Below are 113,422 nucleotides of genomic sequence, written 5' to 3'. Positions count from 1 at the left end.
TCCCGCAGGTCCGCGACCCGCTGGATCTTGCCGACCGAACGCTCCAGCGTCTCCGGGTCGACCACGGTGACCTCGACCGTCACCCCCACGCCGTCCTTCACCCCGCGGGCGATCGACGCGGCGGCCGCCGCCCGCTGCTCGGGCCCCGCGCCCGCCCGCGCCTCGACCTTCACCGCCATGTGGTCCATCCGGCCGGGCCGGGTCAGCTCGATCCGGAAGTGCGGCGCGACCGCGGGGGTGCGCAGCACGATCTCCTCGATCTGGCTGGGGAAGACGTTCACCCCGCGCAGGATGATCATGTCGTCGCAGCGGCCGGTGACCTTCTCCATCCGGCGCATCGCCGGGCGCGAGGTGCCCGGCAGCAGCCGGGTGAGGTCCCGGGTGCGGTAGCGGATCACCGGCAGCGCCTGCTTGGTGAGCGAGGTCAGCACCAGTTCGCCGCCCTCGCCCGGTGCCATCACCGCGTCGGTGATCGGGTCCACCACCTCCGGCAGGAAGTGGTCCTCCCAGATGTGCAGGCCGTCCTTGCCCTCGGCGAACTCCTGCGCCACCCCGGGCCCCATCACCTCCGACAGGCCGTAGATGTCCACCGCGTCGATCGCGAACCGCTCCTCGATCTCGGCCCGCATCCCCTCCGTCCACGGCTCCGCGCCGAAGATCCCCACCCGCAGCGAGGTGCTGCGCGGATCGATGCCCTGCCGCTCGAACTCCTCCAGCAGCGTCAGCATGTACGACGGGGTGATCATGATGATCTCCGGCTCGAAGTCCCGGATGATCTGCACCTGCCGCGCCGTCATCCCGCCGGACGCCGGGATCACCGTGCAGCCGGCCCGCTCGGCGCCGTAGTGCGCGCCCAGGCCGCCGGTGAACAGCCCGTAGCCGTACGCCACATGGACCTTGTGGCCGGGGCGGCCGCCCGCCGCCCTGATCGAGCGGGCCACCACCTCCGCCCACGCCGCGAGGTCGTGCTCGGTGTAGCCGACCACCGTCGGCAGCCCGGTGGTCCCGCTCGACGCGTGCAGCCGGCGCACCTCGGCCATCGGCACCGCGAACATCCCGAACGGGTACGCCGCGCGCAGGTCCGCCTTCGTGGTGAACGGGAAGTGTGCCAGGTCCGCCAGGCTCCGGCAGTCCTCCGGCCGCACCCCGGCCGCGTCGAACTTCCGCCGGTACGGCTCCACGTGGTCGTACGCGTGCCGCAGCGTCGCCCGCAACCGCTCCAGCTGGAGGGCGCCCAGTTCGTCCGGCCCCATCCGCTCCGCCGGGTCCAGCAGTTCGTCCGGGACGCTCCCGCTCATGCCGCTCTCCCTCGCACTTCCGGTCACTCCGCGCCGACCGGCATGCCGATCGCCGCGCCGACCGACCCCCTGCCGACCGATCGTTCGGTTTGGTCTCAGTGTCAACGAACCAGCAACCGCTCCCGCTGTCAAGGACTCGGCCGATCATCGTCGCCCAGGGTGCCCGGGACGCCCGGGCCGCGGCGGTTGATCAGTGCCGCTCCCGCCACGGCCGCCGGGCGGCCCACCGCTCCCATCGGCACCAGCGCCGCCGTGGGCGCCCGGCGGGGCCACCATCGCGCGCCCGGCGAGCGCGACCGCGCGATGAGCGGCGGGACCCGCACCCGCGGCCGCCCTGATCGCCGACGTGCGCCGGCGCCCACGGCGCGACGGCGCACGTCGGCGCGAGGACAACACGGGGGACCGCACGCGGTTCGGCACGCCGTCCAGGCCGGGGCAGCGCCGAGGCAAGCCCCAAAGCCGCCGGCGCGGTGCCCGCTTGGTGGCGTGGCTTCAGCGGCGCAGACGCTGGCGACGCCTTTCCCTGCCCAGGATCGGGGCGTCCTCGCATCCTTCGGGAGTGAGCAGCTGTGTCGGGACCGGTGATCTGTGAAGTTCCGTCGCGGACGGAGGGGCGGGCGGCCGGTTCAGCCTGCGAGGTGCTGCAGCCATTCGCGCAGCAGAGCCGTCTCCGTGTCTCGCAGAGGTACCCCGGCGCCCGCGGCTGAGGGCCCGGTGGTGAGCGCCGTCTGAAGTGCGGCATCGAGGGCGAGTGCGCGTGAGGCCAGGTCCGAGCCGGGTGAGGCGGGCGGGTCCGTGGTGACCGAGGCGATGACGGTGTCCCGCAGCCGTGCCGAAGTGGTCAGGTCCCGCTCCGCGGACTCTTCGCCGATCAGCGCCAGCGTCGCACCCGTTGTCGCCGCGTGGATGACGCGGGTCGCCTGCTCCACCGGAACCCGAAGGCGCCCGGCGTCGGCCGCCCGGCCCAGCAGCCTCACGAGCAGGGCGTGCGCCTCGTCCGCGGCCGGGGGCCGCCGCCCGGGCTGCACGGTGCCGTACATGAGCATGTAGAACGCGGGGTGCCGCAGTCCGAAGTCGACGTGCAGGTCCCAGCCGCGGTAGAGGTCGGCGACCGGGTCGTCGGGGGTCAGCGCCAGCGCCTCCCGTTTCTCGGCCAGGTACATCTCGAACCCGTAGGCGGCAAGCTCGGCCAGGAGTCCGTCCTTGTCGTCGAACATCCGGTAGAGCGCGGGGGCCGTGATGCCCGCGGCTGCGGCGACGGCGCGTGTGGAGACCGCTTCGCTGCCGCCCTCCTCCAAAAGCTTGGCGGCCACCTGCAGTACCTGGCGCCGCGCGGCGCGTCGTCCCTCGTTCATGGAACAACGATATCCCATTTTTCGTATCGCCGCCTTATCGGTGCTACTGTTTCAAGCGGAACGACGATCCACGCTGATGCCGCTCGGCACCGGCCCGTGGGACCCGGGCATGCGCCGCGCCCCGACCGGGGCTGTCGGTCCCCCGCCCGTGGAGCAGTGCGGCCGACCGCCGCAGCGGGCAGCTCGTCGTCCGCCGGCACCACCACCGAACACGCCGCCGTCGCGGCAGGAGAGGAACACCCATGTCCGATATCTCGATCGTCATCGCGTCGCATTCCGGCTACGGCCACACCGCGCAGATCGCCACGGCCGTCGCGGACGGCGCACGCTCCGTCGCCGGGACCCACGTCCACCGCGTGGACGTCGCCTCCCTCGGCGACGCCGACTGGGAACTGATGGACGCTGCGGACGCCATCATCTTCGGCACCCCCACCTACATGGGCAGCGCGTCGGGGGCGTTCCACGCCTTCGCCGAGGCCAGCAGCAAGCGGTGGATGACCCGCGCCTGGAGCGACAAGCTCGCGGCGGGATTCACCAACTCCGGCTCCATGAGCGGCGACAAACTGCACACCCTGCAGTACCTCTCGCTCCTGGCGGCCCAGCACGGAATGCTGTGGGTGAGCCTGAACCTCCTGCCGGGCTGGAACACCACCACATCCAGCCCTCAGGACGACAACCGCCTCGGCTTCTACCTCGGGGCCGGCGCACAGAGTTTCAACGACACCCCCGCGGTCCACGACGCGGACCTGAACACCGCTCGCCACCTCGGCCGACGCGTCGCCGAGCACACCCGCATCCACCGCGCCGGACTGACCGCCGCGGCGCACTGACGCGACGGTCCGTGCACCGCCCGGCGGCTTCACCCTGCGCCGGTGAAAGAACCACCTTTCAGTTCTCTTCGAAGGAGTCCGTCATGCAGCACCGGCCACTGGGCAGCCAGGGCCTTGAGGTCTCGGCGATCGGCTACGGCTCGATGGGCCTGACGATGGCCTACGGACCCACCGACGAGGCGGCCGGCGTCGCCGCCCTCCGCCGCGCCTACGACCTGGGCATCACCTTCTTCGACACCGCCGAGATGTACGGCTGGGGCACCGGATCGAACGAGATCCTGGTCGGCGAGGCGGTCAGGGACTTTCGCGACGACGTGGTCCTGGCCACCAAGTTCGGCGTCGACATGTCCGTGCCTCCCGAGCGGATCGGCGGCGCCCTCAACAGCCGGCCCGACAACATCCGCAAGGTCGCCGACAACAGCCTGCGCTACCTCGGCGTGGATCACATCGACGTCTTCTACCAGCACCGCGTCGACCCCGAGGTGCCCGTCGAGGAGGTCGCGGGCACCGTCAAGGAGCTGATCGACGCGGGCAAGGTGAGGTACTTCGGCCTCAGCGAGGCGGGCCCGGAGACGATCCGCAAGGCGCACGCCGTGCAGCCGGTTTCCGTCCTGCAGACCGAGTACTCCCTGTTCGAACGGGACGTCGAGCAGCTCTTCCCCACCCTGGACGAACTCGGTATCGGCTTCGTCGCCTATTCTCCCCTGGGCCGTGGGTTCATCACCGGCACCGCCAAACCCGCCGGCCAGTACGAAGCCACCGACATACGCAACGTCGACCCTCGCTGGCAGCCGGGCAACTTCGAGAAGAACGTCGAAGCCGTCGACCGGCTCGCCGAGCTCGCGGCGGCAAAGGGTGCCACCGTCTCCCAACTGGCCCTGGCCTGGCTCCTGACCCGGGGCGAGCACATCGTGCCGATCCCCGGCTCCCGCAGCCCGTCGCGCATCGAGGAGAACGCCGCCGCCGCCGACCTCACCCTCGCCGACGCGGACCTCACGGCCATCGACGAGATCCTGCCTCTGGGCGGCTTCGGCGCCCGCTACACCGAGGGGCACGTGCCCACCTGGATCTGATGATCCACCCCGGGACGGACGCCATTCGGGTCGGCTCCGGTGGGATCGGCGCAGGGCGGCGGGGGCGAGGCGGACCGTGTCGTGCGAGCGCGTTCGGGTGCGTACGGGCTGAGACGCGCACGGAAGGCCGGGCGGGCACGACGAACGCGCCGTCGCGGCCTTGGCGACGTAGAAGGTCAGCGCAGCGGAGCGGTCAAGCCATCAACATGTGGGCGGCTTCGGGGCACACCCGGCGCCACCCCCGGGCCGGCCCGATCCCGTCCGGAGGGGCCGGCGGACGGTCCTTCGTCACCTCGCAAGGTCCGCTTCCGGTCCGGCGTCGCCCGCCGGCGCCGCCGCGTCCTTGCGGCGGGCCCGGGCCCGGTAGCCGGCGACCTTCGCGAGGTTGCCGCAGCGGTCCATCGAGCACCAGCGGCGCCGCCGCGCCTGCGAGTCGTCCACGAACAGCAGCGAGCACGCCGGGTTGCCGCACTCCTTGACCCGGGCCGCCTCCGGGCCGCCCAGCAGGAGGACGCCGTCCCGCGCCACCGTGGCCAGTGCCGCCCCCGCCACCGGTCCGCGGTGCTGCCAGCGCACCTCCGGGCCGCCGGCGCCGGTCCGGTCGCCGTCCGCGAGCTGCGGGGCCAGGTCCGGCAGCACGGCCACCCGGTTGACGACCGCGATGTCCGTACGGCCGTACGGCCGGCCGTCCATCGCCGCGCGCACCAGACGGTTCAGCGCCTCCCGCAGCACCCTCGCCTGGGTGAGCCCCGCCGCTCCGACCTGCGGTACCGCCGCGCCGGGCGGCAGCAGCCCGGCCTCGCCGAACCACCGTGCCAGCGCCGCCGGTTCGGGCAGCCGCTCCACCGGGTCCGTGTGACGCTTGCCGAGGGTGGCCACGAAGTCCAGGCAGACCCGGCCGCCCACGAAGCGGAAGCCCGGTCCGCTCTCACCGCTCGCCGCGCCGGCTGAGCCGGCCGCACCCGCCGGGCCCGCCGTCGTACCCGCCGTACCTGCTTCCGCATCCGTCGCCGCCATGACACGACGGTAGCAGTTGACACTCGTTGAAGCGGTGTCGCACAGTGGGACCACTTCACCGGCGCCGCCCCGGCCCGGCAGACCTGACCGGCGCCGAGCCGACGCCGGGAGGGACCGACACGAGACAGGTGGCCCATGCGCGCGGTACGGATCGACACCTTCGGCGGCCCGGACGTCCTCACCCCGGTGGAGATGCCCGACCCGGTGCCGGGCCCCGGCGAGGTGCTGGTCCGGGTCGAGGCCGCCGGCGTCAACCGCGCCGACGCCCTCGCCCGGGCCGGCACCTACCACCGCGCCCGCCCGCTCCCGCTGGTCCTCGGCCTGGAGGCGGCGGGCACCGTCGCCGCCGTGGGGGAGGGCGTCGAGGACCTCGCGCCCGGCCGGCGCGTGATGGCCATGGGCGCGTCCACCCCCGGGTTCTACGCCGAACTCGCGGTCGTGCCCGCCGCCCGCGTGGTCCCGCTGCCCGACGGCGTCGACGTCCAGGCCGCCGCCGGGCTCCCGATCGCCTGGGTCACCGCCTGGTACTGCCTGCACCGGCTGGCGCGGCTCCGGAAGGGCGAGACCGTCGTCGTCCAGGCCGCCGGCAGTGGTGTGGGCAGCGCGGCGGTGCAGATCGCCGCGCACGCCGGCGCCCGCGTCATCGCCGCCGCCCGAAGCGCCGAGAAGGTCGGCTGGGCGGCCGGATTCGGCGCTCACGACACCGTCGACACCTCGGCCTTCCCGGGTGACGCCGCGGTCGAGGAGGTGCTGCGCCTGACCGAAGGACGCGGCGCCGACGTGGTCCTCGACGCCGTCGGCGGGGACGTCTTCGCGCAGAGCCTGCGCCAGATCGGCTTCGCCGGACGCGTCGTCGCCCTGGCGAACGTGGCGCTGCGGCCCAGCACCGTCGACACCCGCGACTTCTACCCGAAGAACGGCTCCGTCCACGGCTTCCAGCTCACCGGCCTGATCGAGCACGGCTACGACCCTCGCCCCGACCTGCGGGAGATCGCCGCCGGTGTGGCGGCCGGCACCTACCGGGTGCCCGTGGAGGCCACCTTCCCCCTCGACCAGGCCGCGCGCGCCCATGAACGCCTCGAAGAGCGCGCCAGCCGCGGCAAGATCGTGCTCACCGCCCAGCCGTGAACCGGGGGCGATGAAAGCCCCGCTCACGGGAGTCGCCGGCTGCCGCCGGCTCCGGGACCACCTGTCGGTGGGGGCTTGTCGCAGAGGGGTTCCGGAAACCAGAAGGGCGTCCTCCCCTCCCCGGGTGGGCCGTTGCCCCGGAAGGCGTTCACCGCTCGGGGCGCGGGGAACCGCGCGAGCAATCGGCAATCGGCAACCGGCAACCGGCGGTGGTCCGGACGCGACAAAGCGGCAGCCCCTACGGGTCGGTGGCCACGCGCGCCACCGTCGCGGGTGGTAACCCAAGGGCGCAACCTCAGGGGCTCAGGAGTACAGGGGTCGGCGGTCCTGATCGGGCTTGAGCCGCAGGACCCGGACCCGGGGGTGCGCCTCTGCCGCCAACTCCCGCGCCGACCGGCCCCGTACGTGGTGGTGGGCCGGCGGGGCGGCGTCAGGGGGCGGTGGGAGCGGCCGGAGGCTCGGTCAGATCGTCGAGTGGCCGGCCAGGACCGCGCTGGTGAGCAGGGAGAGCTGCGTGCGCTGCGTGTCGGTGAGGTGCGCGGTCAGGGCGTGGATGCGGCGGCTCGCGTCGGCGGCGCCCGTGCGGGCCAGCTCGTGGCCCTCCGCGGTGAGCGAGACCAGGACGGCGCGCCCGTCGTGGGGCGAGGTGGTGCGGCGGACGAGGCCGCGCCGCTCGGCCCGGTCGACCAGGCCGGTCATGCTCGACTTGTCCAGGCCCAGGTGCCGGGCGAGCGCCTGCATGCCGGGTTCCCGGTCGCGCAGCACGCCGAGCAGGCGGAGCTGGATCACCGACAGCCCGTACTCGGCCGCGACCTTCCCCAGCACGCCCTGGACCAGGAAGGAGAGCTGCGCCAGGCCGTCCGCGATCCCCACATCGGCCACATCGGCCATATCGGTCGCATCGGGCCCGGAGGGGGAGGCGGATGCGGGTGCGGACTCGGTGGTCGGCGCGGCGTCGTCGGACATGCGGTCATCGTAGCTTGACGTAGTACGTGGCACCAACTAATTTTGTTGGTGCCACGTACTAATGCCGTGGGCGGACCTCTGATCCGCCCCGTTCGAAGGAGCCGCCATGCGCGCCGCCGTCGTCCGCTCGTTCGACCACCCGCCCCGCTACGAGGAGTTCGCGACCCCTGACCCGGCCGGAGATCAGGTGCTGGTGGACGTGCTCGCCGCCGGGCTGCACCCCCGGGTCCGCTCCGGCGCGAACGGCACCCACTACACCAGCGACGGCCGCCTGCCGATGGTCCCCGGCGTGGACGCGGTGGGGCGGCTGCCCGACGGCCGGCGGGTGTACTTCGTGGCCGACGACGACGCGCCCGGCACCATGGCCGAGCAGGCCGTCCTCGATCCGCGCCGCGCCGTCCCGCTGCCCGAGGACGCCGACCCGGTGGTGATCGCGGCCGCGATGAACCCGGCCATGTCCTCGTGGGTGGCGCTGCGCCGCCGGGTCGCCTTCAAACCCGGGCAGAGCGTGCTGGTGCTCGGCGCGACCGGCAACGCCGGGCAGATGGCCGTACAGATCGCCCGCCACCTCGGCGCGGCGCACGTCGTCGCCGCCGGGCGGGACCCCGAGCGGCTGGCGATGCTCACCGGCCTCGGCGCGACCACGGTGGTCCCGCTGACCGGAGATCCGGAGGAGGCCGCCGGCCGACTGGGCGAGGCCGCCGCCGATGTCGACGTCGTCATCGACTACACCTGGGGCGCCCCCACCCAACTGGCCATCCCCGCCCTGCTCACCCGCCGGACCGAGCGCAGCGCGGCGCTCGACTGGATTCAGATCGGGTCCATGGCCGGGCCGGACATCACCCTGCCGTCGTTCGTGCTCCGCGCGGCGAACCTGCGGATCATGGGCAGCGGCCAGGGGTCCCTCACCGCGGCCGGCATCGTCGCCGAACTTCCGTCCCTGATGGAGCAACTCGCCGCGGGCACGCTCACGGCCGCGGCGCAGCCGGTGCCGCTCGCCGAGGTCGAGCGCGCCTGGACCGCCCCCACCGAGCCGGGCCGCCGCGTGGTGCTGACCGCCTCCGCGTAGCGCGCGTCCCGCCCGGCTCCGCCGTTCCGCTGGCGGCCCACCCGCCGGCGGGGTAGGACAGAAGTGCGAGGCCGCGATCCGCGGGCAGGCGCAGGGCGAAGGACAGCAGCCGGGCCGCAGAAGGGAAGGGCAATCGTGGCACGACCGAAGATCCTCGTGGTGGGCGCGGGTTTCGCCGGAGTGGGGTGCGTACGGCGGCTGGAGCGCAGACTGGGCGCGGACGAGGCGGATGTCGCCCTCGTGACGCCGTTCTCGTACCAGCTCTACCTGCCGCTGCTGCCGCAGGTCGCCTCCGGCATGCTCACCCCGCAGTCCATCGCGGTGTCGCTGCGCCGCAGCCAGAAGTACCGGACCCGGATCATCCCCGGCGGCGCCATCGGCGTGGACACCAAGGCCAAGGTCTGCGTGGTCCGGAAGATCACCGGCGAGACCGTCAACGAGCCGTACGACTACATCGTGCTGGCGCCCGGCAGCGTCACCCGCACCTTCGACATCCCCGGGCTGGTGGACAACGCGCGGGGCATGAAGACGCTCGCCGAGGCCGCGTTCGTCCGCGACCACGTCATCTCGCAACTGGACCTCGCCGACGCCAGCCACGACGAGGCCGAGCGCACCTCGCGGCTGCAGTTCGTCGTGGTCGGCGGCGGATACGCGGGCACCGAGACCGCCGCGTGCCTGCAGCGCCTCACCAGTAACGCGGCGACCCGCTACCCGCGGCTGGACCCGCGCCAGATCAAGTGGCACCTGATCGACATCGCGCCGAAGCTGATGCCCGAACTCGGCGACAAGCTCGGCCTCAGCGCGCAGAAGATCCTCCGGGACCGCGGCATCGACATCTCGCTCGGCGTGTCCATCGCCAAGGCCGGGCCGGAGGAGGTCACCTTCACCGACGGCCGGGTGCTGCCCTGCCGCACCCTGATCTGGACCGCGGGCGTCGTCGCGAGCCCGCTGGTCGCCACGCTCGACGCGGAGACGGTACGCGGCCGCCTCGCGGTGAGCGCGCAGCTGTCGGTGCCCGATCGCTCCGGGGTCTTCGCCCTCGGCGACGCCGCCGCCGTGCCCGACCTCACGAAGGACGACGAGGCCGCGGTCTGCCCGCCCACCGCGCAGCATGCCATGCGCCAGGGCCGCAAGGTGGCGGACAACGTCATCGCGTCCCTGCGCGGCCAGCCGCTCCAGCCGTACCTGCACAAGGACCTCGGCCTCGTCGTGGACCTCGGCGGCCGCGACGCGGTGTCCAAGCCGCTCGGCGTCGAGCTGCGCGGACTGCCCGCCCAGGCCGTCGCCCGCGGCTACCACTGGACGGCGCTGCGCACCAATGTGGCGAAGACCCGCGTGATGACGAACTGGCTGCTCAACGCGGTCGCCGGGGACGACTTCGTGCGGACCGGCTTCCTCGCCCGCACTCCGGCCTCGCTGCGCGACTTCGAGTACACCGACGCGTACCTGACGCCGGAGCAGGTCCGCGAGCACACCGAGGCGGCGCACCTCCAGCAGAAGTGACCGGCGCCAGGGCGGCGTGACGGCGCCGGGACCGGCCGGGGTCCGCGCCACCCTCGCCAGGTGGCATGATCGGAGCGTGGCAGACCGCATCACCGCCGCCTGTGACGGCGCGTCCAAAGGAAATCCGGGTCCGGCCGGCTGGGCCTGGGTCATGGCAGACGGCTCCGGCGAGCCCGAGAGGTGGGAGGCGGGGCCGCTGGGCACCGCCACCAACAACGTCGCCGAACTCACCGCCCTGGAACGGCTGTTGACCGTCGCCGACCCCGCGGTACCGCTGGAGATCCGGATGGACTCCCAGTACGCGATGAAGGCCGTCACCACCTGGTTGCCGGGCTGGAAGCGCAACGGCTGGAAGAACTCGGCGGGCAAGCCGGTGGCCAACCAGGAGCTGGTGGTCCGGATCGACGCCCTGCTCACCGGCCGCACCGTGGACTTCCGCTACGTGCCCGCGCACCAGGTCGACGGCGACCGGCTCAACGACTTCGCCGACCGCGCCGCCAGCCAGGCGGCCGTCACCCAGCAGCCCGCCGGCAGCGCCGAGGGTTCCCCGGCGCCGCCGCCCGCGCCCGCGAGCAGCCGCAAGCCCGCCAAGGGCGCCGCGCGGTCCGGCCCGCGCGCCACGAAGGGCGCCGCCGAGCCGGCCGGCGGCGGGCCGGTGCGCACCTTGAAGGCGAAGTACCCCGGCCGGTGCCGCTGCGGCCGCCCCTACGCGGCCGGCGAGCCGATCACGAAGAACCAGGACGGCTGGGGCCACCCGGACTGCCGCTGACCCCGTCGGGGCCGGAAACGGGGCCTGCGGCAGAACCGGGGCCTGCGGCAGAACCGGGCTCCGAGCCGGAACCCGAATCCGCCGCGGAACCGGAAGCGGCGTCCGTTCCGGCGCTCGCGGCGTCCGGCGTCGCCGCGGGCACCGGACGCGCCCTCGGGTCCCGGTAGCGCAGCAGCAGCATCGCCGCGTCGTCGTGCAGCGGCCCCTCGGCGTGGGCGATCAGGTCCGCCCGCAGTGTCTCCAGGGCCTGCTGCGGGTCGTCGTCGGCGAGCAGGTGCGCCCGCTCGCCGAGCGGGTAGAACGCCCCGGACGCGTCACGTGCCTCGGTGACGCCGTCGGTGTACAGCAGCAACTGGTCGCCGGGGCGGAAGTCCACCTCGAACGGCACCGGCGGCTCGTCCTGGCGCATCCTCAGCCCCAGCGGCAGCGAGTACGCCGGCGGCTCGGGGAAGTCGACCCGCCCGTCGGGGCGGACCACCATCGGCGGCGGGTGGCCGAAGTTCAGCAGCGTGGTGCCGCCCCGCGGGTCGATCTCCGCCATGACCGCGGTGACGAACTTCTCCCCGCGCAGCGTGCGGTCTGCGGCGCGCTGCACCCGCTCGCCGACGCCCTCCAGGGTCTTCTCGTCGTGTGCCGCCTCCCGGAACGCGCCCACCACCACCGCGGCCGTCTCCACCGCTTCCAGCCCCTTGCCCTGCACGTCGCCGATGATCACCCGCACCCCCGCGGGCGTGGGCACCACCTCGTACAGGTCCCCGCCGATCCGCGCCTCGGTCACCGCGGAGGTGTACGACACGGCGGCCCGCAGATGGCCGGCGCTGCGCGGCACCGGGCGCAGCAGCACGCGCTGCGCGACCTCGGCGATCGACCGGACGTTCGCCAGTTCCGCCTCGCGCCGCTGCCGGGTGACCGCGGCGATCACCGCGGCGACCGTCACCCCGACGACGGCGCCGATCGCGGCGAACCCGCGCCGCTCGGCGAACAGGCCGTCGACCGCGCCCAGCGCGCAGACCACGGCCACCGCCAGCACGCCGATCACCGCCGTACGCACCCAGGAGCCGACCAGCCCGGCGAAGGCCGGGCCGAGCGCCACCAGCGGCAGCAGGCCCACGCTCTGCCCGCCGATCCCGTCGACCAGCGCGACCAGCGCCATCACGGCGTACGGCAGCACCGTCAGGGGCAAGGGGGCGGAGGGGCGGTCCAGGCCGACCGGGAGGCGGCTGCTGCCCGAGTCATCGAGGTCGTCCGCCTCATCGCCGAAGCGGTCCGGGTCGTCCTCGCCGACCGCGTGGTCCGTGGCGAGGACGTCCGTCGCGGCCACCTGGTCCGTACGGCGGGCGCGGTCCGTCGCGCGGTCCGCCGCGTCGAGGTCGTCCGCCCGGTCGGTCTCGCCGACGGCGGCGCGGCCGTCGTCGTACAGGCGTCCGGCCGGGTGGCGGGCGCCCCGCACGGTCTGCGGGCGCTCGCGGGCAGGGCGGCGGTCGGCCCGGAATCGTCGCAGCTCGCTCACCTCACTTCCCCGACCGTCAGGTTAGGCCCCGGGCGGCCGGCGGGCCTGTCGGTCCTCACGTGCCGTTACCGCATTGAGCCCTGTTTCAAAGCTTCGCGCACCGGGCGCGTGGACGCGAAGCCGCCGGGTCCGCCACATGACGCCGCGGGCCTCCCGCGTGCCGCTGCGGCGCGCCCCTTCGCGGGAGCGCGCCGCAGCAGGGACACCGCGGGGGGCTCAGGAGGGCGGGTTGCCGGTCTTGCCCGCGGTGAAGGGGGTGATCTCGAACATGTCGTCGCAGTCGGTGATCTGCCCGGTGAACTTCAGCGACGCCTTGCTGCCCGGCGGGTACATCTTGAGCTGGGCCGACGTGGCCAGGCAGGTGCCCTGCTGGTTGATCGTGTGGATGGTGTCGCTGGCGCTGCCGCCGGGCTTGAGGACGACGGGGGAGTAGCTCACCTTCCGGCGGGTGGCGGGTTGGCCGATCTGCTTGCCGCTCGCGTCGAGCATCGACAGGCCCGGGTAGCCCGCGACGCGGCAGGTCGTCCCGCTGGTGTTGGTGATCACCAGGTAGCGGTAGAGGTTGCCCGCGCCCGCGTCGCCGCCGCCCAGGGTCGCGGTGAGCTGCGCGGCGGTGCACAGCGGGCTGGTGTCCGGCGTCGTCGGGGCCGTGGTGGGCACCGTGCCGGGCGCGCCGGCGGTGTCGCCGGCGGACGGCGTGGGCGAGGTGGGCGCCGCGGGCGTGTGCGTGCCGCTCCCGCCGCTGGCCCGCTGCTCGGAGGGCGTGGCGGTCGGCCGCCCGGAGGGCGCGGGGCCGCTGCTGGCCAGGGAGTGGTCGGCCGGCGGGCCGATCGTCCTGTCGCCGTCGGGGGTGACCACTCCGGTGACGAACAGCGCGCCCGCGATGACCGCGGCGACCGCGGTGCCGCCGGCCAGCGCCCGTACCCTGCGGCGCCGTGCGGCCCGGCGCCTGATCCGCTCGAAGGTGCCGGGCGGGGCGGACAGATAGCCGCCCGCGGGCCGCAGCAGCCGCGCCAGGGGGTCCGTGCCGTCGTCGCGGCCGGGGCCCGGGCCGTCGTCGAGGTCGCGGTCGACGTCGCGGCCACCGGCGATGTCGCGGCCGGCCCGCTCGTCCGAGGGATCGTCGAGGCCGCCGAGGCGGTCGAAGCCGTTCGCCCGCTCCACGCGCCCGCCAGGGCCGTCGGAAGCGCCGGAGCCGCCCGAGCCGCCAGAGCCACGCGACGTGCCGGGCGGGCCGGACTCCTCGGGGGGCCCGGACCCGTCCGGAACCGCGGGGCCGTCAGGAAATCCGGTCATGGTGCTCCCCGAGCTTGGCGCGCAGCAGTTCGCGGGCGGCGTGCAGGTCGGCCTTGACGGTGCCCTCCCTGCGGCCCAGCAGGGCCGCCACCTCCCGGACCGGCAGGTCCGCGAAGTAGTAGAGCAGGGCCGGGTCGCGCAGCCGCTCCGGCAGCGACTGCACCAGCATCCGCACCGTGGGGTCGGTCGCCTCCGGCTGCTGCTTCACCGCTTCCTCCGTCTTCACCCGGCGCAGCGCGCGCCGCTCGCGCTCCAGTTTGCGCCAGTGGTCGCGCACCAGGTTCGCCGCGGTCACGTAGAGGAAGCCGCTGGGCTCCTCCACCTTCGTCCAGCGCGCCCAGAGCCTGGTGAACGCCTCGGAGGCGATCTCGTGCGCGGTCCCGTCGTCGTCCACCAGCTTGCGCACCCAGCCCGCCAACCGCGGGTACAGGGCCGCGAACAGCTCGGAGGCCGCGCGCTCTTGAGACCGGATGGTCGCTCCCCTCGCTTGTCGTCGTGACGGCCCGGCGGGCCCAGCCGACCGTACCGGCCCGGTGAGGCCGGCCGGACCGGCGGGCGCCATCGGGTTCACGACCCGGACACCAGCGAGGCGTACACGATCACGTTGTCCGGGTAGCCGCCGCCCCCGCTGATCCGGGTCCCGCCGCACGTGATGAGACGCAGTTCGGGGCGGTCCACGTTCCCGTAGACGGAGGATGTCGGGAAATGCGACTTGGCGACGGTCTGCACCCGGTCGACGGCGAAGGTCGCCACCGAGCCGTCCGCCCGGACCACCGACACGGTCTCGCCCTTGCGGATCTTGTCCAGGCGCAGGAACACCCCGTCGCCGTACGACCCGACGGTGACGTGGCCGAGGATCACCGAGGGGCCGAGCTGGCCCGGGGTCGGCGAGCCGTCGAACCACCCCGCGGGCGCGTCCTTCTCGATCGGCGGCACCTTCACCTCGCCGTCGGCGGCCAGGCCCAGCGCCATGACGGTCGTGTCGACGCCGATCGAGGGGATGCGCAGCCGCGACGGCACCGAGCGCGCCATCGGGCGCGCGGACGCGGCGGGCGCGGTGGCGGACGGGCCGGAGCCGTCGTCCGCCGACACGGAAGTGGTCGGGGCCACCGACCCGCCGCCGGACGGCGTCTGCGCGGGCGAGGTCGACGCACACCCGCACAGCAGGGCCAGACCCGCCGCGAGCGCGCACACAGCGCTCCCGCGGCGGGTCCGGCGGCCGGCGGCCCCCTCACGTACGGCGGTCACGCCGGCCGCGGGGCTCAACGGCTGTCCCGCACCTTGCGGCGCAGCGCCACCGTGACGCCGGCGCCGCCCAGCGCGAGCACGCCCGCGCCGGTCGCGGCGAGCGCCGTGGTGTTCCCGCCGTGCGAACCGGTCTCGGCCAGGCCGGTGTCGGGGGCGCCGGAGGGCACCGTCGGCACCTGCGCGCCGCCACTGGTGCCCGCCGACGGCGCGGCGGTCGGGGCGGCGGTCGGGGTGCCGCCGTCGTTGCCGCCCTTGCCCGCGGCGAGGGGGGTGATCGCGAAGGTGTTGTAGCAGTCGGTGATCGCCCCCGGGATCGTCAGCGAGGCGGTGTTCCCCGGCGGGTAGACCTTCAGCTTCGTGGACGCCGGCAGGCACGTGCCCTGGTGGTTGACGGTGTGGATGGTGTCGCTCGCCGACGCGCCGGGCTTCAGCACGACCGCGGCGTACGTCCGCGCGTCCCGGGTGGCGGGTTGGCCGATCTGCTTGCCGCTCGCGTCGAGCATCGACAGGCCCGGGTAGCCCGTCAGGTGACAGGTGGTCCCGCTGGTGTTGGTGATCACCAGGTAGCGGTAGAGGTTCCCCGCGCCCGCGTCGCCGCCGCCGAGGGCGGCGCTGAGCTGCGAGGTGGCGCACATCGGGGTGCCGGAGGCGTCCGCGACGGGCGAGGACGCCATCGCCGGTACGCTTCCCAGCGCGGCCACCGCGAACACCGCGGCACCCGCGGCGAGTGAACTGCTGCGCATGTCCTGCTCCTTGTCTCCCCGGATGTCTTCCCAGGCCCCTCCCGGGGCTTCCCCGGGCGACTCGCGGAACCCGTCGTCCGGAATCGCGAGCAGAGACGACCCGGCCGCCGCCCGGGTTGTAAAGAAACGTCAAAGTCCGTCCGATTGCGTCCAACGCCCTTGCTGACCAGCCGACTTCGGGAATCGGCCCACCCTTCACTACGATCCACCGATGATCATCCGAAAGCTACTGGCCGCCGGTTCGGCCTGCGGGCTGATGGCCGCACTGGCCTGCGGCCTCCTGCCGGCCACCGCCCAAGCCGGGGAGCCCGTGCCGGGGGCCACCCCCAAGGTCGAACTCGTCCTCGACGTCAGCGGTTCGATGAGCGCCAAGGACATCGACGGGCAGTCGCGGATGTCCGCTGCGAAGCAGGCGTTCGACGACGTGCTGGACTCCACGCCCCAGGGCGTCGAGCTCGGCATACGCACCCTGGGCGCGAACTACCCCGGCGACGACCGCAAGACCGGGTGCAAGGACACCCGGCAGCTCTACCCCGTCGGCGCCCTCAACCGCGACCAGGCCAAGAGCGCCGTCGCCACCCTCCAGCCCACCGGCTGGACCCCGATCGGCCCGGCCCTGCTCGCGGCCGCCGACGACATCAAGGGCGGCGACGGCACCCACCGCCTGGTCCTCATCACCGACGGTGAGGACACCTGCGCGGCCAACCCCTGCGACGTCGCCCGGCAGATCGCCGCCCAGGGCGTGGACCTCACCATCGACACCCTCGGGCTCGTGCCCGACACCCACACCCGCAGCCAGCTCAGCTGCATCGCCGAGGCCACCGGCGGCACCTACACCACCGTGCAGCACCGCCAGCAGCTCACCACCAAGGTCAAGCAGCTCGTCAACCGCAGCACCGACACCGCCGTGACCCCCAGCGCCGTGCAGGGCGCCGACACCTGCGCGGCCGCCCCCGTACTCAAGCGCGGCCTGTACACCGACCGCGAGACGTTCTCCCAGAACCGCTGGTACCGCGTCGAGGTCAGCCCCGGCCAGGAACTGCGCGCCGCCGCCACCGTCTCCGACGACCGCTCGGTGAACGCCGACTACGGCGTGCTGCTGCGCGGCGTCACCCTGCACGGGCGGGAGATCGTCCGCGACGACGAGGGCGGCACCGGACGCACCGACGCCGTCTCGGCCGGCATCCGCTATCCGAAGCCGAAGGCCGACGACGACACTCCGGCCGAGACCGTGTGCCTCCAGGTCGGCAACTCCTTCTCCGCGCCGGCCTCCGTCAAGACCACCCCGGGCCTGCCGGTCGAGCTGTCCATCGACCTCGTGCACAGCCCGGACCAGCCCTCCGACGTGGCCTTCTACGGACTCGGCCGCGGCTGGTGGCTGCTCGGCCTGCTCGCCGCCGTCGGCGCCGTCGCCGGACTGCTCACCGGCTGGGCCGCCCGCTGGCGCACGAACACCGGGAGGACCCGCTGATGCGCACCGTACGACTGCTGGGCGCCGCCACCCTGCTGGCGGCGGCCGCCCTCACCGCGCTGACCGGACCGGCCGCCGCCGACGACGACTCCGGCACCCCGGACCCCACCCCCAGCGCGACCGGGTCCGACGCGCCGCCCACCCAGGCCGGCACCGACTTCCGCACCGCCACCGTCATCGACCAGGGCGTGCACGCCACCGCCGAGGCGTCCACCGGCGACTACCTGTACTGGCAGTTCCCCGCCGACACCGGGCAGCACGTCACCGTGCACGCCACCGTCACCTTCCCCACCACCTCCACCCGGCACGGCGCGTCCACCTGGCAGGTCGACGTCTACGACGGCCTGCGCCGCCACCAGTCCTGCCGCTACGGCACCCAGACCGTCACCGCGGCCGCCGACGCGGCCTCCGTCGACCTGGTCTGCCACCTGCGGACGATCCGCTCGTGGTCCGAGCCGTGGGCCAACGACCCGCTGCGTGGCGCGTACTACGTCCGGGTGACCGTCCTCGACCTGCCCTCGACCGATCTCGGTCAGCCGGTGCAGGCCCAGGTCGAGGCCACCTCGGACGGCACCGCGGGCAGCCAGGCGGTCGACGGCTCCGTGGCGCCGGTGGTGACCGCCAACGGCCCGAGCGTCGCCCCCTCGGGCGGCTGGGCCGGCACCTGGTGGTCGCCGCGCTGGCTGTGGACCGGGGGCGGCGGGCTGCTGGCGGTGCTGCTGGCGTTCGGCGCGCACCGGTTGGCGCGCGGCCCGCTGCGCCCGCCCGCGCCCGCCCGCCCGCCCGCCTACGACCGCCCGGACCGGCCGCGGGAGCCCGCCGGCTACGGCGACTGAGGGCCCGGGGCGGGCCCGGTCGATCGCGCCCGGCCAGCCCCGTGCCGCCCACCCGAACCACCACGAGGGCCCGCCGTGTCCCGGCGGGCCCTCACCCGTGTCCGGACCCGGGTGAGCGCGTGCCCGGTCCGGACCGCCGGCCGCCGAGCCGACCCCGATCGGTCACGCACCGCCCGGAGCCGGTAACGTCCTGCACACGGCCGCACTCCGGCCGAGCCCCGGTCACGCGCCGGTCCGGTGCCGGCTGTCCCACGGCCCGCCCGGAACCAGCGGATCGGGGCGAACCGCGAGGCATGATCACGCCATACCGGGGAAGGCGACGCGAGGCACCCGGCCGACCCCCGGCAGTTCCCTGTCCCCGAAACGGAACGGCACCACAGTGACGAGCGAGCACCCATCAGCGCCCACCGCCATCGCGCCCGCCGCGGACGCGCCCCGCGGAGCCCCCTGCTGGGCCAACCTCACCGCGCGTGACCTCCAGGCGGCCGAGAAGTTCTACGGCAGCGTGCTGGGCTGGGAGTTCCGCAACACCACGCTCGGCGACCACTTCGCGGTCGCCCTCAGCGACGGCCGCCCGGTCGCGGGCATCGGGGCCGTCGCCACCGACCTGCAGATCGCGGTCGGCTGGACCCCGTACTTCTTCGTCCCCCAGGTGGACGAAGCCGCCGGCCGCATCCGCGAGCGCAGCGCGACCGTCGCGCTCGGCCCGGTCGCGTTCGCCTCCGGCCGCGCCCTGGTCGCCGCCGACCGCGACGGCGCCGTCTTCGGGGTGTGGGACGGGCGGCTGCCCAGGGGCTGGGAGACCTGGCACGACCAGGGGCCGGTGGTGCTCCGGCTGCGCACCCGCGACGCCTTCGAGGCCGCGATCTTCTACGGCGGCGTCCTGCAGTGGGCCGACGGCAGCCCGGACGGCTGCACCGTCGACTACGAACACGAGGAGGTCGTCGTGCGCAGCGGCGGCGCCGTGGTCGCCCGGCTCAGCTCGGGGGCGGTCGAGGCCGACCCGGACCCGACGGTGCGGCCGCACTGGGACGTGCAGTTCACCGTCCCGGACACCGGCGCCTGCGTGGCCGCCGCCCGCGGCCTCGGCGGCACCCTGATCCGCCAGGGCAGCACGCACTCCGGGGCCTACGCGGAACTGCGCGACCCCGACGGCGGCCTGTTCACCGTCACCACCACCCGGCCGCCGGCCTGACCCGCGCGGGCTCGCGCGGGCCCGCGTGCCGGACGTCCGGCGCCGGTCAGGGGATGAGCACGATCTTGCCGAGCGGGTGGCCGTGTTCGAGCTGCTCGAACGCCTGCCGCACCTCCGCCAGCGGGTGGACCGCGCTGATCGGGACCTCCAGGGCCCCGGTGGCCGCCAGCCCGGCGAGTTCGGCGAGGACCTCGGGCTTGGTGCCCTCGGCGCTCGCGTCCGACCGGGTCCCGTACGTGGCGGCCGCCGCGTAGTCGATGGTGTTGATCCGGTCCGGGGGGACGCCGAGGTCGACGGCGAGGCGGACGTAGTCGCCGCCGTAGAAGTCGAGGAACCCGTCCGGCGCCTTCCCGGCCGCCTGCCGCACCCGCTCCGCGACGCCCTCGCCGTACGGGACGACGGTGGCGTCGTGGGCCTCCAGCCAGTCCTGGTGGCGGGCGGAGGCGACGGCGACCACGTGCGCGCCGGCCCGGCGCACCAGTTGGACGGCGATGCTCCCCACGCCCCCGGAGGCCGCGCTGACGACGACGGTCTCGCCCGGTCGAGGGGCGACGGCGGCGACGGCCGCGTGGGCGGTGCAGCCGGCCACGTACAGGGCGCCCGCGACCTCCCAGGCCAGGCCCTCGGGCTTGGCGACGAGCTGGTCCTCGGGGACGGCGACGTACTCGGCCTGGCTGGAACGCTCCCAGGACCAGCCGAGGACGTCGTCGCCGACCTGCCACCGGGTGACGTCGGGGCCGATTCCCACCACGGTGCCGGCCAGGTCGCTGCCCTGTCCGGACGGGAAGGTCGCCGGGAGGCGCTCGCGCAGCTCGCCGCTGCGGATCTTCGCCTCGCCCGGGTTGATGCCCGCGGCGCGCATCCGGACCAGCACGTCGTGCGGCTGGAGGGCTCGCGGTTCGACGTCCTCGACGTCGAGCACCTCGGGGCCTCCGTAACGGTGGAATCGTACGGCTCGCATGGTTCGCTCCTCGATGTGTCTGCTTCCGTGCCGGGGGCGGGAACGCCACCGGCGCTGGGACCAGGCGGCCGTCCCAGTGTGCGGGCCGGTGCGTCAGACGGCCTGCCGGCCGAGGCGGGCGCGGACGAAGGCGCCGACGTCGTCCAGGGCCCGGGCGCCTTCGGGGAGGACGGCGGCGAAGCCCTGGAAGACGTGGGGCGCGCCCGGGAACGTCCGCAGGGTGACCGCCACGTCGTCGTCGGCGGCCTTCGCGGCCAGCCGGACGGCGTCGTCGAGCAGGACCTCGTGGCTGCCGGCCTGGATCAGCAGCGGGGGCAGCCCGCGCAGGTCGGCGAAGAGGGGGCTGGCGAGGGGGCTGCGCGGGTCGGTGCCGGCGAGGTAGTCGGCGGCGCGGGTGGCGAGCCCCTCCCGGGTGAGGGCCGGGTCGAGGGCGGCCTTGGTCACGTGGCTGCGGCCGGACAGGGTGAGGTCCGCCCACGGGGAGAGGACGGCGGCGACCGCGGGCCGGGGGAGACCGGCTTCCTTGATCGCGACCAGGAGGGCCACGGCGAGCCCTCCACCGGCGGATTCGCCGCTGACGGCGATCTCCTCGGCCGGTATGCCGCGGTCGAGCAGCCCGCGGTAGGCCGCGAGCGCGTCGTCGACGGCGGCCGGGAACGGGTTCTCCGGCGCGAGGCGGTAGTCCACGGAACGGACGGTGGTACCGGTGCGGCGGGCGATGTCGGCCGCCAGGTTGACGCTTGCCGCGGCGGACCCGAGGGCGTAGCCGCCGCCGTGGAAGTACAGCGTCACTCCCGACGGCGCGCCGCCGGTGGTGACGTCGACGGTCGGGATGCCGCGGAGTTCGCCGGGGACGGCGCGGACGTCCTCTGGGACGGGGTGGGAGCCGATCATCTCGTCGAAGACGAGGCGCATGGTGCGCGGGTCGCCGCCCATGTCGAGCGGGGAGGTGCGCAGCAGGTCGGTGATCGCGGCGAGGGGGGACTCGGCCATGGGGGTCTCGCTCTCTTGTGCAGTTCGCAGGGGCCGGGGCGGTCAGGCCCGGCGCAGTTCCAGGACCTCGCCGAAGCCCATGCGGCGGACGAAGTCGGTACGGGCCTCGGTGACGGCGGCGTTGGCCTGTTCCACCTTCGAGTGGGTGAGGTCGACGACGCTGCGCAAGGGCCGCTCGCCGTACGGGAGGGCGAGGATGCGGACGATCTCCTCGGCCACGACGACGGGGTCGGCCGTGCCGCCCGGGGTGAACAGGCTCGCGGTGGCCTCCTCGTTGCGGGCGACCAGCGGGTCCAGGACCCGGTACGCCTCGGCGACGGCGGTGTCGGCGGCGCGGCCGGCCTTGGGGAAGTGGTCGGTGCCTTCGGTGAAGGCGCCGGGCATGACGATCACGGTCTCGATGCCGAACTGGGAGACCTCGTAGGAGGTGACCAGGGCCAGCGCGTCCATCGCGGCCTTGGAGACGACATAGGGGCCGAGGAAGGGCGGGGTGGTGACGGGGATGGTGCTGCCGACGTAGAGCAGGGTGCCGTGGCCGCGCTCGCGCAGGTGGGGGAGCGCGGCGCGGTTGAGCCGCTGCACGCCCAGGGTGTTCACGTCGACGAGGTGGGCGATCTCCTCGGCGGTGAACGCCTCCACGTAACCGACCAGCAGGTGGCCGGCGTTGTGGACGACCACGTCGAGCCCACCGCCGTCGGCGAGCACGGTGCGCACGGCGGCGTCGGCGGACTCCTGCGAGCTGACGTCGAGTTCGATGACGCGCAGGTCGACGCCTTCCGCGGCGGCGGCGTCGCGCAGCTCGCCGGCCCTGGGGGCGTTGCGGCCCTCGGGGTCGCGCATCGTCGCGTAGACGCGGTGCCCGGCGCGGGCGGCCGCGCGGGCGGTGAGGTTGCCGATGCCGGTGGCGGCGCCAGTGATGAGGACAGTGGACATGGGAACTCTCCGGTCGTGGTGGTGTGCGGTGCGTGGTGGGTGGTGCGTGGCCGTGTGGGTCGCGGGCGGACGGCGCCCGTGGGTCAGGCGACGCCGCCGTTGGCGAACAGGACCTGCCCGTTGATCCACCGGCCGCCGGGACCGGCCAGGAAGGCCACGGCGCGGGCGACGTCCTCGGGCGTGCCGAGCCGCTCCAGGGGCGAGGCGGCGGCGAGCCGGTCGACCGCCTGCGCGCTCTTGCCTTCGAGGAAGAGCGGGGTCGCGGTGGGCCCGGGAGCCACGGCGTTGACGGTGACGTCCCGGCCCCGCAGCTCGCGGGCGAGGATCAGGGTCATCGCCTCGACCGCGCCCTTGCTCGCCGCGTAGGCGCCGTAGCTCGGTGGCTGGAGCCGGGTGACGGAGGTGGAGAAGTTGACGAGCGCGCCCCCGGGGCGCAGCCGGCGGGCGGCCAGCTGGGAGACGACGAACGTGCCGCGCACGTTGACCCGGTGCATCCGGTCGAAGGCGTCGAGCTCCATCTCCGCCAGCGGGGCGAGCAGCATGATCCCGGCGGTGTTGACCACGACGTCCACCCCGCCGAAGTGCTCCTGGGCGGCGTCGAACAGGGCGGTCATCGCGGTCTCGTCCGCGACGTCGCCGGGTACGGCGAGCGCCGCACCGCCGGCCTCCTGGATCGCGGCGACGACCTTCTCGGCGCGCTCGGCACTGCCGGAGTAGTGCACGACGACGGACATGCCGTCGGCGGCCAGCGCGAGCGCGACCTCGCTGCCGATCCCGCCCGAACCCCCGGTCACGAGCGCCACACGGGTGGTGGTCTGCGCGGATGTGGTCATGGCGACCTCTCTCTCGGATCTCTCGTCTTTGTGGACGATGAGTACATTAACAGTATGTGGACGTCGAGTCCATATACATGTGGCCGGAGAGTCCATATAGTTGGTGCCGAGGCCGCGTCGACCAGGCCGGCCATGCCGGACGAGGAGCAGTCGTGATGGAGCGAACAGACGCCGAGGAGCCCGGGGCCGAGGGGCCCGGCCCGCTCAAGCCGGGGCGCGGACGGCGCCGGGCGGAGGACGTCCGCCACGCGACGCTCACCGCGGCGGCCGAGCTCCTGCTCGCCGACGGGGTGCAGGCCCTGACCTTCTCCAAGGTCGCCGCGCGGGCCGGGGTCAGCAAGATGACCCTCTACAAGTGGTGGCCGTCGCCCGGGGCGCTGGCCTTCGACGCCTACTTCAACGCGTTCCAGGCGACCCTCGCCTTCCCCGACACGGGCGACATCAAGGCCGACCTGACCGCGCAACTGCGGGTGTTCGTCGACCTGCTGAACCGCAACGGTGCCGTCGTCGCCGGGATCATCGGAGCCGCCCAGGGCGACCCCGACCTGGCGCAGGCGCTTTCCACGCACTACGTCGCGCACCGCCGCGCGCTCGCCGTCGCACGCCTCACGCGCGCGCGGGAGGCCGGCCAGATCCGCGCGGGGGTCGACCTCGAGGCGATCGTCGACCAGCTCTGGGGCGCCGTCTACCACCGGCTGCTGCTGCCTGCGCAGCCGCTGACCGCGGAGTTCGTCGACCGGTTGATCGCCAACCTCTTCCAGGGCATAGCCCCGGATTCCGCGGACCCGGATTCCGCCGACTCAGGTTCCCCGGGCTCGGATTCCCCGGACCCGGACTCCGCCGACCCGGACTCCCCGGACCCGGCCGCGTAAGGCGGCACGGACCCTGCCCACCGCACAGTGCCGCCGTCCCTCTCCCCACGTGGGGGAGGGGAACGGCGGCGGGGGCCGGGAGATTTCAGCCGGTGACGGTGAAGGTGGTCGGTGAGTCGTTCTGGGTCGCGACCTGGCCCGGGAGGAGGTTCTTCACCGTGTTGCCGGAGAAGACGCCGGTGCCGGTGACTCCGGCGGCGATCCAGATGCCCTGCTTCGCCGGGTGGTCGATCGTGTTGTTCGTGAGCGTCACGTGGTCGCGGGACGTGTCGATGGACAGGCCCGCGTTCAGGGAGCCGCGCAGGACGTTGTCGCTCAAAGTGACGGTCGTGTAGGCGGTCGGGAAGAGCGAGGTGTCGGCCGGGGAGCCGATGTGCACGCCGTGCCGGACGCCGTTCCAGCCGCCACCGCCGATCAGGACGTTTCCGCTGACCGTGGCGGACAGCAGGGGGTTGCCGGTGTCGCCGAACACCCCGATGTCCATGGCGTTGTTCGAGGACACGCTGTTGACCAGGTTGTTCTTCACCTGGATGTGGGAGCCGCCCGCGATCCGGATGCCGTTGGCCCACCAGGGCGCGATCGCGGTGTTGTTGAGGATCTTCGTGCCGTCCACCTGCGGGTCGGTCCCGCCGGTGCCGGCGTCGGAGTACGTCGCGAAGGAGTCGTCGCCGGTGTTGCGGGCGAAGTTGTTCCGCACGGTGATGTTCTTGCCGAGCTTGTCCGGGCTGGCGGTGTTGCTGTTGTTGACGTTGAAGCCGTCGCCGTAGGAGTCCGCGGTCCGGCTGTTCTCGATGACGCCGTTGGTGCCCGACAGCCAGTTGGCGTCGGTGTGCCGGGTCCAGATCCGGTCCACCAGCCAGCCGCCGGCGCCGCTGGCGTTGATGCCGTAGTCCGAACCACCGTTACCGCGTACCTGGCGCCAGACCGCGTTGGCGTCGATCTGCACGTCGGTCAGCGTGGTGCCCGAACCCACCAGGATCTCCGAGCGCCAACCGTCGGGGGTGGGGAGCGGGACCTTGCGGTAGAGGGTGGTGTACCACATGCCGGCGCCCTGGACCTTGACGCCGGTGAAGTCCAGCGGCGTGCCGGCCAGGCTGTTCGTCAGGTACTTGCCCGGCGGAATCCACACCGACTTGCCCTGTGTCCTGGCGGCGTTCACCGTGTTCTGGATGGCGATGGTGGAGTCGGTCCCGAACTTGGGGTCCGCGCCGTAGTCCAGCACGGAAAGGGAGCCGGCCGGCTGCTTCAGCGCGGCTGCCACGTTCTCGAAGTCGACGGAGTCGACGTCGTAGACGGCGGCGGTGTTGGCGGCGTCCTTCTTGAGCGTGATGGTGCTGCCCGCCGGGATGGGCGCGCCCGTGACCCACAGCGGGAACTCGTTGTAGAAGCGGTAGGGCATCCCGCCGGCGTTCGGGTCGTCCGGGTTGGTGGTCGCGCCACGGTAGTTCCATGCCTGCTTGGAGCTGAGCGGGATCGCCTGGCGCTGCACGCCGTTCACGTACAGGTCCAGCGACGCGTCGATGCCGCCGCCCTTCGGCGCGTCGGGGATCGAGGCCCGGACCACCAGCGTGTTGGCGCTCTTGCCGCTGGTGTTCGTGATCGTCACCGAGTCACCGGTGGCCTTCAGTTCGACCAGCGCGTAGCCCGACGCCTCGGTTTCGAGGGAGGCCGCGGTCGGCTCCGGCACACCGGGGCTGATGGAGCGGACGCGGGCGCCGCCGCCCAGCTTCCCGGACTCGGCCTCCACGGTCGTGAACGGTGTGGTCGCGCCGGCCGTCGGGGTGTGCGGCCGGGTATGCGTCGTGACGGTGCCGGCGTGGGCCTCGTCGTGGGGGAGGAAGAACAGGGCGCAGGCGGCGAGCAGCAGGGCGCCGCAGGGGGCGGATATCGCTCTTCGATACATGGGTCACGCACCTTGGGGGAGTCGGTGACGGTCGGGGGGACCGGTGGGCCGCGAGCGGGCGCGGTCCCGGGTCGCCTGGGGCCGGCGGCACACCGGTGGTCTGGGGGCGGGCTCGGTCCGGGGGTGGCTACGGCAGCCGGTCCGCGGCCGGCGCCCGCCGGAAACGGTCATCGGCGGGGGAGCGGGTCACGCGTGGGAGTCCTCCCACGCCTTCTCGTACTCGGCGCGGATCTGGTCGCCGGCGTTCTTGCGCCAGTCCTTCATCACGCCGTCCCACTCGCTGAGCGGGACGCGGCCTTGCATGATGCCCTTGCGGGTGTCGTCGATGGAGGTCTGTAGCAGCCCGGACTTCCTGGAGCTGGTCTCCGAGTACAGCGGCTCGGCCGGGTTGGGCATCAGGATCGGGACGGCCGCCTTCTGGAAGGCGTACTGGGAGGCCACGATCTCCGGCTTGGCCGGGTAGTAGAGGACCTGCGGGGCGTCCGTGGCGAAGATCGTGGGCAGCGTGACCTCGTTCTGGCCCTGCGGGGTGAGGATCGGGTCGGAGCCCTGCATGGTGTGGTCGGGGCCCTGCACGCCGTACTTGCGCAGCAGGTAGCCGTCGGTCCCGAACGGGGCCGCGAGCGCGTTCATGGCGCGCAGGATCTGCTTGATGCGCGGCTTGGGGGCCTTCTTGACGACGAGCACGGCGTAGTTCGCCGAGCCCTGCCACTGGGCACGGGCGCCGCCGTCCCAGCCCGGCGCGATCATGGCGCCGAGTTCGAAGCCCTTGGTGGCCGAGGCGTACGTCGTGTAGTAGTCGTTCCACGAGCTGGGCGCGTCGGGGTTCATGGCGATCTGCCCGCCGCCGAACCAGTCCTTGACCTTGCCCGTGACGCTGTAGGCGTCGGGATGCAGGGCGCCCGCCTTGGTGAGCTGCCGGACGGCGTCCAGGGACTGCTTGGCCTCTTCGGTCTCCAGGTACCAGGTGAACTTGCCGTTCTCCTCCCCCCACTGGTTGGCGCCGTGCAGGCTCTGCATCGCGAAGTTGAACGCCGTGATGGGGTCGCCGAGCGCGTACTGGTTCGCCTTGGGGTCGGTGATGTCCTTGCAGAGCTGGGCGAACTCCTTCCAGCTGGTGGGGTTCGGATCGATGCCCTTCTTCCTGAACAGGTCCAGGCGGGTGTAGGTGGGGCCGCCGGAGAGCATGCGGGGCATCGGCAGGGCGTAGATGCCGCCGTTCATCGCACACGGCGCCCAGGACGCGGTGGGGATGTTCGCCAGGTAGGGGTAGTCCCGGATGTTGTCCCCGGACAGGTGCTCGGAGAGGTCCTGGAAGAGGACGGACAGCATCTGCGGCGAGCGGTTGGCGCTCTGAAGGAGCATCAGCATCGCGTCCGGCAGGTCCCCGCCCGCGATGACCACGGCGAACTTGTCCGGATAGTCGCCGACCGGGGTGATCTGGAAGTTGAGGTCGCAGCCGACGGACTTGTCGAGGGCCTTCCACATGGTGTTGCGCCCCACCGGCGGCGGCACCGGGTTGAAGATCAGGGTCATGATGTCGATGCCCGGGCCCGTGGCGGGCGGCCCCTCCGGGAACGCCTTGACGGGCTCGGCCGGATAGTGCAGGTACCCGGGGGTGATGCCCTGCGGGCTGCTGGGCATCGTGGTCGGCACCCCCCGGTAGGGGATGTACGACGGAAGCTGCGCCTTGGCGTTGGCCGCGGCCTGGGAGATGTCGGGCCCGCCGTCGCCGCAGCCGGACAGCGCCATTCCGGCGGTGATGCCGGCGGCTCCGAGCAGGAAACCCCGACGGCTGAGTGCCGATGTCACGGCAGTCTCCTCTCGGTACGCGACGTGTGGGGTGTGGGGCGGGCCGGGACGCGGCCCGCGCGCAGGCGAACGCTCATCCCTTCACCGCCCCGACCATCACGCCCTTGTTCATGTGCCGTTGCAGGAACGGGTAGACGATCACGATGGGCACGATCGACAGCACCAGGATCGCCGCTTGCAGAGTCTGGGCCGGCGGCAGCGGCGCCCCGGCCGCGGTGTTGACCTGCCCGCCGCTGATCGCCGCGTTGTTGACGACGTACGTGCGCAGCACCAGCTGGAGCGGCCACTTGGAGGCGTCGTTGATGTACAACATGGCGTTGAAGAAGGCGTTCCAGTAGGTCACCGCGTAGAACAGGCCCACGACGGCCACGGACGCCTTCGACAGGGGCAGCACGATCCGGCGCAGGATGGACAGCTCGGACGCGCCGTCGATCCGGGCGGCGTCGATGAGTTCGCGCGGCAGGCCCATGAAGAAGGACCGCAGCACGATCACGTTGAACGCGTTGATCAGGGACGGCAGGATCAGCGACCAGTAGCTGTTGATCAGGTGCAGTTCCTTGATCATCAGATAGCTGGGGATGACACCGGGCGCGAAGAGCATGGTCATCAGCAGCATCATGAGCACGGGCTTGTGCCCGAAGGAGCCCGGCCGGCTGAGGCCGTAGGCGAGCATGATGGAGCAGATCAGGCTCAGCGCGGTGCCCACCACGGTCACGCCGACGCTGACCAGCATCGCCTTGGAGACCATGCCGCCGGACAGCAGCGCGTGGTACGCGGTGAAGGTGATGTGGTGGGGCCACATCACGTAGCCCCCGGCCTTGTTCACCTGGTCGGCGCCCGCGAGGGAGGTGGAGATGATCGCCAGGAACGGCAGCAGGACCAGGATCGTGCAGACCAGCAGGATCAGCGACTTGGCCACGCGCCAGGGCGGGGACCCCGGTGACTCCCCGGGGATGGCGCTGTAGGAGCGCCGCGGCCTGCTGCGCACCGGGTGGCTGGGATTGAGCGTGGTCATGACTGGTAGACACCTTCTTCGCCGAAGAGGTGGGCGATCTTGTTGGCGCCCAGGACGAGCACGACTCCGACGATGCCCTTGACCAGGCCGACCGCGGCGCTGACGCCCCACTGCCCGCCGATGAGGCCGTTGTTGTAGACGTAGGTGTCCAGTACCTCGCTCTGGTCCAGCCCCACACCGCCTTGTTGCAGCAGGATCTGCTCGAAGCCCACGCTCAGCGCGTCGCCGAGGCGGAGGATGAGCAGCAGGATCACCAGGCCACGCAGGGCGGGCAGGGTGACGTGCCAGGTCTGGCGCAGCCGGCTGGCGCCGTCCATCGCGGCGGCCTCGTAGAGGTCGTTGTCGACGCGGGAGAGCGCGGCCAGGAAGAGGATGGTGCCCCAGCCGGTGTCCTTCCAGATGACCTGGGAGGTGAGCAGCCCCTTGAACAGGTCGGGGTTGCCGATGATGTTCCAGCTGCCCATCTCGTGGGCGCGCAGGAACAGGTTGAGCATGCCGTCGTTGCCGAGCATCTGCTGGAAGAGCGCGACGACGACCACCCAGGACAGGAAGTGCGGCAGGTACAGGACGTTCTGCACCCACTTCTTGACCCGGTCGCTGACCAGGCTGTTCAGCGCCAGCGCCAGCAGGACCGGGGCGGGGAAGACGAAGATGACCTGGATCAGGGTCAGTTCGAGCGTGTTGACCAGCGCGTGGAGGAACCCCTGGTCACCGTTGAAGATGACGTCGAAGTTCTGCAGGCCGCTCCACCGGCTGTGCATGATGCCGATGTAGGGCTGGTAGTCCTGGAAGGCGATGACGTTGCCGAGCAGCGGGATGTACTGGAAGAGCAGCAGTACGACGATGCCCGGTATCAGGAACCAGAGCAGGCCCATGTCGCGGCGGCGGCGTGGACGGGACGCCCGCTGCGGGCTGTCGCCCGGCGGTGCGTCTGCCGAGGGCGGCCGAGCGGCCGGTTGGTCAAGGGTCGTCATGACATGAAAGCCCTTTCCTAGAGAGACGGGTGTCTCCGGCCACCACCAGGGCCAGGGGGGCTATATAAATTCAATGGATTACCTTACGTCAATGCTTCCAACAGGTAAATTGCGTCGGCAACCGCTCGTTCGGCGGCCAGGGAGCTGTGTCTACACTCGTAGAAAGCGCGTTCTTGCTGGTGGCGGCCGGAGTGCCCTGATCGGCGAAGTGAAAGACTCTCCCTGGCCAGCCGGGCATGCTGTCGGCCAATAAGTACTTTTACAAAAGGAGGTAAGCGCATCGTGCAACGGCCCGCGGACATCGCTCTGACCGACCATCAGCTCGCTGAACTCGCCGTTTGGGTGGAGGGGGGAGCGGAGCGTGCCGTCCGGGTCGGCATCGTGCGCGACGCGGCCGCGGGTGTCTCCGTGACGGAGAGCGCGCGCCGGCTGGGGGTGTCGCGCCCGACCGTGATGGCCTGGCGGCAGCGCTACGCGCAGAGCGGGCTGGCGGGCCTGGAACACCAGCCCCGCAGCGGCCGGCCGCACCGTATCGACGAGGCCGACGCGGTGGCCGCCACCCTCGCGGGGCCGCCCGCTCCGCTGCGGGAGTGGTCGGCACGGGCCCTGGCCGAACTCCTCGGCGTCTCGCACACCTCGCTCGGGAAGGTGTGGCAGCGCTGGGGCGCGCACCCGGGCACCCCCGAGGGGCCGTTGCACCTGCCCGCGCGGGGCCCGCTCAGCTGCCACCGGCCGGAGCTGCTGGGGGTGTGGGCGGCCGGGCAGGGCGCGGCGGGTCTGGCCGTCGCGGAGACGGACCGGCCCGAGCAACTCGACACGGTGCAGGCGGGCGGCGAGGAGCGGCGCCGGCGTTACGCGGCCATGACCGTGAGCCTGCGCCGGGCCCAGATGCGCGCCGAGGACGGCGCGGTGCGGCCCGGCACGCCTGCGCAACTCGCCGAGCTGGTAAGGATGTTCCCCGGCCGTACCGTCCACGTGCTGCTCTGGGGCGACACCGCGGACGTGCAGCCGCTGCCGCCGGGCGTCGTGCGCCACACCGCCTCGGCGTCGATGGGATGGGCCGCCACGGTGAGCGTGGTGGCCCAACTCGAGCTGCGCTACCAGCCGCACCGGGCCCGTGCGGCGCTCGACTCGCTCGCGGAGGCGACCCGCGTGCACGCGGGCGCGCCGGCCACCGAGCCGTTCCGGTGGTTCCGTTCGGGGAGCGCGGCCGAGGCGCCGCCGGCCAGGGCCACGCACCGCGCGTTCGACCAGTTCACGCTGGGCTCGTTCAACGAGAAGCTGGTGATCGAGGCGATCCGCGTGTCCGGGGCGCTGAGCCGGGTGGAGATCGCCGAACGCACCGGGCTCACCCCCCAGGCGGTGTCCCGGATCACCCGCAACCTGCTGACCACGGGCCTGCTCGCCGAGGACGAGCGGCGGATGGCGAGCAGGGGCAAGCCGCGGGTCCCGCTGCGGCTGCGCCCCGACGCGGCGTGCGCGATCGGCCTGCACGTGGACCCGGAGGTGATCACCCTGGTCCTGGTGGACCTGTGCGGGAACGTCCGCGACCGCCGCCAGTTGGCGCTGCCCCGGCCGAGCGCACCGGAGTGGTGCGTGGCCCGGATCGGGGACATGGCCCGCGCGGCCGTCGAGACGGTCGGCGCGCTCGCGGAGAACCTGCTCGGCGTGGGTGTGGCGGCGCCCGGCCCGCTCGACGTCAACGCCGGGATGCTGCTCGACCCGCCGCTGTTCGAGGGGTGGGACGAGGTGCCGCTGCGCGCGTGGCTCAGCCGTGAACTCGAACTGCCGGTCCTGCTGGAGAAGGACGCGACGGCGGCCACGGTGGGCGAGCGGTGGCTGGGCGCGGCCGAGAGTTCGGGTGACTTCGCCTACCTGTACCTGGGCGCCGGTGCGGGCAGCGGCGCGTTCCTCAACGGGGACGTCTTCCGCGGGGCCTCGGGCAACGCCGGCGAGTTCGGTGTGATGACGGCCTACGCGGCGGACCGGCTCACCCCGGACGGCGATCCCCGGATGGTGCCCGAGTGCGCGACCATGTCCGCGGTGGTCGCCGCGGCCGCCGAAGCCGGCCTGGCGCTGCCGCACACCGGCGCGCACGCGGCCGTGTGCGCGGCCGCGGCGGACGGCGACGAGCGGGCCGCGGAGGCGATCCGGCGGGTGGCCCGCGTGGTGGCCCGCGGCGCGGTCGCGATGACGGAGCTGTACGACATCGACCTCATCGTCGTCGGCGGCCCCGCGGTGCCGCCGCAGGTCGCGGAGCTCTACCTCACGGAGATCTCGGCGGCCGTGAACCGCCTGCCGGTCGCGCGGCGGGTACGCCAGGTGCGGGTGGTGTACTCGACGCTCGGCGACGCGGCGGCGGCCGTGGGAGCGGCGGCCGGGGTCTTCCACACCACGTTCGCACCGCGCCTGCACACCCACTCCGCGCAGCCCGGCCGCGGCCCGTCAGGAGCGTGAAGTACGGCGGAGTGCCCGGCCGCGCGGCCCCGGTGTGGCGCGGTCGTGGCGGCTGCTGAGCCGCGGCGGCACGCTGGTCTCCTACGGCACCGCGGCCACGAAGGACAGCGGCGGCAACTCCCGACTGCCGGTGCTGCAACTGTTCGCGCGCCTGACGCTGTGGAACTACCTGCCCAACGGCAAGAGCGCGCACTTCTACGACTTCTGGGCCGGGCGGCGCCGCCTGTCCGACTTCCGGCGCCGGCTGGGCGAGGACCTCACGCAGGTGCTGCGGCTGCTGGCCGACGGCCTCCTCGCGCCGCAGGTCGCCGCGCGCTTCCCGCTGTCCGAGGCCGCCTCGGCGCTGGCCCTCGCCGAGTCGCGCACCGTCGCCGGGAAGGTCGTCATCGTGCCCGACCCGAACGGGTCGTGAGCCGGGGCCGGCGGAGCGAACCGGAGCCGGGCGGGCGGGTCCGCGCCGGCCGGGCGCCGCGGCCCGTCCGCCCGAGCGTCCCCGTGCCGAGTCCCCCCGGTCGGTCGGCTCCTCGTGGGCGTCAGGCGGCCGACGACCGCTTCTGCCTCCGGTAGTCGACGGCGGCGAGGTCGTCCTTGCCGTGCCCGGCCGCGACGGTCTGCTCCAGCCGGTCCCGCACCGCCTGGAACAGGGAACTGGGGACGTCGGCCGACGCCGCCAGGTCGATGTCCTTCAAGGCGAGCCGCACCCCGAACCCGGGCGCGTACGCCTCGTCGTCCATCGCGCCGATCTTCTGCAGTTCGTACGGCATCGCCAGCGGACCCGCCTCCAGTGCGCGGACCAGGGCCGCGTGGTCGACGCCGAGCGCGTCGCACAGCGCCAGGACGTCGCTCATGGCCACCGTCGAGGCGGCCATCCAGGCGTTGAGCGCGAGTTTGACAGCGCTGCCCTCGGCTCCCGTGCCCACGTGCAGCACGGACGAGCCGAGGTCGTCGAGGACGGGACGCGCCCGCGCGAGGACGTCCTCGGAGCCGGCGACGAGCCAGATCAGCGTGCCCCGCAGGGCGGGATCGGTGCTTCCCGAGACCGGCGCGTCGAGGTACGCGACACCGTGGTCGCGTGCCAGGCCGGCCAGGTCGGTGGCGCTGCTCGGCCCCACCGTGCTGGCCTGCACCCACACGGCGTCGTCGGCGAGCCGGGCGAAGGCGGCCGACATGACCTCCGCGACCGCCGGGCCGTCACGCAGCACGGTGAAGACGACGGACGCGCCGGCGACCGCGTCGCCCAGGTCCTCCACCGCCGTGACCCCCTCAGCGTGCTCCGCCGCCGCGCTCGCCTTCTCCGACGTGCGGTTCCACAGCCGTACCTCGTGCCCGGTCCGTCCGAGCCGCGTCGCCATCGCCGCGCCGAGCGCGCCGGCTCCCAGGACGGTGAGTGTCGTGCTCTGCGACATGGAAGGCTCCCTTGCCCGCGGATTCCCTTCCTGTCCATGCTCCTCCCGGACCCCGCGGACGTCCTGGCGAACGCCTGCGGCGCGGGTGCGGCGGGGTGGTCCCGCCGCCGGCGGCACGGGGTGCCGGGAGCGGCCCCATGGCCGCGCGCCCGGCCATGGACCAGGCGGGCGGCCCGCGCCGAACCCGCCGACGACGGGCGCACCCGTGCACGCCGTCGCCGCCCGGACCGGCCCATCGGCGGTGCGGGACGCGGCCCCGGACACCGCGTCGCCGGAAGGCGATCCGACCGTGGGCCGGGGCGTTCCGCTGCGAGCGGGCCGCCGACGCCCTGGACCGGCTCCGGCAGGACCGGTACGCCGGCTGCTCGCCCGCTACCGCGCCGCACTGCGACCGCCCTGTCTTGCTCCGTTCGGCCCCGGGCCGTCTCGGTGGCGAGCGGGGCCGCGGGTCAGGTGCGGAGGCCGCCGTCGACGCGCAGGACCGTGCCGGTCACGAAGGAGGAGCGGTCGCTGAGCAGCCACGCGGCGGCCTGGGCGATCTCGTCGGGCTCGGCCGGCCGGCGCAGCGGAGTGACGGACCTGGTGCGGTCCACGATGCCGGGGGAGTCCGCCTCCCACTCGCGGATCATCTCGGTCATGGTGGCGCCCGGGGCGACGGCGTTGACGCGGATGCCCTCCGGGCCGTAGGTGACGGCGGCCGACTCGGTGAGGCTGTTGACCGCCCGTTTCATCGCGCCGTAGGCCGGCAGTTCCGGGTTGCCCATCAGGCTGCCGACGGACGAGTTGTTGACGATGGCCCCCGTCCCGGCGCTGGCCCGGATGGCCTGGACCTCGGCGACCATGGCCAGCCAGACGCCCTTGAGGTTCACCTCGTAGATGCGGTCGAAGTCGTCCTCCGGCAACTGGTCCATCGGGCCCGGGCGCTGGATCGCCGCGCCGTTGTTGAACGCGACGTCGAGCCGGCCGTAGAGGTCCACCGCGTGCGCCACGGCAGCCCGTACGCTCGCCGCGTCGGCGAGGTCGCACACCACGTACTGCGCGGTGCCGCCCGCCGCCCGGACCTCCTCGGTCACGGCCTTGAGCTGGTGCTCGGTACGGGCCGCCAGCAGCACGCGGGCGCCCTCGCGGGCGAAGAGCCGCGCCGCGGCGGCGCCGATGCCGCGCCCGGCGCCGCTGACGAAGGCGACCTTGCCGGCGAGCAGGCCCCGGTCCGCGGAGGCGGTGGCGGAAGCGGTGGCGGAAGTGGTGGTGGCGGCGGAGACCGTGGATGTGTCGGTGGTGGGTGTGCCGTCGACGGGAGTGAGGTTGTCCATGGGAACGAGCCTGCGTCCGGCCGCGGAGCCGATCCAGGCACCGGCTGTACCTGGCTGCGCGGTGCGGGCCCGGCCCACACTGGGAGCATGGACCGACGAGAACTGGCCGACTTCCTGCGCAGCAGGCGCGAGCGGATCGGCCCGGCCGACGTGGGGCTGCCGGCGGGGCGGCGCCGGCGCACCCCCGGGCTGCGCCGCGAGGAGGTCGCGCAGCTGGCGTTCATCTCCACGGAGTACTACACGCGCCTGGAGCAGGCCCGCGGCCCGTGGCCGTCGCGCGAGGTGCTGGCCGGGCTGGTCCGGGCCCTGCGGCTGTCGGACGCCGAGCGCGACCACCTCCACCACCTCGCCGGCGCGCCGCCGCAGCGGCCGGCCGGCCCCGCCCGCGAGGTGCGGCAGAGCATCCTCGACCTGCTGCGCCGGCTGCCGCAGGCCGCGGCGATCGTGACGTCCGCGACCTGCGAGGTCCTCGCCTGGAACGACCTCGCGGCGGCCTTGATGGAGGACTTCTCCGCGGTGCCGCGGCGCGACCGCAACCTCGTGCGCAGGTGTTTCCTCGGGCCGCACCCGCAGGGGCTGCGGCTGTACGGGGTGTCCGACGCGGACCTCTTCGCGCGCTCCTCGGCGCAACGCATGCGCGCCACGGCCGCCCGCTACCCGGAGGACTCCGAAGTGGCCGAGCTGGTGGACGAACTCCTCGCCGGGAGCGAGGAGTTCCGCCGGCTGTGGGACTCCCACGACGTGTCCGTCGCCCCGACCCTGTGCAAGACGTTCCCGCACTCACCGGTCGGCCCGGTCACCGTCGACTGCGACGTCCTCGACATCACCGACCGCGATCAGCAGGTGGTGATCTACACCGCCGCCCCCGGCTCGCCGTCCGAGGAGGCGCTCCGGCTGCTGTCGGTCATCGGCACGCAGCGCATGGACGTTCCGCGCTGACCTGGACCTCCGCCGTGGCCGCAGATCCGAATTGTCGTACCCTCCTGCTACATTGCGGCTCTGCTCGTCGCCGACCGCCCGCACTTCGCCGGCGTGACGCGGCGCCCGCACGCCGTACCGTCCTGGGGGGACTTCTTCATGAGCGTCGACCAACCGCCACCGCCGGCCGGGGGCCGGAACCCGTTCGGCGCGCCGGGCTACCACCGTCCGGAGGCCCCGGACCGCTTCGTGCCGCCGCCCGGCGCGGGGGAACGCAACCACCTCGGCCTCGGCCTGGCGGTGGGCGTGCTCGTGGCGGTCGTGGCGGCGTTCGCCTACGGCGGGCTGCTGTGGGGGCTGACCGACCGTCACGGCAGCAGCGTCGAGTTCCACTTCGGCGCCTTCGTGATGGCCGCGCTGGTGGGGATCACCGTCGGCGAGGTCGGCGGGCGCGTCGTGGCGCTTCCCTTCGCGGCGGCGCTGCTCACAGCCGGCGCGGTGATCTTCGGGAGCCTGTTCGGCGCCGCGCTGATCGCCGGTGACACGGCGGCCGGACTCGGCCACAGCCTCTCGGTCACGGACGTCTTCTTCCACCACTTCGGCTCCCTGTGGAGGGCGTGGACGCACGACTTCGGCCTGGGACGGCTCTCCACCCTGTGCTGCTCCGCGCTCACCGCCTACGGGCTGGCCAGGTACTTCGGCGACAGATGAGCGCGGTGAGCCCAGCCGGGCCGAACGGGGAGGGGTGGTCGGCCGGGCCGGCGTGGACGAGGGAGCCGGCGGGCGGTGGGTGCTTCGCCGCCGCGTACGGGGCCTCGCGCTGCTCGGCCGCGGGATGCGGCGGGCGACCGAGGAGACGGACCGGGGTCGATGATCAACCGGCCCGGGCCTGGGCGTATCGTCCGGTAAGGGCGTGCCACGCGGGCTCGTCGGCACGGTGGTTGGGGGTGGTTCGCGCCCAAGTGCGGCCGTACGCGACGGAATTCGGCCGATCCCGGGTCCAACCGGTTCCGCGTGGTGGAGGATGGCGCCTGGGACGGGAGCGCCGGACCGCCTCACCGGCCGGTCCGCGGGGCGTACGCACCGCACGGCCCGGCCGGGCGACCTGAGACCTTACGGAATCTTACGGAACCTTACGGAGACGACGCATGCCCACCTCGCGGCCCCCGCGGGACCCTGGCGCCGACGGCAGCCGGCCGGAGCCGGACGACGACGCCGCACCGGCGGTGGTGGTCCGCCGCGCGGTCGTGATGCCCTCGGTGCCCGACGGCCCCCCGCCGGCCGCACCCGCGCGGACCGCGACCGGCGGCGCCGCGGGGACGGCCGCCGCCGGGGAACCGCTCGGGTCCGTGCGGCCCGCCGCGGGCGGTTCCGGCCCCGGGGCCGGCGGCGCTTCCGGCGGTGCCTCCGCGCGGGGCCCGGAGGGCGGGCGGAGGTCGGCGGCCCGCTCGCTGCCGGTACTGATCACGGTGGGCGTGGTCGTGGCGATCGGCGCCACGCTCCCGTTCGCGGTCACCACCTGGCAGCACCACGGCGCGGCCCCCGCCGCGCAGACCCATGACATCCCGTCCGCCGACCCCCACGGCGACACCCCGCAGACGCTGCCGGCCCCGGCCACCGGCACCGCGTCGCCCACCGCGAAGGTGTCGCCCCACGCGTCGAAGAAGCCGCCCGCGCACCCGCACCGCGCCGCCGGCACCCCGCACCCGGGAACGACCGGCACGACCTCCGGGAAATCCGCGCCGAAGCATACGGCGAAGCCGAAGTCGACGCCGAAGTCGACGCCGAAGAAGAAGGTGTCGACCGCGGCCGCCGCCCGCGCCCGCGCGAACGCCGCCTCCAGCGCGAGCAAGGTGCTCATCGACAACGTGACCACCCGCCTGTGCGCCGACGTACCCGGCTTCGGCAACGGGACGAGCGACGGGCCGGTCAACCAGTACGACTGCGACGGCACCGACGGCGACAACCAGTTGTGGGACCTTCAGGTCGCGTACAAGAGCGGTGGGCCGCAGGGCGCCAGCCTGTTCGTGATCAGGAACCACAAGGACGGGCTGTGCATGGACCTGCCGAACTACGCCGCGGAGCCGGCCGGCACGAAGATCGAGGAGTTCGCCTGCAACCGGACGAAGGCCGACAACCAGCTCTGGTGGCTGGACCCGCGCCCGGACGGCACGTACTGGATTCGCGACTACAGCAGCGGCATGTGCGTCAACGTGCCCGGCGTGGGCACCGGCCGCGAGGACGCCCGGCTCGAACAGGACCCCTGCGACACCAATCCGAAGGACGACTTCCGCTGGCGCTTCCAGTGAGCTCTGGCGAGCGGCACCTACCGGGTGTTTGACCGCGTCCGCACTTGACCTTGCCCGAAGGTGAAGGCCGACAGTGGCGGTGGGTCCAAGTCGGCGAGCCGGGCGTGAAGGGCTTCGACCGCACTTCGACCGCACCCCTGTCGAGAGGAGCCCGCACCATGGACGACACCGCACTTCTGGCGGAGCAGAGGGCCTACTACCGGGCCGGCGCGGCCGAGTACGACCGGCAGTACGCGACCTACGAAGCCCTGCGGGAGTTGCTGACGGTCGTCGACGAACTCCCGATCGCCGGGGACGTGTTGGAGCTGGCCTGCGGGACGGGCCGGTGGACCCCGGGCCTTGCCGCGCGGGCCCGTTCGGTGACGGCCGTCGACGCGTCAGCGGAGGTGCTGGCCCTGGCCCGGGCGCGCACCACCTCCCCCTCGGTCGAGTTCCTTCAGGCCGACCTGTTCACGTGGCGGCCGCCGCGACGCTACGACACGGTGTTCTTCGCCTTCTGGCTCTCCCACGTCCCGCCGGCGCGGCTGCCCGCCTTCTGGAACACCGTCGCCGCCGCGCTCGCGCCCGGTGGCCGGGCGGTCTTCGTCGACGACGGCCCCGCCGCGGCGGCGTACGAGGACGTCCTGCCGGACCAGCCGACCCCGGCGGCGCTGCGCCGGCTCGACGACGGCAGCCAGTACCGCATCGTGAAGGTCTTCCACGATGCCCGTTCCCTGACGGACGACCTCACCGCGCTGGGCTGGTCGGTCCAGGTCCGTACCCTCGACGGGAACATCGTCGGCGTCGCGGAACCGCCGCGTGTCGACGACCGCGCCGCCGGCCGAGGTGACACGGGGGAGTGAGACGGGGAAGGGGCGGGCGCGGCCAAGGCCGCACCGCGGGGAGACCGGTGCCTGACGCAGGGGCACCGTCACGGTGAGAGGCCGGGATCATCTGCCTCGTACAGGCGCATCACCGACGACCGGAACTGCTCGGCCGCGGCCGGCGCGTCCAGGCGGCCGGCGCGGATCTGCTGGTCGGCGGCGTGGCCGAGCGCGATCGTGGCGGCGACCAGCCAGCCCGTCTCCAGGCCGGTGGTGAACTCGCCGCTCTCGCGCCCGCGGCGGATCAGCGCCTCCAGGCGCTGCTCGACCGGCAGGTGGCGCGAGGCGTCCGCGTCCGGATCGCCGTCCGGCCGGCCGAGCGCTGTCTGCTCGGCCAGGAGCGTCCCGACGGCGCCCAGGAACCGGCCGAGTGCCGCGGTGGCGGTGCCCTCTTCGAGGTCGGCGGCCTCCAGCACCGCGAACGCCCGGCGGCTCAACTCGTCGCGCACCGCCGCGAGGAGCGCCTCGCGCGTGCCGAAGTGCACGTATGTGGTCTGCCGCGTCACACCGGCCTCGGACGCGATCTCGGACATGCTCGCGTCGGGACGCTCGGCAAGCACCCGGATCGCCGCCGACACCACGGCGGCACGGTTGCGCCCGACCTCCACCCGCTGACGGCGGCGCCTTATCTCTGACACGGTTGACAACCCTAACAGCCCTGCCAAGGATGACGGTCATGTCAGAGACAACCGAACGGGCGGCACGCCGCCTCCTGATCGACTACACCCGCGACATCGCCCTGTCCGACGAGGACCCCGCGCTGATCGTGGATCGCACCCTGACCGGCGACGCGGTCTGGGTCACCGACGGCACGGAGCTCACCCGCGAGCAGTTGGTCGCGCACGCGGCGCCGGCCCGCAAGAACGTCACCGCCACGCGGATGCGGATCGACGAACTCCTCGTCGACGGGCGGCGGTTCGCCGCACGCTGCCGCCTCAGCGCCGAACACCGCAAGCTCGGGACCGTGGTGATGGAGTGGATGCTGATCGGCGAGGTCGCCGACGACGGAAGGGTGCGGCGCGTCCGTCAACTGGGCCGGCCGGCGGCGTAGCGCGGGGCCGGCCCCGAGGCGTGAGGAGACGTGGGGCGGCTACACATCCTGGGCGACGGTGAGCACGATCTTGCCCTGGATGTGTCCTCGCGCGGCGCGCTCGTGCGCGGCCCGCGCGTCCGCCAGCGGGAACGTGCTGTCGATCGCGACGCGGACCGTGCCCGCGTCCAGCAGGCCCCCCAGTTCGGCGAGTTGCGCGCCGTTCGAGCGGACCTGGGTGAGGGAGACCGTGACCCCCAGCTTCGCGGTCTCCTCGTCGTCGAAGTCCCCGGGGAACACGGGGAACTGGGCGCCGCCGCGCTTGAGCGTGCGCAGGAGGCGCCTGCTGTCGGGGCCGCCCACGGTGTCGAGGACGAGGTCGACGCCGTGCACGAGTTCCTCGGGGCGGCTCCTGGTGTAGTCGATGAACCGGTCGGCGCCGAGTTCGGCCAGGAACGCCTCGTGCGCGCCGGAGGCCACCGCGATGACGTGGGCGCCCTTCGCCTTCGCCAGTTGCACCGCGAAGTGGCCCACGCCGCCGGCGGCGCCGTTGACGAGCACCGTCGTGCCGGCGCCGAGGGGGACCGGGCGATGCGGCACCGGCTGGAAGGGCGAGGGGCGGTCGTGGCCGAGTGCGATCAGGAACTGCCACGCGGTGAGTCCGGCCATCGGCGCCCCGGCGGCGTGCACGTGGTCGACTCCGGCCGGCTTGCGGGCGAGGTCCGAGGCGGGCGCGGCCACGTACTCGGCGTAGGCGCTGCCGTCGAAGCCGGGAAAGCGCAGCAGGCCGAAGACCTCGTCGCCGACGGCGAGGCCGTCCACGTCGGCGGCGACGGCCTCGACGACGCCCGACACGTCCGTGCCCGGAGTCACCGGCAGGCCGACCGTCGAATCCGGTTCCCCGGGGATCGTGGTCAGCCCGCCGCGCAGGTACCAGTCCGGCGGGTTGACGCCGGCCGCGTGCACGCGGACGAGCGCCTCGCCCGGGCCCGGCACGGGAATCGGCACCTCGTCGTAGCGCAGTACCTCGGGGCCGCCGTGCTCGTGGAGCCGGACCGCCCTCATCGTGTGTGTCGGCATCGTTCTCTCCTGCTCGCGCTGCGGGCTACGCTGAATCGGATCGGCGATCCACATAAGTGGACCACTGATCCGAATATATGGACCACTGATCCGGATAGTCAAGGGGACCGATGCGGGCGGACGCCAGGAAGAACCGTGACCACGTGCTCGCCGTCGCGGGCACCGTCATCTCCGAGCAGGGCGTCGACGCCTCGCTGCGCGACATTGCGCGCAGGGCCGACGTGGGGCTCGCCACGCTGCTGCGGCACTTCCCGACCCGCGAGGCGCTGCTCGACGCCCTGCTCCGCACGAGTTTCGACGAACTGACGGCGAGGGCGGTCGAGTTCGAGACATCGAGCGCGCCCGAGGACGCCCTCGTCACATGGCTGAGCGACTGCGTCGTGTGGGCGACCGAGTACCGGGGCGTGACCGAGCTGATGGCAGCCGCCATCGAGGACGCCGAGTCCGCGCTCCACGCCTCCTGCGTCACCCTGCGCGCGGCCGGTGCGCGGCTCCTCACCCGTGCTCAGGCCGCGGGCACGGCGCGGAGCGACATCGACGGCGCCGACCTGTTCGCGCTGATCGCCATGCTCGCCTGGCTCGGTGACCAGCCCTCGCTCGCGCCCCGCGCCGATCGCCTCTTCGACGTGGTCGCGGGGGCGATCCTGACGGGTGGGCCCTGACGGGTGGGTCCCTCGGCGAAGCGACCGAGGGGGAAGGCCGCGCCCGGGGCCCCGGCTGACTGCTTCACCCGCGGGCTCGGCCGTGCGCGACACGACGCCGGGTTCGCCGGGGGAGGGGCGGGCGGTCGGCCCGATGGTCGGGCCGCGCGCCGGGCCGGGCTCAGGCGTGAGAAACGTCGAACCGGGTGCCGACGCGGCGATGTTCACGAGGGCGCCGCAGTTCGCCGCCGCGAGGGCCAGCCGGTATCACGGCACGTTCCAACCGAGCACGACCGGCAGCCCGTGCTCGTGACCCAGCGTGTTGATCGTGCCCGGATGCGGGTGCCCGAACTGCCGCCCGGCCGACGCGTCAAGCCTGAGCCAGCGCGCGGTGAGGATGCGGGACAGGTGGCCGTGCGCGACGACGGCCACGTCGCCCTGGTCCAGCAGCGGCCGGACCCGGCCGAGGAAGGCATCGACCCGCACCGTCACCTGCCCGAGGTCCTCGCCGTCGTCGACGCCGTCGCGCCACAGCTCCCAGCCGGGCCTGAACTCCTGGATCTGCTCGGCGGTCAGCCCCTCGTAGCGACCGTAGTCCCACTCGATCAGGTCGGTGTCGGGCTTCGCGCTGCTCAGTCCGGCCAGTTCGGCGGTCCGAACCGCGCGGGTCAGCGGGCTGGTGTGGACGGCGGCGAACTCCCGATCGGCCAGCCGAGGCGCGAGCGCACGAGCCGATTCCTCGCCCGCCTCGGTCAGTGGCAGGTCGGTACGGCCGGCATGCTGCCCGGTCCGGCTCCACGCGGTCTCGCCGTGCCTGATCAACACCAACTGGCCCATGGCCGAGGACCGTATCTCACCTCGAAAACAGGGTGAACATCGCCTGATGCGGCGTCGGCTGGTGCGAAGGCGGCACCGACGGCGTCCAGGTCGCCGAGCGGGGTGCCGGCGCCGCGGTGATCGGCCTCGCCGCCGCTACCGCTGCGGTCACCCCGGCCACGGGCCCGGTCGGCGGCCGACCGAGGATCGGCACCGGGGCTCTCCTCGGCGGCCGTTCGGCGTCACTCCCAGCCCGCGGGGCCCGAGCAGCGTGCCGGCCAGCGCCGGACCCGGCCCCTGCTGCCGGACGGCACGCCCTCGTCCAGCGCCTCGGTGAGGGCGAGCAGCGCGGCCCGGTCCTGCTCGGCCGCCGTGCCCGAGCCCGCGCCGCTCGTCACGTCCCGCAGCAGCACCACGCCGGACCCGCGTACCTCGCGCACGTCCAGGACGCGGAAGGTCGTGCCCGGTGCGAAGACGACCTCGTCCGCGGACTCCGCGGCGCCGCCGGTGCGGGGCTGGGCGCCACCGCGCTCCAGGCGGACCCGTCGCCCGTTCTCGGACCAGACGGCGTACCGGGTGGTCGCAGAGGGGCCGCGCAGGTTCGCGGTCAACGCGCTGACCGGGCCGGGCGCGCGCAGCAGCCGGCCGGGTACGGTCCGCTCGGGCGCCAGCGCGTCACCGCTCCTGAACGCGGGGCCCCGGTACGGCACCATGCGGCCCAGGCCCGACGCGAGGCACGCGGCGTAGGGCAGCACGCGAGGGTCGCCCGCGCGCAGGGCGGCGCCGAGCGCGAGGTGGCCGAGCGGGCCGTCCCCCGTGGTGAGGTACAGGTGAACGGCCAGCACGTCGACGGGATGCGGCGCCCACTCGCCCATCTCCTCGGTGGCCGCCCGGCCCAGCATCCGCTCGACGGCCTCCTCCTGCCCGCGCCAGACCTCGTCCGGCACCAGCGCCCGGAACGCCTCGCGCTGGGCGGCGGAACTGCGGTGGCCCAGCCCGAACGACGGTGTCAGCACCGGCCGTCGCACCACGGGCGGTACGGCTGCGGGGGGTACGGGCGCCGGCGGTGCGGCCTGCGGCGGTACGGGTCCTGGCGGTATGAGTGCCGGGGGAGCCGTGCCGGCCGGCGGCCGCGGTGGTATGGGCCGGGGCGCCGTGGGCGGCTCGACGGCCTTGCTGCGTACGGCACTTCGGGCGTCGGGTGCGGGTGCGGGCGCAGGGGCCGGCACGGGCGCGGGTGCGGCCGGAGTCGGGGGCACCGGCGCGCTCACCGGTGCCGGTGCCGCAACTGGAACCGGCGCCGGCCCTGCCTGACCGGCGCCCGACGGCCGGGGCAGCGCGGGGCGGGCGGGCAGCCGCGGCCCGGGCTGCTGGCGGGTTCCACCGGGCGCAGGGAACGCAGGGACCGCCGGTGCCGCCGGGAGCGGGTGGGGCCTGGCCGGGGGAGCCGGGCGGCGGGCGGCGGGCTGGGGCGGCTTGGTCCGCAGCCGCTTGACGCCGTGCTCGGACAGCACCCGGCTCAACTCGCGCGCCTGCTCCGTGCCGCAGTCGCCGTAGAGGTGGAGCACCGCGCGTTCGCGTACCTCCGGGCTGAGCGCGGCCAGCAGCGTACGGAGGGCGGGCAGCGCGGAGGAGCCCAACGGGCGGCCCGGCGTACCCAGTTCGATCGCGGGCGCGTCCGCGTCGACCGGGCGCTCGGCGAGTGCGATCGGCATGCCGCTCACCCGGGTCACGCGCAGCCCGGACCTGGTCACCGCGACCTGCCAGGACTCGGAGAGCCGCAGCACCCCGGTCCGCGCCGAACCGACGCCCCTGAGCGGGGGCTGCCAGCGCAGCAGCAGCGGCGGTACGGGCGGGCCGTCGAGCTGCGGGCGGCACACCACCGACTCCACGAAGGGGCGCCAGGCCGGGGTGCCGTCCCGCCCGATCAGTACGGTGCGCACCTGGTGCGTGTCGCCGTCGGGCGACAGGCCGTCGGTCATCAGCGGCGCGCCGGTCAGCACCTCCACCTCGATGCGGAACGTGTCCGCGGCCAGCTGTCCGGCCGCGAGCAGGTCGCTGTTGCCGCCCGGGGCGAGCCGGATCGCCGAGCGTATCGGCGGCGGCAGCAGCGTCAGGGCGCCGACCACGTCGTGCGGGGTCAGCTCGACCTCGTCGCCGGGCGCGCCCACCAGTACCACCGGCCGGTCCGGGCCGACCGGGACGGCGAACGCCAGGTCGCCGGGGAGCGGAGCGGGTTCGTCGAGCGGGCGCAGCGCCACGCCCGCCGGAATCCGGTGGATCGCGGTCTCCCCGGTCGCGGTCCCCGACAGCCGGTCCAGGTCCGCCTGCCACGACGGCGCGGGCAACTGCCGTCCCAGCGGCTCGGGTTCGCCCTCGGGGGCGAACCGCCACCAGCCGCGGTTCTGGCCGGCCCCGGCGCCGCCCCCGGTCTCCTCAGGGTCTTCCGGGCGCCGCGGCACGAACAGCGAGCCGCCCGGCACCAGCAGGGCGGCCCCGTCGGGCGCGACCACGCGGACACCCCACCGTTCGACGATCCTGCGTGCGACCGCGGGCCGGTCCGCGCGGGCGGTGGCGGCGTGCGACAGCACCAGCAGCACCTCGCGGAACGAGCCCGGCCGCTGCCCGTCGAGCACTTCCTCCAGGCCCGACCAGGCCCGTTCGCTCTCGGTGCCGACCACGACGGTGACCGTGGTGCCGTCCTGCGCGGCCATGGCGTAGCCGAGTTCGGCGATCGACATCGGGTCAGGCGCGGGCTCGCCCACCGTACGCACCACGTGGACGCCGTCGATCTCCTCGACGTGGATGGCGTCCGGGTCCACCGCGTCCACGGAGCCGGGCCCCGCGCCCCCCGCCCCGCCCACCGCCTCGGCACCCTCCGCGTCCCGCCGTCCGCCGTCCGCCCCACGGCGCGGACGCGTGCCGATCCACCGTCTCACCAACCGTCACCGCATCCTGCTCGCCGATATGTACCCATGAACGCGACCATCGCGTGATTCCGCACAATAACGCAGGTGTATGACTTCCCCTCGACACCGGTGTCACACCCGCCGCAGCCGTCCGAGATCCCCTACGGACAGGGTAGTTGCGACCGCCTCCCCGCCGACCGCCCGACGGGGTGGCGTGCCGCCGTGTGCGGGCCCTCGCCGAGCGGCACTCGGGCGGCGTGACCGGGTGAACGTATGGCGCGACGGCACCCGGTCACGCGCGTCCTCAGAGCTCCGCCGTGGGGGAGTCCAGGCCGTGGACGCGGGTGCCCAGGATGCGGCGGGAGACCTCCGCCTCCATGGCCGGGGCGAACGCGTCGAACGGGGCGAACGCGGCGCTGGGCGGGGTGTGTTGCGGCGGGGTGCGGAGGGCCGCGGCGCGTTCCGCGTCGGCCGTGAGGAGGTCCGTGTTGATCGCGGCCGCGGCGCCGACTCCCGCGGCGGCGGCCGCCGGGACACCCGCGAGCAGGTCGCTGACGTTGCCCGCCGCCCAGATGCCCGCGACTCCGGTGAACCCGCCCGCGTCCACGGCGAGTTGCTTGCCCACGCCCCGGGGATGGTCCCGCAGCGGCAGGTCCAGGCCGTCGAGGAAGCCGGCGCGCGCGACGAAGTAGGGGGCGACCACCAGGTGGTGGACGGGCACGACCGCGCCGGACCCGAGCAGGACTCCGACGAGGCGGTCCCGGTCGTCGATCCGCAGACCGGTCACCGGGCCGTCCACCACCGCGACGCCCAGGCCGGCCAGTTGCTCCCACTGCTGGTCGGTGAGTTCGGGGCCGCCGTTCGGGAAGAGCGTGACGTCGTCCGACATTTGACGGAACATCAGAGCCTGGTGGAAGCTGCCCAGCACGCCGATCTTCGTGTCGCGGACCTCCCAGCCGTGGCAGTACACGCAGTGATGGACGTCACGCCCCCACCGCTTCGACAGCCCCGGCACGTCCGGGAGTTCGTCGACCAGACCCGTGGCCACCAGCAACCGCCGCGCGCGCACCTCCCGCACCTCCCGCGCGTCCTGCGTGATCACGCCGAAACCGTCGTCGCGCCGCTCGATCCGGCTGACGCGCCCCGCGACGACCCGGCCACCGTAGGAGGCGACCTCCTCGCGGCCGAGGCGCAGCAGTTCCAGCGGGGAGATCCCCTCACGCCCGAGCAGACCGTGCACCCCCACCTCTTCCGCCGGGGCGTTGCGCGGCTCGCCCGCGTCGATCACCAGCACCGACCGGCGCACCCTGGCCAGGTTCAACGCGGCCGACAGCCCGGCCGACCCACCCCCGATCACCACGACGTCCCAGGTCGTCCCGTCCACACGCGCCATCTCTCGCTCGCTCATGCCCCCACCCTGCGCGCACCGCGGTCACATGAGCAAAAGCGTGTGCCGTTCCGGCAAAACGGGGTACCGGCCCGCCCGCGATGACGGCCTGGCGTCGGCGCTCGTCCTGGTCGGTGGTTCCGGGCGCCGCTCACCACGTCCTTCCGGTGCCGGGAAACCACCGCGCCTACGTCCTGATCTGCGGTCTCCTGCCTGCCGCGAAGGCCACCAACTGTGCGACCGACTCCCGCTCCTCCGCCAAGGAGTCCGTGCCCTCCTCACCGGACCACTGCTCCCACAACCCGCCTGGAGCGAGAAGCGGCTGTGCACGGCTGGTGCCGAGCACGCCGTCGAGAAACAGGAGCGCCCCCATGGCCCGTCGCCGGCAGTGCCGGTGATCGTCCTCGTCCACGGGGCGTGGAACGAGAAGGGCCTGGTCCAGATAGCGACGCAGCAGTTCGGCATCCTGCTCTGTGCCCAGTCGGGCCAACGCCGTGCAGTAGTCCCAGCCGTACCCGCACGCGGTACCGCTGTGCAGGTCCCGGGCGATTCGGTCGCGGAGGTCGGCACGCCGTCCGACCGCGATGAGCCACGAGGCGGCCGACCGCTCGCGCCAGCCCCCGTGTCCAGAAGCGTCGTCAGATCTTGGGTGCCGGCCCTGCGCGCGGACCAGCGCAGCCGGTACTGGAAGAGCCGCTGCCGGGGCCGCGGCCAGAACAGCACCCCGCCGCGCAGGTGCAGGCAACGACCGCCGTGGCCGACGTAGCGCCGGATCAATCGATGCCGGTAGCGGTGCTCAGGGCTGCCGAACCTCCCGCGCAGGAAAGTCGCCGCGTAGTCCCGCAGACCGCCAAGGTCCACTCGGACCATCCACGCCGCCGCACGCAGACGCGACCTGTACACCCCATTGCCCTTGGCCACAACGCCCCCTACCGGTTGCCGACCACCACGGTGCCCCACACCATCGAAGAACGCCCCATGGCAGACCATCGGGGGATGCCGCGCGGTCTCTCGCGGGGCGGCCACCCGAGCATCGGGCAGGATGCGGCGGGCCCGCGTGCGGAAGGCTGCCATCAGGGCCGGCCAGGACACGACGCAGATCCGGTGCGGCCTGGATGACCGTGCGGCCTGGACGACCGTGGAGCCGGCATCCCGCGTCCGGGGCCGTGCCGAATGCCTCATGGCCGTCGGCCGGGTGTGGTTCGCTGCTGGGGTGACTCAGGACTTGGAGATCGTCGCATTCGAATCCGCCGAGGCGTTCCAGGCATGGCTCGGCGAGAACCACGCCGTCTCGCCCGGCATCTGGCTCAAGCTCCGCAAGAAGGGCACCGGAACCGCCGCGCTGGACTACACCCAGGCGCTCGACGTGGCCCTCTGCCACGGCTGGATCGACGGCCAGAAGGCGAAGTTCGACGACCAGTGGTGGCTCCAGCGGTTCACCCCGCGCAAGCCGCGCAGCAAGTGGTCCAAGGCCAACCGGGACAAGGTGGCCGCCCTGATCGAGCAGGACCGGATGCGTCCGCCGGGACAGGCCGAGGTCGACCGCGCCAAGGCAGACGGCCGCTGGGAGGCGGCCTATGACGGGGCAAGGACCGCCACGGTGCCGGACGACCTCGCGGCAGCCCTGGCCGCCGACCCGGCCGCGGCGGAGTTCTTCGAGACACTGGACCGGCAGAACCGCTACGCGATCCTCTACCGGATTCACGACGCCAAGAAGGCCGAGACCCGGGCGCGCCGGATCGAAAAGTACGTGGCGATGCTGGCGAAGGGCGAGAAGCTGCACCCGTAGCCCGTAGCCCGTAGCCCGTAGCCCGTAGCCCGTAGCCCGTAGCCCGTAGCCCGGAGCGGATCGGCTGCGGACACCCCGGCGCCGAGATCGCCCTGTGGAACCTCGAGCGTGCCTGGTCGAGTGACGAGGCGTTGACCGTCCTCGCCGCTGCCCTGGGTCCCTCGGTGCAGCAGGTCCCGGCTCGCGTCTGACGTCCGCAAAGGCCCGCCGGACATCACGCGTTCAAGCTCAGGGGCGGGCGCTCGCGGGGGAGGTGTCGCGGGGGAGCGGGGCGGAATCCCGGGTCGCGGGGGCACCGAAGCGGGCCAGGTAGTGCCACACCTTCTTCAGGTCCTGCGGGTCGTGCGTGCCGGTGGCGGCCGCTGCCGCGATGATCGCGGGGTCGAGTTGCCCGTCGACGGCGATCCGGCTGCCCAGCTCCACGAACCGCGGCCCCCGGTAGTCGGGATGGCGCCGCAACTCCGCGACGGAGAGCCGGAATCCGGCGTGCCACTCCAGCGGGCAGGGCAGCGCCCGGGCCTGCTCCTCGACCGCGGTGTTCCGGTGGCAGGCGTCGAGGACGAGGGCTTCGACGTCCCGCTCCAGCAGGACGGGACCGTGCACCTGGGCCTCGACGTAGTCGTCGAGCGCGTCCTTGTCGTCCGCCTCGGCGAGCGCGACCAGCGCCATGCGGCCCGCGACGCCGAAGTCGGAGGGCTCGCAGAAGCTGTCCGGGTAGCAGAACGTGGTCCGGGCGACGGCGCCCGCGGTCAGCCGGAAGTGCGCCGAGCCGAACCGCGGCGCCCCGCCGGTGGAGCGGCGGCGGAAGTCGAGCGCCCCGTACACCGGCCGCTGCTCGGGCGGCGCGTCGTCGTACGCCCCGCCGAAGATCCGGCTCTCCCAGCGCCAGCGGTCGCCGCCCGGACGCGCGGTCAGGCCGCCGTTGCTGGTGCCGGTCACGAACTGGGAGCGGTACACGCCGTCGGCGGCCAGCCGGGCCAGGATCGGCAGGCCGTCGTGCGCCCGGTCCGGGTGGAAGTTGAGCGTCACCCGCAGCCGCGGGTCGACCGGGGCGCCGGTCGAGCGCTCCTCGACGTGCCGCAGCGCCCGCTGCGCGGGAGTGGGCGGCGGGTCGCTGATCGTCATCCCCGTAGTCTGCCGGGCCGGCCGCCGTACGCAAGGGAATTGTGGTGCGCACGGTGGGCTGCCCGGCCGCACGAACCGCCCGGGGCCGCCCTTTCGCGCACCCCGACGGGGTGTCACCCGAATGGAGCCGCCCACGGTCGAGATCTACGGCAACTCCGCGCGCCCCAAGCTGCGCCTGATCACCTGCGGCGGCGGGTTCGACAAGAAGCGCCAGGAGTACGAGGGCAACGTCGTGGCCTACGCCCACCTCACCGGCACCCGCCCCTGATCCGGCGGGCGAAGTCCGGGTCAGGACGGCCGGGTCGGCCCCAGGCAGACGGCCAGGCGGCCGGACGGCCAGACGGCCACGTGGTCATGTGGTCAGGGGCGACGCGAAGTGCCGGAAGCCCTCGCGGGCGTGGTGCAGGGACCACAGGGTGTCGGCCAGGATCTCGGGGTCGCTGTGCGGGTCACCCGGGGTGATCGCGCCGGGGATGATCAGCTGGGCGGCGTGGATGCCGGCGTCCGCGAGGGTGTCGTGCAGGAGCTGGGCGTAGACGCTCTCGGCGGCGAAGGCGATGGAGGTGCCGGCGCGCTCGGGGAGCGGCTGGACGGCGCTGCCGCCGTTGACGAACAGCAGGGTGCCGCGGCCGAGTTCGCGCATGCCCGGCAGCACCTGCCCGACCGCCGTCGCGGGACCGTAGACCGAGAACTCGACCGGCCCGACCAGGTCGGCGGCCGTCGTCTCCAGGATGGGCTTCATGAAGTCCCGGTGCGGGACCGGGCTGTACTGGAGCACCTCGATGGTGCCGAGCGCGGCCGCGGCGGCGTCGAGCGCGGCGGTCAGGGCCTTCGGGTCGCGCACGTCGGCGGCGAAGCCCCGCGCGGTCACCCCCTCCCCGCCGAGCTGCGCGGCGAGGGCGTCCGCGTGCTCCTGGGCGCGCGAGATGACGGCGACGTCGAAGCCCTCGCGGCCGAACCGGCGTGCGACGGCGGCTCCGAGACCGGGGCCGGCTCCGATGATGGCGATGGTGGTCACGGCTTCTCCAGGCGGTGTGGGGTGCGGGTGCGGTTCGTACGGTACGGACCTGCCGGCGGTAACGGTGGGAGCGACCGGCGGCGGGAACCCTTCGGCCGGCAACCCCGCGGCCGGGAACTCAGGACGTCAGGGGCTCGGGCGGACCGCGAGCGTGGTGGCCCGCGCCTGCTCCGACACCATCGCGGCGACGTACGGCCCGGAGGAGCCGTACTTGCCACGGTAGGCGGCGTCCACCCGGTCGTTGAGCGTCGGGTCGTCGACCTCCGCGAAGGCGACGTCGCGCTCCACCCCGCCGGCGCTGATCCGGCCCCGGAGGCCGGCCCGGGCGGCGCGCCACCAGCTGCCCTGCCGGCCGCGGTACGCCCGCACGTACAGCTCGTCGCCGTCGCGGACCACCCAGATCGTCGTGGGTGCCCGCCGGGTGCCGTCCGCGCGTGCGGGCGCGATCGCCAACTCGTCGGCTTCCCCGATCCGTTGGAGTTCGTCGTGCGGCCAGTTCGTCATGGCGTCGGCTCCTTCTCGGTCGGCGTGTGATTTCGGGTGCGGATACGGATACGGATACGGGTGCGGGGGCCGTACGGGGTCGGGTGCGGTCAGGGGAGCAGCAGCGTCTTGACGGCGCGCCGTTCGTCCATCGCGCGGTAGCCCTCGGCGACCTGGTCCAGCGGCAGGGTGAGGTCGAAGACCTTGCCGGGGTCGATCCGGCCGGACAGCACCCGCTCGATCAGGTCGGGCAGGAACGCCCGGACCGGTGCGGGGCCGCCGCGCATGGCGACGTGGGAGAAGAAGAACTCGGTGCCGTCGACGGCGACGCCGTGCGGGACGCCGACGAAGCCGACGTTGCCGCCGGGCCGGGTGGAGCGCAGGGCCTGCTGCATCGACTGCTGGGTGCCGACGCACTCCAGGACGGCGTCGGCGCCGATGCCACCGGTCATCTCCTTGATCCGGGCCACGCCCTCGTCGCCGCGTTCGACGACGATGTCGGTGGCGCCGAACCCGGTGGCGAGCTTCTGCCGGGCCTCGTGCCGGCTCATGGCGATGATCCGCTCCGCGCCGAGCTCCTTCGCGGCGATCACCGCGCACAGGCCGACCGCGCCGTCACCGACGACCACGACCGTCTGCCCGGGCCTGACCTGCGCGGCCACGGCCGCGTACCAGCCGGTGCCCATGACGTCGGAGCAGGCCAGCAGGCTCGGCACGAACGCGTCGTCGGGCAGCTCGGGGGTGGCGACGAGGGTGCCGTCGGCGAGCGGTATGCGCACGTACTCGGCCTGGGAGCCGATGGCGCCGACGGGCACCCGGTGCAGGCAGTTGCTCTGGTAGCCGTTGAGGCAGTTCGGGCAGGTGTTGTCCGAGGCGAAGAACGACCCGACCACGAACCGGCCCGGCTTGACCAGCTCGACGTCGGCGCCGACCTGCTCGACGACGCCGACGTACTCGTGGCCCATCGGGGTCGGCCCGGTGACGGGGTTGACGCCGCGGTAGTCCCACAGGTCCGACCCGCACACGCAGGTGGCGACGGTGCGGATGACCGCGTCGGTCGACTCGACGATCGCCGGGTCGTCGCGCTGTTCCAGGCGCACGTCACCGGGGGAGTGGATGACGGCTCCACGCATGATGATCTACCTTGCCTTCTTGATCGTTTCGGGTTTGCGTCTCGGGGTTGCGGAGAGGTTGCGGAGGGGCGCGGCGAGGGCGCCGCGGGGGCCGGTCGCCCCCTCAGGCGCGGGTACCCGTGCCGGGCCCGGCGTACTCGGCGTCGCTGACGTGCTCCAGCCAGTCGACGTCGTCGGTCTCCCATAGCGCGAGGTGCACCATGAACCGGTCGGGGGCGGCGCCGTGCCAGTGCTCCTCGCCCGGCGGGGTCCAGACCACGTCCCCGGGACGCGCCCGGAGGATCTCGCCGCCCCGGGACTGGATCAGCGCGATGCCCTCGACGATGTAGAGGGTCTGGCCGAGGCCGTGGGAGTGCCACGCGGTCCGCGCGCCGGGCGCGAACCGCACCGTGTTCGCGCGCACCCGGGAGGGTTCCTCGCCGCGGTGGATCACATCGGCCCACGCGTCGCCGGTGAACCACTTCCCGGGAAGCTTGGCGGTGGGGGGTGCGGCGAGCAGTTCCATACGACGGTTCTCCCTGCGGTTGCTCGGGTGCGGGTGTTCACGTGCGGTGCGGATGGGGTGCGGGTGTTCACGTGCGGTGCGGATGGGGTGCGGGTGTTCACGTGCGGGTGCGGCCACGGGCGCTGCCCGCGGTACGGGGACGGGCCCCGCACCGGCGCGCGCCCGTTCACGCGGTGTCCTCGACGAGGGAGTGCAACCGGTTCGCCGCGGTCATCGCGGCCGGCCAGCCGGCGTAGAACGCCAGATGGGTCAGCGCCTCGCCCAGTTCCTCGCGGGTGAGCCCGTTGTCCATCGCCAGCTTCAGGTGGAAGCCAAGCTGCTCGGTGCGGTACAGCGCGGCCAGCACGCTCACCGTGACCAGGCTGCGGTCACGCGCGGACAGGCCGGGCCGCTCCCACACGTCGCCGAAGAGCACCTCGTCGGTCAGCTCCACCAGTTTCGGCGCCACCGAAGCCAAGTGCCGGGGTGCGGTCTGTCCTGCCATCGCGTCTCCTCACGTCGAAAGGTCGATCGGTCGAAAGGTCGTCCCGGCGTCGGAGCGCCGCCGGGACAGGTTCCCCGGACGGGTCCTGCGTGGTGCCGCCGTAGGGCGTCCCTGCGGTGCCCGCCGGGTCGCCGGACCGCTTCACCATCGAGGAAACCGCAGGTCATGCCGGTGAGGAAGGACCTGCTGTTCCAGGTAATGACAGAACCCCTCAGCCGCCGCGGGCCGGCCGTAGCCTGGAGGGCATGGACAGCAGGACCAGTGGGGCGGGCCGGAGCGACGTCAAGGAGTTCCTGGCCACGCGCCGCGCGAGGATCACCCCCCAGCAGGCCGGGCTGCCCGCGTACGGAGGCAACCGGCGGGTGCCGGGACTGCGCCGCGAGGAGGTCGCCCTGCTCGCCGGGGTCAGCGTCGACTACTACGTCCGGCTGGAGCGCGGCAACCTCGCCGGTGTCTCCGACAGCGTCCTGGACGCGATCGCCCGGGCCCTGCAACTCGACGAAGCCGAGCGCTCCCACCTGCACGACCTCGCCCGCGCCGCCGGTACCGGCCCGCGCCGCGGCACCCATCCGGCCCGCCGCCAGGTCCGCCCCACCATGCTGCGGGTCCTGCACTCCATGACCGGGACCCCGGCCTTCATCCGCAACGGCCGGCTGGACATCCTCGCCGCCAACACCCTCGGCCGCGCCCTGTACGCGCCGCTGTTCGACGCACCGGAGCGGCCGGTCAACACCGCCCGCTTCCAGTTCCTCCACCCCGACGGGCCCGACTTCTTCCCCGACTGGGACACCTCCGTCCACACCACCGTCGCCCTGCTGCGCACCGAGGCGGGCCGCGATCCGTACGACCGGCACCTCACCGACCTGATCGGTGAACTCGTCACCCGCAGCGAGGAGTTCCGCACCGCCTGGGCCAAGCACAACGTGCGCCTGCACCACACCGGCACCAAGCGCTTCCACCACCCCGTCGTCGGCGACCTCACCCTCGACTTCGAGGCCATGGAACTGCCCGCCGACCCCGGCCTGACCCTCACCAGCTACAGCGCCGCCCCCGGCACCCCCTCATCCGACGGCCTGACCCTCCTCGCCGCCTGGGCCGCCACCGAACCGGCCGCCCGAACCGAGCAGACCGCGCCCTGACGCGCCCGCAGCCGTAAGCCGCCAAAACAGTCACCGCCGGTTCGGGTCCTTCGGAAAACCTGGTGCGCCTCGTGCCCGCGTTCGCCAGGCTCGGGGCCATGAGCCCGAGGATCACCCGCATCAACCCCGACCGGCTCCACCCGACCCCCGGCTACCACCACATCACCGTGGTCGAGGCCGGCCGCACCGCCCACCTCGCCGGGCAGTGCCCGCTCGACCGCGACGGCGTGCTGGTCGGTCCGGGATCGCTCGACGCCCAGATCGACCAGGTCGCCGCGAACGCGCTGGCCGCCCTGGCCGCCGTGGGCGCGGAACCCGACGACGTCGTACGCTCCGTCATCTACGTGTCCACCGACGTCACCGAGGTCCTGGGCGCGGCCTGGCGGCGACTCACCGCTTCGGCGATCGGCCCGGCGTTCACCACCGCGAGCACCCTGCTCGGCGTCAACCGGCTCGGCTTCACCGGGCAGTTGGTCGAGGTCGATCTGACAGCGGCGCTGCCGTGACCCGCGGGTACGTTCACGGGACGAAGCCCGAGGTGCGGATCTGGTGCATGCGCCACGCCGAGTCGGAGAACGTCACCAGCGGCACCGCCGGAGCCGTGCCGAGCGTGCCGCTGACGGCCCGAGGTCGCGGTCAGGCCGCCGCGGCGGGCCGCGTGTTGGCCGCCCAACGTCCGGTGGCGATCTACACGAGCACCGCGCTGCGGGCCCGCCAGAGCGGCGAGATCGCCGCCCAGGGCGCGGGCGTGAGCGCCGACCCGCGGGCGCTGCCGGCCCTGACCGAGGTCGGCATCGGCGCCCTGGAGGGTTCGCGAGATCCCGCCGTCCACCAGCTCACCGCCCAGGTGCTGCACGCGTGGGTGGTCGAGCGGGACCTGGAGTCGCGGGTCGCGGACGGCGAGAGCGGGCACGACGTCCTCGCGCGAACGACCGGCGCCTTCCACGACATCGCCCGCGCGCACCCGGGCGGCACCGTCGCCGTGGTCGGGCACGTCGCCTCCCTGACGGTGGCCCTGAGCCACCTGTGCGGCCTCGGCGGCGCGGTCTGGGGCACCCCGCTGCCGCACGCGGAACCCTTCCTCGTCACGTACGACCACGAGCGCCGCGCCTGGCACTGCCCCGCGTGGCCGTGAGGCGGCGCGCCCCGATCGAGGCCGGGCGGCGTTGTCGGTGCCGTGTGGTTGCCTGGGGAGCGGAGGCAGCAGCGGGGACGGCACCGGGGTCGGCGGACCGGAGGCGGGAGCGTACGCGATGGCGGAGCGGAACCGGGTCACACCGCTGGGTGACATCGCGGCCTTCCCGCTGCGCGGAGCCTGGACGGGGAACCGGGGAATCCTGCACGACGGCCACCGGGTGGTCCGCTTCCACGCGAGCGACGCCTGGCTGACCTGCGCCCTGGACTTCCGGGGGCGGTGGAACCCGCAGTGGCGGCCGCACCACTACACGTACCTGTACTTCCACGACGAAGCGGTCGCGCTCGCCGCCGGGCACCGCCCCTGCGCGGAGTGCCGCCGCGCGGACTACACGGCGTACCGCGACGCCTGGAGCCGCGCGCTGTCCGTGCCCGTGCCGTCCGCGCGCGCGATCAACAGCCGGTTGCACGCCGAGCGGCTGCACCGCGGCACCCACCGCCGCCGCCTGCACGCACTGCCGTGGTCCGGCCTGCCCGACGGCGTGTTCGCCCTCCTCGACGACGGCACCCCGGCGCTGCTGCACGGCGACGCGCTGGTGGAGTGGAGCCCCGACGGCTACGGACGCCGGCGCCGCGTGCCGTCGCTCGGCGCGGCCACCGTCATCACGCCGCCCTCCTCCGTGGCCGCGCTGCGCGCGGGGTACCGCGCCCAGATCGACGCCTCGGCCGGGCGATCCTGACACCGGGTGCGGGCCGGGCGCCGGACGGCGGGGCCCGAGACACCGGGCAGCCGGCACCTGGGTATGGCGGACCCGGGCGCGGCGGGGCGCAGCACACCCGGGCATGGCGCGGCCGTGCGCGGCGTACCCGGGCATGGCGCACCCGGGCCGTCACACGGCCTACGGCTCCCCGCCTACCGCTCCTCCCGGTCGGCGAGCACCTCGTCGAGCGAGCGGCGGTGCTCGGCGGCCAGCGCGGGGTTGCTGTCGTGGTGCTCCGCGATGCTGATCAGGGACTTCCAGACCAGCCAGCCGCGGGCCCTGGCCCAGGTGTCGCGGTCCTGGCCGACCGCCGCGCGGAACGCCGCCCTGCTGCGGCCGCGGAACATCGTCCACGCGACGACGAGATCACACGCCGGATCGCCGACCCCGCAGGTGCCGAAGTCGATCACCGCGGCCAGCCGGCCCTCCCTGACCAGCAGGTTGCCGTGGGCGACGTCGCCGTGGAACCACACCGGCGGCCCCTGCCACCGGCTGCTCAGCGCCTCGTCCCACAGCCGTCCGGCCCGCTCGGTGTCGACCCGGCCGCGCAGCGCGGACAGCGCCCGGCGCGTCTCGTCGTCGTAGTACGCAGGCGGCGCGCCGCGGTGGAAGCTGTGCGCGCCGGCCGCCGGGCCCCCGGTGGCGTCGATCTGCTGCAGGGCACGGAGAAACCCGCCCAGTTCCACGGCGAACCCGGTCAGGTCGCCGATCCGTTCCGGCCGCGCGGTCCGGCCCTCCAGCCAGCCGCGCACCGACCACGGGTACGGGTAGCCGCAGCCCGGCTCGCCCCTCGCGAGCAGGGGTGGTACTGGAACCGGCAACTGCGGCCCGAGGACCGGCAGCCACCGGTTCTCCTTGTCCACCGCGGGGACGTAGCCCTCGGCGGTCGGCAGCCGCACCGTCATCCTGTCGCCGAGGCGGTACGTCCGGTTGTCCCATCCGTCGACGACCACCGGGGTCACCGGCAACCCGGACCACCGCGGGAACTGCTCGGCGATCAGCCGCCGCACCAGCGCCGCGTCGATCCCGGCCCGGCCGTCGTCGCCGGGCGCGTCGTCGCCGGTTCGCTCGCCCTCGGGCCGGTCGCCGCCTTCGCCGGGGGAGCCGCCCCGTACGTTCTCGATCATCCAGGGATCGTGGACGTCGCACACGTGCCTCCGCAACGGCTTTTCCGCCGGCCGGCCGCCGCCACCCTGGACCGTGACCGTCGGGAGCGGGACCGTCAGCGCCGGGACCGTGGCGCCGGGACCGTCAGGACCGGGAGGGGGTCTCCGCGACCCGGGTCACGGCGAGGACCGCCATGTCGTCCTGGCGGGTGTGCCCCGTCCACCGGTCGACGTCCTCGGTGAGCGCGTCGACCAGGTCCCGCGGCTCGTCGAAGCGGTGGCCGACCAGCGCCGAACGGCACGGATCGTAGAAGACGCCCTTGCGGTTGCGTGCCTCGGTGACGCCGTCGGTCACGAACAGCACCGTCCCGCCGGGTGGCAGCGGCCAGGAGTCGGCGGGGTGGGCGGTGCCGTCGCCGGACACCGGCGACAGCCCCATGCCCAGCGGAAACGCGGGCGCGGCGGGCAGCAGCGGCTCGAACGACCCGTCGCTGACCAGGTACGGCGGCGGGTGGCCGCGGTTGACCACGGAGAGCGTCCGGCCGTCGGGGGGCACCTCGGCGAGCAGCGCCGTCGTGAACTCCTCGGTCGGGTGGTTGAAACTCTCCCGGGCGGCGTTGCGCGCCAGCGCCTCGTCCATCCGGCGGGCCAGATCCGGCAGGTCCGGCGCGTGCTCCGCCTCCTGCCGGAACGCGCCGATCGCCACGGACACCGCCCCGACCGCCTGCATCCCCTTGCCGCGCACGTCCCCGATCATCATCCGCACGCCGAACGGCGTCTCCTGCACGGCGAACAGGTCCCCGCCGATCCGCGCCTCCGCCTGCGCCGCGGTGTACGTCGACGCGACCGCCAGCGGTCCGGCCCGGGCCGGAGGCTGCGGGAGCACCGCGCGCTGCGCCGCCTCCGCGACGGCCGTGGCCCGGGCGAGGTCGCTCACCTGCCGGCCCATCAGCACGTTGACCACCAGCGCCAGCACTCCCACCACGCCGACCACCGCCAGGTCGATCAGGCTCGACAGCCACGCCCGGTCCTGGTCGAAGTCCAGCCCGATCGACGCGGCGGCCGCGAGCACCGCGAACACCACACTCGTGCGGAACGACAGCGTGGCCGAGGCGACCAGCGGAGCCGCGGCCAGCAGCGGCAGCCCCACATACGGTTCCGGCCCGAACACGTCGAGCAGCGAGCCCACCAGCAGCGCCAGCGCGGCGAGCGTCCCGGGCACTCCGGGTGCCCTCCACCATCCGGCCCGCACTCCCATCGCCCGTGCTCCTTGTGGCGCCTGGTTGCCGGGCGCCGCCGCGGCCGCCCCCAGTGCCCGGCGCGGGCACCTGCCCATCCACCGTAGCCCCTGGTGACACCCCCGCAAGCCCGGCGCCCCGCACTCCACCCGCGTCCGGCGGCCGCCTGCCCCTCCGCAGCGGCAGCCGCCCCGGGACCGCGCGGCGACGGCCGTCAGTGGCGTTCCTCCCAGTGGTAGAGAATCCGGAACGCCTCGCCGCCGTAGATCGACTCGTACGTGAACTCCGCGGTGAGCCGGTTCTTGATCATGCTCCACAGGTCCGCGTGACGCGTGTCGTCGTAGTCCTCGACGTACAGCAGGAAGTGTGAACCGCCGGCGGGCAGCACCCAAGGACTGTGGTTCATCTCCACCGACCTGACCGGCGCGGTCAGTTCGGCTCGCAGCAACTGCAGTGTCTGCCGGCCCCAGTGCCCGAGGTGCGCGGCGTCCAGCCACACCCGTGAGCCGGTCACGAACGCCGGCCCGAGCCCCACGTTCTTCAGACCGAAGCCCGTCGTCTGGCCGCTGCGTCGCTGACACCAGGTCTCGAGCACGGGCTGCACCGAGCGACGGTTGTGCTCCCGTCCGACCCTGCCCTGCTGGACCGAGACGACGAACGACGCGCAGGCGATGGCCGTCGCGCTGACGGCCGTCACCGTGTTGGTGTCCATCCGGCAGTCCTCCTCTGCGCTCTGCAGACAAGGACTCGGCCGGGGCACGCGCCGGTTGCGTCGCCCGGCGCCCGGCGCCCGTGCCCGGGGGACGGCGCCTCGGGGGGCGGACGGGGCCGGGCGCGGCCCCCGCCGAAGTGGGGGACGCGCCCGGGTCGTTCACCGCCGCTTCAGGCGGCGGGGTGGCCGATCACCTTGTTATTCGCTCATCCGCCGAAGCTGATCGCGAAGAGGTGGACGGTTCCCGACGCGCCGGTCACGGGGAGCGTCACCGACGCCACCGTCTTCGTCGCGTCCAGGGGCACCTTCACCGAGAAGACGTACGCCTTGACGTTGTCCTTGCCGCCGCTGCCGGTGTTGCGGTAGTCGGTGGTGATCGCGGTGGTGTTGCCCGGCACCGGCTTGCTGCCGGCGCCGTTGAGCGTCCAGTCGGAGAACGTCACCGTCGCCTTGGCGGTCGTGCCGTCGGTGTAGGTGACGGTCAGCGCGCCGGGGACGCCGCTGCCGTCGGTCGGGGCGTTGGTCGCCGACCCCAGCAGACCGAGGTACGCGCCCGACGTGCCCGCCGGCTGCGGCAGCGTCTGGCCCGCCACCTCCAGGTTGTCCGGATGTCCCGAGGCGATCGCGGGCCAGGTGTAGTCGAGGCCGTCGGCGCTGACCTTCGCGCCACCGGTCGCCCCGGCGGCGGCCAGCGCGTTCTGCGAGTACGCCCAGCCGCCGTCGTCGAACCCGCCGGAGAAGTGCGTGGCGTCCGGGTAGACGCCCTCGTTCGTCTCGTACGGCCACAGCTCGCCGGGCTTGGCGACCGCCACCCCCAGGGTCGCGCTCGCCAGCGCCGCGCCGCCGCTGTGGTCGGTCACCGCGAAGGCCACCGCGTACGCGCCTTCGGTGTCACCCGCGGTCACCTGCACCTTCGCCTCGGCGCTGCCCGACGGCGGCACCGTCAGCGAGCCCGAGGAGGTGCCGAGCGTCACTCCCGACGGCGCGGTGGCCGCCCAGTCGGCGGTGACCGCCTTGCTCCCGAGGTTGGTCAGCCGCAAGGTGGCCTCCCCTGAGCCCCCGGGCGCGATGATCAACCCGTCGCTGCTCGGGCCGGTCGCCGCCAGCACCCGCCCGCCGCCGGTGGCGTCGGACGGCGGAACCGCGTCGGCCGACGAAGCCCACGACGTGTTCGGCACCGTGTTGAGGCTGTAGTCGAGCGTGCCCGCCTTCTCGAACTGTCCGAAGGTCAGCCAGGAGTCGTTCCACGCCTTGCCCTTGACGTCCAGCGACTGGACGTACGGCGCGTTCGTCGCGGCCTGCGGGGCGTTGATCGCGACCTGCTTGCCGTTGCCGAGGGTGACCTTCGCGACCGGGAAGACCGGACTGCCCAGCACCAGCGTGTCGGTGCCCGGCGTCTCCGGGTACATCCCCAGCGACGACCACACGTACCACGAACTCATCGCGCCCAGGTCGTCGTTGCCGAACGACCCGACCGGCGCGTTGAAGTACAGGTCCTGCTGCGCCTCGCGCACCGCCGCCTGGGTCTTCCACGGCTGTCCCAGGTAGTTGTACTCCCAGGGGATCTCCAGGCTCGGCTCGTTGCTCAGGTCGGCGTTGGTGCCCGACGGATCGGCGATGTCGCTCAACAGGCTGTCCAGGTACGACCCGTAGGCCGCCGTACCACCGCGGGCGGTGATCAACTGCTGGAGGTCGAACGGCACCATCGGGGTGTACTGCGCCGAAGTGCCCTCCACGAAGCCGTTCGAGGTGCCCGGCGTGAAGCCGCCGGCGAACTGCCCGTCGGAGTTCTTCGCCTGCATGTAGCCGGTCTGCGGGTTGAAGACGTTCATCCAGTCCTGCGCGCGGGTCGCGAACTTCTTGTAGTCCGCGGTCTTGCCCAGCGACTTCGCGAAGGACGCCAGCGCGTAGTCCGCGCTGTCGTACTCCAGTTGGGTCGAAACCGGGCCGTAGAAGTTGCAGCAGGAGTACGTGCCGTCCAGCGGCAGGTAGCCCTTCGCGTCGCGCACCGCCTCGCCCGGGCGGTCCTGGTTCGGCGCGGTCGCCTCGTGCTCCATCGCCGACAGGGCGTGCGCGGTGTCGAAGTTGCGCACCCCGAACGCGTAGGCGTCGGAGATGATCGAGGTGGCCGGGTCGCCGACCATGACGTAGCTCTCGCCGTTGTTCGACGCCCACTTGGGCAGCAGGCCGGTCTGGTCGTAGCCGTTGAGCATCGAGGTGACGATGTCACCGGTCTGCTTCGGCGCGACCATCGAGATCAGCTGCGTCTGGGAGCGGTAGGTGTCCCAGCCCGAGTAGTTGGCGTACTGGGCCTTCTGACCCTTGGCCAGTTTGTGGACCTGGTCGTCCATGCCCATGTACTGGCCGTTGTCGTCCGAGAACACGTTCGGGTGCAGCAGCGCGTGGTAGAGCGCGGTGTAGAACTGCACCTGCTGGTCGTGGCTGCCACCGCCGATCCGCACCTTGTCCAGCACGTCGTTCCACGCGGTGTGGTTGGCCTTCCGCATGGCGTCGAAGTTCCAGCCCTTGACCTCGGTCGACAGGTTGGACTTCGCGTTGCCGTCGCTGGTGTACGAGATGCCGACGGCCGCCGTCACGGCGGCCTTCTTCGCCGTGTCGAACGTGAGGTACATGCCGTTGGCGCCGGTCACCGGCGGGCCCGCCGTCGCGGACGTGGCCGCGGACGAACTCTTCGGGCTCGCGGTGGAGTTGTCCGGGCTCGCGGAGGGCGAGGCGTCGCCGCTGGGGTGGATCTTCGGCGATGCGCTGCCCGGCACCGTGAAGTGCTGCTCGTGCAGCGGGGTGTTGGAGTGCGTGGCGAGCTTCTGCTGCGGCCGGCCCTCGCTGAGCTTGGTGGCGTCGGGGTTGATGGTGCTGCCGACCCAGGTGCCGCTCGCGGTGAAGGGCTGGTCGAACTTGATGTCGAAGTGCAGGGTGTAGCGGTTGGCCGCGCCGCAGAAGTGCCCGCTGTCCACCGACCCGCTCACCTCGCGGTCGCTGACCACCTGCACCCGGGTGCCGTCCACCTGCGAGGCGCCGCTGCTCAGCTTGAGCAGCAGGTTCGACTGCGTGCCGGCCGGGAAGGTGAACCGGCCCAGGCCCGCGCGCGTGGTGTCGGTCAGCTCGGTCTTGATCCCGGCGGAGTCGGTGACGCCGTAGTAGCCCACGCCGGTCTGCTCGTCGTCGTGGCTGAACTGCGAGGACAGGTTCGAGAGGTTCCCCGACAGCGCGCCGGTGACCGGCAGGATCGGCACGTCGCCGGCGACGTCGCAGCCGGGCCCGGAGATGTGCGTCAGGCTGTAGCCCGAGATCTTGCTGTCCTTGTACTCGTAGCCGCCGCCCTGCGTCCGGTCAGGGGTGGTGTCCGGCCCCCACTGCATCATGCCGAACGGCATGTCGGGCCCGGGGAAGGTGTTGACGGCGCCCGAGGTGCCGATCAGCGGATTGATCAACGCGGCCGGGTCCGCGACGAGTTGCGGCCCCGACGCCGCGTCGGCGCCGGTGAGGGACTGGATCGGGAGCGCTGCGATGCCCAACAGGGACACCACGGCGAGGCGTTGACGGAATCTGCTGCTGAAACGGGCCCGGTCGGGGCGCCGTTGTCTGACCATCGGTTGCCTCCGCGATTCGTGCGTCACACATGGGTGTGCCAGGGACGGGTGGCGTCCTCGATCGACAGCGGCGTCGTACGGCTCACGGACTGACAACGTTGCCAATCTGCACGAGGCATGAGTAGAGCGCGGACCCTGAGGGCCTGTCAATGACCCAGGAGGAGTCTTCACTCCCGTCGCTCCCACCCCGCGCACCTCCCCAGGCGTGTCGCGACCGCCCGCCGGACGGTCCGCCGACGGCTTCGGCGGAGGTCACCTCGCGTGTCGCGTCGGCGCGGGAGCGGGACCTGCGGTGGGGCCGAGCCGACCGGCGTCGGGCCCGACGAACCGACGCGGTGGGACGGGAGCCGTGCGCGTTGCGGGGCAGGCGACCGCCTGCTGCTCCGTCCCTGTGGTCATCGAGGAAGGGGCGGCTCCCAAAGCGGTGGATGGTGAAGCGTTCCGGTCGGTAGGGTGCCCGCCTGCCGATCACGAAGCCGAGGGACGCTCATGGGCTCAGAGGGACACGTCAACGCCGCGCGGAGCAAGGTCTTCGGCGAGGTGGCCGAGCTCTACGATGCCGCCCGCCCCGGCTACTCGCCCGCGATGGTCACGGAGGTCCTGACGTACGCGGCTCTCGGGGACCGTCCGGCGGTGGAGGTCGGCGCGGGTACCGGGAAGGCCACCGTGCCGTTCGCCGCGCTGGGGATTCCGCTGGTGTGCGTCGAGCCCGACGCCCGCATGGCCGAGGTCCTGCGACGCAACACCGCCGGCCATCCGAACGTCCGGGTCGAGGTCGGCGACTTCGAGCGGTGGCAACCGGGCGGGCGGCACTACGGGTTGCTGTTCGCCGCCTCGGCCTGGAACTTCCTGGACCGTGACCGGCGCTGGGACCTGGTCCACGCCGCGCTCGCCCCCGGCGGTTCCGTGGCGCTGATCAGAAACCCTCACGGGATACACGACCCCGGACTGCGCGCCGAACTCGCCGGTATCGGCGACCGTCACGGCATCACCGGTTCACCACACCGCTTCCCGGCCGCCGACCTCTCCGGCGACGAGCCCGGGAACTGGGACCAGGACTGGCCGGATACCGAATGCCGCCGGGACGGCCGCTTCACCGACCTGCGATCGGTCCGGTTCCGGCAGGACCTGCGGTACGACACCGACCGCTACCTCGGCCACCTCGCCTCGCTGTCCGCCTATCGCATCCTGCCCGAGGACCATCGCCGGCAGGCACTCGCCGAGGCCGGACGCGTGCTCGACGCCCACGGCGGCGGAATCGACGTACTCCAGGTCACCGACGTCTTCCTCGCCCGCGCCCTGTGAACCACGAGCCGCCCTCTGACAGGTCCGAATCCTGTCGCGTCCACGGCCGGCGTAGCAGGCGCGCCCACCGGCACGAGGGTGTCCTGGACCCGGACGACGTCAACGAAGGGCGTGAGATGCGGCGAAAGGTCGTCGAGGTGCTGCGTGAGCCCCCGTTCGACGCGGAGCGGAACGCGGGATCAGCCGCCGGCCTCGTCGAACCGCTGCGGTGACCACGTGCCGGCGGTCTCGCGCGCGTTTACCTCCGAGGGAATTGGTTCGACGTCGTGGCTGCCGCAGACTCCGAGTCATGACCAGCTACCAGATCCATACCGCCGACACCGCGTCCGAAGCCGTGAAGGAGCCGCTGACGGCCTTGCAGGGGGCATTCGGGTTCGTTCCGGCCGCGGCCGGGCTCATGGCGAACTCGCCGGCGTTGCTGAACACCTTCTTCTCCGCATTCGGGCACTTCCGGGGTGACGGAACGTTCGGCCCGGACGAACGGCAGGTCCTGCTGCTGTCCAACGCGGTCGCCAACGGCAGCGAATGGGCAGTCGCGTTCCACACGCTGGAGGCGCTCGCGGACGGGGTCGAACCGGCCGTGGTCGAGGCCCTGCGCCGCGGCGATCTGCCCGCCGACCCGCGGATGGCGGCGCTGTCGGCGCTCACCCGCGCGTTCATCGACAAGCGGGGCCGGCTCGACGAGGCGGACGTGGCGGCGTTCACGGCGGCCGGCTTCACCGAGGAGCAGCTGTTCGAAGTGATCACCGGGGTGGCGATCTCCGCGATGACGAACTACACCGCGAACGTGGCCCGGCCACCGCTGGAGGTGGCGGTGCGGCCGCACGCGTGGACTGCGGGATACTCGAGCGGTGTCTGACGTCGGTCACCTGCTGAAACACTGGAGGAGCGCCCGGCGGTTGAGCCAGCTGGCGCTGGCCGCCGAGGCCGCGGTGTCGGTCCGCCATCTGTGTTTCCTCGAGACCGGCCGTGCGAACCCCAGCCGGGCCATGGTCCTGAAGCTCGCCGAGGTGCTCGACGTACCCCTGCGCGAACGCAACACCCTGCTGCTCAAGGCCGGGTTCGCGCCCGAGTACCCGGAGTCCGAACTGGACGCGCCGTCGCTCGCCGCCGTCCGGGACGCGCTCGACACCATCCTGACGCAGCAGGAGCCCTTTCCGGCTCTGGTGATGGACCGGAGCTGGGACATCCGGCACACGAACGCCGCCGCTCGCCGCTTCTTCGCTTTCCTCCAGGACGGGCAGGCGAAGACAGGTCCCGGACCGGCGAACGTGCTGCGCCGGATGTTCCACCCGGACGGCGTCCGCCGGCACGTGACGAACTGGCCGGAGGTTGCCGAGGCGCTGGTCCGGCGCGCCCGCCGGGAGGCGATCGGGGGCATCACCGACGAGCGTGCCCAGCGGATTCTCGACGAGGTGCTGGACTACCCCGGGGTGCCGGCCTCGCTGCGGTCGCTCGACGCGGCCACGCCGGTGCTGCCGATCGTGCCGATCCGGTACGTGCGCGGCGCCCGGCGGTTCGACTTCTTCTCCACCGTGACGACGCTCGGGACACCGCAGGACGTGACGCTGCAGGAGTTGCGCATCGAGTGCTTCTTCCCGATGAACGACGAGACCCGGTCCCACGCGCGTCAACTCGCTGAGGCGGCGCAGCCCTGACCCCAGCGGCGCTGGAGCAGCCCTCGATGTCTGGACGTGAAGACCTTCGACGAGAAGGACTGGGGTCGGTGACCGGCGTACCTCGGCGACCGTGCGGGCAACGTGCTTGTGAGCGTTGGGCGCACGGTCGCCGTCTTCGACGACCACGCAGCAGGCGCAAGCCGAAACGAAGGGAGCGGGCCGTGCAGGAGCAACCGCTGATCGTGGTGATGGTGTCGGACGACCCGCGCTGCCGGCCGGTGCTGCGGATGGCGGCGGCGATGGCCTGCCGATACGAGGGGATGGTGCTGCCGGTGCACTTCAGACGGGAGTTCGTGCTGGTGGGCACGCCCGGATTCATTCCGTATCAGGAACCGGGCGCCCACGAGGCGGCCCACGCACGGGTCGCCGCGCAGGTGCGGGAACTGGCCGGACCCCTGTCGGAGTTACGGCTGCGCCAGCTGCACGGCGATCCTGCCGCCGGCCTGGCCCGCATCGCCCGGGAGGTGCGGGCCGACCTCGTCATGGTCGCTCACCCGCCGTCGTGGCGGGGAGTACTGGCGCGCCGCATGGTCCGCAGGCTGCTGCGCAAGTGCCGGGTCCCCGTGGTCGCGGTACCGGTGGCCGACCGGGAGCACACCACGCTGCGGCGGCTGCGTCTGGCGGTGGGGCTTGAGCAGCAGTCCACGTCCGCGGATCGGGAACTGACCCGGTTGCTGTCCGCCGGGGGGTACGGCAGGTCGGACGGCTCCAGGAGGCGGCATGGGAGTTGAGCGAGAGGGCGCCCGTTCCGCGGAACAACCGGTGCGACCGTTGACGCTGGCCTGGGTCAGCCGGCACTTGGAGGCCGGCGAGCGGATCGTCGGGAGTGAGGAGTTGCACGGCGGTATCACGGCCGAGATGCGGAAGTTGACCATCGGCGCGCGGGACGGGCGTACCCGTGACCTGGTGCTGCGGACCTTCGTGGACGTGGAGGACGCGGAGGACTGGCTGGACCGTGAGTCCGTCGCGTTGACCCTGCTCGTGGGGACCGGTGTGCCGGCGCCCGGGCTGATCGCGGTCGACGCGACTGCCGCGCACTGCGAGTTTCCGTCGCTCCTCATGACGTGCCTGCCGGGCCGGACGGTCCTTGAGGACGAGGGAGTGGAGCGGCGCGCTTCCCTGCTCGCCCGTCACCTCGTGGCGATCCATGCGGTACGCCCGGTCGAGCGGGTGCGGGGGTATGTGGCGTTGACGACCGCCGACACCGTCGTGGTTCCGGAGGGAGGTGACGCGGCGGTGTGGGCTGCGGCGATCGACGTGATCCGCGGGCCGGTTCCGCGCTGGGAAGGGCGGTTCCTGCACCGGGACTTCCAGCCCGGCAACGTGCTGTTCGACGCGCCGGCGTCAAGTCCGGCAGGTGTCCGGATCGCCGGTGTCGTCGACTGGGCCGGGGCCTGCTGGGGTCCGGCGGACCTCGATGTCGCGCACTGCTGCACCAATCTCGCGCTGCTGCACGGTCCGGCGTGGGGGCTGCGGTTCGCCGCGGCGTACGAGGAGGCGGGCGGTGTGCTGGCCGCGGCTGCGAGCGAGCGGTTGTACTGGCTGGTCCGGGACGGGTTGGCGGCGTCGGAAGAGGTGCGGCAGTTCTCGCGGCCGTGGCGGGAGGCGGGGCGGACGGAGCTGACGACGCGAGTGGTGGAGGAACGGCTGGACGCGTATGTCACGATCCTGATGGACACGCTGCGCTGAGCCGACGCGGTCCGGGCCGCGGCCGAGGACGAGGGCTCGGCCGGGCCTGCCCGCTTCCGCCGACGGACAGGAGTCCGCCGACGGACAGGAGTCGTCGGAAGGCCGGCGCGCCCGTTGACCCGTCGGACCGGCGGGCGCGGACCCAGCTGACCTACTCGCCCGGCGCCGTCAGGGCGTAGTGCAGCGTCGCGTAGTGCTTCCTGCGGTGCACGAAGGGCACCAGGACCCCGTGCAGGAAGGGGTACTTGTGCGCGAGGGACTTCGCGGCGCGGTCGGCCTCCTCCCCGGTGATCAGGGTGGCCCGCGCCTCGACCGCCGGGCCGGTGGGCTTGCCCCGAACGGTGGACGGCGCGATCTCGACCCGCGGGTTGTTCCGCAGCCGCTTGACCTTCCACGCGGCGTCGTAGGTCCGGAAGAAGGCCCGCTCCCCGTCGACCACGATGTTCACCGGCGTGCCGACGGGCGTGCCGTCCTTCTTGTACGTGGTCAGCAGGATCGTCTTCTGCCGGACGAAGGGTTCGAACGGGGTACGGGTGTGCGTCATCGGATGCCTCCGCTGCTTCTCGCCCGCGGGTGTGCGGGCCTTGCGCAGGTACGACAGGGGCGGCGGTCCCGTTGTGACATCGGCCGGCACCGGCCGGCTCCGATCGGCGTGGGTGCCGTATCCCCGGGGCGCGCAACGCGTCGGCGCCCGCCCGTGCTGCCGGGCGGGCGCCGTCAGGACCGGACGTTTCACCGTGAGCGATGGTCGGTCGCGGTGAGCTACCGGTCGTCGCGCTTGAGGGACTGCATGGAGCGGTCCTCGTCCTCGACGAGGTGCTCGTCACCACGGTCCTTGGTCTCGTCCGCCTCGTGGGCGCCGCTCTCCTTCGAGCGCCGCTCGGCCTCGGCGGCCTGCCGTGCTCGCTGATCCTTGTCGCTGGATTTGTCCATGTCGCTCACTTCCCGATGGGAGTGCGTACTCCACCACCGTATGACCACGACGGGCCGCCCGCCCACCGCGGAATCGGTGAAGGGCGCCCGGCCCCTTGAAGGAGGGGGAGGCGCGGAGCGGGGTGGGGAAACCGGGTCGCCGGGCGGGGGCGGGCTCTGGGAGGGTGGAGGGGTGACGGGATCGTTCGTACCGGGACTCGCGCTCGCCGAGGCGTTCCACGCCGAGATCGTCGGGCCGCTGCTGGATTCCGCGCTGGGACCGGTGCCGTACTCCGCGGGCCTGATCGGCGCCGGCTCCGAGGTGCAGGGGTACGACACCGAGCGCTCGACCGACCACGCCTGGGGCCCGCGGGTGCAGGTCTTCCTCGGCGGCGAGGACTTCCGTGCCCGCGCCGCCGATCTCACCGCGCTGCTGGAGCGCGAACTGCCCGAGGCGTTCGGCGGCCACCCGGTGCGCTGGGAGTTCCCGCCCGGGACGCCGGCCCGGCACCGGGTCGACGTCATCGACCTGGGCGCGTACTTCGCCGAGCAGCTCGGCGCGGACCCGGCCGGCGGGGTACCGGTCTCCGCCTGGCTGACGACGCCGACCCAGACCCTGCGCGAACTCACCGCCGGCGCCGTCTTCCACGACGGGCTCGGCCGGCTCGCCGCGTACCGCGAGCAGCTCGCCTGGTACCCGGACGACGTGTGGCGCCACGTTCTCGCCTGCCAGTGGATGCGGCTGTCGCAGGAGGAGCCCTTCGTCGGCCGCTGCGGCGAGGTCGGCGACGAACTCGGCTCCGCGGTGGTGGCCGCCCGCCAGGTCCGCGACCTGATGCGGCTGTGCCTGCTGATGCACCGGGTCTACCCGCCCTACGGCAAGTGGCTCGGCACCGCCTTCGCCGCGCTGACCTGCGCCGCCGACCTCACCCCGCACCTCACCGGCGCGCTGTCCGCCGGCACCTGGCGCGCCCGCGAGCGGCACCTCACGCCCGCCTACGAGGCCGCCGCCGCGCTCCACAACGCCCTCGCCCTCACCGACCCGCTCGACCCCTCGGTCCGGCCCTTCCACGACCGCCCGTTCCTCGTGCTGGACGCCCACCGCTTCACGCACGCGCTCACCGCCACCATCACCGACCCCGCCCTGCGCGCCCGGCCCCCGATCGGCGCCGTCGACCAGTACGTCGACAGCACCGAACTCACCGCGAGCCCGAACGCGGCCCTGCGCCACCGCCACGTCCCCTACGTCCCCTACGCACCGGCCGGCGTCACGGGCACGACGTCCTGACCCGTCCCCCGCACGTACGCCCCTACGCACCCGCACCGGGCAGCGCGGACTTACTCCGCGCTGCCCGATGCCACGGCACTAGAGCCCCGCGTGGTCGGCCTTGACCTGGTCGCGGAGGAAGTAGTCCTCGATCTCGGCGGGGATCGGCGGCACCTGGACCGCGCCGCCACCGCCGCGGATCGACTCCGTTCCCGCGATCCCCGCTGCCACCGACTGCCGGGCGGCGACCGGGGACGTCATGGTCGGGCCGCCCTCGACCGCGAATCGGACGAACTCGGAGATCAGCATCGGATCGGCCCCGCCGTGGCCGCCCTCGGCCGGAGGCACCTCGATGATCTCGTCGGCCTCTTCACGATAGGCGTCGGAACGCTTGTTCCAGAGCTTGATCGTGCTGCCCTCACCGTCACCGAAGTTCTCCAGCCGGCCCTCGGTGCCGATGACCGTGTAGTTGCGCCAGTAGTCAGGCGTGAAGTGGCACTGCTGGTACGAGGCGAGCACGCCGTTGTGCAGCACGAGGTTCGCCATCGAGATGTCCTCGACGTCGATCTTCGGCGCCAACTCCCGCTGGGCGGTGGGCGGCCAGTTGTTCGTGTCGTACCAGTCCCACATCCGGCGCCCGGAGTTGTCCTGCCGATCGGTGATGTCGCCGTACACGCTCAACGACCCGATGGCCGACACGCTCGTCGCGTAGCCGCCGGCCAGCCAGTGGATGACGTCGATGTCGTGGGCGCCCTTCTGCAGCAGCAGCCCGGTGGACTTGGTCCGGTCGGCGTGCCAGTCCTTGAAGTAGAAGTCGCCGCCCGCGGACACGAAGTGCCGGCACCAGACGGCCTTGACCTGGCCGATCCGGCCGGCCAGGATCGCGTCCCGCATGGCCTTGATCACCGGCATGTGCCGCATGTTGTGCCCGATGTAGAGCCGGGTCCCGGTGCGGTAGGCCGTCTCCAGGATCAGGTCCGCGCTCTCGATGGTGATCGCCATCGGCTTTTCCAGGAACGTCGGCACCCCCGCCTCCAACGTCCGGACCGCATGCTCGGCGTGCAGATGGTCGGGGGTCAGCACCATCACGGCGTCGAGATCGAGGGCCAGCAACTCGTCGATGTCGGCCGTCACCTGGACGCCGTCGCCGATCTTCTCCACCGCGTCGGTGCGGCCGCGCTCGTCGCTGTCGCAGACGGCGACCACCCGCGAGCCGTTCCCCGGGTTGTGGGCGTAGCGCCACAGGCTCGACCTGAGGCCGAAACCGATGATGCCGATGCGTGCGTCCATGTGCGATGACTCCTCGTTGCGTAGCTTGGTGACCGGAACGGCCACCGGGGTACGCGCCGGATGCGGCGGCCGGTCGGGCGCCGCACCCGCGCGATACGCGTCAGTTGCTGGTCTTGCAGGTGATCTGGGTGCGGTAGATCTGCATGTCGCCACCGGCGGAGTGCGGCTTCAGGCACGCGTCGTGCGCGATGTACATCACCTGGTAGTACAGGGGCTGGATGACCTGGTCGGCGAGGATCGAGTCCTCCGCGGCCCGCCAGTGCCGATCGGCGTCGGCCGGGCTCTTCGCCGCCCATGCCTGGGTGACCTCCGAGGACGCCGTCGCGTTGGTGTACTTCAGCCGGTAGTTGGCGTCGACCATGACGGAGGCCACCCACTCCGACGCGCTCGGGAACGACGAACCCCACAGGGCGATGCTCGGCCCGTCCAGGGCGTAGTTGTTGGTGTCCGCGCCGAGTGCGGCTGTCGGCCTGGGCCGCGGCTCGATGTTCAGCCCGATCCTCTTCGCCTCGTTGGAGATGGCCAGCGCCGCGGCGGCGAACGTGGTGTCCGACGAGTCGTAGAGCAGCGGGATGGTGCCCTTGAAGCCCGACCGTTCGAGCAGCTTCTTGGCACCGGCGGGGTCGAAGCCGCACGTCGAGCCGCATGCGTCCGGGCGGTAGGCGGACACCGAGTTCGGCATGAGCGAGCGGGCGGCCTGGCTGGAGCCGAGGAAGAGGTGCTTGGAGATGGCGTCCCGGTCGACGATCATCGAGAACGCCTCACGGACCTCCTTGGGGTACTTCTTGTCCAGGTAGGTCGGCCAGGTGATGTAGGTCTCCAGCGTGTTCTTGGCGATGGGTGTCAGGCCCTTGTCGCCGAGCGCGTTCTTGCCCTGGGCGACGAGGCCCGGAGGCAGGCTGCGCAGCACGTCGGTGTTGCCGGCGACCACGTCCTGGTAGGCGGTGTTGGGGTCGTTGTAGACCCGGAACGTGATCTTCTTCGCCGCGCCCTCGGGTATCCAGCCCTTGTAGTCCTTGCGCCGCTCCACCACCGCCTGGAACTGCGGGTTCAGCTTGGTGAGGACGTAGGGGCCGTTGGTGACGGGCTTCTTGTCGTAGGCGATCGGGTTCTTGAACGCCGACTCCGGCATGGGGCAGAAGGGCAGCGTGGCCAGCATGTAGGGCAGGTCGTTGTTCGGGCTGTCCGTGGTCAGGGTGAAGGTGCTCTTGTCGATCACCTTCAGCCCCGACAGCGTGGTCCTCTTGGCCTTGCCCTTCGCCGGATTCAGCTCCGGGTACCCCCGCACGTGCTCGTAGGCGTAGTTGCTGGCCATCGCGTGGGAACCGAGTGCGGTGAAGTTGAAGGAGTCGACCCAGGTCTGCGCGGTGATCGGCGTGCCGTCGGAGAAGGTCCGGCCGGGGGCGACCTTGATCGTCCAGGTGACCTGGTCGGGGCTGCTGACGCTCTGGGCCCCGTCCATCTGGACCTTGCCGGCGTCGTCGATCCTGGTCAGCCCCTCACACAGGGCCATGCCGATCTGGCTGCTGGGGTTCTGCGGGCCGGTGATCCGGGCGATCGTCCCCGTCTGCACGGCGGTGATGGCACCCGACCGGATGCCGTCGCCCGAGGTGCCGTTGAGGCTGCCGCAGCCGGTGAGAGCTGCCGAGGCGGCTAGGACCGTGACTGCGGCGACGACGGTGTTGGCGACTCTCAATGCGGTTCCTCTCGGGGGTACGGACCCCGGTATGAGCAGGGGGCCAGGCAGGCGGAGGTGTCAGGAAGCCCGGTAGGGCAGCCCGACACGGGAGGCACGCACGTCCTCGGCGCGCAGGCAGGCCGCCCGGTGGCCGGTGCCGACCTCGGTGAGCGCGGGGAGGGTCTCGGCGCACTCGGCGACGGCGGTGTAGCAGCGGGTGTGGAACGGGCAGCCCGGCGGCGGGTCGATCGGCGACGGCGGATCGCCCTCCAGCACGACGCGGTCGATCCGGTGCCCGGGCGGCAGCCTCTTCGGCACCGCCGACAGCAGCGCCCGGGTGTACGGGTGGGCCGAGGTGCCGTAGACCGCGTCGCACGGTCCTTCCTCGACGATCTTCCCGAGGTACATCGTGACGATCCGGTCGGACATGTGCTGGACCACGTCGAGGTCGTGCGCGATGAAGATGATCGTCAGACCGTGCTTCTCCTTGAGCCGGTTCAGCAGGTTCAGCACCTGCGCCCGGACGGAGATGTCCAGGGCGGACACGGGCTCGTCGCAGACCAGCAGGTCGGGGCCGAGCGCCAGGGCCCGGGCGATGCCCACCCGCTGGAGCTGGCCGCCGGAGCACTCGTGCGGGTACTTGTCCGCGTGTGCCGGGTCCAGGCCCACGTCGGCCAGCAGCTCGTCGACCCGTTGCGGGATCTGCTGCTTGGGCAACAGCCTGTGGGCGAGGATGCCCTCGGCGACCGAGTCGCGGATCGTACGGCGGGGGTCGAGCGAGGCGAACGGGTCCTGGAAGATCAGCTGGACGCCCCGGTGGAAGGCGCTCGTCTCCGCGCGGCTCATCTCCGCGAGGTCGCGTCCCTTCCAGAGCACGCGCCCTGACACCGGCCGCTCCAGCCCGACGATCAGCCTGGCGAGCGACGACTTCCCGCAGCCGGACTCGCCGACCAGGCCGACGGTCTCACCGGGCGCCACGTCCAGCGTCACGCCGTCGACCGCGCGGACCGTGCCCGTCTGCCGGGCACCGAACTTCGCGCTCTTGGGTTTGTACGCCTGCCTGACGTCCTCAAGCGCCAGCAGCCTGGTATTCATCCATGGCCTCCTTCCAGTGATGGCACGCTGCCGTGCGGTCGGCGGACACCTGGAGCTCGTGCGGAGCCTTGGTCCGGCACAGGTCGGTGGCGAACCGGCAGCGGGGGTGGAATCCGCATCCGCTCGGCCGGTTCGCCAGTTGGGGCGGCAGTCCCGGGATGGTCGGCAGGTCCGCGCCCCGGTGCTCCGGTCCGGGGATCGAGCCGAGCAGGCCGATGGTGTACGGGTGGGCCGGCCGGTCCAGGAGTTCCGCGATCGGTGCCTGCTCGACCGCGCCGCCGGCGTACATCACCAGGGCATCCTCGGCGATGTGGGCGGCGACGCCGAGGTCGTGCGTGATGAGCATGAGGCTCATGTCGCGCTCCTGCTGGAGCTCCGCGAGCAGGTCGAGGATCTGCGCCTGGACGGTGACGTCGAGCGCGGTGGTCGGCTCGTCGGCGATGAGGAGCTTGGGCTCCAGGGCCAGCGCCATGGCGATCATGATCCGCTGCCGCATCCCGCCGGAGAACTGGAACGGGTAGTCCCTGGCCCGGTTCGCGGCGTCCGGGATCTTGACCGCCTTCATCATGTCGATGGCGGCGGTCTCCGCGTCACGCCGACCGGCGCCGCGGTGGATGCGGTACAGCTCGGCGATCTGCCGGACCACCGGCACCACCGGGTTCAGCGCCGACAGCGCGTCCTGGAAGACCATGGCGATCTCGGCCCCCTGCACCTTGCGGAACGCCTTGGGCGACAGGCCCAGCAGGTCGGTTCCGTCGAGCAGGATCTGTCCGCCGGTGATCCGCGCGGGCGGTGTCGGCAGGATGCCCATGATCGCCTTGGCGGTGATGCTCTTGCCGCATCCGGACTCGCCCAGCACGGCCAGGGTCGAGCCCCGGGCGATGCTGAAGCTGAGGTCCTGGACGGCCGGCAACCGGCGCTCGCCGGAGCGGAATTCGATGCCCAGGTTCTTGACCTCGAGCAGTGGGTTGCTCATCAACGCCCCCTGGGATCGAGCACGTCACGCAGGTTCTCGCCCAACACGACGAAGGCGAGCGTGGTCAGGCCGAGCATTCCGGCCGGGAAGAACATCAGGTGCGGGGCGACCTGCCAGTTGCCGTCCGTACTGGCCGCCGCGATCTGGACGCCCCAGGAGAACGCCGGCAGCTTGATGCCGACGCCAAGGATGGAGAAGGCCGCCTCGGCCGTCATGGCGGCGCCGACGCTGAGGGTCGACATCACGACCAGGGGAGTGATCGCGTTGGGGATGACGTGCCGGCGCAGGATTCCCCAGTGCCGGACGCCCAGCACCCGGGCGGCCTGGACGTACTCCAGCTGCTTGATCTGGAGCACCGAACCGCGCAGGTACCGCATCGTTCCGGCCCAGCTGAAGAGCACCAGCACGAAGACGATGGTCCACACGGTCCGCGACTTGAACTGGTAGAGGATCACCAGGCTGGCGATCCCGACCGGCACACCCAGGACGATGTCGGCGGTGCGGGAGATGACGGTGTCCACGGCGCCGCCGAAGTACCCCGCCAGCGCACCGGCGATCATCGCGATGAAGAACGTGAAGACCGCCACCAGCAGGCCGACCTCCAGGGAGATCCGCGCTCCGTGGACGACGTTGGAGAAGTAGTCGCAGCCCTGCATGTCGTAGCCGAACGGATGCCCGGATCGGGGGCCCAGCCGGGAGTCGACGAGGGAGCAGTCCCGCGGGTCGGTGTGGGTGAACAGCCCCGGTACGGCGGCCATCGCCGCGACCAGCGCGATGATGAGCACGGACAGGATGAAGAACGGCTGCCGGCGGGTGCGGAGCAGCCCCTGCGTCACCAGCCCGGGGCGCTTCCCGCCGCGCTGCGGGGGAGCGGACGGCTCGGGTTTGGCTCCGGTCGCGACCAGAGCCTCGATGGCATCAGACATGGCGGACCCTCGGGTCGATGATCGGATAGAGCAGGTCGACCACCAGGGCGGTGACCAGGTAGAAGAGCAGCAGGAACACCGAGACGCCGACGACGACCGGCCCCTGCTGCTGGGAGATCGCGGTGGCGAGGGTGCCGCCGAGACCGGGCAGGTTGAAGATGGACTCGATCAGCACCGAACCGCCCAGCAGGCCGGCCAGGCTCAGCCCGAGGTAGGTCACCACCGGCAGGAACGCGTTCCGTAGAGCGTGCAGCCAGATCACCCGGCCGGGGGAGGCGCCCTTGGCCCGCGCCGTCGTGATGTAGTCCGCCTTCAGGACGTCGACCAGGCTGGTCCGGGTCAGCCTCGCCAGCGGCGCCGCGGTCTCCAGCGCCAGTACCAGGGCCGGCATGATGAACGCCTTCGGGTAGCCCGCCTGGACACCGGCTATCGGCAGCAGGTGCCCCTTGATACCGATCAGGTACTGGGAGAAGTAGGCGACGAGGAAACCCGGTACGGCGAGGAAGACGACCGTGAAGAACAGGTTGAACTTCTCGGGCATGCCGTCCTTGCGCAGCCCGGCCCAGACCCCCAGCAGCACACCGATGACGATCTTCAACACGAAGGCCGACAGCGCGAGCGCCAAGGTGTAGGGGAAGGCGGTCTTGATCAGCGCGGTGACCGAGTTGTCGTTGAAGTCGTATCCGAAATTGCCGTGCAGCACGTTGTCGAGGTACTTCCCGTACTGCACGAAGAAGGGGTCGTCCAGGTTGTACTGCTTGCGGATCGCGGCGATGCTCGACGGCGAGAGCCGCTTGTTGCCGCCGGCCAGCGCCAGCACCGGGTCACCGGGTACCAGGAAGACCAGCAGATAGATCAGGAGCGTCGAACCGATGACGGTCGGGATCATGTACAGCACTCGCGTGATCGTGTACCTCAGCACCGAGGTTCCTCCTGGTTCGTGCTGGTGAAGTAAGTGACGAGATCCGCGGGGGGCGGCTCGACGCGGCAGCGCTCGCCGTCACGCAGAAGCGAGAGCCGGATCGCGTGCACCGTTGCCATCGCCTCGCGCGCCTCCCGGACCGAGCGGGTGGGGCCGGCCGTCACCGCCCGTACGTCCAGCGGGTCTTCGGGCGGCGGTGGGGGCAGCGGGGCGGACGGGTCGGCGCGCGCCCCGGTCGGGTCCGCTGTCCGCTCTCCGGCCTCCGCTGCGGTCGCGGTGAGCCAGACCTGGTCGCCGTCGCTCTCCAGGCGGCCGGTCGTCCCGACGACGGTGTAGTAGCGCCGATCCGGACCCGCGCCCCACCCGCGCATGTAGCCGGCCGGCACACCGTTGTCCAGCACGAACGCGATCATCGACAGCCGCGGTTCGTCACCGGTGGCCCGGTCAGGGCGGGGGAGGGACGCGACGGCGCTGAGGTGCTCGGTCGTGCCACCCGACAGCCAGTGGATGACGTCGACGTCGAGAGCGAGCTGATCGTCCGTCACGTGGACGTCGGTTCCGGTGAGGTGCCGGCACCAGATGGCGCTGACGTCCCCGACGAGGCCGTCGGCGACGCAGCGCTTGAGCGTACGGACCGCCGGAGATCTGCGCGGCGCGTGGTCGACGCGCATCGGTGCGCCGGTCCGCCGGGCCACCTCCAGCAGTTCGTCCAGCGCGGTCGGCGAGTCGGCCGGCGGCGCCGCGAGCGTGACGCCGATCCCGCGCTCCAGCACGGCCTTCGCCGCCTCGACCCGCTCCGGGCCGGGCAGATCGATGAACACGTGCTCCGGTGCGATGCCGAGTGCCATCACCTCGGACACCTCGGCGTGGTTGCGGACTCCACTCGCCAGCGGTGACGCCCTGACCGCTTCGCCCAGCGCCCCGCCGCCGTCCAGCAAGGCGATCCGCGGGTGGCTCACGGGGAGCCCGGCGCCGGTGGCGAGGTCGGGGTCCACCCGCGGCGGCGCCACTTCCTCGGTGCCGTAGATCGCGCCGGAGAAGCTCTCGAAGGCCCGGTGAACGGCGCCGACACACACCCCGTGCCGGCCGAGGGAGGTCGGGGTGATCACGACGTCGAGCTCGCCCGCGCCGTCGGTGAACTCGCCCACCGCGGTGGCCAGGTCCGAGGCGATCAGGTCCCCGAAACGCGCGAGTTCACCCCCCAGCACGACCACGTCGGGGTCGACGGCGAGCACGAGCGCACCGATGGCCGGGGTCATGGCGGACACCAGCGCCTGCTGCGTCCTGCGGCCTTCCGCGTCCGTGGGGTCCGCGCGCAACCGCTCCAGCGGCCGCGCGATCTGGGACACGGCCTCGTTCAGCGGCCCGACGGGAAACTCGATGTCGCTGAACGACCGGAGCAGGCCGACCTCGCCGGCGCTGTTGTGGCGCCCGCGAAGCACCGCGCCGTCGACCGTTATCCGAGCCGAGACATGGTGCCAGGTGAGCGCGTAGACGCCGGTCCCGGCTCCCTCCAGGGCACCGAAACACGACTCGGCCGCAGCGGCGAGCGACAGGTCGTTGTCGACGATCACGGGGACGCCCAGCAGCGCCGTGAACCGGTCCTGGAGGTTGGTGCCGTTCCAGGACCTGACCGGCGATGTCAGGGCCTCGCCGCTCGGCGTCACCAGCCCCGCGGTGCCGATACCGACAGCCCGCAGATCGGCCCGGGTGAAGCCGGCCCGACCGAGGGCGTCGTCGACGACGGAGACCACCCGGCTCGGATCGGGCCGCGCGTCGCTGCACGTGGGCTGCCCCGACGAGCCCATCGCGAGGGTGCGGCCCGCCAGGTCGGTGAGCAGGACCTGCATCTCGGAGGCGCTCAGATCGACGCCGACGACGACGCCCGTCTCGGCGCGGAACCTCGATTGCCTGGCGGGACGGCCACCCGTCTCACCGTGCTGGACCTGGTCCGCCTCGGCCTCGACGAGGCCGTCGGAGGTGAGGTCCGCCAGAGCGGCCTCCACCGTCGGCCTGGAGAGGCGCGCGCGGGCGGCGATCTCGGCGATGGTCGCCCGGCCCAGATCCCGGATCGCGGCAATACAGAGCGCACGCGAGCCGATCGTGCGCTTGCCGTCCGAATTCGCCACTTTTCTCGTCCTTGCCTTCGCCGGCTGCCCGACACTCGGGTTTCACAGCAGCTTTCATATTGGTTAAGAAGGCTGTTGCGCAAGAGATTCGGGCCAGTCTTTCGGCAGGTCAAGACCCTGTCCGGCATGTGGACTTCCGCTGCGGGGGCGGCGAAGACACCTTTGTGAGTCGATGCGGTGAATCATCGGACATGCGAATCCATGGGCGTTTTGGGACGTGTGCGCCCGCGCGTTTTCGCCCCCGCGCGCGGCGTGGGCGTATTCAAGGATATTGAGGTGAATAGTCCGTATTTCGCTCGGCCGGCGCGATCATGAAGCCCAGCTTGGGTGGGGCTTAAGAAACCCTCGATGGACCCGGCGCGGCACGGGGCGGAAAGGTGGGATCGCCACGGCGGTCACGTCGCGGTGATCCCACCCAGCTCAGGAGAGTCCGCCGGTGAAGGCACTTGTGAAAGCGAAGGCGGAGCCCGGCCTGTGGCTCACGGACGTGCCCGAGCCCGCGCTCGGCCCGGGCGAGGTCCTGATCAAGGTGCTGCGCACCGGCATCTGCGGCACCGACCTGCACATCCGGGCGTACGACGGATGGGCGCAGCAGGCGATCCGCACCCCGCTGGTGCTGGGCCACGAGTTCGTCGGCGACGTCGTCGAGGTCGCGCCCGGCGTGACCGGCATCGCCGCGGGCGACCGGGTCAGCGGTGAGGGGCACCTGGTCTGCGGCACCTGCCGCAACTGCCTGGCCGGACGCCGGCACCTGTGCCGCAGCACCGTCGGCCTGGGCATCGGCCGGGACGGCGCGTTCGCCGAGTACGTGACGCTGCCGGCCGCCAACGTGTGGGTGCACCGGGTGCCGGTGGACCCGGACGTCGCCGCGATCTTCGACCCGTTCGGCAACGCCGTGCACACCGCGCTGTCCTTCCCGCTCGTCGGCGAGGACGTGCTGATCACCGGGGCCGGCCCGATCGGGATCATGGCGGCTGCGGTCGCCCGGCACGCGGGCGCCCGCAACGTGGTGATCACCGATGTCAGCCCGTTCCGGCTGGAGTTGGCGGAGCGGGTCGGGGTGAGCCTCGCGGTGGACGTGCGCACCTCCACGATCGAGGAGGGCCAGCGCGCGCTGGGGCTGCGCGAGGGCTTCGACGTCGGCCTGGAGATGTCCGGTCGCCCCGAGGCACTGCGCAGCATGGTGGCGAACATGACCCACGGCGGCAAGATCGCCCTGCTCGGCCTGCCGGCCGAGGAGTTCGCCGTCGACTTCGCCCGGATCGTCACGTCGATGATCACCCTCAAGGGGATCTACGGGCGGGAGATGTACGAGACCTGGTACGCCATGTCGGTGCTGCTCGAAGGGGGTCTCGACCTCAGCCCGGTGATCACCGGCCGCTACTCGTACCAGGACTTCGACGAGGCGTTCGACGACGCGGCGAGCGGGCGCTGCGGCAAGGTCATCCTCGACTGGACCGCCTGAGCGCTCCGGCCGTACGTCCCGCGCCGCCCGCCGTACCCGCACCGCGCCATGTCCCGAACTCCGGGACCCGCACCCGCACTTGCCCCCTCGCCACCGGCTCCCGCCCCTCGCCTCAAGGAGACCCTCCCGATGCTCGACTCCGTCCGCGCGGATCTGCGCGCCACCCTCGACGAGATCCGCACCGCCGGTCTGCACAAGCCCGAGCGCGTCATCGGCACACCGCAGAGCGCCACCGTCGAGGTGACCGCGGGCGGCCGCCCCGGCGAGGTGCTGAACTTCTGCGCCAACAACTACCTGGGCCTGGCCGACCACCCCGACGTGGTGGCCGCGGCGAAGGACGCGCTGGACCGCTGGGGATACGGCATGGCCTCCGTGCGGTTCATCTGCGGCACCCAGGAGGTGCACAAGGAGCTGGAGTCCCGGCTGTCGGCGTTCCTCGGCATGGAGGACACGATCCTGTACAGCTCGTGCTTCGACGCCAACGGCGGCGTCTTCGAGACGCTGCTGGACGAGCGGGACGCGGTGATCTCCGACGCGCTCAACCACGCCAGCATCATCGACGGCATCCGGCTGTCCAAGGCCCGCCGGCTGCGCTACGCCAACCGGGACATGGCCGAGCTGGAGCAGCGGCTCAAGGAGGCGGGTGACGCGCGCCGCAAGCTGATCGTTACCGACGGCGTGTTCTCCATGGACGGCTTCGTCGCCCCGCTGGACGAGATCTGCGACCTGGCCGACCGCTACGGGGCCATGGTGATGGTGGACGACTCGCACGCGGTGGGCTTCGTCGGCCCCGGCGGGCGCGGCACCCACGAACTGCACGGCGTGATGGACCGGATCGACATCCTCACCGGCACCCTCGGCAAGGCGCTCGGCGGCGCCTCCGGCGGCTACGTCGCCGCCCGCGCCGAGATCGTGGCGCTGCTGCGCCAGCGCTCCCGGCCGTACCTGTTCTCCAACTCCCTCGCCCCGGTGATCGCGGCCGCCTCCCTGAAGGTGCTCGACCTGCTGGAGGACGAGTCCGAGGCGGGACCGGGACCGCTGCTGCGGGCCCGGCTCCAGGAGAACACCGCGCTGTTCCGGGAGCGGATGACCCAGGAGGGCTTCGAGCTCGCGCCGGGCGGCCACCCGATCGTCCCGGTCATGATCGGCGACGCCGAACAGGCCGGGCGGCTGGCTGACCTGCTGCTGGAGCACTCCGTCTACGCGATCGGCTTCTCCTACCCGGTGGTGCCGCACGGCAAGGCCCGGATCAGGGTGCAGCTGTCCGCGAGCCACTCCGCCGAGGACGTCGAGCGGGCCGTCGCGGCATTCGTGGCCGCCCGGGAGTCCCTGGCAGGATGACCAGGTGATCGATACGCGCCGGCTGCGAACCCTGCGGGCCGTGGCGGACCACCGTACGGTGACCGCCGCGGCCGCCGTGCTGTACCTGACCCCCTCCGCGGTCTCGCAGCAACTCGCGGCACTGGAGGCCGAGGTCGGCCACCAGCTGCTGGTGCGTGACGGCCGCGGGGTCCGGCTGACCGCCGCCGGGGAGATCCTGGTCGCGCACAGCAGCACCGTGCTGGCCCAGCTGGAGCGGGCCGAGGCCGAGCTCGCCGCCTACGCGGGCGGGGCGGCCGGCACCGTGACCGTGGTGTCCTTCGCCACAGGCATCACCACCGTGCTGGCCCGGGCGATGGCCGCGCTGACGCTGTCGTCCCCGGGCATCCGGGTCCGCGTGCGCGACGCCGAGGGCGACGAGAGCCTGGCCATGGTGCTGGACGGGCACGCGGATGTCGCGGTCGCGGTCGAGTACCGCGGTGCGCCGCGCGACGACGACCAGCGGCTGTCCCGGGTCGCCCTGTACGCCGAGCCCTTCGACGCGGTCCTGCCGCGCGGCCACCGGCTGGACGACTGCGAGCGGGTCCGGGTCGAGGACCTCGCCGACGAGTACTGGATCAGCCCCTACCCGGGCAACCCCTGCCACGACGTGGTCACCCTCGCCTGCGAGCTGGCGGGCTTCCAGCCCCGCGTCGCGCACTCGTCCGACGACTTCCGCGCGGTCGCCGCGCTGGTCGGGGTCGGCGCGGGTGTCGCGCTGGTGCCGCGCTCCGCGCTGCGCGGGGTGCACCTGCCCGACGTCGTGATCCGCCCCGTCGCCGGCAGCCCCGCCACCCGCCGGGTCTTCGCCGCGGTCCGGCGCGGCGCCGAGCAGCACCCCCTGATCCGCCCGGTCCTCTCGGAACTCCAGGAGGCAGCCGCCACGGCGAGCCCCGACGCGGACTGACCGGCGCGAGGCGCCGCGCCACAGGCGGTCGCGTCAGGGCGCCTTGATGCCGCGGGTCGGCGGGGAGGGCCACACTGTCGGTGGCAGCGGTCAGAATCGGCCCATGACTTCGGTGACCGCGCAGGACTACGCCTGGATACATTCCTCCCCGCTCTTCGGCCACGCGCTGGAGTGCGGCTACAGCCTGGCCCTGGTGCGGGGCGTGCCCCCGGAGGAGGTGCTGCGGGTCATGGGCGCGGAGCCGCAGGGCACGTGCGCGGGGGTCGAGGAGCTGATCGAGCTCCAGAACGAGCTGTGCGACCAGCTGGACCACTCGGACAGCTCCTTCCTCGCCGGCGCGTTCACCGTGCCGGGGGAGGACGGCGACTGGACACTCGTCTGGGAACTCGCACGGGGCGGCACGGGCATCCAGCCGCGCTTCATGAAGGCCCTCTCGGCGGGGGGCCGGGCCGTGGAGCACTCCCGCAACGGCGGCAAGCCCATCAACGGCTTCTCCTGGTACGAGGACGGGGAGCTGCGCACCACCTTCGAAGGGCCCACCTTCAGAAGCGGCAGCACCCCCGACGCCCTCCTCCCGATGATGCGCGAGGTCGGCTGCGACCTCCGGGACGAGGACCGCAGGAGCGGCGGCACCGACGACAAGGCGGCGGTCCTCGCCCTGACCGAGCGGCTCACCGGCGTCCGGCTGACGGAGGAAGTGCTCCGGGACGCGCACTACCGGCTCGGGCTCGTCCCCGACGAGCCCGCCGAGGAGTGGACCACCGTCGTCGTCGACATCACCGACGCCCACGGCGAGCGCTTCTACCGGAAGTTCACCCGTGCCCGGATCGAGGAAGCCGCCTCCCGCCGCCGCGCGGAGGCCGACCACCCGAGGATCGACCCCCTCTCCGCCCCGGAGGACACGGTCTGAGCGGTCGGCTCCGGAAGCCCCTCGGGGGTTGACCGCGGAGCCGACCATGCGGGGGAGCGCTGGTCGGGGGCCGGCGCCGGCGCCGGCAGGTCGCGGCCGGACGGGTCGAGACGGGGGCGGCGCCCCAGCACAGCCGACCGGCGGGTACCGCCGCCGAACCGCGCCGGCCGGAGGGTGGCCGGCCGCCCGCCGGCCGCTGTCGGACGCTGTCGGCACCAAGGCGGCAGGGGCCACTGGCCACCGTGCGGCCACGGTCGACGACGGCCTCAGCCCAGGAACTCCTGGCGGGTGGGGGCCGAGGTGCCGAGGTCCACCGGTTCCGGAGCGGGGCGCGGGCCGCCGACCGGTCGGCGTCGTACCAAGGAGCACGAGACGGCGCCGACCGCGATCACGACGATGGGCAGCGCAAGGGTCGGTCGCATCGCGTGGACGACCCCGTGCTCGAACGTGGACGCCGCCACCTGGTCGATGTGATGGGCCAGGCTCGGCGGTGTTCCCTGCGGCGGGTGGACCACCGTGCCGTTCCGCCCGACGCCGACCTCCTGACCGCTCCTGGCGGCGTTGCGGAAGCCGGCCAGGAACGGGCCGCGGACGTCGGCCGGGAGGCCGGCCGCCCGCTTCGCCGCTTCGTCCTGCAGTGACGCGGCCAGGCGGTTCTGCAGTACCGCGCCGACCGCGGCGCTGCCGATCACCGTGCCGATCTGGCGGATCGTGTTCATCACGCCGGAGGCCGCCCCGGCCATCGCGGGCTCCACGTTGTACATGGCGACCGTGACCATCGGGCCGAACACGCAGCCGATGCCTACCCCGGCCGTGACCAGGGCGGGCTGGAACTCCCACCACGCGCGGCCGACATCGGTGACCCAGGTGAGCCAGGCCATCCCGGCCGCGAACAGGGTCAGACCGGTCATCAGGACGTACTTGCCGCCGATCCGGTCCGACATCCGGCCCGCGACCGGCGACAGCACCGCCGACACCACCATCGCCGGCGCCATCACGAGCCCGGCTGTGAGGGGGCTGAAGTCCAGCACCGACTGCAGATAGATCATCACCGGCAGGAACAGGCCGAGCATCCCGACCTGGACGGTCGCGGACACGAAGGTCATGACCGCGTAGTCGCGGTCGCGGAAGAGCACGAAGGGCAGCAGCGGTTCGCCGTGCTGCCGGGTGCCCTGGTGAACCAGGAACAGCACCAGCAGCAGGGCAGCCGCGCCCAGCAGCGCCCAGATCCCGGCGTTCCAGTCGTATCGCTGGCCTTCGGTGAGCGCGAAGGTCAGGCATACCAGCGTCGCCGCGGCGAGGACGACACCCACCATGTCCAGCTTTCGGTGGTTGCCGTGCCGGATGTCGGGGACGAGCGTGACGGCCATCGCCAGGACGATCGCGCCGATCGGGACGTTGACGAAGAAGATCCACCGCCAGCCGGCCGTGCTCACCAGGAACCCGCCGAGGGTGGGCCCGGCGATGGTGGCCACGCCCGCGACTCCGCCCCAGACGCCGAGTGCGGCGCCCCGGCGCTCGGCCGGGAACGTGCCGATGATGATCGTCATCGTCTGCGGCATCAGCGCCGCCGCACCCAGGCCCTGCACGGCCCGGGTGGCGATGAGCTGGGCCGGCCCCTGCGACAGGCCGCACAGCACCGATGCCACGGTGAACAGCGCGACACCCCCGATGAACATGGTGCGCGGCCCGCGCACATCGCCCAGCCGGCCGAAGGTGATCAGCAGTGCGGCGAGGACGAGGATGTAGACATTGATCACCCATAACACCTCGTCAAGCGACGCGTGCAGGCCGCCGATCATGCTGGGGACGGCGACGTTGACGGCCGTCAGGTCCAGCAGTGTCATGAAGAATCCCAGGCTGAGCGTCAGCAGCACCGCCCAGGGATTGCCGCGCCATCTGCTCATTCGTTTCCCATCCTTCGCTCCTCGCATCCCCACGGTCGGTGGCGGAAGCGCCGCCACCGGGTGGGCCCGGCAGGTTGGGCCTCCACGAACACCGCCTCGAACCTTTCGGTTGCCATGGCGTGACTCCTTTCCGGAAGTGAACAGCCGCCGCTCATGGGCGTCGTCGAGGTAGGCGCGCAAGGCGTCTGTGACCAGCGCGGACAAGGACATGCCCGGCTCGATCGCGTGGTGCTCGACCTGCCTGATCAGCCTCCGCGGCGGATGCACGGTGAACTGCTTGACTTCCGCATCACCCGTCGGGCGATACTAGCTCACTAGATTGCTAGCATCCTAGCCCAGGAGGTCTCCCGTGTCTGCTTTTGCAGCCGATCCACACGACCCGGTTGTCGTCCGCGCAGGCGACGCCGAGCAACTGCCCGAGATCGGCCACTGCCTACTGGCTGACGCCAGTGCCAGCAACGGGGCGCTCAGCGCCCACCGCGTCCGACTCGCCCGCGGCGCAGACGGCGCGGTCCCGCACCGGCACGACCACTCCTCGGAGCTGTTCTTCGTCGTCGACGGAACGCTCCAGGTGCTTGTGGGATCGAAGGTCATCACCGCCGGCTCCGGTGACCTCCTGGTCATCCCGCCGCAGTGTGCCCACGCCTTCCGCGCCGCCCCGGAGGACACCGCCGATGCCCTGATCGTGATCACCCCTGGCATCGAACGATTCGACTACCTCCGGCAGGTCGCCAGAATCCGCCGGGGCGAAGCCGGCCGCGACAGCCTGCTCACCGGGCAGCACCGCTACGACACCCACTTCGTCACCAGCCCTGCCTGGTAAGGCGAGAGCACCACCTCCACGACCACATCGGCGGCGGCACCCCAGACCGCGCGGGCTGAGAAGGGACCGGCGAAGCGGGCCAGGTGACGTTGCGGGGAGCCCTTGCGGTGAAGCGGCCCTGCCGGTCAGCGCACCCGGAAGACCGGTCCGCGCGGGGCGAACGGCAGCCCCGCGCCCTCCGGGATCAGGTAGGCGTGCTCGCGGCGGACCCGCAGCACGTCGCACCAGCCGTCGGTGATCACCAGGACGGGGGCCGTCGGCGGGAAGTCGTCGGCCCGCTGCAGCAGGTCGATGCCGGGTTGCAGGACCGTGCCGCCGCGTCCCCTGACCTGTACCCGCCCGGCGATCTCCGTTGGCGCCAGGTACCCGGCGTCGTAGGCGGCGGCGTCACAGAACACCACCCGGGCGGCCGGCACGTCGCGCGCCTCGGCGTAGGAGGCGATCGCGCCCAGTGCCTTGGCGAGCAGCGGGCCGGACATCGAGCCCGAGGTGTCCAGGACGACGCCGAAGGTGCAGCGGGCGACCTCCTCGGGCGGGAAGGAGCGGCCCGCGCGCGGGATGTCGGGGGTCGAGGCCTGGCGCCGGGCGGGCCGGGAGTAGCTGCGTACCGGCTCGGGCCGCGGCACGAACTCGTCGAACCAGCGCGCCAGTTGGGCATCCCACGGGACGGGCGGGTGGGCGAGCGCGCGGATCTCCTGGATCAGTCCGGCCGGTAGCAGGCCACGTTGCCGGTCGGTGTGCAGCTGGTGGCCCTGGACGAGGGCGCGCCGGTAGAACTCGTCGAGGTCGACGGGGTCGGCGGGCCGGCCGGGCAGTGGTTCGCCCAGGATGTCGCCGGCGCCCTTGCCGCGCAGGGTCGCAAGGCGCCGGCCACGTCGCAGCCCGGTGGTGATCCGGTCGTACACCTCCTCGGTCGACAGACCCTTCAACTCGGCGTCGTACAGCAGCCCTTCGGGCATCGCGCCGACGCTCATCTCCGTCAGCCAGCCGTTGATGACGTAGTCGGCGGCGACGTTGAAGAGATAGTGGTCGCGGGAGCCGCGGCGCCCGCCGTGGCGCAACGCGGCGTGCAGCATCTCGTGGGCGAGGATGAACCGCCACTCCTCGTCCGTGAACCGCTTGAGCGGGTTGATGTAGATCTCGCCGGCGGTGGCGTCCACGGCGGCCACGGAGATGTCGTGCACGCGGGCGAGTTCGGCGTCGGCGACGACGGTCAGTCCGGCCGCGAGGCCGCCGAGCAGCGGGTAGGACGAGACGAACCAGTTGAGGGCGCGATCCCAGGGACGCTGGGCGACGCGCTCACCGGTGAGCCGGTCCCGGCGGCCACCCGCGACGTCCATCGCGGCGGAGACCGTACGGGTCAGGGCGTACGCGAAGGCGAGTTGCCGGTCGGGCAGGACGGTGTTCCAGTGCGGCCACTGGACCAGCAACTGGTCGGGTTCGCCGTCCGCGGTGCCGCACCGCTCGTAGGCGGCCGGGACGCCGGTCTTACGCCAGCGGGCGGCGAGCTGCTCCTCGTCGCCGTCGGGGTAACTCGTGGGGAGATGGTCGGGGGTGGTGCCGATGGGGAAGGTGGTGAGGAAACGGTTGACGACGGTGCAGCGGGCGGCGAGGTCGAAGCGGTCGGGCTGCTCGCGGGGCTCCTTGGCGGCGGGGAGGTGGCCGAAGCCGAGGTGGAGGAGGGCATGGGCGAGCGCCCAGGCCCACTCGCCGGGTTCGGCTCGGCGGGTGGGGTGGACGTTCACCCGCCCATTGGAGTCCGCCCGGACGAGGCCCTGGCCCGGGGCGTCGGCGTTGCCTTGGGCGCGGACGAAGTCGGCGTCGATGGCTGCGAGGGCGGGGTTGCGGCCCACCAGGTCCACGCCGGCGGCGAAAGCCTCGGCGGCCGGGTCGGGGCGGTCTGCGCCCTGCTTGCGGGACCGGCTCAACGCCGGGCCTCGACCAGGCGCGGCATGTCGCGGGCGGCCTCCACCAGGAACCAGGCGGGCAGCACCGGGTTGCCGTCGGCGTCCTCGGCGATGACGGTCTGGGCGACCTCGACGGAGATCTCGGCGAGCTGGACGAGCAGCGACTTGGCGCGGTAGGCGGTCTCGCGCACGGCGGCCGAGGCGTGCTCGCGCCGGGCCGGGAGCTCCTTGACGAGCCGCCCCCGGAACGCCTCGGCGAGGTAGTAGAGCAGGTCGCGGTCTTCGATGCGGCGGGGCCAGGAGGCGTCTCCCTTGATGATCGCCTCGATGCCGTAGGTGTGTCGCACGATCTTGGCGTACCCGCAGAAGGAGACGGCGTGGGCGGGGGTCAGCGTCCCGTGAGCCACGACCTTCAGCGTCTCCTCGTCCAGCGCCGGCCCGAAGGAGTGCAGCGCGTCGGAGAGCATGTGCCAGGAGCGGGGCGTGGAGAACGGCTCCTCGGTCTTGGGCGGCTGCGACCACAGGTGGTCGGGACGGTCGGAGAGGTAGTCCACCACCCAGGGGTGGATGCCGTTCTCGCCCGCCCACACCAGCCAGTCGGTGGCGGAGGCACGCAGGTGGACGTGGGTGAGGCGGTTGACGAGTGCGGAGGCGATGGGGCGTGCCAGGGCGTTGTCGGTGGCGCGGTTGCCGGCGCCGATCACGATCGAGCCGGCCGGGAGTTCGTAGTTGCCGATCCGGCGGTCGAGGATGAGCGAGTAGAACGCCTTCTGCACATCCGGGGTCGCGGCGTTGAGCTCGTCCAGGAAGAGGCAGTACGGCTCGTCGCGGGCGATCGCCTCCGGCGGGCAGAACACGGAGCGGCCGTCGCGGATCTGCGGCACGCCGATCAGGTCTTCAGGGGCGAGCTGCGTGCCCAGCAGGCTTACGCACTCAAGGCCCAGCGAGTCGGCGAACTTCCTCACCAGGGAGGACTTCCCGATGCCGGGGGCGCCCCAGAGGAATACCGGGCGGACCGTGGCGAGGCCCAGGAGGAGGTCCGGGATCTGGGTGGGCGTGACGGTTATCGTGGCCTGCAAGCGGTTGGCTCCTCCGCCGGGGATTTTCCTGTTCGCCCAGCGTATGGGGGCGGCGAGGGCAGTCGCATCTCGTTTTCCAGGGCCGCTATTCGCCACACGGATACGGGTGTTCCGAAAGACGCGATCGACGCACGTGGGGAGCGCGGATAGCTTCGTTTCCACCCTGTCAACGGCGCGTTGCGGTGAATTCACGGCCACGTCCGGCCACTCTCGCGCGCCAAGCCGGAGAGGAAGTCATGCCGCCCCCCACTCCCGTTGCCGTCCACCCCGAAGTCCCCGCCCCCGCCTCCGCGCGCACCCGTCTCCCTCGCCGCGTGCTGGCCTGGATGCTGTGTGCCCTGGCCCTGCTCGCTACGGTGCCGCTCATGACGCTGTCCACCGCATCCCCGGCCGCCGCCGCCGACAGCGGCCTCGACCCCAGCCAGTTCCACGGCGTGCACTGGTCCCGCCTCGGCGACAACTTCACCCCCGACCGGCTCGTGCTGCAGGGACTGTCCGCGGACGACGACTACAACTCGGCCAGGAGCAAGGCCGACGCGATGTTCGCCACGTTCCAGAGCACGCTGGGCGCCAACACCGTCCGGCTGCCGATGAACCCGGCCACCGCCGACTGGCACACCTACGACGCCGTCATCGACGCCGCGACCGCCAAGGGCTTCAAGGTCATCCTGTGCTACTGGTCCGAGGACGGCAGCAACAAGATCGCCGACAGCTACCTGCCCACCTGGAACCAGATGTGGGACACGGAGGTCGCCAAGTACCTGTCCAACCCGCTGGTCTACTTCGACCCGATGAACGAGCCGGTCGGCTTCACCACCGCCCAGTGGCTGGACTTCGCCGCCAACTGGATCACCCGCGAGAGCGCCAACGGCCTGCCCAGGAACCGGATGTTCATCGAGGGCGCCGAGGCCGACTCGGGCGGCTGGGGCAGCGACCTGCGACCGCTGTGCGGTGACTCCCGCTTCGACGGCGTCTACCTCGCGATGCACCGCTACGCCTTCCCCTACGGCGCGCGGAGCTACGACGACTGGGTCAACGACATCAAGACGTACATGGGGAACTGCCCCTCGCGCACCGTCATCGAGGAGTTCGGCGCCGACGCCGACAACGGCATCGACTACGACGCCACTCCGAGCGCCACCACCCCCAAGGAAGTCGCGTTCCTGCGGGCCATCACCGACGTCATACGCGAGTACAACCTCGGTGCCATCTGGTGCCACGGCATCGGCGGCAGGACCACGAGCCCGGACCACGACTCGCTGAACATCCTCCGGCTCTTCAGCGGCTTCGACAGCGGCAGCACCCAGAACCTGCCGCTGTGGACGCCGAACCCCACCGCCGTCAACCGTCTCAAGTACGCCTGGGGCACGCCGAGTTCGGACACCACCCGGCTGCACAACGTCGGCTACGACGCGTGCCTCGACGTGCCCGGCGCGTCGCAGGCCGACGGCGTCCAGGTCCAGGTCACGACCTGCGGCAGCGGTGACAACCAGCAGTGGACCCGCCAGTCCGACGGGACGATCACCGTGTACGGCGGGACGAAGTGCCTGGCCGCCGCGGGTTCCGGTACGACCAACGGCACCCATGTGGTCATCGACGACTGCCAGGGCGGGGCCGGGCAGCAGTGGTACCAGTTCTCCGACGGGACGATCCGCAACGCCGGCTCCAAGCTCTGCCTGGACGCGGACCTGTACAGCGAGCAGAACGTCCAGCTCTGGTCCTGCGGCAACGGTGACAACCAGAAGTGGCAGACCCTGTAGGCAGGCCCTACAGGCAGGGACCGCCACCGCGTACGCGCGCCGCCGGCCACGGGAACCGTCACCGTGACCGGCGGCGGGCATTCCCGCGAACCGCCGCCCGGGCGAACCGCTGGGCGAACCGCCGCTGGGCGAACCGCCGCCCGGGCGAGCCGCTGGGCGAACCGCCAACGGGAGAAGCCCGTCGCCGGGAGAATCACGAAACCGCCGGCCCGTTTCCGTAAGGCGCCCGTTTCGCCGGAGGAAAGATCCGAAATCCGGATGGACGCCTGCCGATTCTCGCACTTGGGTTTTCCGGAACGGGAATTTACCGTCGGTGACATGACGACTCGCTCCCCGGGGCCCCCTCCGGGACCCGACCGCTTCCTGAACGACCGCTCCGCAAAGGGAATGCGCGTCACGCGCGCCGGGGCCCGGCACGTTGCCGAAAGGCGCGGGGAAATGCCGCACCCGGCGATCGGTACCGCCCGGCAGGCCACGGTATGACCGGGGCGGCCCTCGCCCCGGTCCGGCCGCTGGTCCTGCGCCCGGACGTCGACGACGTCGGACTGGTCCTCGGCGACGCGCCGGGCGGCGCTCCCGTCATGGTCGGGGGCACGACGGTCCCGGCCGCCACGGACATCCCGGCCGGACACAAGGTGGCGGTGCGCGCGGTCGCCGCCGGACAGCCGGTCCGCAGGCACGGCGAGGTCATCGGGGTGGCGCTGACCGGCATCAGACCCGGCGACCACGTCCATCTGCACAACCTCGGGCCCGGCCAGGACCATCCCGGTGAGCGCGGGTGGTCCGCCCCGCCGGCCTGGTCCCCGCCGACCGCCCCGACCCGCGACCACTTCCTCGGCTACCGCCGCCCCGACGGCCGGGGCGCGACCCGCAACTACATCGCGATCGTGCCCACCGTGAACTGCTCGGCCACCGTGGCCCGGATGGTCGCGCAGGCCGCGCAACGCGAACACGCCGGCGTGCCCGGCCTGGACGGCGTCATCGCGCTCGCCCACGACCTGGGCTGCGGGATGGCCGAAGGGACCCCGGGCGACGGCCTGTTGCGCCGCACGCTGCACGGATACGCCACGCATCCCAACGTGGTGGGGGCGGTTGTGGTCAGCCTCGGCTGCGAGATCAACCAGCCCGGGAACGCCCTCGGCGACGTGGCGGACACCACCGTGACCATCCAGGACGTCGGCGGCACCGCGGCGGCGGTGCGGGCGGCCCTCGCCCAGGTCGCCGAACTCGTCGCCGAGGTAAGGACATTGCGCCGGGAACCCGTTGCGCTGGCCGAACTCACCCTGGGACTGCAGTCCGGCGACGGCGACGCCTGGTCCGGGATCACCGCGAACCCGGCGGTGGGCGTCGCCGCCGATCTGCTGGTGGCCGCGGGCGGGCGGGTGATCCTCGGCGAGACACCCGCCCTGCACGGCGCCGGGCACCTTCTGCGCCGCCGGGCCGCGACCTCCGGCGTCGCCGTCCGTATCGACGAACTCCTCGCGTGGTGGCGGGAGTACGCCGCCCGCGAAGGCGCCGGCCCGCACGGCGAACCCACGCGGGAGGACCGGGCCGGCGGCATCACCACGCTCGGCGAGAAGTCGCTGGCCGCCGTACTGAAGGCCGGCACCGCCCCGGTGGAGCACGTCGTCGGGTACGCAGATCCGGTGACCGGAGCAGGGCTGACGCTCATGGACACCCCCGGGCACGGCTCGGTCTCGGCGACGGGCATGGTCGCCGGGGGAGCGACGGTGCTCGCCTCCGTCACCGGCAGCGGCTCGCTGTTCGGCTCCCGCCCGACCCCGTGCGTACGGATCAGCACCACCACCGGGCTCTACCAGGCCATGAGCGGCGACATCGACTTCGACGGCGGACGGGCGACGGCCCGCCCGGAACACGTGACACACGGCCGGCTGCTGTTCGAGGCACTCGTGGACACCGCGTCCGGACACCCGACCACGGCGGAGCAACTCGGCTTCGGCGCCGAGGAGATCACGCCGTGGCGGATGGGCGCGGTGCTGTGACCGCCACTCGCTGACCCTTCCTGTCCTGACCTTTCCTGCCCTGCTCTACCCCGCCCCGCGCGAATCGCCGGAATAGCGAACCGTCGCCTCCGCGGTGCGGTGCAAAGGCATGCCCGCCGCTTGGCGACGGCGGTGGGCAGGGCGGCTATCCGGTTAACGGATTGACGCCTGCTGAAACACGAACTTCACACCCGCGACCCCGGGGCCTAGCGTCGATCGCATCCTGACGAGCGGGAATTCGACGCCGGGAGAAGAGCGGTACCAAGGGCCGTCCCCTGCCATTCCCTTCGGCATGCACGAGGGCGCGACGGCGGAAGGACGCGAGCCCGCCGACGTACACAGGACCGGAACTCCACGGAGGAAGCATGTCTGAGCACTGGGGGCGGATCGGCACATCGCAGCCGGCCACCGCTTGCCCGGCTGACGCGACGGCGGGCTGCGCGTCGCCGGCGCGGGCAACCCCGATCGCCGGGATTGCGAGCCGAGGATGACCGGCCGGGCGCCGACGCTCGCGGTGCGCAACGTGTCGAAGTCGTTCGGTGGCGTCGCCGCGGTCCAGGACGTGTCCTTCACCGTCTCCGGCGGCGAGGTCGTCGCGCTGGCCGGGGAGAACGGCGCGGGCAAGTCCACGGTGAAGAACCTCATCGGCGGCATCCTGCGGCCCGACGCCGGACGGGTCGAGTTCGGCGGGGCCGGGCCCGCCGCCGGCACGGGCGGCGCCAGGCACTCCGGTGTGGCCACCGTCCACCAGGAGACCAGCCTCTTCCCGGACCTGACGGTCGCCGAGAACATCCTCATCGGGCGGCTTCGCACCGGGCGGTCGCCGGTCGTACAGCCAGGGCGGCTGCGGCGGATCGCGGCCCCCCTCCTCCAGCAGGTCGGAGCCCGCTTCGGCCCCGACGCGGTGGTACGGGACCTGGCCGCCGGGCAGCGCCAACTCGTCGAGATCGCCAAGGCGCTCGCCGCCGACCCGCGCGCCGTCGTCTTCGACGAGCCGACCGCCTCGCTGAACCTCGACGAGCGCGAGCTGGTGATGCGGATCGTCGAGCAACTGCGCGACGACGGAGTGGCGGTGCTCTACATCTCCCACTACCTGGAGGAGATCGCCAGGCTCAGCGGGCGGGTGGTCGTGATGCGGGACGGACGCGTCGTCGGCGACCGGCCGACGGCTGAACTGGACCGGACCACCCTCGAATCGCTCATGGTGGGCCGCGAACTGGCCCGGGGACATCCGGCTCTTCCACGGCCCCGGCCCGACGTCATGCTGTCGGTACGGGATCTGGACGACAACGCGCGGGTGCACGGGATCTCGTTCGACATCGCCCAGGGGGAGATCTTCGGACTGGCGGGACTCATGGGCTCCGGCCGCACCGAGGTCGCCCGGGCCGTCTTCGGGCTCGGCGGCAAGGCGGGGCGGATCGAGGTCGACGGGAAACCGCTGCGCCGTGGCGACGTGCGGGCCGCGATAGCGGCCGGAATGGCGTTCGTCACCGAGGACCGGGCGCACGAGGGGCTGTTCCTCGACCGCCCCATCCGGGAGAGCCTGTCCAACGTCGTGCTCGGCTCGGTGTCCGCCTCCCGGTGGGGCGGTTGGCTCAGGAGCGGCGCGGAACGCCGTCTCACCGGGGAACTCGCCGCCAAGGTGCGGCTGGTCGCGCGCGGCGGGCTGGAGTCGGGCGGCCGTTCGCTGAGCGGGGGAAACCAGCAGAAGGTCGTGATCGGCAAGTGGCTGGCCGGCAGACCCCGGCTGATCATCCTGGACGAGCCGACCCGGGGCATCGACGTGGGCGCGAAGGCGGAGATCCACCGGCTGCTCGTCGACCTGGCCCGCGCAGGTTCCGCGATCCTGCTGATCAGTTCGGAGATGGAGGAGGTGCTCGGCCTCAGCCACCGCGTCGGGGTCATGCACGACGGCGCCCTGGCCGGTGTCCTGGACCGCTCGCAGGCCACCCAGGAAGCGGTCATCCGGCTCGCCACGGGGGGCGGGCGATGAAGCCGGCCACCCGGGTCCGCGACATCCGCGACATCCGCGATGTCCGCTACGTCCGCGACGCTCTTCTCGCCGGTGTGCGGCGGCAGCCGCTGCTGCCCGTCCTCCTGGTCCTGCTGGCCGCGCTGTCCGTGTCCTACGGCGGTTTCGCCGGCACCGCGAACTTCCGCAACATCGCCGTCCAGGCGAGCCCGTTGACCATCGCCGCCGTCGGCGCCACCTACGTGATCATCACGGCGGGCATCGACCTGTCCGTCGGCTCGATGCTCTTCCTGGCGGCCGCCATCGAGTCCAGCGACGCCCTGTCCGGCGGACCGGCCGGCCTGGTCTTCCTCACGGTCGCGGCGGCCGGCGTGGGCATGGGGCTGGTCAACGGCGCCGCGGTCGCGACGACCCGGGTGCCGGCCCTGGTCGTCACCCTCGCCACGCTCCAGGTCTTCCGCGGCGCGGGCGGGCACATCACCGGCCAGCGGAACATCACCCTGCCGGCGAACCTGCGCGGGATCGGCACGGCGACCGCGCTCGGCGTCCCCGTGCCGGTATGGCTGGCGGCGGGCACGGCCGTCGGCGCGGGACTGCTCTTCAGCCGCACCGTGTTCGGCAGGTACCTCCAGGCGGTGGGCTCCCATCGGGAGGCGGCCGTGCACGCGGGCCTTCCCGTGCGGCGGGTCACCGTCGGGGCGTACGCGCTGGCCGGACTGCTGGCCGCGCTCGCCTCCCTGACCCAGACCGGCCGCCTCGGCGCGGTGCAGCCGTCCATCGGCCAGGGGTACGAACTGACCGTCGTCACCGCCGTGGTCCTCGGCGGCACCAGCCTGTTCGGCGGCCGGGGGAGCGTCACCGGCACCGTGCTGGGCGCGCTCGTCCTCACCACCGCGCAGACCGGCCTGGTGTTCTCGGGAGCCTCGCCCTACGTCTTCGACATCGTGCGGGGCGCGGTGCTGCTCGTCGCCGTTCTGGCGGCCGCGGTGCGGTGGCGGGAGCTGGTCCGGGCGGTCGCGCCGGCCGGTGGCGCTCCGTGGGGCAGGGGCCGGACCGAGCCGGCGGAAGCCGGCGCAACCATGATGAAGGAGTTCAGATGAGACGGTACCCCGTTGCCCGATGCGCGGCCGTGGCCGCCATGGCGACCCTGGCGCTCGCGGCCTGCGGCCCTACCTCCACGTCCGGCTCGGGAGCGGCGTCGGGAAAGGGCCACGGCACGATCGGGGTCAGCTTCGACCTGCTCAACGCGGTCCGCACGTCGGAGAAGTCGGCCATCCAGAAGGCGGCCGCCTCGGCCGGCTACAAGGTGGTCTTCGACGTCGCCGACCAGGACGCCCAGAAGCAGGCGTCGCAGATCCAGGACCTGATCCAGACCCGCCGGGTCGACGCCCTGATCGTCATCGCCCAGGACGGCAAGCAGATCGCCTCCTCGATCAGCCTGGCCAAGGCCCGCCACGTCCCCTTCGTCACCATCGACCGGGCGGTCGCCGACGAGCAGGACGTCTCCTTCCAGATCACCGGAGACCCCAAGGCCGACGGCGAGTTGGCGGCGGACGAGTTCATCGCGGCGGCCAGGACCAAGCCGCTGAAGGTCCTCGAACTGGTGGGCGCGCTGACCGACCAGAACGCGATCGGCCGCCGGGACGGGTTCGGCGACACCCTCAAGGGCAACCCGAAGGTGACCGTGGTGAGCCAGGTGCCCACCAACTGGGACCCGTCCCAGGCGCTGGACGGCACCTCGAACGCGCTGCAGAAGAACCCCGGCATCAACGCGGTCTTCGTCCCCTCGGACTTCCTCCTGCCGTCCGTGCAGTCGGCACTGACCACCGCCAAGCGGCTGGCACCGGTCGGCGACCCTCAACACGTCTTCCTCGTGACGATCGACGGCGACCAGAACGGCTGCAAGGCCATCCGCGCCAAGACCCTGGACGCCGACATCGCCACCCGCGTCGACCAGTTCGGCAAGGAGGCCGTCACGTCGATCACCACGGCGCTGGCCGGCAAGGACGTCGTGCCCAGGACGGTCCGCAGCGCCGGCGTCACCCTCGACCAGGCCAACCGCGCGGCCACCGAGTCCCGGGTCTGGGGTTGTGGTGGCTAGCTCCAGGACCGGTGAGGACCCGGCGCACGCGTCCGCCCCCGTGACCCCGGCAATCGACACCGACGCCGACGCCGGACCGCGACCGGCGCCCCTGGCCCGGCTGCGCGATCCGGCCCGCCGGCCCGCGTGGTTCGCGGACCTGTCGATGCTGCCGGCCCTCGCCGTGCTGATCGTCGTGCTGAGCGTGACCACCGACGGGCTGCTGACGTCCTCGAACATCATCAACGTGTTCAGCCAGTCGACCGTGGTCGCGATCGCGGCCATCGGGGCGACCTTCGTCATCCTCACCGGGGGCATCGACCTGTCCACCGGGAGCGTGATCGGGGCGAGCGGTGTCGCGGGCGCCTGGGTCATCACCACCGTCCACAGCGTCCCGGCGGGCATCGCGTTCGCGCTCCTGGTCGGCGCCGGCATCGGGGCACTGGTGGGCCTGCTCGTCGCCAGACTGCCCGTCGTGCCGTTCGCGGTCACCCTCGCCGCGCTGTACGTCGTCAGCGGCGGCACCACGCTGCTCAGCCACGGCAGGACCATCGCCCCCGTGCCGGCCGGATTCATCGACTTCAGCATCGACGGTCCCGGCGGCGTGCCGTACGCGGTGTGGATGACGCTCGGGCTGTACGTGTGCGCGCAGATCGCCTTGACCCGTACGGCCTGGGGACGCCGCGTCATCCTGCTGGGCGCCAGCGAGGAGGTCGCCCGTGTCAACGGCGTCAGCGTCGGCCGGGTGAAGGTCGGCGTCTACGCGGTGGCGGGCCTGTTCTCGGCGCTGGCGGGCGTCGTCCTGACCTCCGAACTGGCCGGGGCCGGCGCGAGTATGGGCAGCCCGTTGCTGCTCAACGTCGTGGGCGGAGTCGTGCTGGGCGGGACCAGCCTGTTCGGCGGCCGGGGGAGCCTGCTGCGCACCGCGACAGGGGTGCTGTTCCTCGGGTTCCTCTCCAACGGGATGAGCCTGCTGGGACTGGCCTCCTACGACCAGCAGATGGTGACCGGCGCGCTCATCTTCCTGGCCGCCAGTGCCGACGGCCTCGCCCGCTGGGTGCGGCCGCGGACGGCCGCCGCCTGACCGGCGGGACGGTGGGCCGGGTGCTTCCGCGGCCGCCTTCTCCCGACGCCGCCTTCGGCCGGCCGATCCGCATACCGGAGGACGCTCTTCCGCCGGACGCGCTGTCGGCACGGAGAACCGCTCCCTATGATCGGGACTACGGCCGCGGCCGTACTCCGGTCCCTCATTGTTCCTTGTCCGCAACCGGCCGGCAGGAAGCCGGCACGGACGTGTGCGATTGGATTCCGGGTGATTGACGATCCACACCAGCAGTTGGTCACTCCGCTCGTCGCCCGTCCCGGTCCCGACAACGTGGGACTCGTCCTGGCGGACGTCGCCGCGGGCACGGAAGTCGCCGTCGACACCGGCGCCGTGCCCGCACGCGGCGACATCCCGGCCGGCCACAAGATCGCGCTGAAGGCGATCGCGCGCGGCGCCGCGGTGCGCAAGTACGCCGAGACGATCGGCCACGCCACGGCGGACATCGCGCCCGGGGACCATGTGCACCTGCACAACATGGGGGTGGGGCGGGAGCCGGCCGCCTCGTCCGCACGCGGTGCGGCGAAGGCCGGGTGGCAGCCGCCCGCGGCGCCCACCCGCGAGCACTTCCTCGGCTTCCGGCGCCCGGACGGGCGGGCCGCCACCCGCAACTACCTCGCCGTGCTGCCGGCCACCGGGTCGTCGGCGACCGTGGCGCGGCTCGTCGCCCAGGCGGCGGGCGCGGCGCACGCGGGCCGGGCCGGCCTCGACGGAGTCGTGGCCCTCACCCACGACCTGGGCCGCGACACGCCGGACGGTGGCCCCGGCGCGGACATCCTGCGCCGGACCCTGCACGGCTACGCCGCCCACGCGAACATCGCCGGCGTCCTGCTGGTCGGGCTGGGGGGCGAGGCCGGCCAGGTGGAGAGCGGCCTCGGGGCCGCCCCCGTCGAGGAGTTGACGATCCGGGACCACGGCGGCACCGCCGCCGCGGTGGCCGAGGGACTGCGCCGGATCGCCCGCCTGGCGGCCCTGACGGCGCGGCCGCGGCGCGAGCCGATCCCGGTGTCCGAGCTGGTCCTCGGCCTGCAGTGCGGCGGCAGCGACGCCTACTCGGGCCTGACCGCCAATCCGACCCTGGGCGTGGCCGCCGATCTGCTGGTGGCCGCCGGCGGCCGGGTCGTGCTCGGTGAGACACCCGAGATCCACGGCGCCGAGCACCTGCTGAAAGACCGCGCGGCCACGCCGGAGCTGGCCGGGCGCATCGACGAACTGCTGCGCTGGTGGCAGGAGTACACCCGCCGCAACGGCGCCGCACTGGACGACAACCCGTCCGCCGGCAACCGCGCGGGCGGCATCACCACCATCTGGGAGAAGTCGCTCGGCGCGGTGCTGAAGGCCGGCACCAGCCCGCTCAACGCGGTGGTGGACTACGCCGAGCCGGTCACCGCACCCGGCCTGACCTTCATGGACACCCCCGGGTACGACCCGGTGTCGGCAACCGGCATGGTCGCCGGCGGCGCCAACCTGCTGGCGTTCACCACCGGTCGGGGCTCGCTGTTCGGCTCCCGCCCGGTGCCCTGCGTGAAGATCAGCACGACCACCCGGCTGTTCCGGCACATGACGGGCGACGTCGACTTCGACGCGGGACCCGCCCTGTCGCACGCGGAGCAGGTCCGCCACGGCACCCGCTTGTTCGAGCTGCTGGTGGACACCGCGTCGGGACGGTCGAGCAAGTCCGAGGAACTCGGTTTCGGCGCGGAGGAGATCGCGCCCTGGCGGATGGGAGCCGTACTGTGACGGACGTTTTCTCGCCCGGTCGGTACCGGTTGGGGGAAGGGCCGCTGTGGGACGCCCGGACCCGCACGCTGTACTGGGTGGACATCGTGGCCGGGGAGATCCTCAGCCGGACGGAGGGCGACGACGCCCCGCACGTCCTGCGGCTGGGCGTGCAGGTCGGCTGCCTCGGGCTCACCGAGGACCCCGGCGTCCTGGTCGCGGGCCTGCGCGACGGCTGGCACCTCGTCGACGTGCGCACCGGACGGCGGCGGCTGCTGGCCGACCCGGAGGCGGACCGCCCGTCGTGCCGCTTCAACGACGGAGGCGTGGATCCGACCGGACGCTTCTGGACCGGGTCGCTGGAGGACAGCGAGTCCGGCCCGGACGGACGGCTCTACCGGCTCGACGGCGACGGCACCTACCGCACGGCCGACGAGGGCTTCCACTGCTCCAACGGCATCGACTGGTCGCCCGACGGCCGGCGGATGTACTTCGTCGACTCCCGGCAGCACCGCATTCACACCTACCGCTTCGACCTCGCCGACGGCTCGATCGGCGAGCGCGAGGTCTTCGCCGACACGACCGGCCTGGACGGCGTCCCCGACGGGCTGCGGGTCGACGCGGCCGGCGACGTGTGGTGCGCGTTCTGGGACGGCGCCCACCTCACCCGCTTCGCCCCGGACGGATCGGTCCGCGAGAGCGTCGCGCTGCCGGTGCTGCGGCCCACCAGCGTCGCCTTCGGCGGCCCCGGCCTGCGCACGATGTACATCACCTCCGCCTCGCACGGCCTCACCGACGACCAGCTCCGGCAGTGGCCGCTGTCCGGCGCCGTGCTGCGCCGCGAGGCCACCACACCCGGGCTGCCCGGACACGTCTTCACCACCGCCCTCACGATCGAAGAAACCGAAGAAGCAGGCGATCAATGAGATTCACCGACAAAGTCGCGGTCGTCACCGGTGCCAACTCCGGCATCGGCCGCGCCACCGCCGTCCGGCTGCTGGCCGAAGGCGCCCGCGTGCTCGCCGTGGACCTGCGCCATGACGAGCCCTGGCCCGAAGCCGGCACCGACCGGTTGCGCACCCTCGGCCTCGACATCGCCGACGAGGACGCCGCCGACGTGCTGACCGCCACCCTGCGCGAGGGCTACGAGCGGGTCGACGTGCTCGCCAACGTGGCGGGCGTCCTGCACATCGCGCCGTTCCTCGACGTGCGCCGCGCCGACTGGGACCGCGTCATGGCGGTCAACCTCACCGGCACGTTCTTCCTCGCCCAGGCCGTCGCCCGGATGATGGTCGAGGCGGACGTCCGCGGCCGCATCGTCAACGTCTCGTCGGTGCACGCGGTGGTCTCCGAACCGAGCGCCGCCCCGTACACCGCGACCAAGGGCGGCCTCGAAGCGATGACGCGCACGATGGCCTCCGAACTCGCGCCGCACGGCGTCACCGTCAACTGCGTGCGGCCCGGGCCGGTGCGCACCGGCATGAGCGCGCCGATCTACACGGCCGACGTGGAGCGGGCACTGGCCTCCCGGGTGCCCCTGGGCATCGCACCGCCCGAGTGGATCGCGGCGGCGATCTGCTACCTGGCGTCCGACGAGGCGTGCTTCACCACGGGCGCCTGCCTCGACGTCGACGGCGGCTACGCCATGGACGGCGCGCTGCCCGGATTGGCGTACACGTGAGCGCCGCGCGCCCGCGGGTCGCGGTGGTCACCGGCGCGGCCTCCGGCATCGGCCGGGTCACCGCGCACCGGCTGGCACAGGCGGGATACGACCTGGCGCTGATGGACGTCGACCGGGACGGCCTGGCCCGGACCCGCGCGGAGATCGAGGACGCGGGCGGCGCGGCGCGGGCGTTCCCCGCCGACCTGCGCAACCCGGACGAGGTCGGCTCGGTCACCCGTGAAGTCGCCGTCACCCGCGGCGCACCCGCCCTGCTGGTCAACGTGGCGGGCATCGGCCTGGCCGCCACGGTGCTGGAGACCAGCGACGAGGACTGGGACCGCGTGCTGTCGGTCAATCTCACCGGGCCGTTCCTGACCGCCCGCGCGATGCTGCCGCTGATGCTCGACAGCGGCGGCGGGGTGATCGTCAACGTCGCCTCGGTCGCCGGCCAGGTGGGCCTGCCGCGGCGGGCCGCGTACTGCGCCTCCAAGGCGGGGCTGGTCGGCCTCACCCGGGCCATCGCGGTCGACCACGCCAAGGACGGCATCCGGTGCGTGGCGATCTGCCCCGGCACCGTGGCGACGGAGTGGGTCGACACGATGGTGGCGAACGCACCCGACCCGGCAGCGGCCCGGCAGGCCATGGCCGCCCGGCAGTTGGACGGGCGGCTCGGCTCGCCCGAGGAGGTCGCGGCCACCATCGCGTTCGTTGCGGGACCCGAGGGCCGCTTCATCAACGGGACCGCGCTGATCATCGACGGCGGCCTCACCGCGGCCTGACGGCTCCGGCCCGGCCCGGCCGTCCGCGAGCACATCCCTAGAGGCGTCGGCGTCGGCGGGGGTAGCTTGGCCCGCACACGAAAGGAACTCCAGTGACCCTTTCCACCGGCGACGATGGTCTCCCGTCAGAACAGGGAACCATGGTGACGCGCGACGCGATGTCTCTGCAGACGGCGTGGCTGCGCAGTTTCCTCGCGGTCGCCGACCGAGGGGGATTCGGCACCGCGACGCACACCCTGCACCTCTCGCAGTCGCGGGTGAGCGCGCACATAGCCGCGCTGGAACACGCCCTGGGCGTCTCGCTCTTCGACCGCAAGGCCCGCCCGATCTGCACCACCCCGGCCGGAGAGCTCTTCTACGGGCACGCCCAGGCGGCGCTCCAGGAGTTGCAGCGCGGTGTGGACGCCGCCCGCAGCACGCAGGACCAGTTCGTCGCGCACCTCACCGTCGCCAGTTACCCGTCGGTGAGTTCCACCTATCTGCCGGCGCTGCTGCAGGTCCTGAAGTCCGAGTGCCCCGGGCTCACCGTGGAGCTGTGGGAGGGGACGGCGGCCACCTTGGAGGAGGCCGTCGCGACCGGTGTCGTCGACATCGCGTTCCGGCCCACGCTGCCGAAGATGCGTGAACCCACGCTGTGCCACCGCACGATCTGGCGGGAGGACATCGTCGCGGTGATGCGCGACAGCGATCCGCTCGCCGCGGAACCCCTGATCGGCATCGACGACATCCTGTCCCGGCCGCTGATCGGCAACCCGGCCGGTTCGGAGGAGGAGGGCGGCGGCTTCGACCTGCGGCACATGCTCGGGGAGTACGAGTCGAAGGCGGACGTCGCCTACCTCACCGACCACCCCGCGACGCTCGTCGCCCTGGTCCGCTCCGCGTTCGGCATCGGCGTCATCAACCAACTCGCCGTGCAGACCACGCCGGTCGACGGGCTCGCGGTCCGCCGGATCAAGTCGCCCACCGCGCACCGCGACGTCGCCCTGTTCTGGACCCGGCGGCGTTCCAGCAACGCGGCCGTCTGCGCCTTCCTGCACGCCCAGGAGCACACACCGCTGCCCGCGGGCGTACGGCCGCTGAACGCCGAGGCGTGAGCCGTCGCGGTCGGCGCGCGGAACCGACGTGCGGTCAGCTTCCCCAGATCCGCTCGGCGTAGCGGACGAAGTTGCCGCCCATGACCCGGGCGATGCGCTCCTCGGACCAGCCGCGCCGCTCCAGCAACGCGATGAGCCTGCGGAACTGGTCGACGCCGCGCAGGTCCACCACGAAGGGGAAGGTGTCGGCGCGTTCCCCGGCCGCGCCGACCCCGGCGCGGCGGCGCTCCGCCACGTGCTCGGCCAGCGCGGCCCGGTAGCCGTCGAGGTCGTCGATCGCGGTCACCGGCCCGTCGGTGCCGATGCCGACCGCCTCCTCGCCGCACACGTTCACCGCGTGGACCAGGTGCTCGACCACGTCGTCGGCGGTGGGGTGGCCGGAGGCGGCGAGGAAGGGCATGAAGTAGATCCCGACGAAGCCGCCGCGCTCGGCGACCAGGCGCAGTTCCTCGTCGGTCTTGTTGCGCGGCAGGTCGCACAGCGCCCGGCAGCCGGTGTGGTTGATCGAGACCGGCGCGCCGGCGATCCGGGCCGCCTCCAGGCAGGTGTTCTCGCCGCTGTGGGAGAGATCGACCATCAGCCGGTGCTCGCCCAGCCGTTCGACGACCTCCCGTCCGAAGGGGCTGAGCCCGCGGTTCTGCGGTGCCATGGAGCCGTCGCCGATGTGGTTCGCCTGGTTGTAGGTCAGCTGCACGACCCGGACGCCGAGGCGGGCGAACTCCGCCACCCGGTCCAGGTCCCGGCCGATGGCCACCGCGTTCTGGAACCCGTAGACCACGCCGATCCGGCCCTCCTCGCGGGCGCGGAGGATGTCCCGTGCGGTGAGCACCTTGAGCAGATCCGCCCGGTGGTCGCGGAGGATGCCGTCCCACACCTCGATCTCGGCGAGGGTGTGCGGGTAGGGCTCCATGTCGCCGATGGTGTAGCCGAGCGTGATGTTCACGGCGGTCAGCCCCGAGGCGCGGGCGTCGGCGACGGTGCGTTCGTCGACGCGGATGTCGCTGCTGCTCTGGACCAGGGACCCGGCGGTCTCCGCGGACGCGTTCGGGTTCTGCAGTTCGCCGAGGGCGTTGACGATCAGCGGGGTGCGGGTGCTCACTTCGCCACCGCCGTTCCCGTGGCGGGGGCCGGCTCGACGAAGTCCGCACGGTGGTGCGGGCGGCCGCGCTTGACGACCGTGCGGACGCTGCGCAGGGCGGCGGCCAGGTCGGCCGCCGGGTCGGCGCCGAGGATGACCAGGTCGGCGATCTTGCCCTCCTCGACGGTGCCGCGCTCGTGCTCGGCTCCGAGGCTGCGCGCGCCGATCAGGGTGGCGCTGCGGATGACCTGAAGGGGCGTCATGCCGCACCGCTCGTGGAGGTGGACCAACTCGTCGTGCAGGGGCGGCCAGGCCGAGGCGGGGTCCGGGTCGCTGTCGGTGCCGGTGGAGATCTCCACACCGGCCCGGTGGGCCTGGGCGGTGATCGCGGCGGTGACGGCGTCGTTGGCGAGGGCGCGCTCGCGTGGTTCCGCGGCGTCGCCGGCCTCGGCCGCGATCCTGCCCCACATCGACGCGGTGGCGTCCAGGATCGTGCCCCGGGCGCGCATCATCCCGAACAGGGCCTCGATCGCCGGGTCGTCGCCCCGCTCGAACCGGGCCGCGTCCACCGGCGGCTTGGTCCGGTAGCGGATCAGCGGTCCCTCGGCGGCCTCGTGGACCAGCAGGCTCGCGTGCGAGATGCTGTCGACTCCGGCGGCGACCACCTCGCCCGGCTTCGCCGGGAACACGGCGGCGTGCGCCCAGACCAGGAGCCCCTGCCGGTGCGCCTGCGCCGTGATGGCGGCGACCCGGTCCGCCGGCAGGTCCGCGTAGATCTTGATCGCGGTGGCGGAGGTGCCGCGCGCCATGGCGACGGCGAGCGGAAGGTCGGTGTCCTCGTCCACCGCCTGCATCCACGGGTTCCGGCCCGGTATCGCGCCCTGGGAGACCTGCCAGGTCCGCGGGTCGTCGAAGAAGGTCGGGCCGGCCATCAGCGCGGCGTAGTACAGGTCCGGGGCGGGGATCTCGCCGACCCGGGAGGCGCGGGCCAGGTCGCCGACCTGGCGCAGGTCGTCGGCCATGTCGCGGGCCGTGGTCACGCCGCCGAACAGGTCGCGGCGCAACACGGCCTCGGCGACCGGGCGGTTGGGCGGTGTCGCCAGGTGCTGGTGCGAGTCGATCAGGCCGGGCAGGACGAACGCGCCCGTCACGTCCACGACTTCGGCGTCGCGGAAGTCGGCGGGGTCGACCTCGGCGTCGGCGGCGACCCGTACGATCCGCTCGCCGTCGACCACGATCGTGGTCCCGGGGCGGCCGGCCTCGCCGGTGCCGTCGACGAGGGTCGCGCCACGGTAGAGCACCACGGTGCCGGCCGGCGCCGGGGCGAAAGGCGTCGGGGCGGCGACGGGCTCGTCACTCATGGGTCGGTTCTCCCTCCAGGCCCGGACTGTTACATTGCTTGCAACAGGTGATCCGTTGGTCGGAACAGCGGCCACCCTACCCGCCCCTCGGACGGGGCGGCGGACCCGCCCGCGAGCCGCCGGGGAGGCCGAGGCGCCCCGCGCGTCCGGCGACCTCCGCCGGCGCGGAGCGCGCGGGCGTCCGCGGACCCGTCCGGGCCGCCCGGTGCCGGCAACGCGGCGCCCGGCGCCGACAACGAGAGGACCGCTCCGTGCCCGCGTCCGGCAACTCCGCCGTGGACAAGGCCCTGGACCTGGTGGAAGCGGTCGCCCGGTCCGGCCGCCCGCTGCGGCTCAGCGAGATCGCCGACCCCCTCGGCCTGCAACGGCCCACCGCCCACCGGGTGCTGGCCGACCTGGTCCGCCGCGGCTGGGTGATGCGCATCGGCGACCGCTACCTGCCGGGCACCGTCGTGCTCCAGCTCTCGCGGGCGACCGCCGCGCACTCCCTGGTCGGCATCGCCCGGCCGGTACTGGAGCGGCTGTCCGCGGCCACCGCGACGATGGTCAACCTCCAGGTCCCCGAGGAGGACCGGTCCCGTGTGGTCGACGTGGTCCGCCCGGCACGGCTGGAGATGATCAGCGACCTGCGCGACGAACTCCTGCCGGTGCACCGGTTCGCCGGTCCGCTGGCCCTGGTCGCCGCCATGGACGAGCGGACCCGCGCCCCCTACCTGGCGGCGGCCGCCGCCGCGGGCCATCCCCTGGAGGGCCCCGACGGTCTGCTCGCCGACCTGGACCGTACGGCCCGCACCGGCTGGGGCGTGCAGATCGGCCGCACCCAGCGGATGGTGGCGTCCGTCAGCCGCGCCGTCCTCACCCCGGACGGCCGGCCGCTGTGCGCGCTGACCCTGGTCGGGCCGACTCCGGAGTTCGAGGAGCCGAACCTCTCCCGGCTGCGGGACGAACTGCGTTCGGCGGTCGAGGAGTTGGCCGCCGCTCTGGGCGTTCCGGGGGGCGCGGCATGACCGCGGGGGAGCGGGAGTCCGGGCCCGCCGTCCTCGGCCACGACGCCACCGTGGCCGCGCTCGACCCGCTGCGGCTGCTGGACGCCGTCAGCGGCGCCCTGGCCGCGATCGCCGCGGGGACCGTCTCCGCGCCGCCCCGTATCGCCGCCTTCGGGCCGCACGGCCTGCTCGGGGCGATGCCCGCCCACGTCCCCGGCCTCGGGCTGGCCGCCAAGCTGGTCACCGTCTTCGACGACCCGGCCCACCCCGGGCGCACCGCGCACCAAGGCGTCGTCGCCCTGTTCGACGAGACGGACGGGCGCCTGCTCACCCTGGTCGACGCCGAACCGCTGACCGCCCTGCGTACCGCGGCCACCGCGACCGCCGCCCTGCTGGCCCTGGCCCGGCCGGGCACCGAGCAGGTCACGGTGATCGGCACGGGCGCCCAGGCGGACGCCCAACTCACCCTGCTGACCGCCGTCCTCGGCGCGCCCGAGGGCGACCTCCCGGCCCGTCGCCTCCCCTGGCCGGCCGGCGCCGCGCCGACCGTCACCGTGGCCGGGCGCGATCCGGACCGCACCCGCGCGCTGGCCGCCCGGCACGGCGTCGTGGCCGCGCCCTGCGTCGAGTCGGCGGTCCGCGGCGCCGACGCCGTCCTGTGCTGCACCGCGGCCCGCGAGCCCGTCGTGGACCGCGCGTGGCTGCGGCCCGGTGCCCACGTCAGTTCCGTCGGCGGCTCGGGCGGTCCTGAGGTCGACCCGGCCACCGTCCGGGACGCGCTCCTGTTCGCCGAGTGGGACGGCGCGGCCGCCGCCCCGCCCCCGGCCGGCGCCCACGAACTCCAGGGCCTCGACCCGTCCCGGCTCACCCTCCTCGGCGCCGTGCTCAGCGGCTCGCGCCCGGGCCGCCGCGACGCCACCGAGCTGACCTTGTTCAAGTCCACCGGGCACGCCGCCCTCGACGTGGCAGCCGCCCGCGTGGCGCACGACGCCCACCTGGCGCGTCGCGGGAGTGCGGGAGCCGCTGCGCGCGGAGGGCCGCCGGGCGCCTCACCGTCGATGACGTCGGCTTCGTAGGCGTCGGCTTCGAGGGCGACACCGTCGCTGCCACGTTCGGCACCTCGCCGGCCGTAACTCCGGGCGCCGCGCGGCCCGGTCCGCGCCGCCCGGCCCACGCAGCCCGGTCCGCCCGGTCCGCCCGGTCCGCGAACGGGTTCGCGCGTCGCCGCGGCACGGCCAAGATCGGCACCCCTCGGGGAGCCCCTTCGTCGCGACCGCGCCCTCCTCGCCGAGCCATTACTTGGCTAGCCACATAAACGGTGGTACTTTTTATGTGGCTGGCCACGTAAAGGTGGCCGGTGACGTCATCCTTGGGGAGGCAGCAGTCATGAAGGCCATCGTTTTCGACACGTTCGGCGGCACCGAGGTCCTGCACGAGGCGGAGATCGAGGTCCCGCAGCCGGGCCCCGGCCAGGTACGCGTCCGCGTCAGGGCCGTCGGTGTCAACCCGGTGGACGGCAAGATCCGCTCCGGCGGCATGGAGGCGATCTTCCCGACCACGCTCCCCGCCGTGCCCGGCGGGGAGATCGCCGGTGTGGTCGACGCCGTCGGTGAGGGGGTCGACCACCTGAAGGAAGGCGACGAGGTGCTGGGCTGGTCCGACACCGGCTCCTACGCCCAGTACGCCGTGGCATCCGCGTCCGTTCTCGCCCACAAGCCGGCCGGGCTGGACTGGGCACACGCCGCCGCGCTGCCCGTGGCGAGCGACGGTGCCGAACGAGTGCTGGACCTGCTCGGCCTCGCCTCGGGCGAGACGCTGCTGATCCACGGCGCGTCCGGTGCGCTCGGCACCATCGCCGTCCAACTGGCCGTCGCCCGCGGCGCCCGCGTCATCGGCACCGCCGGCCCGGCCAACCAGGAGTACGTCGCCTCGCTCGGCGCCACCGCGCTGGTCTACGGGGAGAACCTGGTCGAACGGGTCCGGGCCCTCGCCCCCGAGGGGGTGGACGCTGTCTTCGACGCCGCGGGGAAGGGCGCCCTGGAGGACTCCATCACGCTGCGCGGCGGCACCGACCGGATCGTCACCACCGCCGACTTCCGCGCCCGCGAACTCGGTGTCGTCTTCGCCGAGGGCCCGCAGCGCCGCTCCGCCGCCCGGCTGGCCGAACTGGCCATGCAGGCCGGCGACGGCACCCTGGTGACCACGGTCGGGGCCGCCTACCCGCTCGCGGAAGCCGCCAAGGCGCAGCAGGCCAGCGATGCCGGCCACAACCGCGGCAAGATCGTCCTCACCGTCAACTGAACAGCAGGTGCGGGCTCCTGAGGTGGCGTACCGGCGTACCGGATTGCAGGCGTACCGGCGTACCGGCGTACCGGCGTACCGGCTTGCTGAGAACACGGCCGTGCGGATGCCATCGCACGCGAGCCGGCTCGTACGATCCCCGTAGCCGCACACGCCGCCTGCCTCCGCACCTTGTCCCACTCACCATGCCCATGGAGTAGCGATGCCCGACAGCACTTCACCCGAGCCGCCGGCCACGGCGCGTGACGGGCGATTGAGCTACGCCATCTTCCAGCTCGCTCGCGCCCACCGCGCCCGCGCCGCCGCCATGCTGCGCGCCATGAACCTGCACCCTGGGCAGGAACTGCTGCTGATGCAGCTCTTCGACAAGGACGGCCAGACCCAGGCCGAACTGCTGGGCTGTGTCGGCCTGGACCATTCCACCGTCTCCAAGTCACTGCGCCGCATGCAGGAATCCGGACTGCTCACGCGGGAACCGGCCGCCCATGACCGGCGGGTCATGGTGGTCAGCCTCACGGATGCCGGCCGGGCCCTTCAGGAGCCCATCGCCGACATGTGGCGCACCCTGGAGCAGCTCTCCGTGCGCGACCTGACCCCTGATCAGATCGAAGCGTTCACCGCGTGTGCGTACACGATCGAGAAGTCGATCGGGGATCACGGGCGCCCCGTGCCTGGCGGCGAACTCGGCTGAGCGGCCCGGTTCTCCAGGGTTGCCCGGGATCGTCCAACGGGCAGCCCAGTCAGCCCAGGCCGTCCAGTCAGTCCGGTAGTCCGGGTAGTCCGGGCAGCCCAAGAAGAAAGCATCGCTCCGCGCGGATCTGTGAGCGCCGTGTCCGAGCGGCCGTCTCACCGGTGCGTCGCACGCGCCTGGCAACAGCCAGGAAACGCACGTACATACACGCCCGCCACACACGCCCGAGCAGGTGGGAGCCCCGCGCCTTCGCGCGCCACTCGGGTTCCCCGCCGGCCTCGGCCGTGCCGCAGGCGACCCTTCTTCCCTCCTCCGTGACCACAGGGAGATTCCATGATGGACGCATTCGCTCCGATCGACGTCGCCGGCCGCCCGCTGGCCAACCGCATCGTGATGGCTCCGATGACCCGTAGCCGGGCCTACGGGCCGGGGGCCACCGCGACCGATCTGATGGCGACCTACTACAGCCAGCGCGCGAGTGCCGGCCTCATCGTCACCGAAGGGATACAGCCCTCGCCGGTCGGCCAGGGGTACCCCGACACGCCGGGCCTGCATGCGCCGGAGCAGGTGGCCGCCTGGCGCAGGGTCACCGATGCCGTCCACTGCGAAGGCGGAGTGATCTTCGCGCAGTTGATGCACACCGGCCGCCTCAGCCATCCCAGCCTGCTTCCTGCCGGTCTGAGCCCGGTCGCGCCTTCACCCGTCGCCGCCAAGGGCCAGGTGTTCACCCACCAGGGTCCGATGGACTTCGTCACCCCGCGGGAACTGGACACCGACGCCATCACCCGCACCATCGCCGACTTCGCCGACGCGGCACGCAACGCGATCGCCGCCGGCTTCGACGGCGTGGAACTCCACGGCGCGAACGGCTACCTGATCCACCAGTTCCTCGCACCCAACACCAACCAGCGCACCGACGACTGGGGCGGCGACGTCACCGGTCGTGTCCGCTTCGGCCTGGAAGTGGCCGCCGCCGTCGCGGAGGCGATCGGCGGCCACCGCACCGGCTTCCGCATCTCACCCGGCAACCCCTACAACGACATCGCCGAGAAGGACGCGGCGGACGTGGAGAACACCTACACCACCCTGGTCGCCAAGCTCGGCGAGCTGAACCTCGCCTACCTGCACATGCTCGAAGGAGTCGACCGAACGCTGACCGCACGCCTGCGCAAGACCTGGCCCTCGACGTTCATCCTCAACCCGTTCACCCTTCCCGAGCGCACCGGCCCGGACGCCCTCACCCTGATCCAGGACGGCACCGCGGACATGATCGCCTTCGGGGCGCTGTTCCTCGCGAACCCCGACCTGCCCGCCCGGCTGGCCGCCCAGGGCCCGTACAACACACCCGATCCCGCCACCTTCTACGGCGGCGACCACCACGGCTACACCGACTACCCGCACCTGTAGGGCAGGTCGCGACCGCGGGACGGGCCGAGCCTGGACGTGGCTTCCTGCCGGGTCGGCGGATGACCTTGTTCGGGCGGCCTGTCCCGCCTGCGTGACCTGCACCTCGCCGACCGGAACGGCCCGCACTCGCGTGGCCGGCGGATCGGCGTCACCGAGTACGCCGCCGCGGCTCCGGTTCGCCCTTGCCCGGCCGTGGGACCGTGCGGCACACGAATCGCGCACGCGGGCGTATCTGGCCGCACCATCCGCGAGATCCGGGGCGTACCTCCGGGGGCGTACCTCTGGGGCTGTGCCTCCCGGTAGGTGCCGGAGCACTACTCGCGTGCCGCAGAGCCGTTGGGCAGGCCGTGGGGGAAAGGTGCGTCGATCGGACGATCGGGGTTCCGGTCGGCCGTCGATGTGCGGCAGCAGCCGAGGAGCGTCGTCGGATCCATCGGCCGGACCGTTCACCGCCGTTGATCGTCGACGCGTGTTGCCGGCACTGTCCACCTGCGGGTTCGCGGTCACCGGCGCGAGTGTCGGCTGACGGTCGTTCGCCGATGCTCCGCCCCAGCTGGAGACGTCGGGGTCCGAATTCAGGTCGGCGCAGTGCCCGGCAGCGTGCTCGGCTGAGTCGTGCGCAGTCCGTCGAGAATGATCTGGAGATTGCGCTCCCACTGCCGGCCGCCCGCTCGCATGTCCAGGGTGCGCTCACCAGTCGCGGCGGCGGCGAGCAGGAAGGGGACATCCTGCCAGGCGACGTCCGTCCGCATGGCGCCGACCGCTTGGGCGCGCTCCACGAGACGCCGAATCCGTCCTCGCAGGTCCTCCAGGCGCTGGGTGAGAGTGACCCCGCAGGCCCCGCCGAGTGCCTCGCTGACGCCGCAGCTCTCTGCCCGCAGGCGCACGTAAGTCCCGGCGAACGTGCGGAGTCCATTCCAGGCGTCCGGGTCCCCCAGGGCTTGATCGGCCACGTCCGAGATCTCGTCGAGGATCTCCACGAGCACCATCTCCAGGAGCGCGTCAAGGGAGGGGATGCGGCGATAGAAGGTGCCGACACCTACGCCTGCCCGGCGCGCGATCTCGTGGGCGGACACCTCAACGCCGATTTCGGCAACCGCGACTCGCGCGGCCTCCACCAGGCGCTCGACGTTGCGCCGCGCGTCGGCGCGGGGGCGACGGCCCGACACGTCGACGAGCAGGCGGTCCACTGTGCTGCGCGGTTGGTCCATGCGCTGATCCTAGCGATAACTGGACCGATCCTGTCCGCTTGGCTAGAGTCTCCAACCGGACAAGATCGGTCCGTTTGGTTGGGGGCTGCCATGGAAGCGAAGAGAATCCGCGTCGGCATCATCGGGGCGAGCCCCGACCGAGGCTGGGCCGCCCGGGCACACGTCCCGGCCTTGCTGGCCCTGCCGGAGTACCGCATCACCGCGGTCGGCACCAGCCGCCCCGAGAGCGCACGGGCCGCGGCGCGGGAGTTCGGGGCCGCGCACGCTTTCACCGACGCCGGGCAACTCGCCGAGCACCCCGAGGTGGACCTGGTCGTCATCACCGTGAAGGTTCCTGCGCACGCCGAACTGGTCGAGGCGGCGCTGGCAGCCGGCAAGCACGTGTACTGCGAGTGGCCGCTGGCCCGAACCACCCAGGAGGCCGCGGCCCTCGCGACGTCAGCCCACGGCGCGGGCGTGCACCACGTGCTCGGGCTCCAGGCGCGGTATGCCCCGGCGATCGCCTACGCCCGCGAGCTGGTCGCCGATGGTCGTGTAGGACGCGTGACCTCGGCGACCGTTCACGCCGCCCGCGGGAAGGGACCTGGGGAGCGGATTCCCGCCTGGGCGGCTTACACCCTCGATCGCAACAACGGTGCCGGGACGCTTGAGGTCGCCGGCGGGCACACGCTCGACGCGGTGCAGTACCTGCTCGGTGGCATCAGCGACCTCTCGGCGATGGTGTCCGGCCAGCACCCGGTCCGTACCATCGCCGGTACCGGTGACACGGTGGAGGCAACGAGCCCCGACCACCTCCTTCTCAACGCGACCCTCACCAGCGGTGCCGTCGTGTCGGCCCACGTCCACGACGCCAAGGTCACCGGCGCCGGGACCCGACTGGAAATCTCCGGCACCAAGGGAGACCTGGCCATCGTCTCCACCGGGGCTGCCGGCCCAGCAGGCATCCAGATCGGTGAACTGCGCGTGCAAGGGCCAGGTGATGCGGACGGCACCTTTCAAGAGCTGCCCGTTCCCAGCCGG

Annotated in this window: 101 protein-coding genes and 1 pseudogene (2 of these 102 cut by a window edge); 52 read left to right on the top strand and 50 right to left on the bottom strand. The window is 72.9% G+C overall.

The annotated features are described in order from the left end of the window. Both paaK and ACIPAE_RS07865 read right to left on the bottom strand, forming a co-directional pair. Positions 1–1,298: the 5' portion of a phenylacetate--CoA ligase PaaK gene (gene paaK, locus ACIPAE_RS07870; RefSeq protein ID WP_402443637.1), read on the bottom strand. Its footprint begins 19 nt before the window's first position; the window shows 1,298 of its 1,317 coding nt (coding positions 1–1,298); it begins with the start codon at positions 1,296–1,298; its stop codon lies beyond the left edge, outside the window. Positions 1,299–1,924: 626 nt separating this feature from the next. Beyond that, positions 1,925–2,653: a TetR/AcrR family transcriptional regulator gene (locus ACIPAE_RS07865; RefSeq protein WP_329373182.1), complete on the bottom strand. Its 729-nt coding sequence runs from the start codon at positions 2,651–2,653 to the stop codon at positions 1,925–1,927. Between the two features lie 242 nt (positions 2,654–2,895). Between ACIPAE_RS07865 and ACIPAE_RS07860 the strand changes: the two genes are divergently transcribed. Both ACIPAE_RS07860 and ACIPAE_RS07855 read left to right on the top strand, forming a co-directional pair. Beyond that, entirely contained in the window at positions 2,896–3,483 is a 588-nt protein-coding gene (locus ACIPAE_RS07860) for a flavodoxin family protein (RefSeq protein ID WP_366411539.1), read from the top strand. An 83-nt stretch (positions 3,484–3,566) separates the two neighbouring features. Further along, on the top strand, positions 3,567–4,556 hold the full coding sequence (locus tag ACIPAE_RS07855; protein ID WP_402443634.1) for an aldo/keto reductase: 990 nt from the start codon (positions 3,567–3,569) through the stop codon (positions 4,554–4,556). A 288-nt stretch (positions 4,557–4,844) separates the two neighbouring features. On the opposite strand, the gene ACIPAE_RS07850 is transcribed toward ACIPAE_RS07855, so the two are convergent. Beyond that, a complete protein-coding gene (locus ACIPAE_RS07850; RefSeq protein WP_402443632.1) occupies positions 4,845–5,573 on the bottom strand; it encodes a CGNR zinc finger domain-containing protein in 729 nt (242 codons plus the stop codon). A gap of 135 nt (positions 5,574–5,708) precedes the next feature. On the opposite strand from ACIPAE_RS07850, the gene ACIPAE_RS07845 reads away from it, so the two are divergent. Next, positions 5,709–6,701, top strand: a complete 993-nt coding sequence (locus tag ACIPAE_RS07845; protein ID WP_402443630.1) for a zinc-binding alcohol dehydrogenase family protein — start codon at positions 5,709–5,711, stop codon at positions 6,699–6,701. A 462-nt stretch (positions 6,702–7,163) separates the two neighbouring features. Here ACIPAE_RS07845 and ACIPAE_RS07840 read toward each other — a convergent pair whose 3' ends face one another. Then, positions 7,164–7,667 (bottom strand): MarR family winged helix-turn-helix transcriptional regulator, encoded by a 504-nt coding sequence (locus tag ACIPAE_RS07840; RefSeq protein WP_402443629.1) that lies wholly within the window; start codon positions 7,665–7,667, stop codon positions 7,164–7,166. Positions 7,668–7,773: 106 nt separating this feature from the next. Between ACIPAE_RS07840 and ACIPAE_RS07835 the strand changes: the two genes are divergently transcribed. From ACIPAE_RS07835 to ACIPAE_RS07825, 3 genes are all read left to right on the top strand, one after another. Beyond that, the gene (locus ACIPAE_RS07835; protein ID WP_402443627.1) at positions 7,774–8,736 is read left to right on the top strand and encodes a zinc-binding alcohol dehydrogenase family protein; all 963 of its coding nucleotides are present in this window, start codon (positions 7,774–7,776) and stop codon (positions 8,734–8,736) included. 135 nt (positions 8,737–8,871) lie between these two features. After that, the gene (locus ACIPAE_RS07830; RefSeq protein ID WP_329373195.1) at positions 8,872–10,239 is read left to right on the top strand and encodes an NAD(P)/FAD-dependent oxidoreductase; all 1,368 of its coding nucleotides are present in this window, start codon (positions 8,872–8,874) and stop codon (positions 10,237–10,239) included. Between the two features lie 76 nt (positions 10,240–10,315). Beyond that, positions 10,316–11,008 (top strand): ribonuclease H, encoded by a 693-nt coding sequence (locus tag ACIPAE_RS07825; RefSeq protein ID WP_329373197.1) that lies wholly within the window; start codon positions 10,316–10,318, stop codon positions 11,006–11,008. Between the two features lie 163 nt (positions 11,009–11,171). On the opposite strand, the pseudogene ACIPAE_RS07820 reads toward ACIPAE_RS07825, so the two are convergent. The 5 genes and pseudogenes from ACIPAE_RS07820 to ACIPAE_RS07800 all read right to left on the bottom strand — a co-directional run. Further along, positions 11,172–12,161 (bottom strand): annotated as a pseudogene (locus tag ACIPAE_RS07820) (PP2C family protein-serine/threonine phosphatase); the annotation flags it as partial. Between the two features lie 573 nt (positions 12,162–12,734). After that, complete coding sequence (locus ACIPAE_RS07815) at positions 12,735–13,814, bottom strand: DUF4232 domain-containing protein (protein ID WP_402443625.1); 1,080 nt, start codon at positions 13,812–13,814, stop codon at positions 12,735–12,737. Continuing rightward, positions 13,798–14,286, bottom strand: a complete 489-nt coding sequence (locus ACIPAE_RS07810; RefSeq protein ID WP_329374573.1) for an RNA polymerase sigma factor — start codon at positions 14,284–14,286, stop codon at positions 13,798–13,800. The genes ACIPAE_RS07815 and ACIPAE_RS07810 overlap by 17 nt, the downstream gene beginning before the upstream one ends. A 95-nt stretch (positions 14,287–14,381) precedes the next feature. Beyond that, entirely contained in the window at positions 14,382–15,080 is a 699-nt protein-coding gene (locus ACIPAE_RS07805; protein ID WP_402443623.1) for a class F sortase, read from the bottom strand. After that, complete coding sequence (locus ACIPAE_RS07800) at positions 15,077–15,805, bottom strand: DUF4232 domain-containing protein (protein ID WP_402443621.1); 729 nt, start codon at positions 15,803–15,805, stop codon at positions 15,077–15,079. The genes ACIPAE_RS07805 and ACIPAE_RS07800 overlap by 4 nt, the downstream gene beginning before the upstream one ends. A gap of 211 nt (positions 15,806–16,016) precedes the next feature. On the opposite strand from ACIPAE_RS07800, the gene ACIPAE_RS07795 reads away from it, so the two are divergent. The 3 genes from ACIPAE_RS07795 (at position 16,017) to ACIPAE_RS07785 (ending at position 19,307) form a co-directional block, all read left to right on the top strand. Continuing rightward, positions 16,017–17,276 (top strand): VWA domain-containing protein, encoded by a 1,260-nt coding sequence (locus tag ACIPAE_RS07795; RefSeq protein ID WP_329373203.1) that lies wholly within the window; start codon positions 16,017–16,019, stop codon positions 17,274–17,276. Then, a complete protein-coding gene (locus tag ACIPAE_RS07790; RefSeq protein WP_329373205.1) occupies positions 17,276–18,112 on the top strand; it encodes a hypothetical protein in 837 nt (278 codons plus the stop codon). The genes ACIPAE_RS07795 and ACIPAE_RS07790 overlap by 1 nt, the downstream gene beginning before the upstream one ends. Positions 18,113–18,491: 379 nt before the next feature. Further along, the gene (locus tag ACIPAE_RS07785; RefSeq protein ID WP_366411548.1) at positions 18,492–19,307 is read left to right on the top strand and encodes a VOC family protein; all 816 of its coding nucleotides are present in this window, start codon (positions 18,492–18,494) and stop codon (positions 19,305–19,307) included. 46 nt (positions 19,308–19,353) lie between these two features. Here ACIPAE_RS07785 and ACIPAE_RS07780 read toward each other — a convergent pair whose 3' ends face one another. The 4 genes from ACIPAE_RS07780 to ACIPAE_RS07765 form a co-directional block, all read right to left on the bottom strand. After that, complete coding sequence (locus tag ACIPAE_RS07780; RefSeq protein ID WP_402443618.1) at positions 19,354–20,268, bottom strand: NADP-dependent oxidoreductase; 915 nt, start codon at positions 20,266–20,268, stop codon at positions 19,354–19,356. Positions 20,269–20,361: 93 nt separating this feature from the next. Then, positions 20,362–21,261, bottom strand: a complete 900-nt coding sequence (locus tag ACIPAE_RS07775) for an alpha/beta hydrolase (RefSeq protein WP_402443617.1) — start codon at positions 21,259–21,261, stop codon at positions 20,362–20,364. 42 nt (positions 21,262–21,303) lie between these two features. After that, positions 21,304–22,194, bottom strand: coding sequence for an SDR family NAD(P)-dependent oxidoreductase (locus tag ACIPAE_RS07770; RefSeq protein WP_402443615.1), 891 nt, complete (start codon positions 22,192–22,194; stop codon positions 21,304–21,306). 83 nt (positions 22,195–22,277) lie between these two features. After that, the gene (locus ACIPAE_RS07765; protein ID WP_402443613.1) at positions 22,278–23,027 is read right to left on the bottom strand and encodes an SDR family oxidoreductase; all 750 of its coding nucleotides are present in this window, start codon (positions 23,025–23,027) and stop codon (positions 22,278–22,280) included. 155 nt (positions 23,028–23,182) lie between these two features. Between ACIPAE_RS07765 and ACIPAE_RS07760 the strand changes: the two genes are divergently transcribed. Continuing rightward, complete coding sequence (locus ACIPAE_RS07760) at positions 23,183–23,899, top strand: TetR/AcrR family transcriptional regulator C-terminal ligand-binding domain-containing protein (RefSeq protein WP_402443946.1); 717 nt, start codon at positions 23,183–23,185, stop codon at positions 23,897–23,899. An 85-nt stretch (positions 23,900–23,984) separates the two neighbouring features. Here the strand turns inward: ACIPAE_RS07760 and ACIPAE_RS07755 are convergent, their stop codons facing one another. The 4 genes from ACIPAE_RS07755 to ACIPAE_RS07740 form a co-directional block, all read right to left on the bottom strand. After that, positions 23,985–25,802, bottom strand: a complete 1,818-nt coding sequence (locus ACIPAE_RS07755) for a right-handed parallel beta-helix repeat-containing protein (RefSeq protein ID WP_402443611.1) — start codon at positions 25,800–25,802, stop codon at positions 23,985–23,987. 186 nt (positions 25,803–25,988) lie between these two features. Beyond that, entirely contained in the window at positions 25,989–27,614 is a 1,626-nt protein-coding gene (locus ACIPAE_RS07750) for a substrate-binding domain-containing protein (protein ID WP_402443609.1), read from the bottom strand. Between the two features lie 73 nt (positions 27,615–27,687). Next, positions 27,688–28,629, bottom strand: coding sequence for a carbohydrate ABC transporter permease (locus ACIPAE_RS07745; RefSeq protein ID WP_366411552.1), 942 nt, complete (start codon positions 28,627–28,629; stop codon positions 27,688–27,690). Beyond that, on the bottom strand, positions 28,626–29,603 hold the full coding sequence (locus ACIPAE_RS07740; protein WP_329373225.1) for an ABC transporter permease subunit: 978 nt from the start codon (positions 29,601–29,603) through the stop codon (positions 28,626–28,628). Before ACIPAE_RS07740 ends, ACIPAE_RS07745 begins: the two co-directional genes overlap by 4 nt. Before the next feature lie 282 nt (positions 29,604–29,885). Here ACIPAE_RS07740 and ACIPAE_RS07735 point away from each other — a divergent pair, with 282 nt between their 5' ends. Together ACIPAE_RS07735 and ACIPAE_RS07730 are read left to right on the top strand one after the other, a co-directional pair. Further along, positions 29,886–32,060 (top strand): ROK family protein, encoded by a 2,175-nt coding sequence (locus ACIPAE_RS07735; protein WP_402443607.1) that lies wholly within the window; start codon positions 29,886–29,888, stop codon positions 32,058–32,060. Between the two features lie 34 nt (positions 32,061–32,094). Further along, positions 32,095–32,472, top strand: a complete 378-nt coding sequence (locus ACIPAE_RS07730) for a zinc-binding dehydrogenase (protein WP_402443605.1) — start codon at positions 32,095–32,097, stop codon at positions 32,470–32,472. A 121-nt stretch (positions 32,473–32,593) separates the two neighbouring features. On the opposite strand, the gene ACIPAE_RS07725 is transcribed toward ACIPAE_RS07730, so the two are convergent. Together ACIPAE_RS07725 and ACIPAE_RS07720 are read right to left on the bottom strand one after the other, a co-directional pair. Next, complete coding sequence (locus ACIPAE_RS07725; protein ID WP_402443603.1) at positions 32,594–33,583, bottom strand: NAD(P)-dependent oxidoreductase; 990 nt, start codon at positions 33,581–33,583, stop codon at positions 32,594–32,596. 332 nt (positions 33,584–33,915) lie between these two features. Next, positions 33,916–34,779 carry an SDR family NAD(P)-dependent oxidoreductase gene (locus ACIPAE_RS07720; RefSeq protein WP_402443601.1) on the bottom strand — a complete coding sequence of 288 codons (864 nt, stop codon included), beginning with the start codon at positions 34,777–34,779 and terminating at the stop codon, positions 33,916–33,918. Positions 34,780–34,866: 87 nt separating this feature from the next. Here ACIPAE_RS07720 and ACIPAE_RS07715 point away from each other — a divergent pair, with 87 nt between their 5' ends. The 4 genes from ACIPAE_RS07715 (at position 34,867) to ACIPAE_RS07700 (ending at position 38,848) form a co-directional block, all read left to right on the top strand. After that, positions 34,867–35,718, top strand: a complete 852-nt coding sequence (locus tag ACIPAE_RS07715; protein ID WP_402443600.1) for a helix-turn-helix transcriptional regulator — start codon at positions 34,867–34,869, stop codon at positions 35,716–35,718. 138 nt (positions 35,719–35,856) lie between these two features. Further along, positions 35,857–36,408, top strand: a complete 552-nt coding sequence (locus tag ACIPAE_RS07710; RefSeq protein WP_402443598.1) for a hypothetical protein — start codon at positions 35,857–35,859, stop codon at positions 36,406–36,408. A gap of 437 nt (positions 36,409–36,845) precedes the next feature. Beyond that, entirely contained in the window at positions 36,846–38,006 is a 1,161-nt protein-coding gene (locus ACIPAE_RS07705; protein WP_402443596.1) for an RICIN domain-containing protein, read from the top strand. Between the two features lie 158 nt (positions 38,007–38,164). Next, on the top strand, positions 38,165–38,848 hold the full coding sequence (locus ACIPAE_RS07700) for a class I SAM-dependent methyltransferase (protein ID WP_402443594.1): 684 nt from the start codon (positions 38,165–38,167) through the stop codon (positions 38,846–38,848). Positions 38,849–38,916: 68 nt separating this feature from the next. Here the strand turns inward: ACIPAE_RS07700 and ACIPAE_RS07695 are convergent, their stop codons facing one another. Then, positions 38,917–39,507, bottom strand: a complete 591-nt coding sequence (locus ACIPAE_RS07695; protein ID WP_402443592.1) for a TetR/AcrR family transcriptional regulator — start codon at positions 39,505–39,507, stop codon at positions 38,917–38,919. Between the two features lie 38 nt (positions 39,508–39,545). Between ACIPAE_RS07695 and ACIPAE_RS07690 the strand changes: the two genes are divergently transcribed. Further along, on the top strand, positions 39,546–39,920 hold the full coding sequence (locus tag ACIPAE_RS07690) for a nuclear transport factor 2 family protein (protein ID WP_329373242.1): 375 nt from the start codon (positions 39,546–39,548) through the stop codon (positions 39,918–39,920). A gap of 39 nt (positions 39,921–39,959) precedes the next feature. On the opposite strand, the gene ACIPAE_RS07685 is transcribed toward ACIPAE_RS07690, so the two are convergent. Continuing rightward, positions 39,960–40,979, bottom strand: a complete 1,020-nt coding sequence (locus ACIPAE_RS07685) for an NADP-dependent oxidoreductase (protein ID WP_402443590.1) — start codon at positions 40,977–40,979, stop codon at positions 39,960–39,962. 110 nt (positions 40,980–41,089) lie between these two features. Here ACIPAE_RS07685 and ACIPAE_RS07680 point away from each other — a divergent pair, with 110 nt between their 5' ends. After that, positions 41,090–41,641 carry a TetR/AcrR family transcriptional regulator gene (locus ACIPAE_RS07680; RefSeq protein ID WP_402443589.1) on the top strand — a complete coding sequence of 184 codons (552 nt, stop codon included), beginning with the start codon at positions 41,090–41,092 and terminating at the stop codon, positions 41,639–41,641. 246 nt (positions 41,642–41,887) lie between these two features. Here the strand turns inward: ACIPAE_RS07680 and ACIPAE_RS07675 are convergent, their stop codons facing one another. The 4 genes from ACIPAE_RS07675 to ACIPAE_RS07660 all read right to left on the bottom strand — a co-directional run bounded on the left by ACIPAE_RS07675 (position 41,888) and on the right by ACIPAE_RS07660 (position 47,477). Beyond that, positions 41,888–42,457 (bottom strand): histidine phosphatase family protein, encoded by a 570-nt coding sequence (locus tag ACIPAE_RS07675; protein ID WP_402443588.1) that lies wholly within the window; start codon positions 42,455–42,457, stop codon positions 41,888–41,890. A gap of 221 nt (positions 42,458–42,678) precedes the next feature. Continuing rightward, a complete protein-coding gene (locus tag ACIPAE_RS07670; RefSeq protein WP_402443586.1) occupies positions 42,679–45,300 on the bottom strand; it encodes a hypothetical protein in 2,622 nt (873 codons plus the stop codon). 349 nt (positions 45,301–45,649) lie between these two features. Beyond that, on the bottom strand, positions 45,650–46,753 hold the full coding sequence (locus ACIPAE_RS07665; protein ID WP_402443584.1) for an NAD(P)/FAD-dependent oxidoreductase: 1,104 nt from the start codon (positions 46,751–46,753) through the stop codon (positions 45,650–45,652). A gap of 166 nt (positions 46,754–46,919) precedes the next feature. Beyond that, positions 46,920–47,477 carry a DUF6000 family protein gene (locus ACIPAE_RS07660; RefSeq protein WP_402443582.1) on the bottom strand — a complete coding sequence of 186 codons (558 nt, stop codon included), beginning with the start codon at positions 47,475–47,477 and terminating at the stop codon, positions 46,920–46,922. Positions 47,478–47,912: 435 nt separating this feature from the next. Between ACIPAE_RS07660 and ACIPAE_RS07655 the strand changes: the two genes are divergently transcribed. Beyond that, positions 47,913–48,521, top strand: coding sequence for a YdeI/OmpD-associated family protein (locus ACIPAE_RS07655; protein WP_329373257.1), 609 nt, complete (start codon positions 47,913–47,915; stop codon positions 48,519–48,521). Positions 48,522–48,749: 228 nt separating this feature from the next. Here the strand turns inward: ACIPAE_RS07655 and ACIPAE_RS07650 are convergent, their stop codons facing one another. Continuing rightward, positions 48,750–49,646: a DUF3626 domain-containing protein gene (locus ACIPAE_RS07650; protein ID WP_402443580.1), complete on the bottom strand. Its 897-nt coding sequence runs from the start codon at positions 49,644–49,646 to the stop codon at positions 48,750–48,752. A gap of 121 nt (positions 49,647–49,767) precedes the next feature. Here ACIPAE_RS07650 and ACIPAE_RS07645 point away from each other — a divergent pair, with 121 nt between their 5' ends. After that, positions 49,768–49,914 (top strand): hypothetical protein, encoded by a 147-nt coding sequence (locus ACIPAE_RS07645; protein ID WP_402443579.1) that lies wholly within the window; start codon positions 49,768–49,770, stop codon positions 49,912–49,914. An 84-nt stretch (positions 49,915–49,998) separates the two neighbouring features. Here ACIPAE_RS07645 and ACIPAE_RS07640 read toward each other — a convergent pair whose 3' ends face one another. From ACIPAE_RS07640 to ACIPAE_RS07620, 5 genes are all read right to left on the bottom strand, one after another. Beyond that, entirely contained in the window at positions 49,999–50,664 is a 666-nt protein-coding gene (locus ACIPAE_RS07640) for an SDR family NAD(P)-dependent oxidoreductase (protein WP_402443577.1), read from the bottom strand. 126 nt (positions 50,665–50,790) lie between these two features. After that, entirely contained in the window at positions 50,791–51,168 is a 378-nt protein-coding gene (locus ACIPAE_RS07635) for a DUF2255 family protein (RefSeq protein ID WP_329373265.1), read from the bottom strand. A gap of 89 nt (positions 51,169–51,257) precedes the next feature. Next, entirely contained in the window at positions 51,258–52,280 is a 1,023-nt protein-coding gene (locus tag ACIPAE_RS07630; RefSeq protein ID WP_402443575.1) for a zinc-dependent alcohol dehydrogenase family protein, read from the bottom strand. 103 nt (positions 52,281–52,383) lie between these two features. After that, positions 52,384–52,785: a cupin domain-containing protein gene (locus ACIPAE_RS07625; protein WP_402443573.1), complete on the bottom strand. Its 402-nt coding sequence runs from the start codon at positions 52,783–52,785 to the stop codon at positions 52,384–52,386. Positions 52,786–52,951: 166 nt separating this feature from the next. Next, positions 52,952–53,269 (bottom strand): carboxymuconolactone decarboxylase family protein, encoded by a 318-nt coding sequence (locus ACIPAE_RS07620; protein ID WP_329373272.1) that lies wholly within the window; start codon positions 53,267–53,269, stop codon positions 52,952–52,954. 245 nt (positions 53,270–53,514) lie between these two features. Between ACIPAE_RS07620 and ACIPAE_RS07615 the strand changes: the two genes are divergently transcribed. From ACIPAE_RS07615 to ACIPAE_RS07600, 4 genes are all read left to right on the top strand, one after another. Continuing rightward, the gene (locus ACIPAE_RS07615) at positions 53,515–54,408 is read left to right on the top strand and encodes a helix-turn-helix domain-containing protein (protein ID WP_402443571.1); all 894 of its coding nucleotides are present in this window, start codon (positions 53,515–53,517) and stop codon (positions 54,406–54,408) included. 98 nt (positions 54,409–54,506) lie between these two features. Continuing rightward, positions 54,507–54,914 (top strand): RidA family protein, encoded by a 408-nt coding sequence (locus ACIPAE_RS07610; RefSeq protein WP_402443569.1) that lies wholly within the window; start codon positions 54,507–54,509, stop codon positions 54,912–54,914. A gap of 47 nt (positions 54,915–54,961) precedes the next feature. Next, positions 54,962–55,543, top strand: a complete 582-nt coding sequence (locus ACIPAE_RS07605) for a histidine phosphatase family protein (protein ID WP_402443568.1) — start codon at positions 54,962–54,964, stop codon at positions 55,541–55,543. Positions 55,544–55,661: 118 nt separating this feature from the next. Beyond that, positions 55,662–56,282: a hypothetical protein gene (locus tag ACIPAE_RS07600; RefSeq protein WP_402443567.1), complete on the top strand. Its 621-nt coding sequence runs from the start codon at positions 55,662–55,664 to the stop codon at positions 56,280–56,282. Positions 56,283–56,455: 173 nt separating this feature from the next. Here the strand turns inward: ACIPAE_RS07600 and ACIPAE_RS07595 are convergent, their stop codons facing one another. The 4 genes from ACIPAE_RS07595 to ACIPAE_RS07580 form a co-directional block, all read right to left on the bottom strand. Further along, positions 56,456–57,430 carry an aminoglycoside phosphotransferase family protein gene (locus ACIPAE_RS07595; protein WP_402443565.1) on the bottom strand — a complete coding sequence of 325 codons (975 nt, stop codon included), beginning with the start codon at positions 57,428–57,430 and terminating at the stop codon, positions 56,456–56,458. 124 nt (positions 57,431–57,554) lie between these two features. After that, positions 57,555–58,667 carry a PP2C family protein-serine/threonine phosphatase gene (locus ACIPAE_RS07590; protein ID WP_402443563.1) on the bottom strand — a complete coding sequence of 371 codons (1,113 nt, stop codon included), beginning with the start codon at positions 58,665–58,667 and terminating at the stop codon, positions 57,555–57,557. 194 nt (positions 58,668–58,861) lie between these two features. Continuing rightward, positions 58,862–59,359, bottom strand: coding sequence for a hypothetical protein (locus ACIPAE_RS07585; RefSeq protein ID WP_402443561.1), 498 nt, complete (start codon positions 59,357–59,359; stop codon positions 58,862–58,864). Between the two features lie 206 nt (positions 59,360–59,565). Continuing rightward, a complete protein-coding gene (locus ACIPAE_RS07580) occupies positions 59,566–62,970 on the bottom strand; it encodes a lectin (protein WP_402443559.1) in 3,405 nt (1,134 codons plus the stop codon). Between the two features lie 489 nt (positions 62,971–63,459). Here ACIPAE_RS07580 and ACIPAE_RS07575 point away from each other — a divergent pair, with 489 nt between their 5' ends. From ACIPAE_RS07575 to ACIPAE_RS07555, 5 genes are all read left to right on the top strand, one after another. Further along, the gene (locus ACIPAE_RS07575; RefSeq protein WP_402443558.1) at positions 63,460–64,275 is read left to right on the top strand and encodes a class I SAM-dependent methyltransferase; all 816 of its coding nucleotides are present in this window, start codon (positions 63,460–63,462) and stop codon (positions 64,273–64,275) included. Between the two features lie 289 nt (positions 64,276–64,564). Further along, positions 64,565–65,134 (top strand): carboxymuconolactone decarboxylase family protein, encoded by a 570-nt coding sequence (locus ACIPAE_RS07570; protein WP_329373291.1) that lies wholly within the window; start codon positions 64,565–64,567, stop codon positions 65,132–65,134. After that, on the top strand, positions 65,127–65,933 hold the full coding sequence (locus ACIPAE_RS07565; RefSeq protein WP_329373293.1) for a helix-turn-helix transcriptional regulator: 807 nt from the start codon (positions 65,127–65,129) through the stop codon (positions 65,931–65,933). Before ACIPAE_RS07570 ends, ACIPAE_RS07565 begins: the two co-directional genes overlap by 8 nt. Positions 65,934–66,115: 182 nt before the next feature. Further along, positions 66,116–66,685: a universal stress protein gene (locus ACIPAE_RS07560; RefSeq protein WP_402443555.1), complete on the top strand. Its 570-nt coding sequence runs from the start codon at positions 66,116–66,118 to the stop codon at positions 66,683–66,685. After that, positions 66,675–67,643, top strand: a complete 969-nt coding sequence (locus ACIPAE_RS07555; RefSeq protein ID WP_402443553.1) for a phosphotransferase family protein — start codon at positions 66,675–66,677, stop codon at positions 67,641–67,643. The genes ACIPAE_RS07560 and ACIPAE_RS07555 overlap by 11 nt, the downstream gene beginning before the upstream one ends. Before the next feature lie 151 nt (positions 67,644–67,794). Here ACIPAE_RS07555 and ACIPAE_RS07550 read toward each other — a convergent pair whose 3' ends face one another. Then, positions 67,795–68,187, bottom strand: coding sequence for a PPOX class F420-dependent oxidoreductase (locus tag ACIPAE_RS07550; protein WP_329373299.1), 393 nt, complete (start codon positions 68,185–68,187; stop codon positions 67,795–67,797). Between the two features lie 218 nt (positions 68,188–68,405). Then, positions 68,406–68,576 carry a hypothetical protein gene (locus tag ACIPAE_RS07545; protein ID WP_329373301.1) on the bottom strand — a complete coding sequence of 57 codons (171 nt, stop codon included), beginning with the start codon at positions 68,574–68,576 and terminating at the stop codon, positions 68,406–68,408. Positions 68,577–68,748: 172 nt separating this feature from the next. On the opposite strand from ACIPAE_RS07545, the gene ACIPAE_RS07540 reads away from it, so the two are divergent. Beyond that, positions 68,749–69,843: a DUF4037 domain-containing protein gene (locus ACIPAE_RS07540; RefSeq protein ID WP_402443551.1), complete on the top strand. Its 1,095-nt coding sequence runs from the start codon at positions 68,749–68,751 to the stop codon at positions 69,841–69,843. A 78-nt stretch (positions 69,844–69,921) separates the two neighbouring features. Here ACIPAE_RS07540 and ACIPAE_RS07535 read toward each other — a convergent pair whose 3' ends face one another. The 7 genes from ACIPAE_RS07535 to ACIPAE_RS07505 all read right to left on the bottom strand — a co-directional run bounded on the left by ACIPAE_RS07535 (position 69,922) and on the right by ACIPAE_RS07505 (position 78,838). After that, positions 69,922–71,112, bottom strand: coding sequence for a Gfo/Idh/MocA family protein (locus tag ACIPAE_RS07535; RefSeq protein WP_402443550.1), 1,191 nt, complete (start codon positions 71,110–71,112; stop codon positions 69,922–69,924). Positions 71,113–71,212: 100 nt separating this feature from the next. Next, positions 71,213–72,808: an ABC transporter substrate-binding protein gene (locus ACIPAE_RS07530; protein WP_402443548.1), complete on the bottom strand. Its 1,596-nt coding sequence runs from the start codon at positions 72,806–72,808 to the stop codon at positions 71,213–71,215. Positions 72,809–72,868: 60 nt separating this feature from the next. Beyond that, positions 72,869–73,885 carry an ABC transporter ATP-binding protein gene (locus ACIPAE_RS07525; protein WP_402443546.1) on the bottom strand — a complete coding sequence of 339 codons (1,017 nt, stop codon included), beginning with the start codon at positions 73,883–73,885 and terminating at the stop codon, positions 72,869–72,871. Beyond that, on the bottom strand, positions 73,860–74,861 hold the full coding sequence (locus ACIPAE_RS07520; RefSeq protein ID WP_366411586.1) for an ABC transporter ATP-binding protein: 1,002 nt from the start codon (positions 74,859–74,861) through the stop codon (positions 73,860–73,862). Before ACIPAE_RS07520 ends, ACIPAE_RS07525 begins: the two co-directional genes overlap by 26 nt. Then, positions 74,861–75,787 (bottom strand): ABC transporter permease, encoded by a 927-nt coding sequence (locus ACIPAE_RS07515; protein ID WP_402443545.1) that lies wholly within the window; start codon positions 75,785–75,787, stop codon positions 74,861–74,863. Before ACIPAE_RS07515 ends, ACIPAE_RS07520 begins: the two co-directional genes overlap by 1 nt. Then, complete coding sequence (locus ACIPAE_RS07510) at positions 75,780–76,676, bottom strand: ABC transporter permease (RefSeq protein WP_402443944.1); 897 nt, start codon at positions 76,674–76,676, stop codon at positions 75,780–75,782. Before ACIPAE_RS07510 ends, ACIPAE_RS07515 begins: the two co-directional genes overlap by 8 nt. 26 nt (positions 76,677–76,702) lie before the next feature. After that, the gene (locus ACIPAE_RS07505; protein WP_402443543.1) at positions 76,703–78,838 is read right to left on the bottom strand and encodes an ROK family protein; all 2,136 of its coding nucleotides are present in this window, start codon (positions 78,836–78,838) and stop codon (positions 76,703–76,705) included. Between the two features lie 436 nt (positions 78,839–79,274). On the opposite strand from ACIPAE_RS07505, the gene tdh reads away from it, so the two are divergent. From tdh to ACIPAE_RS07485, 4 genes are all read left to right on the top strand, one after another. Beyond that, positions 79,275–80,303, top strand: a complete 1,029-nt coding sequence (gene tdh / locus ACIPAE_RS07500; protein ID WP_329373318.1) for an L-threonine 3-dehydrogenase — start codon at positions 79,275–79,277, stop codon at positions 80,301–80,303. Positions 80,304–80,432: 129 nt separating this feature from the next. Next, positions 80,433–81,644, top strand: coding sequence for a glycine C-acetyltransferase (locus ACIPAE_RS07495; protein WP_402443542.1), 1,212 nt, complete (start codon positions 80,433–80,435; stop codon positions 81,642–81,644). Between the two features lie 4 nt (positions 81,645–81,648). Continuing rightward, the gene (locus ACIPAE_RS07490; protein WP_402443540.1) at positions 81,649–82,569 is read left to right on the top strand and encodes a LysR family transcriptional regulator; all 921 of its coding nucleotides are present in this window, start codon (positions 81,649–81,651) and stop codon (positions 82,567–82,569) included. Positions 82,570–82,672: 103 nt separating this feature from the next. After that, positions 82,673–83,479, top strand: coding sequence for a DUF6461 domain-containing protein (locus tag ACIPAE_RS07485; protein ID WP_402443538.1), 807 nt, complete (start codon positions 82,673–82,675; stop codon positions 83,477–83,479). 266 nt (positions 83,480–83,745) lie between these two features. On the opposite strand, the gene ACIPAE_RS07480 is transcribed toward ACIPAE_RS07485, so the two are convergent. After that, complete coding sequence (locus ACIPAE_RS07480) at positions 83,746–85,386, bottom strand: MFS transporter (RefSeq protein WP_329373325.1); 1,641 nt, start codon at positions 85,384–85,386, stop codon at positions 83,746–83,748. 349 nt (positions 85,387–85,735) lie between these two features. Here ACIPAE_RS07480 and ACIPAE_RS07475 point away from each other — a divergent pair, with 349 nt between their 5' ends. Further along, positions 85,736–86,209, top strand: a complete 474-nt coding sequence (locus ACIPAE_RS07475; RefSeq protein WP_402443536.1) for a cupin domain-containing protein — start codon at positions 85,736–85,738, stop codon at positions 86,207–86,209. A gap of 125 nt (positions 86,210–86,334) precedes the next feature. Here ACIPAE_RS07475 and ACIPAE_RS07470 read toward each other — a convergent pair whose 3' ends face one another. Together ACIPAE_RS07470 and ACIPAE_RS07465 are read right to left on the bottom strand one after the other, a co-directional pair. Next, positions 86,335–88,137: a VWA-like domain-containing protein gene (locus tag ACIPAE_RS07470; protein ID WP_402443534.1), complete on the bottom strand. Its 1,803-nt coding sequence runs from the start codon at positions 88,135–88,137 to the stop codon at positions 86,335–86,337. Further along, complete coding sequence (locus tag ACIPAE_RS07465) at positions 88,134–89,195, bottom strand: ATP-binding protein (protein WP_402443532.1); 1,062 nt, start codon at positions 89,193–89,195, stop codon at positions 88,134–88,136. The genes ACIPAE_RS07470 and ACIPAE_RS07465 overlap by 4 nt, the downstream gene beginning before the upstream one ends. Positions 89,196–89,560: 365 nt before the next feature. On the opposite strand from ACIPAE_RS07465, the gene ACIPAE_RS07460 reads away from it, so the two are divergent. The 11 genes from ACIPAE_RS07460 to ACIPAE_RS07410 all read left to right on the top strand — a co-directional run bounded on the left by ACIPAE_RS07460 (position 89,561) and on the right by ACIPAE_RS07410 (position 103,367). After that, positions 89,561–90,955, top strand: a complete 1,395-nt coding sequence (locus ACIPAE_RS07460; protein ID WP_402443530.1) for a ricin-type beta-trefoil lectin domain protein — start codon at positions 89,561–89,563, stop codon at positions 90,953–90,955. 479 nt (positions 90,956–91,434) lie between these two features. Next, positions 91,435–92,958 (top strand): UxaA family hydrolase, encoded by a 1,524-nt coding sequence (locus tag ACIPAE_RS07455; protein ID WP_402443528.1) that lies wholly within the window; start codon positions 91,435–91,437, stop codon positions 92,956–92,958. 487 nt (positions 92,959–93,445) lie between these two features. Continuing rightward, entirely contained in the window at positions 93,446–94,951 is a 1,506-nt protein-coding gene (locus ACIPAE_RS07450) for a sugar ABC transporter ATP-binding protein (RefSeq protein WP_402443527.1), read from the top strand. Further along, positions 94,948–96,030, top strand: a complete 1,083-nt coding sequence (locus ACIPAE_RS07445; protein ID WP_402443525.1) for an ABC transporter permease — start codon at positions 94,948–94,950, stop codon at positions 96,028–96,030. Before ACIPAE_RS07450 ends, ACIPAE_RS07445 begins: the two co-directional genes overlap by 4 nt. Next, positions 96,027–97,031, top strand: a complete 1,005-nt coding sequence (locus tag ACIPAE_RS07440) for a sugar ABC transporter substrate-binding protein (RefSeq protein ID WP_329373337.1) — start codon at positions 96,027–96,029, stop codon at positions 97,029–97,031. Before ACIPAE_RS07445 ends, ACIPAE_RS07440 begins: the two co-directional genes overlap by 4 nt. Further along, positions 97,024–98,094, top strand: coding sequence for an ABC transporter permease (locus ACIPAE_RS07435; protein WP_402443523.1), 1,071 nt, complete (start codon positions 97,024–97,026; stop codon positions 98,092–98,094). The genes ACIPAE_RS07440 and ACIPAE_RS07435 overlap by 8 nt, the downstream gene beginning before the upstream one ends. Positions 98,095–98,322: 228 nt before the next feature. After that, positions 98,323–99,852: a UxaA family hydrolase gene (locus ACIPAE_RS07430; protein ID WP_402443521.1), complete on the top strand. Its 1,530-nt coding sequence runs from the start codon at positions 98,323–98,325 to the stop codon at positions 99,850–99,852. Next, a complete protein-coding gene (locus ACIPAE_RS07425) occupies positions 99,849–100,757 on the top strand; it encodes an SMP-30/gluconolactonase/LRE family protein (protein WP_402443519.1) in 909 nt (302 codons plus the stop codon). The genes ACIPAE_RS07430 and ACIPAE_RS07425 overlap by 4 nt, the downstream gene beginning before the upstream one ends. Continuing rightward, complete coding sequence (locus tag ACIPAE_RS07420; protein ID WP_402443517.1) at positions 100,754–101,512, top strand: SDR family NAD(P)-dependent oxidoreductase; 759 nt, start codon at positions 100,754–100,756, stop codon at positions 101,510–101,512. The genes ACIPAE_RS07425 and ACIPAE_RS07420 overlap by 4 nt, the downstream gene beginning before the upstream one ends. Beyond that, positions 101,509–102,273 (top strand): SDR family oxidoreductase, encoded by a 765-nt coding sequence (locus ACIPAE_RS07415; RefSeq protein ID WP_366411601.1) that lies wholly within the window; start codon positions 101,509–101,511, stop codon positions 102,271–102,273. The genes ACIPAE_RS07420 and ACIPAE_RS07415 overlap by 4 nt, the downstream gene beginning before the upstream one ends. A gap of 158 nt (positions 102,274–102,431) precedes the next feature. Continuing rightward, positions 102,432–103,367, top strand: coding sequence for a LysR family transcriptional regulator (locus tag ACIPAE_RS07410; RefSeq protein ID WP_402443515.1), 936 nt, complete (start codon positions 102,432–102,434; stop codon positions 103,365–103,367). A 34-nt stretch (positions 103,368–103,401) separates the two neighbouring features. On the opposite strand, the gene ACIPAE_RS07405 is transcribed toward ACIPAE_RS07410, so the two are convergent. Further along, positions 103,402–104,466, bottom strand: a complete 1,065-nt coding sequence (locus ACIPAE_RS07405; RefSeq protein WP_402443514.1) for a dipeptidase — start codon at positions 104,464–104,466, stop codon at positions 103,402–103,404. Beyond that, positions 104,463–105,806 (bottom strand): amidohydrolase family protein, encoded by a 1,344-nt coding sequence (locus tag ACIPAE_RS07400; RefSeq protein WP_402443512.1) that lies wholly within the window; start codon positions 105,804–105,806, stop codon positions 104,463–104,465. Before ACIPAE_RS07400 ends, ACIPAE_RS07405 begins: the two co-directional genes overlap by 4 nt. Positions 105,807–106,057: 251 nt before the next feature. On the opposite strand from ACIPAE_RS07400, the gene ACIPAE_RS07395 reads away from it, so the two are divergent. The 5 genes from ACIPAE_RS07395 (at position 106,058) to ACIPAE_RS07375 (ending at position 111,191) form a co-directional block, all read left to right on the top strand. Next, positions 106,058–106,813, top strand: coding sequence for an IclR family transcriptional regulator (locus ACIPAE_RS07395; RefSeq protein ID WP_402443510.1), 756 nt, complete (start codon positions 106,058–106,060; stop codon positions 106,811–106,813). Continuing rightward, a complete protein-coding gene (locus ACIPAE_RS07390) occupies positions 106,810–107,868 on the top strand; it encodes an ornithine cyclodeaminase family protein (protein ID WP_402443508.1) in 1,059 nt (352 codons plus the stop codon). Before ACIPAE_RS07395 ends, ACIPAE_RS07390 begins: the two co-directional genes overlap by 4 nt. Positions 107,869–108,178: 310 nt before the next feature. Continuing rightward, complete coding sequence (locus ACIPAE_RS07385; protein ID WP_402443507.1) at positions 108,179–109,093, top strand: NADP-dependent oxidoreductase; 915 nt, start codon at positions 108,179–108,181, stop codon at positions 109,091–109,093. A 202-nt stretch (positions 109,094–109,295) separates the two neighbouring features. Beyond that, a complete protein-coding gene (locus ACIPAE_RS07380) occupies positions 109,296–109,784 on the top strand; it encodes a MarR family winged helix-turn-helix transcriptional regulator (protein ID WP_329373359.1) in 489 nt (162 codons plus the stop codon). A gap of 333 nt (positions 109,785–110,117) precedes the next feature. Beyond that, positions 110,118–111,191, top strand: a complete 1,074-nt coding sequence (locus ACIPAE_RS07375) for an alkene reductase (RefSeq protein ID WP_402443506.1) — start codon at positions 110,118–110,120, stop codon at positions 111,189–111,191. Between the two features lie 575 nt (positions 111,192–111,766). On the opposite strand, the gene ACIPAE_RS07370 is transcribed toward ACIPAE_RS07375, so the two are convergent. Next, entirely contained in the window at positions 111,767–112,402 is a 636-nt protein-coding gene (locus ACIPAE_RS07370) for a TetR/AcrR family transcriptional regulator (protein WP_402443505.1), read from the bottom strand. A 90-nt stretch (positions 112,403–112,492) separates the two neighbouring features. Here ACIPAE_RS07370 and ACIPAE_RS07365 point away from each other — a divergent pair, with 90 nt between their 5' ends. Continuing rightward, positions 112,493–113,422, top strand: partial view of a Gfo/Idh/MocA family protein gene (locus ACIPAE_RS07365; protein ID WP_402443503.1) — the 5' portion only. It continues 192 nt past the right edge of the window; 930 of the gene's 1,122 nt are visible here — the first part of the coding sequence; the start codon lies at positions 112,493–112,495; its stop codon lies off the right edge, out of view.

It is taken from the genome of Streptomyces sp. NPDC087270, assembly GCF_044744625.1.
In the GTDB taxonomy this organism is placed as follows: domain Bacteria; phylum Actinomycetota; class Actinomycetes; order Streptomycetales; family Streptomycetaceae; genus Actinacidiphila.
This window is presented reverse-complemented; position numbering and strand designations above follow the sequence as displayed.

Coding starts and splice junctions, on each gene's coding strand:
- ACIPAE_RS07385 (WP_402443507.1), top strand. CDS start 108,179: ATGAAGGCCATCGTTTTCGACACGTTCGGCGGCACCGAGGTCCTGCAC.
- ACIPAE_RS07555 (WP_402443553.1), top strand. CDS start 66,675: ATGGGAGTTGAGCGAGAGGGCGCCCGTTCCGCGGAACAACCGGTGCGA.
- ACIPAE_RS07655 (WP_329373257.1), top strand. CDS start 47,913: ATGGCCGTCGGCCGGGTGTGGTTCGCTGCTGGGGTGACTCAGGACTTG.
- ACIPAE_RS07550 (WP_329373299.1), bottom strand. CDS start 68,187: ATGACGCACACCCGTACCCCGTTCGAACCCTTCGTCCGGCAGAAGACG.
- ACIPAE_RS07440 (WP_329373337.1), top strand. CDS start 96,027: ATGAGACGGTACCCCGTTGCCCGATGCGCGGCCGTGGCCGCCATGGCG.
- ACIPAE_RS07635 (WP_329373265.1), bottom strand. CDS start 51,168: ATGACGAACTGGCCGCACGACGAACTCCAACGGATCGGGGAAGCCGAC.
- ACIPAE_RS07570 (WP_329373291.1), top strand. CDS start 64,565: ATGACCAGCTACCAGATCCATACCGCCGACACCGCGTCCGAAGCCGTG.
- ACIPAE_RS07495 (WP_402443542.1), top strand. CDS start 80,433: ATGCTCGACTCCGTCCGCGCGGATCTGCGCGCCACCCTCGACGAGATC.
- ACIPAE_RS07850 (WP_402443632.1), bottom strand. CDS start 5,573: ATGGCGGCGACGGATGCGGAAGCAGGTACGGCGGGTACGACGGCGGGC.
- ACIPAE_RS07770 (WP_402443615.1), bottom strand. CDS start 22,194: ATGTCCACTGTCCTCATCACTGGCGCCGCCACCGGCATCGGCAACCTC.
- ACIPAE_RS07835 (WP_402443627.1), top strand. CDS start 7,774: ATGCGCGCCGCCGTCGTCCGCTCGTTCGACCACCCGCCCCGCTACGAG.
- ACIPAE_RS07600 (WP_402443567.1), top strand. CDS start 55,662: ATGGCGGAGCGGAACCGGGTCACACCGCTGGGTGACATCGCGGCCTTC.
- ACIPAE_RS07510 (WP_402443944.1), bottom strand. CDS start 76,676: ATGATCCCGACCGTCATCGGTTCGACGCTCCTGATCTATCTGCTGGTC.
- ACIPAE_RS07650 (WP_402443580.1), bottom strand. CDS start 49,646: ATGACGATCAGCGACCCGCCGCCCACTCCCGCGCAGCGGGCGCTGCGG.
- ACIPAE_RS07615 (WP_402443571.1), top strand. CDS start 53,515: ATGGACAGCAGGACCAGTGGGGCGGGCCGGAGCGACGTCAAGGAGTTC.
- ACIPAE_RS07370 (WP_402443505.1), bottom strand. CDS start 112,402: ATGGACCAACCGCGCAGCACAGTGGACCGCCTGCTCGTCGACGTGTCG.
- ACIPAE_RS07485 (WP_402443538.1), top strand. CDS start 82,673: ATGACTTCGGTGACCGCGCAGGACTACGCCTGGATACATTCCTCCCCG.
- ACIPAE_RS07605 (WP_402443568.1), top strand. CDS start 54,962: ATGCGCCACGCCGAGTCGGAGAACGTCACCAGCGGCACCGCCGGAGCC.
- ACIPAE_RS07780 (WP_402443618.1), bottom strand. CDS start 20,268: ATGCGAGCCGTACGATTCCACCGTTACGGAGGCCCCGAGGTGCTCGAC.
- ACIPAE_RS07525 (WP_402443546.1), bottom strand. CDS start 73,885: ATGAATACCAGGCTGCTGGCGCTTGAGGACGTCAGGCAGGCGTACAAA.
- ACIPAE_RS07665 (WP_402443584.1), bottom strand. CDS start 46,753: ATGAGCGAGCGAGAGATGGCGCGTGTGGACGGGACGACCTGGGACGTC.
- ACIPAE_RS07775 (WP_402443617.1), bottom strand. CDS start 21,261: ATGGCCGAGTCCCCCCTCGCCGCGATCACCGACCTGCTGCGCACCTCC.
- ACIPAE_RS07375 (WP_402443506.1), top strand. CDS start 110,118: ATGATGGACGCATTCGCTCCGATCGACGTCGCCGGCCGCCCGCTGGCC.
- ACIPAE_RS07690 (WP_329373242.1), top strand. CDS start 39,546: ATGTCAGAGACAACCGAACGGGCGGCACGCCGCCTCCTGATCGACTAC.
- ACIPAE_RS07645 (WP_402443579.1), top strand. CDS start 49,768: ATGGAGCCGCCCACGGTCGAGATCTACGGCAACTCCGCGCGCCCCAAG.
- ACIPAE_RS07815 (WP_402443625.1), bottom strand. CDS start 13,814: ATGACCGGATTTCCTGACGGCCCCGCGGTTCCGGACGGGTCCGGGCCC.
- ACIPAE_RS07520 (WP_366411586.1), bottom strand. CDS start 74,861: ATGAGCAACCCACTGCTCGAGGTCAAGAACCTGGGCATCGAATTCCGC.
- ACIPAE_RS07450 (WP_402443527.1), top strand. CDS start 93,446: ATGACCGGCCGGGCGCCGACGCTCGCGGTGCGCAACGTGTCGAAGTCG.
- ACIPAE_RS07400 (WP_402443512.1), bottom strand. CDS start 105,806: ATGAGTGACGAGCCCGTCGCCGCCCCGACGCCTTTCGCCCCGGCGCCG.
- ACIPAE_RS07545 (WP_329373301.1), bottom strand. CDS start 68,576: ATGGACAAATCCAGCGACAAGGATCAGCGAGCACGGCAGGCCGCCGAG.
- ACIPAE_RS07580 (WP_402443559.1), bottom strand. CDS start 62,970: ATGGTCAGACAACGGCGCCCCGACCGGGCCCGTTTCAGCAGCAGATTC.
- ACIPAE_RS07535 (WP_402443550.1), bottom strand. CDS start 71,112: ATGGACGCACGCATCGGCATCATCGGTTTCGGCCTCAGGTCGAGCCTG.
- ACIPAE_RS07790 (WP_329373205.1), top strand. CDS start 17,276: ATGCGCACCGTACGACTGCTGGGCGCCGCCACCCTGCTGGCGGCGGCC.
- ACIPAE_RS07445 (WP_402443525.1), top strand. CDS start 94,948: ATGAAGCCGGCCACCCGGGTCCGCGACATCCGCGACATCCGCGATGTC.
- ACIPAE_RS07845 (WP_402443630.1), top strand. CDS start 5,709: ATGCGCGCGGTACGGATCGACACCTTCGGCGGCCCGGACGTCCTCACC.
- ACIPAE_RS07685 (WP_402443590.1), bottom strand. CDS start 40,979: ATGCCGACACACACGATGAGGGCGGTCCGGCTCCACGAGCACGGCGGC.
- ACIPAE_RS07745 (WP_366411552.1), bottom strand. CDS start 28,629: ATGACCACGCTCAATCCCAGCCACCCGGTGCGCAGCAGGCCGCGGCGC.
- ACIPAE_RS07420 (WP_402443517.1), top strand. CDS start 100,754: ATGAGATTCACCGACAAAGTCGCGGTCGTCACCGGTGCCAACTCCGGC.
- ACIPAE_RS07380 (WP_329373359.1), top strand. CDS start 109,296: ATGCCCGACAGCACTTCACCCGAGCCGCCGGCCACGGCGCGTGACGGG.
- ACIPAE_RS07620 (WP_329373272.1), bottom strand. CDS start 53,269: ATGGCAGGACAGACCGCACCCCGGCACTTGGCTTCGGTGGCGCCGAAA.
- ACIPAE_RS07460 (WP_402443530.1), top strand. CDS start 89,561: ATGACGCTGTCCACCGCATCCCCGGCCGCCGCCGCCGACAGCGGCCTC.
- ACIPAE_RS07800 (WP_402443621.1), bottom strand. CDS start 15,805: ATGCGCAGCAGTTCACTCGCCGCGGGTGCCGCGGTGTTCGCGGTGGCC.
- ACIPAE_RS07590 (WP_402443563.1), bottom strand. CDS start 58,667: ATGGGAGTGCGGGCCGGATGGTGGAGGGCACCCGGAGTGCCCGGGACG.
- ACIPAE_RS07855 (WP_402443634.1), top strand. CDS start 3,567: ATGCAGCACCGGCCACTGGGCAGCCAGGGCCTTGAGGTCTCGGCGATC.
- ACIPAE_RS07795 (WP_329373203.1), top strand. CDS start 16,017: ATGATCATCCGAAAGCTACTGGCCGCCGGTTCGGCCTGCGGGCTGATG.
- ACIPAE_RS07700 (WP_402443594.1), top strand. CDS start 38,165: ATGGACGACACCGCACTTCTGGCGGAGCAGAGGGCCTACTACCGGGCC.
- ACIPAE_RS07865 (WP_329373182.1), bottom strand. CDS start 2,653: ATGAACGAGGGACGACGCGCCGCGCGGCGCCAGGTACTGCAGGTGGCC.
- ACIPAE_RS07575 (WP_402443558.1), top strand. CDS start 63,460: ATGGGCTCAGAGGGACACGTCAACGCCGCGCGGAGCAAGGTCTTCGGC.
- ACIPAE_RS07860 (WP_366411539.1), top strand. CDS start 2,896: ATGTCCGATATCTCGATCGTCATCGCGTCGCATTCCGGCTACGGCCAC.
- ACIPAE_RS07455 (WP_402443528.1), top strand. CDS start 91,435: ATGACCGGGGCGGCCCTCGCCCCGGTCCGGCCGCTGGTCCTGCGCCCG.
- ACIPAE_RS07740 (WP_329373225.1), bottom strand. CDS start 29,603: ATGACGACCCTTGACCAACCGGCCGCTCGGCCGCCCTCGGCAGACGCA.
- ACIPAE_RS07390 (WP_402443508.1), top strand. CDS start 106,810: ATGACCGCGGGGGAGCGGGAGTCCGGGCCCGCCGTCCTCGGCCACGAC.
- ACIPAE_RS07760 (WP_402443946.1), top strand. CDS start 23,183: ATGGAGCGAACAGACGCCGAGGAGCCCGGGGCCGAGGGGCCCGGCCCG.
- ACIPAE_RS07625 (WP_402443573.1), bottom strand. CDS start 52,785: ATGGAACTGCTCGCCGCACCCCCCACCGCCAAGCTTCCCGGGAAGTGG.
- ACIPAE_RS07595 (WP_402443565.1), bottom strand. CDS start 57,430: ATGATCGAGAACGTACGGGGCGGCTCCCCCGGCGAAGGCGGCGACCGG.
- ACIPAE_RS07755 (WP_402443611.1), bottom strand. CDS start 25,802: ATGTATCGAAGAGCGATATCCGCCCCCTGCGGCGCCCTGCTGCTCGCC.
- ACIPAE_RS07410 (WP_402443515.1), top strand. CDS start 102,432: ATGTCTCTGCAGACGGCGTGGCTGCGCAGTTTCCTCGCGGTCGCCGAC.
- ACIPAE_RS07765 (WP_402443613.1), bottom strand. CDS start 23,027: ATGACCACATCCGCGCAGACCACCACCCGTGTGGCGCTCGTGACCGGG.
- ACIPAE_RS07720 (WP_402443601.1), bottom strand. CDS start 34,779: ATGGACAACCTCACTCCCGTCGACGGCACACCCACCACCGACACATCC.
- ACIPAE_RS07585 (WP_402443561.1), bottom strand. CDS start 59,359: ATGGACACCAACACGGTGACGGCCGTCAGCGCGACGGCCATCGCCTGC.
- ACIPAE_RS07675 (WP_402443588.1), bottom strand. CDS start 42,457: ATGGGCCAGTTGGTGTTGATCAGGCACGGCGAGACCGCGTGGAGCCGG.
- ACIPAE_RS07715 (WP_402443600.1), top strand. CDS start 34,867: ATGGACCGACGAGAACTGGCCGACTTCCTGCGCAGCAGGCGCGAGCGG.
- ACIPAE_RS07680 (WP_402443589.1), top strand. CDS start 41,090: ATGCGGGCGGACGCCAGGAAGAACCGTGACCACGTGCTCGCCGTCGCG.
- ACIPAE_RS07515 (WP_402443545.1), bottom strand. CDS start 75,787: ATGTCTGATGCCATCGAGGCTCTGGTCGCGACCGGAGCCAAACCCGAG.
- ACIPAE_RS07705 (WP_402443596.1), top strand. CDS start 36,846: ATGCCCACCTCGCGGCCCCCGCGGGACCCTGGCGCCGACGGCAGCCGG.
- ACIPAE_RS07840 (WP_402443629.1), bottom strand. CDS start 7,667: ATGTCCGACGACGCCGCGCCGACCACCGAGTCCGCACCCGCATCCGCC.
- ACIPAE_RS07710 (WP_402443598.1), top strand. CDS start 35,857: ATGAGCGTCGACCAACCGCCACCGCCGGCCGGGGGCCGGAACCCGTTC.
- ACIPAE_RS07610 (WP_402443569.1), top strand. CDS start 54,507: ATGAGCCCGAGGATCACCCGCATCAACCCCGACCGGCTCCACCCGACC.
- ACIPAE_RS07630 (WP_402443575.1), bottom strand. CDS start 52,280: ATGCGTGGAGCCGTCATCCACTCCCCCGGTGACGTGCGCCTGGAACAG.
- ACIPAE_RS07480 (WP_329373325.1), bottom strand. CDS start 85,386: ATGAGCAGATGGCGCGGCAATCCCTGGGCGGTGCTGCTGACGCTCAGC.